The organism is Rhodococcus sp. IEGM 1241, from assembly GCF_033142365.1.
Classification (GTDB): Bacteria; Actinomycetota; Actinomycetes; order Mycobacteriales; family Mycobacteriaceae; genus Rhodococcus_F; species Rhodococcus_F erythropolis.
The window spans coordinates 363884-479226 of the sequence record NZ_JAWLSE010000003.1 but is presented as its reverse complement, the minus strand read 5'-3'; the positions used below and the strand labels follow the sequence as shown (position 1 = coordinate 479226).

Below are 115343 nucleotides of genomic sequence, written 5' to 3'. Positions count from 1 at the left end.
TTCTTCGCCTTCCCGATGATGAACAGCGGGCACAATGCAGTCATCTTGTCGGCAATCATCATCGGGCTCGTGTTCCACGCGTTCATGTACGCCGGCCAACCCGCGATCATGGCCGAGATGTTCCCGACTCGGATGCGCTACTCCGGTGTCTCGCTGGGTTATCAGGTCACGTCCATCGTGGCGGGTTCACTGGCTCCGATCATCGCGACCGGATTGCTGAGCAAGTTCGACTCCTCGGTCCCCATCGCGATCTATCTCCTGCTGGCATCCCTGGTCACCATCGTTGCAGTCGTTTTCGCGCGGGAGACCAAGGGAATCTCGCTCGAGTCCGTCGACGCCGCTGACGCCCGTGTTCTCGCCGACGAGCGGGCCGGTGTGTCTGTATGACGCTGACCGGAAAGTCTGCTCTGGTCACCGGTGGTGCCAGCGGGATCGGCGAAGCGTGTGCTCGACTCCTCGCCGCCCGCGGCGCGCATGTGACCGTCGCCGATCTCGACGACGTCGCCGCGAAGTCGCTGGCCGACGAGATCGACGGCACGGCGTGGGCCGTCGATCTCCTCGACACCGACCAACTCGTGGATCTGTCACTCGAAACGGACATACTCGTCAACAACGCCGGCATACAACGGGTCAGTCCTATCGAGGATTTCGACGTCGAGGACTTCCGGAAGATTCAGCGCCTCATGGTCGAAGCGCCATTCCTCCTCGCTCGGGCCGCCCTGCCGTACATGTACCGCAACAGTTTCGGTCGCATCGTGAACATTTCCTCGGTCCACGGGCTCCGCGCTTCGGCATTCAAGAGTGCATACGTCACGGCTAAGCACGGACTCGAAGGACTGTCGAAAGTTGTTGCGCTCGAAGGCGCCCCACACGGTGTCACCAGCAACTGCGTCAATCCGGGCTACGTCCTGACGCCACTGGTGCGATCCCAGATCTCCGACCAGGCAAAGGTTCACGGAATCAGTGAATCCGAGGTTGTCGAAAAGGTGATGCTCACCGAGAGCGCAATCAAACGGATGGTCGAGCCTGCGGAGGTGGCATCGCTGGTGGGCTGGTTGGCATCGACCGACGCGTCGATGGTGACGGGGGCGTCGTACACCATCGACGGAGGGTGGAGCGCCAGCTAGACCACCCGAGCTGCTGGGTTTTTCACGCTTCAGGAATCTCGATTCCGAACTTCTCGCGAGTGATGACCTCGGGTTCGGGACCGCCGCGAACTCCGGTGTCGAGTGCGTCGATTGCGGAGAGTTCTTCGGCGGTGAGTTCGAAGTCGAACACGTCGAAGTTCTCCGCGATGCGCGAGGGAGTCACCGACTTGGGGATCACCTGGCGGCCCTGCTGGAGGTGCCAGCGGAGCATCACCTGTGCGGGAGACTTGCCGTGAGAGGAAGCGATAGCGCCGATGGTGGCGTCCTCGAGGGTTGAGCCGTGAGAGCCGTCGCGATAGAACGTGATTCCGCCGATCGGTGACCAGGCCTGAGACAGAATGCCGTGATCGGCGTCGGCCTCGAGCAAGGTCGACTGCCTGAAGTATGGATGGACCTCGATCTGGTTGACCGCCGGCACTACGGACGTTGCGTCCAATAGTCGGGTGAGGTGATCCGGCATGAAGTTACTGACTCCGATGGCACGAACCTTGCCGTCTGCGAGAAGTGTTTCCAGGGCCTTGTATGCGTCGATGGTGCGCTCGAACTCGCTCGGCAACGCCTGGTGAAGGATGAGGAGGTCAAGTTGCTCGACTCCGAGTTTGCCTGCGCTCTTGTCGAAGGCGTGCAAGGTCTCGTCGTATCCGTAGTCGGTGATCCAGACTTTCGTTTCGACGAAGATCTCACCGCGATCGAGACCGGATCGCCGGATCGCCTCGCCGACGCCCTTCTCGTTGCCGTAGGCCGCAGCCGTATCGATATGGCGATAACCCACCGAAAGCGCGGACTCGACTGCGGCGAGAGTTTCGTCCGGCGGGGTCTGGTAGACGCCGAAGCCCAGCGCGGGGATGTCGACGCCGTTGTTCAGTTTCAGGCTCGGGATGCTCATGTCGTCCACGGTAGCGGCGGCCACTGGTTCGGTGGGAGTGACTGCTCAGCCGGGTAACGGCAGTACCTCCCTCAACCGGCAGTACTTCAGCTCGGTTGGCAGGTGCCGCCGATGGGTAAAGCCTGCGCCCGTTCGCCTACCCAGCGGCCGATGTCGCTGAGCATCGCAGTACCGTCGGCGAAAGTGCCCGAGTCCGGCTTGGCTGCGATGGCGACAGCGAGTTGTCCGGTGCCGCTGCTGATGATCCCGAATTGGCGGACCAGATAGCCGCCGTCGTCGTCCGGCCCCCACCCACCCTTGAATCGAGCGGTTGGGATCACTCCCAGGCCCCAATGTTGGTCGGGGCTGATGCTGCCCATGAGCCCGAAGACTTCGATGGCGTCGCTCCGGCATGGCAGAGTGGCGGCGAATTGCGCTTGGACGGCAAGTGGCCATTGTGTTTGACCGAACGAGCTGAATTCTGGTCGTAGCGTGCGTGATTCCACGGTGGTGGACATATCGCCGGAGGCCACGAGGACTGACTCGACCTTCGCTGCGGCAGTGGTCGGATCGCCGAGGCCTCGCCACAGTTCTTCGGCTGACTCGTTGTCGGAGGTGGTGATCGCCTGCTCGACCGTGGTGAGTTGTGTGTTGTCGGTTTCGTGGAGGGCTGCGATGGACAGTGGGACTTTGATGGTGGACCAGGCGACTCCGTTCTGCCACTCGCCGGCAACGAGTGACTGACCGCCGCCGACGGGCACGAGTGCGATACCCACGGCGCCGCCGAGGGTGTTGCCCAGGGCCTCGAATCCGGCGAGCGGGCCGACACCGTTGCCCGGGGCGGCAGGAGTCTCTGTCGGCTCCGGCGGAACGACGACGATCTCGGTGATCGTCTCGACCTTCTCCGACGACTCGTCTCGCGTCGGAATCGTGCAGCCCGCGAGGGCTGCTGCAGAAGCAGTGGCGAGTGCAACCGCCAGGAGTCGTCGGCGCGTCCCGCTACGAGCCTCGACGCACTGCTCAATAGACATAGACCACCGCGTTGTTTCCGCCGGTACACGTGACGACTTTGTTGCCGGCGCAGTTCATCGAGTACCGAGTTCCCGTGACCGGACTGACCGCGCTGATGGAGACCGGGCCGCCGCGTCGGCCCTGGCTCACGTACTGGTAGCGCACTTCTTCGGCGAACTCACAAGACGTCACGCTGGTGCCGACGGCGGACGTTGTGAATTCGTTGTTCGAGAACACCGATCCACAACGCGCTGCGCTGGCAGGGACCGACTCGTTGGGCGCGGGTGTGACGACGCCGTTTTGCGGCGCGGCCGCGGGTGAGGTGATCACCACGGTTTCCGTGCGTGCGGTGTTCTCGTCGGAATTGTCGTTCAAGACAAGAGGGAGAACCCATACGTAGACCACGACGGCGACGAGTGCGACTGTGACAACTCCCAGTAAGACCCACAGCCATGCATACGATTTCGGCGGGCGGGGAGGCATCGGCGAATATCCAGTGCCTTGACCGTATGGGGGCCGGGGCGGGGTGTAAGCAGGCTGATGTCCCGAGTACGGCGCCTGACCGGGTGTGATGCCCGGCGGCGGAGGAGGGGGCGGAGGGAGAGGCGTCGTGTGGTTGGGGTCGTTGTTCCAGGGATACGGCGGCTGTGGTGTTGTCATTTCGGGCTGCTCCTCTGCCTACTTGATAGAAGTGGGCCGAGTTAGTCGTCGATCACCGCACATCGAAATTACCGATTGTTAGGTTTCTGCGAATTGCCCGTCTTAGTTATATACGACCGGTCTGACTTCTTTTGCACTTGTGGCTCGTCAATGAGTGAGCACTATCTTCAAGCCGACTATGAGGGTGGCGACGGCAGCGAGGCCGAAGGCTGCCAGATGTGTGTTCGTGCTGACCTTCTCGCCGTGAAGACGGCTGATCACGTAACTGGTGGATCCGATGCGCAGGATCAAGACGATTTCCGCGATCAACTGCGCCGTCCGTGGTTCCAGGAAGTTGAACCACGCCGTCGCGAGAATGGCGACAGGAACAACCGCAGAGGTGAGGATCGGGACAGAATCGCGCAGCGAGTCGATTCTCTCCGCGGTGGTGAGACGGCGGTCGTTGCGAATGCTCTCGCCGACGCTCTCGGCAAATGTGTGGGCGATGTACGTCGACAATGCCGTGCCGACCACAATCGCGGCGCCCAGTGATTCCTGAGATTTTGTCACCGGGACGAGTGCGGCGAGGACAAGAATGTTGCCGTAGATGTACGCGGTGGTTCTCGCCGCCACACGTTCTTGTCCCAGCGGCGCACCGTGAGACGTGATCGGCCGGTTCAGCATTGTTCGCAGGTCCCACTCCATGTTCAGAGCATGGCAGATCAGACCCTCGGGCTGTAGTGCATCGGATTATCTCGCTGCTCGAGCGGCGGTAGATTGCGCGCCGGTGTGTGGACCAGTGGTGCCCCGGCGGGAATTCTGCCGCTGGCTCGGTCCCATCCCGCGCGAGCGCGCGGTTGATACCGGTATCGCCACGGCACCAGGCGGAAGACGGCGTTGACGGTGCGGCCGACAGCGTTGTGAATTTTCTGATCGCGACTGGTCCACGAGTAGCCGAGAAGGTCGCGAACCGGTTGGTCGTACATGCCCACTGTCAGCCACACGAATCCGCGGGCGAGGGGAATCCGCGTGAGCCGCCACAACGGATTGGGTAGCCACGTCATGTACGGGGGCTTTCCCAGCCCCGACAAATCCAAGACGTCGCGGGTCGCTTTGTTGTCTTCGAGTACGTTGCGGCACATGTGGTCCCAATACTCCTGAAACGCCTCCCAGGTTTCGGGAACTGGGCGCATGCTCATCCCGTACAGGCGGTACCACTGAATGTGCTCGGTGAAGAGTTGTCGTTTCTGGGCCTCGGTCAGGCCACCGGAGAAGTTCTCGGCGGTGACGATGGTGCCCATGAAGAATGTCGCGTGCGCCCAGTAGAAGGTGTCGGGATCAAGGGCGTGGTACCGGCGTCCTAGCTTGTCGATGCCCTTGATCCGTGTGTGATAGCCACGGACTTCTTCGGCTGTCTGCTGCGCGCGATCGCCGTCGAAGACCACGCCGGCAATGGGATACAGCGAGCGGTACAGCCGTTCCCAGCGCTCGTCGAAGAACTGCGAGTGCTCCTCGACCCCGGCGCCGAGACCAGGGTGCATGTTTTGCATCGAACCTGCCCAGACACCTTGGAGCATCCCGCGCCAGTCGCCGAAATACTTCCAGGTCAGGGAATCCGGACCGAGGGGAATCGGGGTGCTGCTGTCGCCAAGTTGACTACGCATGTTGTCAGATTAGGATCGACAACAGCGGTAGTCAAGGATCGAATACCGGGTGCATTGAAGAACAAGTGTCGGCGAAGTGGGGAAGTTGTGAGCATCGAAGAACGCAGGGCCACTCGAAAGGCGACGTTGTTCGACGTCGGAGTGACACTGCTCGGTGCGGTCGACGGTCCGGCCGTCAACGTGCGAGCGGTCTGCAAGGCCGCTGGTCTGACCGAGCGGTACTTCTACGAGAGCTTCACCGATCGCGATCAGTACGTTGTCGCGGTCCACACGTTTGTCGCCGAGCGCGCGCAGTCGGCGCTCGCGACGGCAGTGGAGTCCGAGACGACATCCGAGGCAGTCGCCACCGCTGCGGTCGACGCTTTCGTCAAGCTGATGGTCGACGACCCGGCAATGGGGCGAGTGCTTCTGATCGCTCCGCTCTCGGAGCCGGTGCTGAGCGGACGCGGTATCGAATCGATGCCGGCGTTCGTGGACCTGGTGTACGACCAGTTGTCCGAGATTGCTGATCCGGTGGACAAGCAGCTGGTGGCAGTCGGGCTGGTCGGGGCGTTGTTCACACTGTTCATCGGTTATCTGGACGGCTCGATCGTCGTCGAGCGCGAGCGATTTGTGCGCCATTGCGTCCGGCTGCTGATCAACGCTAACCAGGCGTGAACGGCTGGCACGCGGGGCAGAAGAAGATATTTCGCTCGGTGAGCTGATCCGGTCCGAGGGTGTCTTCTCTGATGCGGGTTCCACATCGGCGGCAAGGTTTTCCGCGTCTGCCGTACACCCACGTTTGCCTACCTGGGCGGGTGTCGCCGGTGGTGACCCGGATGCGACGCGACTTGTTGACGTTGATGGTGCGGAATGACAGATCCACAATCGCGTCGAGGTTCCCGGCGCGGTGTGTCGGCGTCTTCGGGTGAATGCCTCGTAGGAAGCAGATCTCGTTGCGGTACACGTTGCCCAGTCCGGCCATCACGCGCTGATCCAGGAGCGCGATTCCGATCGGTACGGAGTCTGCAGCGCGAAGATTCTCGACGGCCACGGAACTGTCCCAATCGGTCCCGAGCAGGTCCGGTCCGAGGTGCCCGACGGCCTCCTGTTCCTGCCCCAGTTCGAGGATCTCGGTGACTCCCAGTGAAAAGCCCACTGCTACAGAGTCTTCGGTGGCCAAGATTATGCGCGCTTGATGGGCGGGTCTGCGCCAGCGCTCGCCGGGGCGATAAATCTGCCACTGACCCTCCATCTTCAGATGCGTGTGAATTGACGCTTCGCCCACGCGGATCAGCAGATGCTTTCCGCGGCTGGCGACGGAATCCACACGATGTCCCGATAAATCGACGGTGGCATAGCGAGGAACGCGGACATCGCAGGTGGTGAGTACCTTCTCGGCCAGGGCAGCGCGCAAATCGTTGGCGGCCCGCCACACGGTATCGCCCTCAGGCATGGTCGCCGCTCCAGCACTTCACGATCGCAACCATCATGACCTCAATCCTCATGACCTCAACCGGAATCCGCGAGGGGTGGCCGCGAAGCCGGCTTCGACCAGGACGGGAGCAAAATCGTTGCCGTGGATGGTCTCTCCGTCGACCTTCTCCACTACCAACTTGTCGACAGCGCGAGAAGTCACCTTCTGGGCAAGCGACAGCGCTGCCAGGCGCAAAGTTCCGCCGTCGTCGGTGAATGTCAGGATGGTGCGACCGCCGCGCTCGACGAACAGAACCAACTCGCCCTCCACCAGAACGACCAGTGCTCCCGCCTTACGTCCGGGTCGGTGTCCGGGTGACTCTTCGCCCCCCGACGCCGGCCACGGCAGTGCGGCGCCGTATGGATTGGCCGGGTCGCACGCCGCGAGAGTGACTGCAGCCGAGGAGGTGTGGCGCCCCTCGATGGAATCACCGAACGTGCGCAAGCGGTCGACCACGGGAGGCGTCGAGAATTGAGCGCCGCCCAGGGTGTCCACGAAGTATCCGCGTCGAGCGCGCCCGTTGTCCTCGAACGTGCTCAGTACCTTGTAGATCAACGCGAAACCGCCCGGCACGTTCTCGCTCATCACCGATCCGCGGGTGACTACGCCGTACCGTTCGAGCAGCAGATCAGCCGTGGCGTGCGCCCGGATAGTGGGGTCAGGTTCGATACCTGGCAGCTGGAACCACCGACCGGAGGCGGTTGCCGGTCCCGTGCGAGCCGGGGTTGAAGTGCGCGCCATTCCGCGGTACGGACGGGCACGAGGAACACGTCGAGGCGATCGGTGACTTGTGGTGGTTCTGGTGGTGTCCGAGAGAAGTGCGCGCAGCGGTGCGACGGTGTCGTTACCGATGTGTCCGAGCCACACCAACTCCCACAGTGCCGTCGTCACCGCACTGTCGACCGTGTCTGCAGCCGACTCCGTAGTTTGCAACGCGTCGACCAACTGGCGGAAGAAGTAGGCACCGCCGCCGGACAGCAGGTCGAGGATGCGCTTCTGCAACTCCGAGACGTCGGTGTCGGCGGGCGAATTGAGCGTGATCGGTGCCAGGTCGGCGGGGTGCAGCACTACCCACCCGTCTTTGCCGGAGATTGCTCCGGATCCGGACCACAGGACTTCGCCCGTCGAGGTGAGTTCGTCCAACATCGCGGGGGAGTAGTCGGCGACTCGGCTCGGCAGGATCAACGATTCGAGAGCGGACGCCGGAATCGGAACGCCGGCAAGTTGATCGACTACCGTTGCAACACCGTCGATTCCGCGCAGCGTGCCGCCCACATGCTGCCAACCGGGAAGGAAACGTCCGAGCGTTGCGGTACTGACCGGCTCGACCTCTTGCCGTGCCGCGGCGAGCGAGCGACGCCGCAAGCGGCGCAGGACTTCGGCGTCGCACCATTCGCTCCCAGTTGCAGACGGGCGGAATTCTCCTTCGAGAACACGCTTTTCGAGCGCGAGCCGACCGAGAACGTCACGCGCGACGGATACTCCGATACCGAAGCGTGCAGCCGCATCCGTGAGAGTGAATGGTCCGTGGGTGCGTGCGTATCGGCTCAGGAGGTCGTCGAGTGGCTGATCGACCGGCTCGATGAACGCGGCCGGAACCCCGATGGGTAGGGGAACGCCGAGTCCATCGCGAAGGCGCGCTGCATCTTCGACGACGGTCCACCAGCTCTCGCCCGCATAGGAGACGTGGAGGGCACGTTTGTCTGCGACCAACTTGTCGAGCCACGAGACCGGATCTTCGAGACAGCGTTCGGTGACTTCTTCGGTGGTCAGCGGGCCGAGCATGCGGAGGAGGTCGGCGACGCCCTCGAGGTCCTTGGCCTTGCGGTCCGGAGCGAGCCGTTGCAGTTCACGTTCTGCCTGCTCGATCACTCCGGCGTCGAGCAGTTCGCGCAGTTCGACGCGGCCGAGGAGTTCGGCCAACAGCGTGGAGTCCAACGACAGTGCGGCGGCGCGTCGCTCGGCCAGGGGGCTGTCGCCCTCGTACATGAACGCGCCCACGTAGTTGAACAGGAGCGCACTTGCGAACGGTGAAGGCGAGGGCGTCTCCACTTCGACTATTCGAATCTGGCGCCGTTCGATCTTGCCGAACAATTCCTTCAGTGCCGGCAGGTCGTAGACGTCCTGCAAGCACTCACGCACGGTCTCGAGCAGGATCGGGAATGTCGGGAACTTGCGAGCGACGTCCAGCAGTTGCGCCGACCGCTGACGTTGCTGCCACAGTGGAGCACGCTTGCCGGGATTGCGGCGTGGGAGAAGCAGTGCGCGGGCGGCACATTCGCGGAATCGGGAGGCGAACAATGCCGAGCCACCCACCTCCTGGGTGACCAGATCTTCGATGTCCTCGACGTCGAAGGTGAACAGTTCGGCGCCGGGAGGTTCGTTCTCGGTGTCGGGGAGACGGATGATGATGCCGTCGTCGGAGGCCGTCGGACTGGAATCGACGCCGTATCGTTCCTGCAAGCGGGCCCCGATGGCGAGGGCCCACGGTGCGTGAACCCGTTGGCCGTACGGGGAATGCAGCACCAGACGCCAATCGCCGAGTTCGTCGCGGAAGCGCTCGACAACCAATGTTCGATCCGACGGGACCTGCCCGGTGGCATTCTTCTGCTCACCGACGAGTTGGATCAGATTGGTTGTGGCGTTGTGATCGAGCCCGCCCACGCGACAACGCTCGACGACGTCGGCTTCGTTACCCAGCGCGGTCTCTCGAACGAATTGTCCCAACGCCTGTCCGAGTTCGGCAGGGCGACCGAGTCCGTCGCCGTGCCAGAAGGGCAAACGACCGGGCATGCCGTAGGCCGGGCTGACCAGAACCCGATCGAAGGTGATCTCCTCGATCCGCCAACTGGTGGCGCCGAGCGCAAAGACGTCGCCGACCCGGGATTCGTAGACCATTTCTTCGTCGAGTTCGCCGACCCTTGATGCTTTCTCACCGACCATGTAGACCGTGAAGAGGCCGCGGTCGGGGATGGCGCCGCCGGAAGTGACTGCCAAGCGCTGCGAACCCGGGCGGCCCGTCAGAGTGTTGGACTCGCGATCCCAGACCAGGCGCGGACGTAATTCGGCGAACTCGTCCGAGGGGTACCGCCCGGCGAGCAGATCCAGAGTCGACTCGTAGGCCGAACGGGGAAGCGTTGCAAAGGAACCGCTTCGGCGCACCGTCTCGAACCAGTCGTCGACGTCGATCGGCTCGAGTGCAGTGGCCGCAACAGTTTGCTGGGCAAGGATGTCGAGGGGATTGGCGGGAACGGCCATCGCCTCGATCTTGCCTTCGACCATGCGCTCGACCGTCACCGCGCAGTGGATCAGGTCGGTGCGATGTTTGGGGAAGACGACGCCTCGTGAGATCTCGCCGACCTGGTGGCCGGCGCGACCGACACGTTGCAGGCCGCTGGCTACCGAAGGTGGCGCCTCCACCTGGATGACCAAGTCGACGGCGCCCATGTCGATTCCGAGTTCGAGACTGCTGGTGGCGACGACGCATCGCAATCGACCCGATTTGAGGTCGTCTTCGATGAGGGCTCGCTGGTCTTTGCTGACCGATCCGTGGTGGGCGCGAGCAAGGAGGGGTTCTGCGCCGTAGTTGACCTCGGTGGGAGCTCCGATCTGCGCGGGCGGGCGAGGTGTCTTCTCGACGGCCAGACCGATGCGTTCTGCATGAATCTCGTTGAGCCTGGCCGTCAATCGTTCGGCGAGGCGACGAGAGTTGGCGAACACGATGGACGATCGGTGATCGAGCACGAGGTCGACGATCTGTTCCTCGACGTGTGGCCAGATCGAACCGGCTTGCGGGGTGGGAGATTCGGAACCGTCGGCGGGCGTCGCGATACCCAATTCGGTCATGTCCTCGACGGGGACACGGACCGTGAGGTCGAAGGTCTTGGCGGCAGGCGGTGCCACGATTCGGATCGGTGCCGAACCGGCGAGGAACCGCCCGATCTCCTCGTGGGGACGGACAGTGGCCGACAATCCGATGCGTTGCGCCGGACGCTCGAGCAAGCCGTCCAGACGTTCCAGAGAGAGCGCAAGGTGCGAGCCGCGCTTGGTACCCGCCACCGCGTGAACCTCGTCGACGATCACGGTGTCGACGCCGACCAGTGTTTCCCGGGCAGCGGAGGTGAGCATGAGGAACAACGACTCCGGCGTCGTGATCAGGATGTCCGGAGGACGCTTGATCAACGAGCGCCGATCGGCCTGTGACGTATCGCCGGAACGAACACCGACGGTGATCTCGGGCGGGGTGAGGCCCAGACGTTTCGCAGTCTGTGTGATGCCGACCAGCGGCGCGCGAAGGTTCCGTTCGACGTCCACGCCCAGCGCTTTGAGTGGCGAAATGTAGAGGACTTTGGTGGCGCGTTCGCCTTCGTCCTTGGCGGCGAGTTGATCGAGGGCCCACAGGAACGCCGACAATGTCTTGCCGGAGCCGGTGGGTGCGACGACAAGTGTGTGAGAGCCACTTGCGATGGATTCCCAGGCACCGAGCTGCGCAGCAGTCGGAGCGCTGAAAGCGCCGCCGAACCACTCGCGTGTGGCGGGCGAGAACCTACCGAGGACGTTGGTCACGACCACCATATTGCCCCTTCCCACCGACAGCGTGTTCGTGCCCGCAGCCGAAGTGCAGAGCATACTATTTGCCCTGTTATAGCGATTCTCTTGTTATCGAGAAGGCGAGTGCCTGATGGAAGCAGTCAAGATTGTCCTCGAGCTGGCGGTAGTGCTCGGGGCGATTGTCATGGGTACCAGATCGAGCGGTGTCGCTCTCGGTCTGTGGGGCGGCGCAGGTGTTGCCGTCCTCGTGTTCGTCTTCGGAGAGGACGTCGGCAGTCCGCCGGTCGACGCTCTCCTCATCGTCCTGTCCGTTGTCCTCGCGTCGTCGATGATGCAGGCGGCCGGTGGTATCGACTGGATGGTCACCATCGCGGCCAAGTTGATCGAATCTCGCCCGAAACAGATCACGCTGATCGCGCCGTTGGTGTCATTCCTGTTCTCGGTCGGTGCCGGTACGTCCAACATCCTCTACCCGCTGCTCCCCGTCATCTACGACGTCTCGTACAAGAACGGTGTGCGGCCGTCACGGCCGCTGTCGCTGTCGGTTGTCTCGACCGGTGTGGCGCTGGCGTGTAGTCCGGTGTCCGCGGCGATGGCGGCGATGGTCACGCTGACCGACGTGCCGCCTTACGATTTCGAACTCATCGACATCATCAAGATCACCTTCCCGGCCGCTGTCGTCGGCATCGTCCTCTCCTCCATCGCGGTCAACAGGCTCGGTAAGGATCTCGACGACGACCCGGACATACAGGCGAAGATGAAGTCGGGCGAATTGGCCGGACCTGGTGCAGCGTCCAAGACCGAACTCGTCTCGACGAAGACCGGACGAAACGCGGCACTGATCTTCCTGGCCGGCGTTCTGGCCATCGTGATCTTCGGCCTGTTCAAGGGAATTCGCCCCGAAGCCGCCGACGGTTCCCCGATGGGGATGACACCGATCATCGAAATGCTGATGTTCGTCGTGGGTACGTTGATCCTGCTGGTGTGCCGCCCGAACGTTGCCGACGTGCCCTCGTCGACGGTGTTCCGTGCCGGCATGGTCTCGGCCATCGCGCTGTTCGGTCTGGCATGGCTGACGGACACGTTCATCAGCGCACATTCGGAGCTGATCACGAGCACCGTCGGCGACTGGGTCAACGCCGCGCCGTGGATCTTCGCGCTCGGTGTCTTCCTGGTCTGTGTCCTGACGACCAGCCAGTCGACCGCGACGAGGACCATCGTGCCGATCGGTCTCGCTGCCGGGATTGCACCCGGCCTGGTGAGCGGCATGTGGGCCGGAGCCTTTGCCGGTGTCTATCTGTTGCCGACAAACGGTTCACAGATCGCAGCTGCGAACTTCGACCTCTCGGGCAGCACGAAGCTCGGCTCCAAGCTCGTCGACCACTCGTTCTTCCTGCCGACCATCATCTTGGCCGTCACGACGATTGCGGCCGGCGCGGTGTTCGGAGTGGTACTCGGTTGAGTGAAACCGCTGAGTCAGCCTGAGTGATATCGCTGAGTCAGCTGTTGCGGTAGTGGTCCCAGCTCGCCTTGCACGCGTGGGCGAGCTGGTCCACCCGTTCGGCGTCGGGTGTAGGCCAGTCGAGGCCGGGTTCCATGATGTATGCGGCCAGTTCGTCTCCCAGTAGGAATTCTCGTTTGAATTCGGCCTGAACCGCACTCAACGTGATCCCGGCTTCGGCGGCGCGGGCGCTCAATTCGGCGAATCTGGCTCCGGCTCGGATGATTTCGAAACTGCCGAGGTACGGCTGATTGAGAGCGACGGCATCTGGATCGTCGACCTGAAATCCCTTGCGATGTGAGACCGCAAGTGTGCGAATGAGCTCCGGATCCATCGTCACGGGATTGTCGCCGCGTCGATTGCCGTGGTGGTCGCCACGATTGGAGAGTGCGACGACGTCGGGGAGTCGATCTGCTTCCGGCCGTTCGACATTGACGGCGCCGTCCCGCCGGGTGGTGTGGTTCATCGTGTCGTGGAACGACAACGTCGTGAACGATCGACCGAGTTCGAAGCTCTTCTCCACCATGGCTTCGATCAGTGCGTCGCGAGTTCTTTCGTAGACACCCAAACCGTGTTCGGCTGTCTCGGTGAAGGTCTCGGCGAGGTTCTTCCAGCCCGCGTCGTCGGTCGGCTCGAGCAACAGGGGGTAGAACGAGAAGGTGACAGGGCGAACTGCGTCGACGCCGGTGAGGTCTGCTTTGTTGCCTGCACCGGCCTTGTGGACGCGGGCGAAGGCTTCGCGCAGTGACGCTTCCAGGTTTTCGGGCTTCGCACGGTTGGGATCGCGAATCATGCGAGGGTGCGGATTCTCCACGTACACGATGCGCGAATCTATTTCGGCCCAACGGCGCACGATGGGACTGGTGGACATGTCGGTGAAGTCGAATTGCAGCCGCTGTGTGAACTCGGGTGCGAGAAAACGTGAGAGTTCTGCTGGAATCGCGGAACCCGAGTGTGGGCAACTGACAAGAAGGTCGGCTTCGGCGATGGCGTCGCCGAGACTGCGGGAGTCGCGATCGGCATAGAACGTCAGGTCCTCCGGCGTGAACACGGTTCCGGCCGGGATGAGTACTGGTTCTCCACTGGTCATGAGCCCCAGCGTAATCGAGTGCAACCGTGCAGACTCAGTATCCGCTGAGTCGTTCCACGAGAGCTGTCTTGATCTCCGGTCGACCAGCCGCGACAAGAGTGAAGGTGGCTTCTCGCATGAGCCGCTCGGGGGTGTTGCTGCCGACGAGGGCGCGGCTTCCGGTCGCAGTGACGAGCGCGGCCGATGCTCGTATCGCAAGTTCCGATGCGCGGGCGCGTGCGGCCGACATGTCGCCGCCGCCGCGCAGTGCTGCATCGAGATCGGCGCGCGCCCGGGCGGCTTGTTCTTCGAACGCGTCGGCGTCGACTCCCAGATCCGCGAGTTCGGTCACGGCGCGGCGGGTGATGCCCATGGCCATCGCGCCGTTGAGCCACAAGCCGGGGAGTTGGGTGCTCTGGAACTGTTCGTCGCTGACGACAGCACAGACGTCGGTATCGGGAATTTCGAAAGCGTCGAACACGATTCGGACGGTGTTGCTCCCGCGCGCCGCGATCAGTGGAAGCTCCTCGATCGTCAGACCCGGGGCCTCGCCCACCGGTACGACGGAATGAACGATGGAATTGTCGAACTCGTCGCGCGCCGACACCAAGAGAACATCGACGATGCCCCAACCGGTGACGAAGGGTGCGATCCCGTCGAGGACGTAGCCGTCGTTCACCCGCTTCGCCCACAGGAGCGGTGGGCGGGGGATGGCGCCGGCATAGGCAACCCCACCGCGAATCGTGCCGGAAACCAGACCGTCCCAGTATTGTTCGCGCAGAGACGTATTGGTACTCGCTGCCAGGGCTCCGACGACGCCGTGATGCTGCATCCAGGTGAACGTCGTCGCGAGGCAACCGCCGCACAAGGTTTCGAGGACCTCGACCAGTTCTTCGCTGCTGGGGCCACCCTCACCGAGGGCGGCGATGCCGTAGAAGCCGTCGGCGGCGAGCGCGTCGAAATGGCTGCTGGGGATTTCTCCGTCGGCGTCGACGCTGTCGGCGACGGGAAACAGAACGGTATCGGCGATCTCACGCGCAAGTTCCGGCCACTTGGTCACGCTGTCAGGGTAAGCCGTGAGCCGGGGTTGTGGTGTGGAACTGAAGCGGTGGCGTATCTAGAAGGACGGCGGTGAACTCACGATGAGGAATCTCGCAACTGCAGCGGTGCGATTGAACCACCGATGCGGGATGGTCGAGGTGTAGAGGAGGGTATCGCCGACATGAAGAACGTGATGCTCGTCCAGCCCCACCTCGACCTCGACAGATCCTTCGAGAACGTGAATGAATTCTTCGCCGGCATGTTCGGTGTGCTCACCTGCCTCGGAGTGAGGTGCTGCCGTGATCTCGTTGGGTTCCATGGTCCGTGAGCCGGTCGAGCAGAATCGGATCACCGAATCGTGTGCCAGTTCGAAGGTTCGCCCCTCGCCGGCGCGGACGAGGCTGGACGGAGTTCGCTCGCCCTGTGCCAAGAGTGAGTGCGCCGTGGTGCCGAGCGATTGCGCGAGGCGGTGAAGGTTCATGACGCTGGGTACTGCGTGCCCGTTTTCGGTTTGGCTCAGGAATGGCTGCGACAACCCTGACTTCACGGCAACCTCACGCAACGTCAAACCGGCTTCTTTTCTCGCTGTCCGCACGGCTGCCCCGATTGCGGTCGCTATCGCTCTCTGGTCGTCGTCCATGTGCCGAAGATAGCAGTGCTCTGGTGAAAGTTTTGATTACACAGACGAAACAAATTCGACCACGGTAAGAAATTATCGACGTGCTGAATAGTCCCGTACACGAAACACTTCCAGCTTCGGACGGAGATCGGCGCATGGCCATCCATCCAGTCGACCAGCGGCTCCCCATTGCCCGCCAGTCTGCTTTTGCTCTTCAGCACGTCCTCATCATGTACACCGGTTGCATCACGGTTCCGCTGGTATTCGGTGCCGCAGTCGGGTTGGACCGCAGCACGGTCGCGATGCTGATCAGTGCGGACTTGCTCGTTGCAGGCATCATCACGATCATTCAGAGCCTGGGCGTCGGCAAGGTTGCCGGTGTCCGCCTGCCGATCGTCTGCGGTGCGACGTTCGCCGGGCTGACGCCGATGATTCTGATCGCCAAGGAGTACGGCCTGCAGGCCGTGTACGGGTCCATGCTGGTCGGTGGCGTGGTCGGCATAGCGTTGGCCGTCCCGTTCGCCAAAATCGTCCGATACTTCCCACCCCTGGTCACCGGCGTCGTCCTTACAGTCATCGGCATCTCGTTGATCGGTGTCGCGGGAGGACTGATCGTCGGAAACGACCCGACCTCCCCGTCGTTCGCCGATCCGAAGAATCTGGCGCTGGCTGCCGCAGTCGTTGTGGTCGCGGTGGCGTTCATCTGCCTCGGTCGCGGGATGTGGACGCAACTCGGTGTACTGATGGCACTGGTGATCGGTACCGTGATCGCCATCCCGATGGGTCTGATCGATCTGAGTGGCGTCGGCGGCTCGGCCTGGGTGGGCTTCCCGATGCCGTTCCACTTCGGCGCTCCGGAGTTTCCCGTCACCGCCGTGGTGGCGATGAGTATCGTCATGGCAGTCGTCTTCGCAGAATCGACGGCGAGCATGCTGGCGGTCAGCGAGATCACCGGAAAGCCTTTGAAAAAAGCAGATCTCGCACGCGGGCTGGTGGCCGACGGCATGTCGGGAGTTCTGGGCGGAATCTTCAATGCCTTTGTCGACACCGTTTTCTCGCAGAATGTCGGCGCCGTTGCCACGACCCGGGTGTACAGCCGGTACGTGACCGCTACCAGCGGTGCCATTCTGATCGTTCTCGGCCTCATCCCGCGAATGGGTGAAGTGGTTGCAGCCCTGCCTGATCCGGTGGTCGGCGGCGTCGGAATCATCTTGTTCTCCACTGTCGCCGTGGTCGGAATCAACACACTGCGCAAGGTCGATCTCAGTGACCCGATCAACACCACGATCGCCGCCGTATCGGTGGGGATCGGTATTCTGCCGGAATTTGCGGAGGGGATGTTCGAGCGATTCCCCTCCTCGGCTCAGATCCTCCTCGGTAGCGGCATCACCTTGGCTGCGGCCTCTGCCTTTTCACTCAATCTGCTGTTCAATCACACCCGACTCGGTGAACTCGCGAGGCGATCGCGAGAGAGCCTTCCTGCCACTGCAAAATCTGAACCCGCCACCAGCTCTGCAGGAGACGCCAGTGTCACAGTCCCAGTCTGATCCCTTCGAAGTTCCCGTCATCGACATCTCGCCCTACGTGCTCGGTGGTGCCGACCAGGACAAGGCGCGAGTGGCCGCCGAAGTCGACCATGCCTGTCGGACTGTCGGTTTCATCCAGATTCGGGGCCACGGCATTCCGGTCGATGTTTCTTCCGGCCTCGCCGAAGCCATGGACGACTTCTTCGGACTGCCGATGGAGACGAAGTCGGGCTACCGAATCGAGGGCGCGAATCGTGGGTACAGCCCGCCCAAGAGCGAGTCGCTGAGCTTGAGCCTCGGCGTCGAATCCGCGACTCGGATGAATGACTTCTTCGAGGCCTTCAACGTCGGAACCGAAGCCAGATCATTCACCGAACTCGAACTGTCGGAGGATGATTACGGAATCAATCTGTGGCCCGCAGTGCCAGGTTTCACGGAACGAGTGGAGAATTACTATGCCCATGGCGAGCGGGTGGCACGCACACTGACCACCATTTTCGAAGATGCGCTCGGTCTGACCCCAGGATTCTTCGAGTCGATCACCGATCATTCCATCGACGTACTGCGGATGAACAACTACGCATTACCCGAAGGGACGGTGACATTGGACGGTGAGTTGAAGGGTATGGGCGAACATACCGATTTCGGGCTGGTCACCGTGCTGTGGGCGGATCAGGTCGAAGGTTTGCAAGTACTCGGGAGCGACCGACGCTGGCACGATGTCTGGCCGGTCGACGGCGCGCTACTGGTCAATCTCGGGGATCTCACCGCGCGACTGACCAACGACAGGTGGATGTCCACGCTGCACCGAGTTGCGCCTCCGGTGGTGAACGGCACCATCAAGCGTCGGCGATCGGCGGCCTTCTTCCACGACGGAAACGTCGACGCGGTGATTGCGACTCTGCCGAGTTTTCAGGACGACTCCGGCTTGGAGTACGAATCCATTACCGTTCGCGATCACATCAAGGCCAAATTGGCCGGGTCGAGGCAGGGAAAGTCCAACGCCGCCGCAGGTCGTGAGGCGGCTCGGGTACTTTCGGCTGCAGAGCTCGAGATCAAGCAGTGAGTGCACGGAACATCGTCCTCATCCACGGAGCGTGGGCCGGCGGTTGGGTCTGGGATCGTGTGTGTGGCCCACTGACATCGGCCGGCTTCAATCCCGTTGTGGTGGAGCTTCCAGGCTCGGGAAGTTGGAACCCCGACGACGTGATCGATCTCGACGTAGTTGCCGAACATGTTGTGGCAGTAGTCGAGTCCCTGGACGGGCAGTGCACCCTCGTCGGTCACTCCGGCGGAGGCATCGTGGCCTCACAGGTGGCTGAGTTACTGCCTTCGCGGGTAGCGGGTCTTGTGTACGTCGCGGGGATGATGCTTCCATCGCAGATGGACTTCGGGATGCTCTGCATCGAAGTCGGTCTGGCAAGTCCGGTCGGGATCTCACGTTGGTTGGTCCCCGTGGACGACGGGAATGCGACGGTGGTTCCGCCCGAAGCCGGTGCCGCTGTGTTCTTCCACGAAGCGCCAGTGGCTGATGCGATCTTCGCCGCGCGCATGCTCGTTCCACAACTGGAGTCGGCCCGCCTGATGGCACCCGTCTGGACGGAAGAACGATTCGGAACCGTCCCGCGTTTGTATGTCGAATGCACGCTCGATCGAACCGTGCCGATCGAAGCTCAGCGTGCCATGCAGAAACTTGTTCCCGGTGCCCAGGTGGTCAGCCTGGACACCGACCACGCCCCGCAGTTGTCGAGGCTCCCGGAGTTGATCGAAGCGATCGCCGATTTTGCCCAGAACGCGTTCAGCCGAACTCGACGCCTTGAGCCAGCGGCAACTGGTCCGAGTAGTTGACGGTATTGGTGGCTCGGCGCATGTAGGCCTTCCATGAATCCGAACCCGATTCGCGTCCGCCGCCCGTCTCCTTCTCGCCGCCGAATGCGCCGCCGATCTCCGCACCGGACGTTCCGATGTTCACGTTCGCGATGCCGCAATCGGAGCCGTCGGCGGCGAGGAAGCGCTCTGCTTCTCGCTGATCGAGTGTGAAGATCGAGGATGAAAGTCCTTGAGGTACACCGTTGTGCAGCGCAATAGCCTCGTCGAAGTCTGTGTAGGTCAAGACATAGAGGATGGGTGCAAATGTTTCCGCCCGTACCACCTCGGTCTGTGCGGGCATGCGAACGAGAGCAGGTGTCACGTAGAACCCGGATTCGCCGACGCGATCACCGCCACACACCACGGTTCCGCCGTCGCCGCGCGCGGCCGAGAGGGACTTCTGCATTGCCTCGTACGCGGCTTCGTTGATCAGCGGTCCGACCAGAACACCGGAATCGAAGGGACTACCGACCTGGAGTTGCGCGTACGCGGACGCAATGCGGTCGACGACGTTGTCGGCGATCGACTCGTGAACGATGAGTCGGCGCAGTGAGGTGCAGCGCTGCCCGGCAGTTCCCGCGGCGGAGAAGACAATTCCGCGCACGGCAAGCTCGAGATCCGCCGACGGCGTGACGACCGCGGCGTTGTTCCCACCCAACTCCAGAAGACTTCGTCCGAAGCGCGCGGCGACCCGCGGAGCCACGGCGCGGCCCATCCGCACGGAACCCGTGGCGCTGACCAAGGCCACGAGTGGGTTGTCCACCAGCGCCTCACCGACGTCACGTCCGCCGATGACCAACTGGTGCACGTCGATCGGTGCTTCACAATCCGCGAGCGCACGCCGCAGGAGCGCATGACATGCCAGAGCGGTCAACGGAGTGGTTTCCGAAGGCTTCCAGACGACGGAGTCGCCGCAGACCAGAGCAATGGCGGTATTCCACGACCACACCGCTACCGGAAAGTTGAACGCAGAGATGACCCCGACAACGCCGAGCGGGTGCCACGTTTCCGACAACCGGTGGCCGGGACGTTCGGACGGCATGGTGCGCCCGTAGAGCTGCCTGGAGAGACCGACCGCGAACTCGCAGATGTCGATCATCTCCTGTACCTCGCCTAGAGCTTCCGAGGTGACCTTGCCTGCCTCCAGCGTCACGATCTCCGCGAGATCCTCCTTGTGCTCGGTAAGTAGGCTGCCCAGCCGCCGCACCACCGCGCCGCGCGCCGGAGCGGGGACGGTGCGCCAGGTGAGGAACGCTCGATGAGCCGCCTCGACGGCGTCGTCGACCTCTCGGCCGGAGTGCTGCCGGACCGTACGCAGCTGTGTGCCGGTGATCGGCGTGTGTGCGCTCAGATCACCGGCGGGCCACTCGACGCCACAGGCAGCGAGGGCTCTCTCGGCGCGATCGGCGAGGCTCGAAGGATCAGGCAGGTTCACGGGGAGTCCTCTGTGTTTGAAGGCGGAAGTGTTTGAAGGCGGAAGTGTTTGTAGGCGGGAGTGGTTGTTGGCGGGAGAAAGCAGGGCACGTGATGCCTCTTGTTGTGCGCGGTACAGCTCGAACGGATCTTCGATGGTGCGGTCGATGGCGCCCTCCAATCGATCCTGCCCGTATTCGGCGCCGGGCGCATCGGAAACGAATCCGGTCACGGAATCGAGATTGGACGCGAAGATCCCGGCCGCGGATGCCGGTAGGAAGTCCTCGTAGACGATCGGGTCGCGGACGACAACAGTTCCTTCGTTTCGGTACGTGAAGTACGCCAACCCCGCGTCGTCGAGTCCGTCCTCGCTGTGCGGAAATTCGCTGTCCCAGTCGGCGTCCGCGGGCGTTGCGATCAGTCGGTCGTAGATTGCACGCCCGCTGCGGGTCAACGCGATTCCGCGTGCCTCGACCTCGCCGAATCTGACGCGGACAGGTTCTGTGGTGACCGATCCGTCCGGCCGGCGAAAACGTCTGTCTTCGGCGAGTGCGCGAAACGACGTCTGCCGCAGAAGCAGTGGCGGTCCATTCCATCTCGGCGGGCCTTGGATGCGGTCGATCATGGTGATGCCGCGCTCGGTCATTCGGCGGTACAACTCGTCGATGTCGAGCACTCGCGGGGTGAGGTGGTTGACATGTGTCGAGCCCTGGCCGGCGATGTCTGCGGCGACAGGTGAGATCGCGGCAAGTTCGCGATACCAACCGGCGTCGATGGGATCGGTGCCGAGCCGAAACGCCGAGGTCGCCGCTTCGACGAATTGTGTCGCCTCGGGCTCCGGTAGGCCGCACCCGCGGTTCGCTTGCCGTGCCCACTGCAGAAGTTCTGGAGAGAACAGGGTGCGGCGACGCAGGAACCCGGTGATCCGACGCTCGAGGTCGGTGTCGAAGAACCTGGAATCGGAGCCGGTCAGTACCGAAGTGAAAACACGGAACGGGTTCCGGGCGAGTTCGGCAGGTTCGGTGGGGCGAAACGCCGTCGAGACAACGGGAATGGGGGAGTCGGTGAGCCGGAGGTCGTAGTAGCCGACCGGAAACATACCGAATCCGCCGAAGACGGTGGCTACGTCACGTAGTTCGTCGAGAGTCCCCAGTCTGATGGCGCCGTGACGCTCGGCGCTGACTCTCGCCAGGCTGCCCAGGCGCTCCGCCGAATCCGGATGTTCGGCGGCAAAATCACGGTTCACCTGCATCGTTACATCTACCAAGGTGTTGTAAGCGGGGACCTCGTCGCCATACATCTTGGCGAGGGCCGCTGCGAACCGTGCACGTAGCTCCCAGGTTTCAACCATACGAATGTCCGATTGCGTTAGCCTGCGCAGGTGCGAGAAACAGAAACCAGTGACGCTGCCGGGGTTCCGGTCGACGAAACCGATCGACTTTTGATGCGTGAATTGGTCTTGGACGGCCGTGCCACTCTCGCGAGTCTTGCTGAGAAGGCCGGACTCTCGATCTCTGCAGTCCAGTCGAGAGTGCGTCGATTGGAGTCTCGCAAGGTGATCCGTGGCTACTCGGCGAAGATCGATCCGGAGGCACTCGGTCATAATCTGTCCGCATTTGTCGCCATCACTCCTCTCGATCCTTCGCAGCCCGACGATGCGCCTGCTCGCTTGCGTCATCTACCGGCCGTCGTCTCGTGTCACTCCGTGGCCGGGAGCGAAAGCTACGTCCTCCTGGTCCGGGTGGCGTCACCTCGCGCGTTGGAACGATTGCTGCAGGAGATCCGTACGGCAGCCAACGTCAACACGCGAAGCACCATCATCCTACAAACTTTTTACGACGAATGACGGGTGTTCCGTAACTTTTACGGCTTCCTATCGACACTTTCGTAAAATTGACATAATCTTCGCAGTATGAGTACTGCGATGCGAGACTTCGGTGACAGTGCGCTCTTTCCGGTCTACGAGGTGCTGAAGGCCAGCATTCTCGTGGACGGATTCGATCTGATTCTCGATGTGCAAAGGTCGCAAGGTTCGTATCTCCGCGACCTGCGAGACGGCACCGAGTTTCTGGACATGTTCGGTTTCTTCGGCTCTTCCGCCCTGGGGATGAATCACCCGGCGATTGCCGACGACGAGGAATTCCAGCAGGAATTGGCCGTTGTCGCCTCCAACAAGCCGAGTAATTCCGACATCTACACCGAGCCTATGGCGCGCTTCGTTGCGGCTTTCGCTCGGGTCCTGGGGGATTCGGAGCTCCCACACTTGTTCTTCGTGGACGGCGGGGCACTTGCGGTGGAAAATGCGCTCAAGGTTGCCTTCGACTGGAAGAGTCGGTTGAACGAAAGCCGTGGATTGTCAAGCGATCTGGGGGCGAAGGTCCTGCATTTGACCGAGGCCTTCCACGGTCGTAGCGGATACACGATGTCACTCACCAATACCGAACCGGGCAAGGTCGCGAGATTCCCCAAGTTCGACTGGCCCCGGATCGACTCGCCGTATCTCGCAGACGGTCGCGATGTCGAAGCTGCGGAGAGGCAAGCTCTCGAGCAAGCGCGCCGAGCGTTTTCCGACAACCCCGACGATATAGCCTGTTTCATCGCCGAGCCGATCCAAGGCGAAGGCGGTGACCATCACCTCAGGCCGGAATTCCTGCAGGCGATGCAAGAGCTGTGTCGTGAGAATGACGCCCTCTTCATTCTCGACGAGGTGCAAACGGGATGCGGAATCACCGGAACCGCTTGGGCCTATCAGCAATTGGGATTGCATCCGGATGTGGTTGCCTTCGGTAAGAAAACGCAGGTCTGCGGCATCATGGCCGGCGGTCGAGTGGATGAAGTGCGCGACAATGTGTTTCACGTCAGTTCCCGGATCAATTCGACGTGGGGTGGCAACCTCACCGACATGGTGCGCGCCCGGCGGATACTCGAAGTCATCGAGCAGGACCGACTGATCGACCGCGCGCGATTCACGGGTGCGCATCTCCTTGCCCGGTTGACCGAAGTCTGCGGGCGCTACGCGGCGGCGACCGAGCCGCGCGGTCGTGGTCTGATGTGCGCGATTACGTTGGCGGACAGTGACCTTCGTGATCGCGTCGTCCAGCGACTGCGAGAAGACGAGCATGTGATGATACTGCCAACCGGGAAGAGAGGAATCAGATTCCGTCCCGCGCTGACGGTGACCACCGGTGAGTTGGACGACGCGGTCGACGCAGTCGAGCGAGTGCTCGAGCGCGAAGTCTAGGCTCTGGCCTGGAGTTCGCTCCACACTCGATCCGGTGTCATCGGTGTGGAGTACATACGCACTCCACACGCGTTGGCTATCGCGTTTGCCAACGCCGGTGCTACCGGATTGAAGGGGGCCTCACTCATCGATTTTGCGCCGAAAGGCCCGAGTTTGTCGTACGTGTCGGCAAACAGTACTTCGGTGATCGGCAAATCTCCGATCTGTGGAACGTGGTAATTGCGTAGCTGAGGATTGATCACTCGGCCTTCTTCGATGACGATTTCCTCCGACAGCGCAGCGCCGAGGGCCTGTCCGACACCGCCTTCCACCTGCCCTCGCAGTTGTGCCGGGTTCATGACGGTGCCGGCATCGGCGGCCTGAACCGACTGCAGGATCTTCACCCGTCCGGTATCCGTGTCGACGGCAACGCGAAAACCGTGAACGTTGAACGAGACCGAGCGCGGTGTTCCGTCGTGGCGACCGTCAGCGGCGAGCGGGCCACCTTCGAGTAACGTCGCGAAATCGAGGCAACCGTGGGACGTTTCGACCCCGTCCGGCGAAAGATCGTCGATCTGCGCGCCGCGGCCGCTCAATCGCACCGCACGGGTCAGTATTCGCTCGCGAAGGCGCTCGCAGGCGATCAGGAGCGCCTTGCCGGCGACCACCGTTCCCGTCGACCCGAATGCTCCGGTGTCGTGTCCGCCGGCATCGGTGTCGGATTGAACAATCGTGATGCGATCGACTGTCGTCCGCAATTCGGTGGCCGCGATCTGTTGGTGAATCGTGGTGGTTCCGTTGCCGAACTCAGCGGTGCCGATGTTCACGACGTACCGACCGTCGGCCTCGAGTGCGACGGTGGTGTCGGAGAAGTGACCACGCGGCGGGATCGTCGCGATCATGGCAATTGCCATGCCCCGACCGATCTGCCAACGCGACCCTGCCGGTGCAGCCTCGCCGCGTCCGCTCGACAGTGCACTGTCGACGAGGTCGATGCACTGGTCCAGTCCGTAGCTGCCGAATTCGAGATCACCGTCCTCGACGTGCCAGTCGACAAAATCGTCTCCGGGTACGACGACGTTTCGCCGCCGAAACTCGAAGGGGTCCATGCCGAGACGATCAGCGAGCTGATCCATGGCCGACTCGACGGCGAAGATGATCTGGCCGAGCCCGTAACCACGGAAGGCGCCGGACGGAACGTTGTTCGTGTAGACCGCTTCGGCGTCGACGCGTTTGGTTGCAGCGCGATAGACCGCCATGGATTCGGCGCAACCGTGGAACATGACTCCGATCGAATGGTTCCCGTACGCCCCGGCGTCGGAAAGGACGTCGATGGCCAGTGCAGTGAGAGTTCCGTCGGCATCGGCGCCGGCGCGAACCGAAACTCGCATCGGGTGCCGTGACGGTGCGATGGTGAACTGATCGCTGCGGCTGAACTCGTAAGCGACGGGCCTACCCGTTCGCAGGACGGCGAGTGCGACCAGATCTTCGGTGAGTAGTTCCTGCTTCCCGCCGAAGCCTCCACCTACCCGCTTGGCGAACACCCGGATTCGGCTGCGATCGAGATCGAAGATGTGCGCCAATTCGTCCCGAACCAGAAACGGCACCTGTGTGCTGCTTCTGATGACGAGACGGCCGTCCTCGTCGAGCCACCCCACTGCGCCGTGAGTTTCCAAGGCCACGTGCTGGACTCGCGCAGTTTTCCACGTACCTTCGACGACTGCAGTGGCATCCGCGAGCGCACGGTCCAGATCGCCGACACCATCGTGAAGCGCGGCAACCACGTTGCGAGGGACTTCTGCGATCCGCGAGCTCTCGTCTTTGTCGCCGTGCAGGAGCGGAGCGCCGGGGGAACGCGCCAGATCTGGTTCGAATACCGCGTCGAGTACCTCGTAGTCGACTTCGATCAGCGAGAGTGCACGTTCCGCCTGCGTCGGGGTTTCGGCGATGACCGCGGCGACGCGCTGGCCGCGGAAACGGACGGTCCTGTCGAACACCCGCGTGTCGTCCGGATCGTCGTTGCGGTCCTCGTGCCGGGCGGTCGAGAACAGCACGTCCGGACTGTCCTGAAAGGTGAGGACCGCGGCGACGCCCGGCGCCGCTTCCGCTGCTGCCGTGTCTATCCGGGTTATGTGTGCGTGTGCGTGCGGACTGCCGAGTACTGCGACGTGAAGCAGGCCGATCGGCTTCTCACCCGGGGAGAAGTCCATGGTGTACTGCTCGGTCCCCGTGACGATGCGTGCGGACGCCGGGGCTGCGATGGAACGCCCTTGTGCCCCGCCTGTTTTGGCGGTCTCGGTATTGGATGTACCCGCGAGGGCGTCACGAATGGACCGATAACCGGTGCAACGGCACAGGTTACCTTTCATCGAGCACGCGAGATCGGATTTTTGTTCGACCGACAGCGCTGATGCGGTGACTACCATTCCCGCTGTACAGAAACCACATTGGAATCCACCGGCGTCCACGAATGCCTGTTGAATGGGGTGAAGTTTCTCCGGTGTTCCGAGGCCGGCGGCGGTGACGACGTCGCGGCCGCCGAGGCGGTGGGCGGGAAATATGCACGAATGGGTGGGGTGTCCGTCGACCAGAACCGAGCAGGCGCCGCAGTCTCCGGCATCGCACCCCTTCTTGACGGAGTTCGCTCCGTGCTCGCGGAGGAAGGTTCGCAGGCACTGTCCTGGGCGGGGCTGGTCGTCGCGGGGAACTCCGTCCACCGAGTACTTCATTCCAGTTCACCTCGGATTTCTTCGGCGAGAAGGTCAGTCATCGCCTTCCGCCACGGCGCAGTTCCATGGACATCGGTGAAGTAGGCGTCTTCCGGAATCCTGCTGTGCAACGCATCCGCAAGCGCAGCGGCGTCGGGGAGTTCGTCGAATTTCAGAGCGTACGGACGGCGGGTCGCGGCGGTGATCGCCAGTGTGAAACCGTCGGCACCGCAGCGTCCGGCAACGGCTACGGCCGATCGCCCGAGTGACGTCTGTGCCAGCTTTCGCATCGCGGTACGTGCGGTCAGTGCATGCACGGGAATCCGGATACTGCGGATGATCTCGCCGGGGCCGAGCACGTTGCGAGAATCGTCGATGACGAAATCGACTACGGGGACTGAGTATTCGGTGCCGTCCGGACGCCAGATCGTCAGTTCGGCATCGAGAGCGGTGCACAGAGTCGTCATCGCTCCGGCCGGGAAGGAGAGCGCGATGTTGCCGCCGACGGTCGCGTATCGCAACACCTTCCACGATGCGAGCAGTGCGTCAGCGCAGTGTTGGAACAGCGCTGCGGCGGACCATGAGGTGGGAAGATCGGCGCGGCACAGTTCCTCGATGGTGCAGGTGGCCGCGATTTCGAGACCGAGATCGCCGACCGCGACAGCTTTCCAGTCGAAGCCCGCAAGGTCGACAAGAGTGGTCAGGTGCGGCTGCGGTTCCGAGTACAGCCAGGTGCCGCCGCCGATGAACCCGATACCGGGTGAGGCACAGGGGAGCTCGGCGCGGGTCCGCGGCACCAGAACTTCGTCGACGCTGTGCAGATCCATCGCTGCCTCAAGCCTTTCCGAGTAGGTCGCGTTGTGCGCGTGCGACATCCGAGGCCACGACGTCCTCGTCGACGGTGGTGACTCGTCCGTCGGCAACTACGATTCGCCCGTTGACGAGTAGTAACTTCAGCGGGGGCGTCGAGCCGAGTACGAGCGCCGCCACCGGATCGGTGATGCCGGCATGCGCGACGGTGTCGAGTTTCCACACCGCCAGGTCGGCAAGTTTTCCGACCTCGATCGATCCGATTTCGCCCTCGCGGCCCAGAACTCGTGCGCCGCCGATCGTTCCCAATTCCAAGGCTTTTCGCACCGTCATCGTCTGCGGTCCGCCCTTGGCGCGAGCAAACAGAAGCGCATGACGAGACTCCTCGATCAGACTGCATGCTTCGTTGCTCGCCGCGCCGTCCACACCGAGCCCCACGGTGACCCCGCCCTTCACCAGATCGGCGGCACGGGCGATACCGGCCCCCAGTCGCGCATTGGAGGTCGGACAGTGTGCCGCGGCAGTTCCGGTTCGCGCCATCGTCTCGATACCGGCGTCGTCGAGATGGACTGCGTGGGCGTACCAGACGTCCGGACCCACCCAGCCGACGCGTTCCATGTATTCGACCGGCGTGCAACCGAAAAGCTCTCGGCAGAAGCTTTCCTCGTCCAGGGTCTCGGCGAGATGCGTGTGCATTCGCACGCCGTTTTCGCGGGCCAGCGTCGCGGACTCTCGGAGCAGTGACTCCGTCACCGAGAAGGGTGAGCAGGGAGCTACCGCGATCTGCAGCATCGACCCCGCATTCGGATCGTGCCAGCGGTCGATCACCGACTGCGTGCCGGTCAGGATGTCGTCGAGTCTTTCCACGACGTGATCCGGTGGCAGTCCGCCGGAACTCTGACCGAGGTCCATCGACCCACGACACGGGTGGAATCGAAGGCCAACCTGCGCAGCGGCGGTGATCTCGGCTTCGAAAACGTCGCCGGCGTCACGGGGAACGACGTAGTGGTGGTCGGTGGTGGTCGTACATCCGGTTTTTGCCAACCAGGTGAGTCCGCCGGTGGCCGCCACGTGGACGGCGTCGGCGTCGATACCCGCCCAGACGGGGTACAGCGTGGTCAGCCACTCGAAGAGCGTCGAGTCTGCTGCCAGGCCACGGGTGATCCATTGGTAGAGATGATGATGTGTGTTCACCAGACCGGGCGTGATCAGGCAACCGTTGCCGTCGATCACGTGCGCATTGGGGTACACGGGAGCCTTTCCGGCCCCCACGTCGACAATCTTGTTGCCCGAGATCACGACGTAGCCGTCGGGGTGCTCGGAACGCTCGCTGTCCATCGTGACCACATGGGCATTGACGACGACGAGAGTGGTCCCGAGGGCCGGGTCGGTCACGACAACCAGCCTGAATAGGGTGTCCACGACGGCCCCGCGTCTGGTGCGTCGGATCGGCTGACCGCAGCTTGGATCAACCCGTACGGACGATCGGCGGCGTGGAACACCTCGTTGTCGTTCTCGACTCCGAAGCGGCCGAGTGCATATTCGAAATGATGCTTGTTGGGTGCCGACAGTCGAACCTCGGCAATGATCGGAAACTCTTCGAGAATTGCCTTGCCGATGTGGAAGAGCGTCTGCTGCAAGGCAAGTGAATGCACCTGCGCGAACTGTTTGACGATTTGTGCCTTGATACCCACGTAGACCGATTCCCAGTCGACGTCGGTGGTGACGAATCGCCACTGGGCGACCAACGTCGTCGCCATGACGCGGTCGTCTGTCGGCTCGAGGATCGTGTACGGATCTTCGAGGAAACCCGAGAACTCACTACCGGTCGATTTGAGGATCACCAGGTCCTTCAAACCGCCGATCACCCACGTCCCGGCATCGGCTGTCCCAGTATCGGAGATTGTGATCGACGCCGTCCGAACTTCCTGACCCTTCCGAATCCAGGTGTAGTCGTGCTCGCTGCCGTCGACAATCGCACGCTCCCAAGCGTATTCCTCGATCTCGATCCGCGCGCCACTGACCGGTTCGATGTCGTCGACGAAATGACGGGCGAGTTCGAGTCCGTACGTCTCGATCGAGATCAGACCCTTTTCCTTGGCGTAGGAATAGGCCGTTTGTTTCTGCGTGTCGGTCGGCAGAACCTTCGACTGATCGCCGGTGAGGTACGCGTCGGCGAAATCTCCACGCAGGCAGGTGGAGACGTTGATGTCGTGGATCTCGTGACGAGGAGTGTCGCGGTAGATTCGGACTACCCTGTTCTCAGCTTTGCCGTACTGGTGACCGGTAAGTTCGATGGATCCGCTCAACCGGTCGGTGCTTGTAACACCGGTCGTGATGTTGCCGGTCGTGATGTTTTCGGTAGTCACGTGTTCAGCTCCCGCGATAGGTGGAATAAGCAAAGGGCGACAGCAACAGTGGGACGTGATAGCCCCGCGCCGTGTCGTCCACCCGGAAGGTCACTGTCACTTCCGGGTAGAAGTTCTCTTGTCCGTTGGTCTCGAAATACGTTCCCGTGTCGAAAGTCAGGGTGTAGTGACCGGTGACCAGACCACCGGGAGCAAGTTCGGGGATGCGGCCGTCGGAGTCGGTCTCGGCACTGGTGATCGTGACGCCGTCTCGATCACGAAGTTCGACGCGAATCCCCGCCGCGGGAATGCCCGTCGTCGCGTCGAGAACGTGCGTGCTCAGGGTCTTGCTCATGCTGCGCCTCCGGCGAGTGAATCGATCAGACGGGCAAGCCTGATTCGATTGATGGCGGCCAATTCGGTTCGAAGCACGGAACGCTCGGTCGCCGGGTCGTTTCGGAGACGGCCTCGAAGGATGTCGAGGAGCTCCGTTCCAGATTTCCCCGACGCGCAGACCAGGTAAACATGGCCGAATGTCTCTTCGTACTCGGCGTTCTTCTGTCGAAGTTCCGCGAGGACGTCTTCTGTCGCGGACGAGACTCCCGACTGTTCACGGGTCGAGACCGCGCTTTCGCTTCGCTCACCGATTCGTGGGTGGCCGGACAGAGCGTCGTCGATCTCGGACTCGGGAAGCTCGGCCAGCACCGCATCTGCTTTGTCGAACAGAGCTTCCAGATCGGTGAACGGGCGAGACGAGGCGATTTCCTGTGCCCACACGGCGGAATGGCAACACTCGAGCAGCGCCGCGACTGCCTGGTGGTCACCGAGCGCATCGAAGGCTCCGAGACCACTGGAATTCGTTGTAGGCATGTCCACAGGATTACTTGAGCATGTTACGGATCTGTAGCGCAGCAATTACGGGAGATGATGTGTCTCGATCTTATTTCTCCGGCCGCCCTTTTCCGGTGACAGATACATTCTTAGGTATGACCGATACTCCGAAGCTGTCTTCCGTCGTACCGTCCCTGGCGAACCTCCGAGACATCGGTGGCCCCGAATCGAGCTTCGGTGGCACCGTCCGCACCGGGAGTGTGTTTCGTTCCACCGATCTGGCATCGCTCAGTGCGGAGGGCGCACAGACCCTCGCCGATCTGGGCATCGTCACGATCTACGATCTGCGCACCGAGTCCGAACGCGAGACGGCGCCGGATCTGACGCCGGACGGAATCCGAGAACTCGGCCTGGACGTATTGGCGGACAAGCAGTATCGCGCCATTCCGGCTCAGATGCAGCAGATGATCGCCGACCCGGCGTTTGCTGCCGAAGCGTTGGGTAGCGGCCAGGCGCTCGAGTACTTTCAGGGAAGTTACCGCGATTTCGTGACCTTGCCGAGTGCGGTCGCGTCGTACCGGCAACTGTTCGTCGACTTGGCGCAGCCGCCCAGCTCGCCGGCACTCATTCACTGCACCACGGGCAAGGACCGCACGGGCTGGGCCGCAGCCGCGCTACTGCTGTTCCTGGGTGCCTCCGAGGACGCGGTCTTCGCGGACTACCTCGAAACCAACAAGGTTCTGTTGCCGATGTTCGCGCCGCTCCTCGAGCGATTCGAGGCCAAGGGTATCGATCCGACCCTGCTCGAAGGCGTCCTCGGTGTCAGGCGCGAGTACCTGGAGGCGTCGATGGCAGAGCTTGCGCAGGTCCACGGATCGATCGAGGCCTACTTCACCGACGGCCTGAAGATCGACGCGTCGACCCAGGAACAATTGCGGAGCAACCTGCTCAGCTGATCAGGACCTGCTCGGCTCGTCGTCGCGGGCCGTTCGACGCCGCATCACGAGGCTGACGATACCGATGCCGATGGCGATGCCGAGCAGGTCGGCGGTGCCGTCCCAGATCGAACCGGAACGCGAAATGGGCAGCGCTGCTTGAAGAACCTCGGACGTCGCAGCAAAAATCACGAGCCAGACCGCGGTGATCCACGCCGGGATCCGGGCGTGCAACGAGGTGATCGCCAGCACCGCGAACATCAACGTGTGAGTGATCTTGTCGGTGTTCTCCGGGCTCGACGGGACGGTGGAGCCCGGGGAGAAGAGCATGATCAGGGCAATGACCACGGCGATCGCCAGCGGCCAGTATCGGTTGTTCTTCAATTCGTCTGCCCCTCGACGACGACGAGTCCGAGTGCACCTTCGGCGAACCTGGTGACGGCGTCGGCGGCTGTCGTGAGCGCCTCGGTGTGCCCGTCGCGGGCCCAGCCGGTCAGCAGGGCGGTGGAGTCGAGAGGCGTCAGAACGACCTCGGCGAGAAGCTCACCGGTGTTGGGCTGGCACACGGCCCAGGAGTAGACGCTGTTTTCGTGCCACTGAGCGCTCCGCTGACTCACGTAATCGGGGTCGGTGATACCGCCGTCGGCAAGGGCAGGGCGGTCGTCCACACGCTCGTCTGCGCGCAGTGCTCGCAGATACCATCCGCCTGCGTTGATCTCGATCGGCTCCATCAGTCGGAGTCCCGCTCGCGGCGACGCTTGGCTTTGCGTTCCCTGTCGGTACCGAACAGCAGTGCACCGGCGAGGGGAATCGCGAGGAACCACAACCAGGTACCGGTGACGAAGAACAGGATCACCGCGAGAATCGGGATGACGGCCATGACGCGACCGGACCAGTCGGGGTTGAATCGTCGCTCCGCCGGTGCGGCGGGAGGTGTCACCATCGACAGGGGAGCGGTGCCTGGAGCTTGATAGTTGCCCGGTAGATCGGCGAACACCGGAACGAGTTCACTGCGAGTTGTTGCGGCACTGACGATTCCGCTTCTCTCGTCGAACTCCGTGACGGTGAGGCGGCCTGCGGCGAAGTGCTCGCTCAGGAGATCGAGTGCCTGCTCGCGTTCTGCAGTGCCGATGCGAATGTCGGGGACGTCAGCCATCGTTACAGCCTACTCAAACGACTGTGCGCCTTTCCGGTAGTGGGGACTACCGGAAAGGCGCACGGGGCCGGAGGCCTTACTTCAGTTCTGCGAGAACCGTTCCCTGCGTGATTGCTGCACCCGGCTCGACGGACAGTCCGGTGACGACACCGGCCTTGTGCGCGTTGACGGGGTTTTCCATCTTCATGGCTTCGAGAACCGCGATCAGGTCACCTTCTGCGACTTCCTGGCCTTCGGTCACTGCGACCTTGACGACGGTGCCCTGCATCGGAGCGGTGACGGCGTCACCGGATGCTGCGCCGCCGCCGGCGCCGCCGCGCTTGCGTGCCTTCGGCTTCTTGCGGATGGCACCGGATGCTGCGCCGCCGCCGTTGCCGAGCGAGAACTGGCCCGGGAGGGAAACCTCGACGCGACGTCCACCGACCTCGACGACGACGTTCTGACGCGGCAGAGCCTCGTCCTCGTCGTCGACCGGTGCACCGGAACCGGCGTACGGCTCGATGGTGTTTTCCCAGTCGGTTTCGATCCACTTGGTGTAGATGTCGAACTTCTCGCCGTCACCGACGAACGCCGGGTTCTCGACGATGTGGCGGTGGAACGGGAGGACGGTCGCGAGGCCGTCGATCTCGAACTCGGCCAGAGCGCGCGATGCCCGCTGGAGGGCTTCTTCGCGGGTGGCGCCGGTGACGATGAGCTTGGCGAGCATGGAGTCGAACTGTCCGCCGATGACGTCGCCGGCGACGACACCGGAATCGACGCGGACGCCGGGGCCCGTGGGCTCACGGTAGACGGAGACCGGGCCGGGGGCGGGCATGAAGCCGCGGCCGGCGTCTTCACCGTTGATGCGGAACTCGAAGGAGTGTCCACGCGGGGTGGGATCTTCCTTGATGGAGAGTTCTTCGCCGTTGGCGATGAGGAACTGCTGACGCACCAGGTCGATGCCCGCGGTCTCTTCCGTGACGGGGTGCTCGACCTGCAGGCGGGTGTTGACCTCGAGGAAGGAGATGGTGTCGCCCTGAACCAGGTACTCGACCGTTCCGGCGCCGTAGTAGCCGGCTTCCTTGCAGATGGCCTTGGCGGACGCGTGGATGCGTGCGCGCTGGTCGTCCGTCAGGAACGGAGCCGGAGCCTCTTCGACGAGCTTCTGGAAGCGACGCTGCAGTGAGCAGTCGCGGGTACCGGCGACGACGACGTTGCCGTGCTGGTCGGCGATGACCTGAGCCTCGACGTGGCGGGCCTTGTCCAGGTACTGCTCGACGAAGCACTCGCCGCGACCGAAGGCTGCGATGGCCTCACGGGTGGCCGACTCGAACAGCTCGGGGATTTCCTCGATGGTCTGGGCGACCTTCATGCCGCGTCCACCGCCGCCGAAGGCAGCCTTGATCGCAACCGGTACGCCGTATTCCTTGGCGAATGCGACGACCTCGTCTGCGCCCTTGACGGGGTCCTTGGTGCCGGCAGCCATCGGGGCCTTCGCGCGTTCTGCGATGTGGCGTGCCGTGACCTTGTCGCCGAGGTCGCGGATGGACTGCGGTGACGGACCGATCCAGATGAGGTTCGCGTCGATGACGGCCTGGGCGAAGTCGGCGTTCTCGGAGAGGAAGCCGTAGCCGGGGTGGATGGCGTCGGCGCCGGACTTCTTGGCTGCATCGAGGATCTTGTCGAACACGAGGTAGGACTCGGCGGACGTCTGTCCGCCGAGGGCAAATGCCTCGTCTGCGAGCTTCACGAACTGCGCTTCTGCGTCGGGCTCGGCGTAAACGGCAACGCTGCCGTAGCCGGCATCCTTGGCCGCCCGGATGACCCGTACCGCGATTTCACCGCGGTTCGCGACAAGCACCTTCGTAATGTGCGCGCTGGCATGACTGGGCACTGAGCCTCCTGTGGTTCGCATAGTCTGTCTCCGCGGTGTATTCCTCTGGGATTTCACCATCGGGGGATTGGCATCACTTCGGAGTGTATGCATCGCTTCGGCGCTGGCTGTAACCGGATCGCTAAAGCCCACTCCGGCTTAGGAAACGGTTTCGAAAACTACCGATGAGTAGCTGCCGGAGGTGCCGGTGTCCGGTTCGGCGACGATTTCTTCGACGGTCCGGCGCAGTGCGGCCACGTAGGCGTGAACCGCGGCGTTCGCCGTCTCATTGCCTGGATACCTGACTGCGAGATTGAGGCCTTGGGGTGTGCGGTTGATCCAGATGTATACGTCGTGCGTGTATGCCTTGCTTCGAAGTGCTCTGGCGTTCCATTCGGGCCACTGTGCGGCCTCGGGTACAAAGCGAACGTCCATGTAGGACACCACGAATCGCGGTCGAATCGGGGTTTCGAGGTGCTCACCGATCCGATCGAACGGGACCGCGGCGGCAGGCTTGACCGAAGCGATCGATTCGGCGGCGCGTGTCGCGAGGTCGCCGAACGAACAGTCCGATCCAACGGCGAACTCGACCGGGCACAGTCCGACGAACCAGCCGAGCGCACCCGCCCACTCCTGAGCGCTGCGGGTGTGAACCGGCGTCACGACCTCGAATTGATCGGATCCCGCGACTTCGCGACCTACGGCCGCAAGTCCGCCGAGTAGTCCGGCGAAATAACCCACGCCGGCGGCTGCACACGTCGAACTGAAGGCCTTGGACTGCTCGGCGTCGAGCAGCCAGGTCGACAGGCCGTTCTGAGAATCGGTTCCGCGTTCACCGATCGGTAGCGGGAACTGGGGTAACCCGTCCGTTCCGAGAGCCTTACGCCAGATCTCCACCGCAGCCTTCTCGGCTTCCATGTCGGCCATCTGCTCGCGTTCGACGGCACCGAAATCGACGTAGCTGCCCACCGGGAACAGATTTGCAGCGCTGCCGGTCGAGGCCTCGCGGTACAGCGCTGCAATCTCGTGAGCGACCAGCACGATCGAGAAACCGTCGATGATCGAGTGGTCCGCCGCGAAGAACACGGTGAACGGACCGTCGCCACCGCGGGGCGTCAACGTCGCGAAGACGTACGACGGCCAACTGTGCGGGGACGCGTAATCGTCGAACAGGCGGTGAAGGTGGTCGAAGTTGTCCTGGCTGGACGCGTCGTAGCCGTGGCTGACGACCCCGATGTCGATTCCGCCGATCGGGACGGTGTGCCGGGTGATCTCGCCACTCGAGGGCTCGAGGACGGTATGCGAGCGCAGAACTTCATGACGGTCGATCCAGCGGCCGAGGGCGACTCGGAACGCATCGACATCGAGCGGGCCGGAAATCTCGAAAGCTGTTCCCAGCCAAGACTTGTCGCCCGCGCCTGCAGCGGAACGGTTGAGATGTGCCTCGTGAATGTAGGAGACGGGCCGCGGATCCGGAACCCAAGGCCCGGTTGCGCACGGCAACCATTCGACGAGTGCGCCGGCCGGAATCGCATAGTCGGCCAGTTCGGTGAACTCCATGTTTTCAGCCCCGCAAGTGCCGCTTGATGCGCGCGAGCATGGCCGACATTCCGCGCAGACGGAGCGGGCTCACAGCTTCTGCGAGACCGAGCGCCGAATAGAAGTCGTCGGGTACACCGAGGATCTCGTCCGCGCTGTGACCGTCGAGCCCCTGCGCGAGGATCGATGCGAAACCACGCGTCGTGGGAGCCTCGGGGGGCGCGCTGAAGTACAGACGGACGTTGTCGCGATCCGAATCGTCGACCGAGAGGAACAGCGGCGACTGACATTCGGGGACCGGCTCCATCGCGCTCTGCTCGAGCTCCGCCGGCAACGGCGGTAGCTCTCGGCTGAACTCGAGAAGAAGGGTGAGCTTGTCCGAGGCGCCGACGGCTGCGAAGTCGTCGACGATCTCGGCCAGAGCCGAAGGAAGAGTGCTCATGACGCCGATACGGAGGAAGGAACTGCGCCGGGCTCTTCGCCCTGGACGATCGGGACGCGCACTGCATTGCCCCACTCTGTCCAGGAACCGTCGTAGTTACGAACGTTCGGGTAGCCGAGAAGATGGGTCAACACGAACCAGGTGTGGCTGGAACGCTCACCGATGCGGCAGTACGCGACGATGTTGTCGTCGGCCGACAGACCGCTGTAGATCTCGCCGAGTTCGGTGCGGGTGCGGAAGCGGCTGTCCGGTGCCGCTGCCTTCGCCCACGGGATGCTGAGAGCGCTGGGAATGTGTCCACCGCGCAACGCACCCTCTTCGGGGTAGTCGGGCATGTGGGTGCGCTCGCCGGTGTACTCCTGCGGAGATCGCACGTCGATGAGCGGCCCGTCGCCCAAGTGTGCAAGTACGTCGTCCTTGAATGCGCGGATGGGAGCGTCGTTGCGCTTGACGACCGGGTAATCCGTTGACGTGATGTCGGGAACGTCGAATGCGGTGTCACGGTTCTCGGCGATCCACGCATCGCGGCCACCGTCGAGAAGACGGACGTCCTCGTGGCCGAACAGAGTGAAGACCCAGAGTGCGTAGGCGGCCCACCAGTTGCTCTTGTCGCCGTAGATGACGACGGTGTCGTCGCGGCTGATGCCCTTGCGGTTCATCAACTCTGCGAACTTCGCACCGTCGATGTAATCGCGGGTGACCGGATCGTTGAGGTCGAGATGCCAGTCGATCTTCACTGCGCCGGGAATGTGGCCGACGTCGTACAACAACACGTCTTCATCGGATTCGACGACCTTGAGGCCCGGCGTACCGAGATTCGCCGAGAGCCATTCCGTCGAGACCAACCGGTCGGGATGCGCGAACTCGGCAAACGCGGTTGAGGGATCGGGGGCAACGGGCACGGGCGTACTCCTGAAGACGAATCGTTCGGTTCGAACACGGACTTGATCGATTCTATGCGCTGCGCGCAAGGGGAGACGCCCGGAAGCGGGTTCTGCCTGCTCGTACCCGTTGCCGACCCTAAATCCTCGGTGTTCCTGCCCCGACGCTCGAATCTCTCAATTGTTCGGTGACACTTCCGATCGGCGTCACGCCCCGGGCGCAGACTTCCCTCAGAATCCGGTCGAGATCGGTGAGGAAATTCACCATGGTTTCGTTTGCCGTGTCGGTGTCCGGGAAGCGCGAACGCAGCGAGAGACCACGGTTCGTTCGCGAAATCCAGAACTGGGCATCGTCGGCGACCGTCACATTGCTGATGTGATGAGCGTTGAGGAGATCATGATCGTCGGTGCCGGGTAGTTTGCGGTAATCGATGTACGACACCATGAAGACGTCGGTGCGCGTGCGTCGAATCTTGTCGCCCAAAGCATCTCGAACCTGGGCCATGGTGACGCCCTCGAGCGTCAACGCAACTCGGAACGACGCGTGCGTATGTGCAAGGGATGCACCGAAATCCGCATCGGGAGTGATCTGGACCGTGATCGGCGCGCTCGTGGTGAGCCAGCCGATGGCGTCGGCCCAGCGTGGATCTTTGCGGATGTGCAGCGGGAATTGCAGTGGAAGCGTCGCCTGTCCGGTGAACGAGTGGACGGAAAGTCCCATCGCAGTGAGGATTCCGGTGAACACGCTACCGCCGGCGGATAGGCAGATCTCGTCGAACTTCGCGGTCAGTTCCTCGTCGAGCAGCACGCGCACATCGGCGCCCTGAGGCGCGGGCTTTCCTGCCTCGACGCCGAGATCCAAGGGGAAACTCGGCGATGTGCCACCACAAATCTCGTAGAACCTTGCCCACTCTCGGATTCGAGGGTCGTTGTCGACGGGAAGCAGGGCGTCGGCCTCCAGTTCGCAGTACCGCACGAAACTTCCCGGGTCACCCAGTCGGCTCATCACTGCGTCGACGGCCTCGTGGTCGGTCAGTTCGGGTATGGCGATCAGTCCCTCGTAGATCTGTCGCAGTTCCCCGAGGGCGATGACCAGCGAGTAGCCGTCGACGAGGGTGTGATCGAAGGCGCTCAGGACCGTGTAGTGCTCTTCGCGTTCGACCGTGGCAAACGTGTAGGCGGGGAAGGTCAGTGGATCGCATACCGTCGTGAATCGCTTCTTGAGGTGCGCTCGGAGGTCTTCGGTCGAATCGAACTTCACAGGTTCCGAAGTCTCGATGTGTGTGCCGTCGGGATCGAGTCCCATTCGGGTGGTGGTGAACTCGCCCACCTCGAATCCTGTGTGCAGAGTGTCATGGCGACTGATGAACAGGCGCAGCGCGAGATCGAGTGCGGGCCGATTCAGTTCTCCGGGAAGGTCGAATGCGGCTGCCATCCACACACTCCGGCCCATGCCGTGTGTTCGCGCAGTCTCGAGATGGAAATGCTGGTTGTACGACGGTGGTACTTCCGACTCGGTGACGGCGCCGTCCGCGGGCTGGAGCGACCATTCGGTGACGATTCCGGGCTCGAGTCCGTATCGATCGATCGAGGTGACATGCATCAGGACGCTCCCTCTGGTGCCGAGAACGAGTAGTCGCCCTGAGCTGCAACAGTTTTGATGATCTTGGAGACGTGCTCGGCGAAGCGGGTGGCCGATTCGTGGGCAATGGGGGTGTCAGGGTGGGACACGGCGATCCAGGTACCGGTGTGCATCCGGTTGATCCACATCGACGCGATCTGCGTCTCTTTGCCGCCGACGATTCCCGTTGCCTTCGTCTCGGCGTAACTGTATGGATCCGGCATGCGGCGGCCGTCGATGTACGAGACGATCGGCGGCGGGGTGAGCGTCTTCGACAATCCGCCGGGTGCGGAATCCGACTCGGCCAAGCTCGACAGAACCAGGTCGATGACTTGCTGCACAGAGACATCGAGGAGTGCCTTGCCGTCGTGGTACCCCTGCTGCCCGAGCTTTGCCAACTCGGTGAAGCGTCGCTTGTCGTCGACGTCGATGCCGACCGGGATCAGGTTGATGTACCAGCCCTGTGCAAACGAGTCGGCCTCGGTTCGTGTGCTGACCGGCGAGAGGGCGATGTACTTGTCGCGTCCGGCCAGTTCGAATTCCGCAATCGCGAGGGCGGTGAATATTCCACCGATGAAGTTGGCGCCGTTGGCTTTACAGACCGCACCGAACTTCTCGCACTCGATGTCATCGGCCAGGTCGAAGCGTGAACCGATAGCCGGTTTGGGCGCGTCTTCCGCCCCGAGCGGGAGCGGAAATCCGGGGAACGAGCCGCCGCTGCGCATGAGGTAACCGAGCCACTGGTGCACTTCGGGTGACTGCATCGTCAGTTCGGTTGTTCGCTCGCGTTCGACGCGACCGAACTGTGCGTAACTTCCCGCGGGGCCCAGTTCGGGATGTGACCCGGTCGTTTCCGCGGCGTAGAGCTGACGCAATTCCGCGTACATCAGCACCATCGAGTTCATGTCCGAATGGGCGTGGTCGACTGCATGGAACAGGGTGAAGCTCGGATCGGCTTCGAGGTCGGCATGGTGGTGCTCGACGGCACCGAACACGAAGGCCGGCCACTGAAGGGCACTGGTTTCCGTTGCGAACTTGGTTGCGACGAGTGCGCGGATCGCCTCGGATTCGGAGACGTCGTCGCCGACGCGGTACGCGAGTTCGATGCTCTCGACCGGCACCACGTGTCGACGGACCTCGAACGCGGTGTCCGCAGCGTCGGTGGTTGCTTCGTCGAAGGAGAACCAACTGTGGAGCGTGTCGTGGCGACGGACGTAGCGCTGCAGGGCTCGCGTCATGGCGTCGCGGTCGAGTGTTCCTGCGAAATCGAAGGCGATACCGATCCACGGAGACTGCGGATCGCCCTTCTCTGCGGTGACGCGGGCGCGTCGCAGGTGGCGATCCTGCATCGTGGTCGGGGGTAGTTCTCGGTCGATCTCGGCTTCGGCGGCTCGTTGAGCGGAAGCATGCGTGACGCCCCATTCGATTACCCGTCCAGGAAGCGGGTGCCAATGGGTGATCAAGTTCAGATCCATCGAGTAGAACTCCTGCGTGTGTCGTCGAGAAGCCTGCTCTGAAAATGGGCAGACGACGAACTATCCCATCTGGGGGACTGAATTGTCCGAAATACTACAATCTAAACAAGAACAGGTTCTAGAAGCGTCCTGTTCGATTAGGATCATTCGGTGCTTCCGGACCCTTTAGGTGACGCTGTCGGCGCCGACCACAAGGGCGGACGGCGAGCTGGTTCTCTGACGCCCTGGCTCGGGTTGGCGACGAGTCTGGCGGCGGCGTTCATGCAGTTGCTCGACGCGACGATCGTCAACGTCGCGCTTCCGAGTATCGCCGTCGATCTTCAAGCAGGCGTATCGGCGCAGTTGCTCATGGTCAGCGTGTACATCCTGGCTTTTGCGTGTTCGTTGATCACCGCGGCCAGGTTGGGGGACCTGTTCGGTCGTAGGGTTGTTTTTCTGACCGCCCTGTTCGTATTCGTCGCGGCCTCGTTGCTGTGCGGGCTCGCTCAGAGCGCGACGATGTTGATCGTCTTCCGGGGTTTGCAAGGGTTGGCGGCCGGTTCGATGTCCGCCCAGACGTTTGCCATCATCTCGGGTCTGTTTCCGAAGGCCAGGCATCCGCGAGTGTTCGGGATCTACGGTGCGACCATCGGGCTCGCAACGGTCAGTGGGCCTCTGATCGGCGGGCTGCTGATCGAGTGGAATCTCTTCGACTGGGGCTGGCGCCTGATCTTCTTCGTCAACATTCCGATCGGCATCGCCGCCTTGATTCTCGGGTATTTCCATCTCGTCGATGCTCGCGCTGAGCATGTGCGCTCACTGGACCTCATCGGCGCCGCACTGTCATCGCTGGCGCTGTTCCTGCTGATCCTTCCCCTGGCCGAGGGAAGGGCGCGTGGATGGCCCACAGGTCTTGTTGTCATGCTCGCGATGTCGGTGCCGGTGGCATTGGCGTTTGTGCTCTACGAATCGCGTCTGGCGAAACGAGGCGGCGATCCGGTCCTTCGTCTGGAGCTTTTCCGCGACCGAGCCTTCGCGATCGGCGCGGTTCTTGCGTTCGTATTCTTCGGAACCCTGACTTCGTTGATCTTCACCATCAGTCTCACGCTTCAGTTCGGGTTCGGGTTCTCCGCATTGCGAGCGGGCGTGATGACGCTCCCGTGGGCCGTCGGCATGGGCGTGGCTGCGGTTCTCTCATCCGCGGTGTACCGGATGCTTGGAAACCGCGTTCTGATCTTGGGCATGGTCGTCTTTGCCGGCTCGCTGATCGCGTTGTCGGTCATCCTCGAACACGAAGGAACTGATCCACGCTGGCTCGCGCTCGCCGGTCCTCTCCTCCTCGGGGGCGCAGGGCTCGGACTGTTCGTGGCGCCACTGCAGACCGCGATCCTCGCGACGGTCGAACCCGCGCACGCGGGTTCGGTGTCGGGGCTGCTACCGACCGTTCAGCAGGTTGGCAGCTCGATCGGACTGGCCTTGATCGGAGTGGTGTTCTTCTCGCTCGTCGCGGGGCAAGCTCCGCAAGCAGTGCAGGGGGAGCGGCCCGAGTACGTTGCGAATCTTGAAGCTGCCGGCGTGAATCCCGGCCTGGTCGACATCGCCGAAAAGGCATTTGTCGATTGCGCGACAAGTCAATTGGCATCCGGAACGCCGATGGAGGTGGCGCCGGAATGTCGCCGCGAAGGAACTGCCGGCGCCGGGGGCCAATCCGTTCAAGTGGCAGTTGATGCCGCGTACGCATCTACTCGCGCGGCGGCCGGCGAAGCGTTTCTCGAAGCCCAACGCCGCGTGCTCGCGATCATCGCAGCAATTGCGCTCGGCATCGGATTGGCCTCGACTGCCCTGCCGCGGGTCAATTCCCCAGTCTGAAAAAATACCCTTGACTCGAACGGGTGTTCGAGTATTCTCCTGAGTAGGGGATCGGGGGATTCAATGAGCGTGCTGTTGTCGGATGTGGTGTCCGGTTCTGCAGTGGGGTTGCGCGGACGACTGTGGCGGTTGACGGCTTCTGAGTTGAGTGCTGCTGCGGTGTCGGCGAGTGTGGAGATTCTTCGTCTCGAGGCTGTGCGGGTGGCGGTGGTGGACGAGTTGTCGTTGCGGCCGGATGATCAGGTGATCGCGAGCCGCGGGGTGGGTTGCTGGTTGGCGGCGAACACGATGCTGCAAATCCGGGACGGGAAGAAGATCGCCGCCCTCGGTGCAGCGCTACGGCCGTTTCCCGCGGTGGCGGCCCGGTTCGATGGCGGGGACTGCTCCTTCGATCATGCCGTGTTGATCGTGGCGTTCTGCGAGTCACCGCCGAAGGGGATGCCGGAGGAGGCGCTCCCTCGCTGTATCGATTTGTTGTTGGCTGCCGCGTCCGGGGTGGAGGCGACGACCACGAAAGTGCGGAGTGTTATCGCGACCTTGGAGCGAGTGTTCGAATCCGATGAGATTCCGCCTGCCGAAGATGTCGACCGGAACGAGTTGCGGATCGCGTCGACGTTGAATGGTCGGGTGGTGGTGCGCGGCGATTTCGATGCCCTCACCGGGGAAATGTTGTTGTCGGCGTTGTCGAATCTGACGATGCCCACCCCGGCACCCGATGGAACCCCGGACGCCCGGTCCGCAGCGAAACGCACGGCGGACGGGTTCACCGAACTGATCCGCCGGTATTTGGACTGCGCCAAGACCGGTACGGATGGTGGTCAGCGGCCGCATGTGAACGTGCACATCAACGCCCGTGATTTGGCTGAGCATCGGGGTTGTGCCGCACAGTCTTCGGATTCGGGTGATGACGGCTCACTGGAGCCGGCCGATCTCGATGTCGGGCACATGCCCTGGCTCGGACCACTGTCCGTCTCGCAGACCAGACTCCTCGGATGTGACTGCTTCCTCTCGACCGTTCTGCTCGACGGTCACGGGGCTCCGCTCGATGCGAAACCCGGGAAACGGTTGGTCTCTGCGGAGCAGCGCGTGGCGTTGATCGCGAGAGACAAGGGCTGCGCCTTCCCGGGGTGTGCGTGTGTACCGGCCTGGACCGACGCGCACCACATCCGGCACTGGGCCAACGGCGGGCCGACGGTGATGAACAACCTTGTCCTGCTGTGCCGTTCGCATCACCGGTTGATGCACCGAAAAGCCGGGTTCGTCGGGAAATGGGTGATCCGGATCGGAGTCGACAACAAACCGTGGTTCATCCCGCCGCCCTCGATCGATCCGCGGCAGCACCCGCGACCGGCGAACACCACATTCAAACCTGAGGGGTCAAACCTCTTCGGCGACAACAAAAACGACCAGCTTCGCATCGGCATGAACCCGATGCGAGGCTGGTCAGTGGTGCTTGAAAAAAACTTGCTTGGAGAAAACGTGCGTGGAGAAATCGTGTCAGAAGATGCTCTGCGTGCGCCAGAGATCCGAGACGGAAACCCCGACACGCTCGAGAAGTGTTCGTACCAAAGGTAATCCGATACCGATGACGCTCGATGGATCACCCTCGATTCTCTCCACGAACCAGCCGCCGAGACTGTCGAGCGTGAATGCTCCGGCGACTTGGAGCGGTTCGCCCGTTGCCAGGTACGCCTCGAGATCTTCGGTGGACGGTTGCGCGAAATGAACCACTGTTGCGCTGTGATCCGAGGCCATGCGAACGATGCGGCCGTCGGCGACGCGCAGGACACAGTGCCCGGTCAAGAGAGTGGCGCTGCGTCCGGCCATTGCGGCCCATCGCTTTCGGGCGATGTCTACGCTGCCCGGCTTGCCTTGAAGTTGCCCGTCGATCAGGAGCATCGAATCGCACCCGACAACGACTACGTCGGTGAGATTGTCGGCGGCAAGACCGGGAACGATCTCGGCGGCCTTGGCCTCCGCCAGCACCGTCACGACTTTTTCGGGAGCGGCGTCGGGGCCGAGGTTGTCGGCAATCTTGTCCTCGTCGACGCCGGAGACACGCACAAGCGGCGAAACCCCGGCCGCCCGCAGAACTGCGAGGCGAGCCGGGGACGCTGAAGCTAGAACCAGTTGAGTCACGTCAGCAAGTGATCGTCAGCTGCGACGGATCGCGGGGTTCAGGTACGCGTACGGCGAGAACGGCGCACGCGTGCGGTGGAACTGAGTCGGATCGCCCCAGGTCTCCGCGGGAACATTAGACTCGGGAGCCTGACCGCTGCCGGCAGCCGCGGCAAGCACGCTTACCAGTGCCGCGATCTCGACGTCGGTGGGCGAACCCTTGACGATCTTGATGACCGACGCGTCGGAGGTCGACGTCTCGGTCAGCTCCGTGAGCGAAGCGTCCGTCGCGCTTCCCTCGACGACCGCACCGTTGGTCGGTGCAGTCTCCGCCAGTGCGACATCTTCGCTGAGAATGTCCTCGGTGGTTGCGGTCATAGGGGAATGTTCCCATGCTTCTTGGGCGGAAGGGAAACGGCCTTGCGCTCGAGCAGTCGCAATGCGGAAACGATTTGTCCGCGGGTGTGCGACGGAGGAATGACAGCGTCGACGTATCCGCGCTCAGCGGCGACGTACGGGTTGACGAGGGTGTCCTCGTACTCGTTCTGCAGCTTGAGGCGCAATGCATCGACGTCTTCACCGTTCTTCGCGGCTTCGAGAAGCTGCTTGCGGTAGACGAATCCGACAGCTCCGGATGCACCCATGACGGCGATCTGAGCGGTCGGCCATGCCAGGTTCACGTCGGCGCCCATGTGCTTGGAGCCCATGACGTCGTACGCTCCGCCGTAAGCCTTGCGGGTGATGACCGTGATCTTGCCGACCGTTGCTTCGCCGTACGCGTAGAGGAGCTTCGCGCCGCGACGGATGATGCCGTTGTATTCCTGCTCGGTTCCGGGGAGGAAACCGGGAACGTCGACGAGGGTGATGATCGGGACGTTGAACGCGTCGCAGGTACGCACGAAGCGTGCGGCCTTCTCCGAGGCGTCGATGTCGAGGCAGCCCGCGAACTGGGTGGGCTGGTTGGCGACGATGCCGACCGAGCGGCCGTCGACGCGACCGAAACCGACGATGATGTTCATCGCGCGCTCGGCCTGGACCTCGAGGAACTCGTCGTCGTCGAGGATGCGACGGATGACCTCGTGCATGTCGTACGGCTGGTTGGCCGAATCCGGGATGAGGGTGTCGAGTTCGATGTCCTCAGCGGTCAGGCTGTCTTCGATCGAACCGACGATCGGGTCGGTGATCTCGCCGCGGGGAGCTGCTGCCTGGTTGTTGGACGGCAGGTAGCTGAGCAGGTCCTTGACGTAGTCGAGGGCATCCTGCTCGCCGGAAGCGACGTAGTGGGCGACTCCGGACTTGACCATGTGGGTGCGAGCACCACCGAGGTCTTCCATCGTGACGTCTTCACCGGTGACTGTCTTGATGACGTCGGGGCCGGTGACGAACATCTGGGAAGTCTCGTCGACCATCACGACGAAGTCGGTCAGTGCGGGGGAGTAGACGTGGCCGCCGGCGGCGGGTCCCATGATCAGTGAGATCTGGGGGATGACACCCGAGGCTTGGACGTTGCGGTGGAAGATCTCGCCGTAGAGGCCGAGCGAGACGACGCCTTCCTGAATGCGCGCGCCTGCACCTTCGTTGATGCCGACGAGGGGGCGACCGGTGCGGATCGCGAGGTCCATGACCTTGACGATCTTCTCACCGTAGATTTCGCCGAGCGATCCGCCGAAAACGGTGGCGTCCTGTGAGAAGACACAGACGTCGCGGCCGTCGATGGTGCCGTAACCGGTGACGACGCCGTCGCCGACCGGGCGGTTGTCAGCGAGACCGAAGTTCACACTTCGGTGCCGTGCCAGTGCGTCGAGTTCGACGAAGGAGCCCTCGTCGAGGAGGGCGGTGATGCGCTCGCGGGCGGTCAGCTTGCCTTTGGCGTGCACCTTGTCGATGGCGGCTTCGCCGCTCGGTGCCTGCGCCTGGGCTTGGCGATTCCGCAGGTCCGCGAGCTTTCCCGCGGTCGTGTGGATATCGGGTGCGGCCGCCGCCTCCGGCGCGTTCGGCTCTTGGACAGTGGTCATGGACGTGAGCTTAACGAGAGTGCGTGGGGGGCTTCGAAGGCAGGTCCGATTGTCGCTGTCTTGCAGGCTCAAGCTACTGACCAGTACATTCTCGCTGTCGTCATAGGCTGGGGCTATGTGGACCGACTTGAACCGACCGCCCCTCGACGGCAATGCCCTACGACGCGCACTCGTGCGCAGTGACAACGACGACGCGCGCGTTTTCTGGAACCGCCTCGACGTTGTCGAGGAGACCGGTTCGACGAACGCGGATCTCCTTGCGCGAGCGGCAGATCCGGATGCCGACCGTCACGTTCTGATCGCCGAGTATCAGGCGAGTGCCCGCGGCCGTCATTCGCGCACTTGGGTGAGTCCGCCGCAAGCGCAGATCTCGATGTCGGTTCTGCTGTCGATGCCCGGAATGAATCTCACGGACATGGGTTGGCTCCCGCTACTGTCGGGAATCGCGGTCGTCGACGCGCTGCGGAACGTGGCCGAAGTGCCCGCAGAACTCAAGTGGCCGAACGACGTTCTCATCGGTGACAAGAAGGTCGCCGGAATTCTGGCCGAGGTGGCAAGGACAGCGCCCGATCCCGCGGTGGTGGTGGGCATCGGGTTGAACGTGAGCCTGGGTGTCGAGGAGCTGCCCGTCCCGACCGCTACATCACTCCTCATCGAAGAAGCATCGACTGTCGACCGCGACACCCTCGTTCGAGCAATTGCCCGTGAGTTGGCGACGCAATTCCGTGCTTGGGAATCATCGAAATGGGATACATCTGTGTTGGCTGCCGAATACCGGCAGCGTTGCGGGACGCTGGGCAAACGAGTCCGCGCGGTCTTGCCGGGCGACAAGGAGGTGTTCGGTATCGCGACCGACATCGACACTTCCGGCCGCGTTGTCATCGAAATCGAGGGAACAGATGGGGAGACCTTTGCGGTCGCTGCGGGTGATATCACGCACCTTCGGGCCGCCCCGGTAGCCGAATCGTGAGCCTTGCCGGATTTTCTGGCACCAAAGTGCTAATTTTTGGCCCTGGCCGGTTTTCGAACCAACCGTCCGTCCTTCATTTCATTTAACTGCGGGATTTACTGAGCTGCCTAGGGGCGTCATGACCACACCGATCGTTGTTCCGACCGAAGCCGAGACGGCCGAGAGCGCTCGCCGCGTACTCACCGGTGTGACGGTGCTGCTCGGTGTCCTCACATTGGGCCTGGGTATCGCCGTACTCGCATGGCCGGATGCCACCCTTTTCGTGGTCGCGGTGGTCATTGCGATTCAGTTGTTCGGATTCGGAATCGTCCAGATCATCCGTTCGTTTGCGGACGTGACGGCTTCGGGTGGAACTCGGACGCTTGTCGCGATCTCCGGCGCGTTGGCAGTGCTCCTCGGATTCCTGGTTCTCCGTAGCCCTTTGCAGACGGTGGTTCTGATCGCATTGGTGATCGGTGCCTGGTGGGTATTCCGTGGCGTTCTCGATCTGGTCGACGCGGCGTCCGGGCACACCGTCGATCGCGGTCTGTCGATCGTGCTCGGAGTCATCAGCATCGTCGCGGGTGCAATCGTCCTTCTGCAGCCCGAACTTTCGCTCGACGTCTTCCGCATCGTGGTCGGCGTGTGGATGGTGCTGTACGGCATCATCATCGTCGTGACCCCGCTGGTGCTGCGAAAGATCGCGCAGCCCTGAACGTGCCCTGAAGATCGGTGTGCCTGAAAGTCGGTGTGCCTGAAAGTCGGTGCGGGATGGCAGACTTCCCGTCATGGGATATCCCGAAGACGCCCTCGCTCAGGACGAGGAACTGATACTGCATCGCCATCCTCATTGGAAGATGTTGGTGCTTCCGGCGCTGACGTTCGTGCTTGCGACGGCCGTCGCCGGGTTCTTGTTGGGCCTCGCACAGACGAGATTGGACGGCACGGCTCGCACCGTGTCGTCCATTGCCATCGGAATCATCTGGCTCGGTGTCGTGGCCTGGCGATCGGTTGCACCGTTCACGGTCTGGAAGTTCACGCACTTCATCGTCACCGATCGGCGAGTGCTCATCCGCCACGGAGTGCTCACGCATACCGGTATCGACATCCCCATGGGGCGGATCAGCAATGTTCAGTTCCGCCACGGCTTGATCGATCGAATGCTCAAGACCGGAACTCTGGTCATCGCCTCTGCCAGTGACGATCCGCTCGAGTTCGACGACATTCCTGACGTCGAGCACGTTCACGCCCTGCTGTATCACCAGGTTTTCGATTCCATGCAGCAGCCACCATCGCAGCCACCGCAACGGCCGGCGGGTGAAAACGACGACCCGAACGATCGAAATGGCTGGTAATCAACGTGCAAAGGCGTGTTGTCCGTAGTCTGTTCGTGTGACTGCCGTATTGCTAGCCGAAGACGACGAGGCCATTGCCGCACCCCTCTCCCGCGCACTGGGGCGTGAAGGGTATTCGGTGACGGTCGAACCGACCGGACCCGCTGCGTTGCAGCAGGCGCTCGAAGGTGATTTCGATCTGTTGATTCTCGATCTCGGCCTTCCGGGCATGGACGGCCTCGAGGTCTGTCGACAGATTCGTGCGCATCGCACCTCGCTCGCCGTGCTGATGTTGACCGCCAGGACCGACGAAGTCGACTTCGTGGTCGGGTTGGACGCCGGCGCCGACGACTACGTCAGCAAGCCGTTTCGTCTCGCCGAGTTGATGGCACGTGTGCGAGCACTCCTGCGTCGCCACGGTGGCCGCGAGGACACGATCGTCGAGGTCGGTGGCATCAGGCTCGAGCCCGCGGCACGACGCGTACTCGTCAACGGCTCCGAAATCGCCTTGGCCAACAAGGAATACGAACTTCTGCGGGTCCTCCTCGAACATGCCGGGGAAGTAGTATCGCGCGATACGATCCTTCGTGAGGTGTGGGGCGACGTCGAGCTTCGTGGATCGAAGACGCTCGACATGCACATGTCGTGGCTGCGCCGCAAGATCGGTGACGAGGGCCCTGCCGTGGAACGCAGAATTGCCACCGTCCGCGGTGTCGGTTTCCGAATCAACACCGACTAACTTCTCGAGAATCAGGAACTGCCGGCATGCGGCGTCGCATATTGCAGTCGATTCTCGCTGTCGTGATCATGACGGCGTTGCTGCTGGGGGTTCCGCTGATCTACACGGCGTGGCTCTGGGTGGAGGACGTGACGCGAAGTGATCTCCGGGTGCGCCTCGACCGGATGGCCGCTGAGGTCATCGCGCAAGAGGGGACGAACGGGCTCGTCGAAGGTGCGTTGAACACCGATTCGCTCAAGGTTCTCACCCCGAACGACGGGCGCCTCGTCGTCGTGTATCCGACCGTCGTCGACGGCGCTGCACGCGTCGACGTCGGTGAGGCGACGGTCAAGAACGCACTCGTCGAATCGCTCGCGATGGGAACGTCCGGCTCGTTGCGTCTCGAGGTGCCGTCGGAGAACCTGCGCACCCAGCAGAAGCAAGCGGTGATGGCCGTCGGTGTGCTCGTGCTTCTGTCCATCACGGCAGGCACCGTGGTCGCTGTGGTCACTGCGCGTCGGCTTGCCGATCCGCTGCAGGATGTGGCCGACCGGGCGGCACGCCTCGCCGAAGGTGACTTCCGGCCGGATCCTCGTCGGCACGACATCCCCGAGCTCGACCGCGTGTCCGACGTCCTCGACGCGGCAACTGTGGAGATTTCGGTGCGGCTGCAACGAGAACGCGCGCTGGTCGCGGATGTCTCGCATCAACTGCGCAGTCGACTGACTGCAGTGCGGCTGCGCTTGGACGAGTTGTCCGTTCACGAAGATCCTGACGTCGTGAACGAGGCCGAGGAAGCCATGGCGCAAGTGGACAGGCTCACCGACGGAATCGACGACCTGATTCGCTCGTCGCGCACCAGTGGGTCATCGGCGAGTCTGGTGTCGGTAGTCGGCGAGCTGGAACAGGTGACCCGCGACTGGCAGGCTCAGTTCGACGGAGAGGGACGCAGGCTCCGCCTACGCGGCGATCGCGCGGTGATGGCCGCGACCACAGGTTCGCGTCTGCGTGAAGCTGTTTCCGTGCTGGTCGACAATTCGTTCGAACACGGTGAAGGCACGTGCACGGTGTCTGTCCGATTGATCGACGGTACCGGTCGCAGTTCGTCTCGTCGTGACTCGATGGTGTGCGTCGAGGTCACCGACGAAGGCTCCGGCGTGGAGAACGATCTTGCACCGCACATCTTCGACAGAGGATTTTCGGGGGCCGGGTCCACCGGCGTCGGTTTGGCGCTCGCACGTGCACTGATCGAGGCCGACGGGGGCCGACTGGAACTGCAGAGGCGTAAGCCTGCCTTGTTCGCGGTCTTCCTGCCGGTGGCCAACACTGCGCCGACCGCGGACGTCGTTCCGCACCGCGAACCGCGCTGACCGAAAGGCTCGCGCAGACGGAAAACTCAGGAGTGCCCGAGCTCCTCTTCGGCATCAGGAATGACCGGGTCAGGCGCCGTGGTTTCGGATAACGCCGTGGTTTCGGATAACGCTGTGGTTTCGGACAATCCTGTGGTGTCGGACAGTTCGAGCGGTTCCGGATTCTCGTCGGGAAACACGAACTTGCGGAAGGCCCAGAATCGGAACGCCATCTGCAGCAGGTTGCCGATGACGTACGCACTGATGAAGTCGGCGATGTTCTCCGTCGCCAAGCTGACTTCGGGTACGCGCAGGTTGAAGACGTAACTGGAGATGTAGAGCGGTATGAAGCTGATGACGACGCCGATGGCGCTGATGATGAAGAACAGCGCAGCTTCGTGCGCTGGCTCACGGCCACCACGGTTCTTGAACGACCACTCGCGGTTGAGAATGTACGACGCGATCACCGCGACGACGCCGGCGATGATCTTGGCCGTGATCGGCTTGGATTCGAGGATCGACAGCTTGAGCGTGTAGAAGATGCCTGAGTCGATCAGGAAGGTAGTTCCGCCGACGATCGCGAATTTGATCAGCTCGCTGTGACGCAGAGCGATGTCACGAAACGGTTGGGGTATGCGGGCAATGACCCCGTCGACAAATGGCACAACAGATGAGTTTACGAAACGAAACCGCGTTACCACCAATTTGCCGCGGATTCATCAGCAGAATCACAGATTGGGAACGCTGAATGAACGGGCGAACGCGGCACATGACAACATAGAGAGCCGTGACCGGCAACAACGATCCCGCGCAGATCCCCGCCCGCCCGACCACCCCTCGACCGGCAAAAGCATCCATGCCCGTCGTCACCATGATCGGTGGCGGACAGTTGGCCAGGATGACTCACCAGGCGGCGGTGGCCCTGGGCCAGACGCTCCGAGTGCTCTCCGGGACTGCGGACGAGCCGGCAGCTCAGGTCAGCCCCGATGTCGTGCTCGGTAGCCACACCGACCTCGACGCTCTTCGCCGCGCAGCGGTCGGTTCCAACGCGTTGACGTTCGACCACGAGCACGTGCCGACCGAACATCTCGAGGTTCTTGTTGCCGAAGGCGTGAACGTTCAGCCTCCGCCGCAGGCTCTGATCTTCGCTCAGGACAAATTGCTGATGCGTCGCAAACTTGCCGAACTGGGCGCACCTGTACCCGCGTACGCCGAAGTGACGTGGGCGGAAGACGTCGTGCGTTTCGGTGCCGAACACGGTTGGCCGCTTGTCATCAAGGCAACCCGCGGAGGCTACGACGGCCGGGGCGTCTGGATCACCGATGATCAGGACGAAGCAGAAGCCATTGTCACCGAGCAGTTGGACAGGGGTGTTCCGCTGATCGTCGAGGAAATGGTCTCGATGCGTCGGGAACTGTCTGCCATGGTTGCGCGGTCGCCGTTCGGACAGGGCGCTACGTGGCCGGTCGTAGAGACCGTTCAGCGCAACGGCCAGTGCGCCGTCGTGATCGCACCTGCCCCCGCCCTTTCGAGTGCCGTTGCCGAGGAAGCCGAACAATTGGCGCTGCGCATCGCTTCCGAGTTGGGTGTCGTCGGCTCGATGGCCGTCGAACTCTTCGAGACGGCTGACGGCACTCTCGTGGTCAACGAGCTGGCAATGCGCCCGCACAACTCCGGTCACTGGACGATGGACGGCGCACGCACCTCTCAGTTCGAACAGCATCTGCGTGCCGTTCTCGACTACCCGCTCGGCGACACCTCGCCGATCGCGCCGGTCACGGTGATGGCAAACGTTCTGGGTGCACCGGAAGCGCCCGAGATGACGATGGACGAGCGTGTCCATCACCTCTTCGCGCGGATGCCCGATGCGAAGATCCACCTGTACGGCAAGGGTGAGCGCAAGGATCGCAAGATCGGCCACGTCAACATCGTCGGCGGCGCCGGATCCATCGACGATCCGAATTACGTTGCCGCAGTTCGCGAACGCGCCGAGCGCGCAGCACATTGGCTTTCGTATGCAGTTTGGACCGACGGATGGGATGTACACGGTGAGTGAGAGCGCGCAGGTCGGCCTGATCATGGGCAGCGATTCGGATTGGCCGATCATGGAAGCTGCAGCCGAAGCTCTGGCCGAGTTCGGTATCCGCTTCGAGGTCGGTGTCGTCTCGGCGCATCGCACGCCTCAGCGGATGCTCGACTACGCCAAGGAAGCCGCGGGCCGCGGAATCAAGGTCATCATCGCCGGTGCCGGTGGCGCCGCGCATCTTCCGGGCATGGTTGCCTCGGCTACACCGTTGCCGGTCATCGGTGTTCCGGTGCCGCTCAAGTACCTCGACGGTATGGATTCACTCCTCTCGATCGTGCAGATGCCGGCCGGCGTCCCGGTGGCGACGGTCTCGATCGGCGGCGCTCGCAACGCCGGTCTGTTGGCCGCTCGGATCCTCGGCGCTTCGGATCCCGCACTGCAGCAGCGGATGGTGGCTTTCCAGGAGAGCCTCGAGGCGATGGTGCTCGACAAGGACAAGGCGCTCCGCGAGAAACTGCTGGGCTGATCTTCTCGTGTGTGCACGGCGTGGGCTGCCGCTGATCCGAGCGAGTCGGGGCAGCGCGCAGTCCGCATTCGTCACTCGCGTCGCCCTGTTCTACGCCGGGATTCTCGGCGCGGACATCCGCTTCGACGACGAGTCCGGGATCTTTGTCGCTTCCGGGCTGCGCGGCGGGTTCGCCAGAGGCGGAACGACTCTCGGTGGTGTGTACCTCACCCGGCGAAACACGACTCGATCCGTCCTTCGCCACGAGGCCGTTCACGCGGACCAATGGGCCAGGTACGGAATCGTATTCGGGCTGCTGTACCTGCGTGAGGAGTTGCGTCATCGCGGTCCGCGGAACCGATTCGAAATCGAGGCCGGTCTCGAAGACGGCGGTTACCGCACCTGAGTGAAAGCTCGTCAGTAAAAGCTACTCTTGGCGGCATGGCTCGTTTTCCGACTAGTGAACGCTTCGTCCGCTGGAGCGCGGAACATGCTCGCGGTGTGGACATCTGCATTGCGACGGTTGCCGCACTGTTCAGCGTTGTCGTTGCGGTCGAGGCGAGTCCGCTGGCGGTGTTCGTCTCGCTGGGTATGACCGTTCCGTTGGCATGGCGACGCTCGCGCCCCGAACTCTCCGGCATGGTGATCGCAGGGTTCGCAGTTCTACACGTGATCTTCATCGGCAACACACTGCTCGCATCGGCCGTTGTCGTGCCCATCTCCCTGTACGCGCTGGCCGCCTATGGCGCTCGGTGGAGTTCGCTCACCGGCCTGGTGCTCGCGTTGCTCGGCTCGATTGCCGGAACTGTTCGATACTTCGGCTACGACGGAATCCCGGTGTCTTCGCAGGTCATGCAGTCCGTGGCCGTCATGATCTTCATGCTCGCGGTCTGGGCGTTCGGTGATTTGCGTCGAGTTCGCACCAAACAATTGGAAGGTCTGACCGAGCGCGCACGGTTGCTCGAACTCGAGCGTGCGCAGGAAGCGGAAATCGCGACGATCAGCGAACGCTCGAGGATTGCGCGCGAGATGCACGACATCGTCGCGCATTCGTTGACCGTTGTCATCGCTCAGGCTGACGGCGGACGCTACAGCGCGGCCAAGGATCCTCAGGCTGCAATCCAGGCGCTCGAAACCATTGCCTCCACCGGTCGCCAAGCGTTGACCGACATGCGATCGCTTCTGTCCGTCCTGCGTGAGGACACGCCCCGGGATTTCTCGGTGATCCCGGGCGCCGGTGATATCGACAGTCTCTTCCACGAGTTACGCAGCAGCGGACTCGACATCGCCGTCAGTGTGACCGGTGAACCACGCGAACTCTCTGCGGGTGCGGGGTTGACGGCCTATCGCATCGTCCAGGAATCGCTGACGAACGTTCTCAAACATGCGGGGCCAGGAGCACAGGCGAGCGTCGAGATGACTTGGGCTGAAACCGAACTCGTTCTCGGCATCACCGACGACGGACGAGGCGGCAGCGCCGCGCTGGTCGAATCGTCACCAGGCGGGCAGGGCCTGATCGGAATGGCCGAGCGCGCCAAACTGCACGGAGGCAAAGTAACCGCCGGGCCGAAATCAGGCGGCGGATACAGTGTCCGGGCCGTCCTGCCGTATGAACGAACGTCTGGGTAGGTCTTGAAACGTCTGAAGGTCTTAAGGTGAGTGGCATGGACGAACACGTGGCTCCGATCGCAGTGGCACTGATCGACGATCAGCAGCTGGTCCGCGCAGGTTTTCGAATGGTCATCGACTCGCAGCCGGATTTGTCCGTGGTGGTCGAGGCTTCGGACGGTCAGCAGGCCTTGACCGAGTTGGCGGCCCGACATGTCGACGTCGTCCTGATGGATGTCCAGATGCCGAAGATGGACGGCATCGAGGCGACCCGTCGGCTCCTGGCCGACCCCGATGCGCCGAAGGTCGTGGTGCTCACCACCTTCGACAACGACGAGTACGTGATGTCGGCAATCAGGGCGGGCGCCAGCGGCTTCCTGCTCAAGGACGTGCCACCGGAACAGTTGCTCGACGCCATCCGCACCGTGCATCGCGGGGACGCGGTGATCGAAGCTCGGGCCACTCGGCGACTGCTTCAGCACGTCGGACCTCTCCTGGAAGGTTCGGCGCCCGAATCGCAGTTGCCCGAAGAGCTGACACCGCGCGAGGTCGAGGTGCTCGAGGCCATGGCGTACGGGCTGTCGAATTCGGAGATCGCCGCAAAATTCCACGTCTCCGAAACGACAGTGAAAACCCATGTCGGACGGGTTCTTTCGAAGACTCATTCACGTGATCGTGTGCAGGCCGTCGTCTTTGCCTTCCAGATCGGACTTGTCCGGCGCGCAGATCTCCTGGGAACCGAGGGCTGACGCGCAGCCCTGTTCAGTCCTACCCCGGGATGACACCGGGCTCTCCAAGATCGCCCCGCGCTCCGACGCGGAGACCACTTGCGCTGCAATAACGTCGATTCCGTCATAGCGAGAAGCTTTACGGAGGGCAAAAAATGCATGCGCACACCACGACGGAACCAGCCGCAGTGCCGGCGATCACTGCCCGCGGTGTCACCAAGGTGTACGGCACCGGTGAGACCACGGTTCACGCGCTCGGCGGGGTCGACGTGGACTTCGGTCGTGAGCGGTTCACCGCGATCATGGGCCCGTCCGGCTCCGGAAAGTCGACGCTCATGCACTGTCTGGCCGGGCTCGACACGGTTTCGGGCGGACAGGTCTTCCTGGGCGACACCGAAGTCACGAAACTCGGCGACACGGAACTCACCGAACTTCGACGCGAGCGAATCGGATTCGTCTTCCAAGCGTTCAACCTGCTACCGGTGCTCACTGCTCGGGAGAACATGCTGCTGCCGATGAAGCTGGCGGGTAGTGAACCCTCGCCCGAGTGGATGGACGAGGTGATCGGGAAACTGGGCCTGTCGAAGCGCCTCGACCACCTGCCGCACGAGTTGTCCGGTGGTCAGCAGCAGCGTGTAGCTGTCGCCCGCGCACTACTGCCGCAGCCCGACGTGATTTTTGCCGACGAGCCCACGGGAAATTTGGATTCCCGTTCCGGGACCGAGGTTCTGGGCCTCTTGCGCACCAGTGTTCGGGAGACCGGTCAGACGGTTGTCATGGTGACACACGATCCGGTGGCGGCGTCGTATGCGGACCGAGTCGTGTTGATCGCGGACGGGTGTATTGCCGGAGAGATCGACCGTCCCACCGTCGACTCGGTGATCGGTGCCATGCGAGCACTCGGTGCCGACGACCTGGCTGATGTTCCTGCAGTTTCGGGTGCACTGCGATGAGGGGTCTGGCCTTTGCCCAGGCGCGGGCACATGCCGGGCGCTATGTGGCTTCGATACTCGCCGTGGTGATCGCAGTCGGATACATCGTCGCGACTTTGACATTGAGCTCGACGGTCGATGCGAGTGTGAGTAAATCACTTGCGACGCAATACGAAACCACGGATGTCGTCGCCTCCGGTCCAGGCGTGACGGAAGCACTGCTGAGTGCGGTGCCGGGCGTCTCGGCAGTCGCCGACGACGTGTCGACGTATGTTCGCGTCGACTCCGAGGCAAAGGGCGCGTCCTACGGGGATGCTCTCTCGATCGCCGACAATCCCGAATTGCGTTGGGAGAACTTGTCGGAGGGTTCGCTTCCGGCCGGTCTGGGGCAGGTGTTGGTGAGCGCGGACTCCGGGATACCGACGGGTGCCCGAATCGCTGTCACGGCAAGGGATTCGACGGTCGGTGCCGCTGCGCCCACCGCGCAGGTGGTCGGGCTGGTCGATCTCTCCGGTTCGGCGCAACGACTGGGCGGGATCAAGATATTCACCACCGCCGAGCAGGTGAGCGCGTGGGCCGGGGACAGCGCCAAACGTGAGTTCCGTGTCGCCGGTGACGGTTCGCGCTCTCAGCAACAACTCGTGGATTCGATCGCGAGCGCGTTGCCCGCGGACTCCACCGTGTTGACGGGAGAAGAAGCCACCGACAACGCGGCAGCGGAATACATGGGTGGCACCAAGATCCTCAGCACGGTGTTGCTCGCCTTCGGTGCCATTGCCGTTGTTGTTGCCGCGCTGGTGATCGCCAATACGTTTGCCGTTCTGCTCGCCGCGCGCACTCAGGAACTCGCGTTGCTGCGATGCGTCGGCGCCACAGCCAAACAGGTTCGCCGGAGCATTCGCAGCGAAGCCGCTGCGGTCGGCGTGATCGCCTCGGTGATCGGCGTCGGACTCGGTGTCGGACTTGCCTGGGCGATCGGTCGCGTAGCAACGGCCGCAGATGTGCCGGTGCCTCTTTCGTCACTGAGCGTCACCCCGGTGACCGTGCTGGTCGGTCTTGCCGTTGGCATCGTGATGACGATGCTCGCTGCATCTGCGCCCGGGCGGGCGGCAACGAGGCTCTCCCCGCTCGCGGCACTGCAGCCGATGGAGTCCAAGCCCGAGAGCGTTCAGGTATCGGTCGTGCGCCGGGTTCTGGGCGTCGTGATACTGCTCGCGGGCATCGCGATGACCGTCCTGGGAGTGACGAATCAGCAGGTGCCGGCGGCGACTGCCGGTGGACTCTTTTCGTTCCTGGGGATCGCAGCACTGTCCGGGCGAATCGTGCCCGCGCTGATCAATGCCGCCGGCGGAGTGCTGGCGAGACTGATCGGTCCGGTGGGAAGCCTGGCAGCAGGCAACGCCGGTCGGAACCCACGCCGGACCTCGGCGACAGCCACGGCCCTGTTGATCGGTGTGGCCTTGACGAGCACGCTCGTCGTGGGAATCGCGACGGTCAAGGAAGCCGCACCCGCGGCGATGGACAGTCAATTCCCCGTCGACGTCATGGTGAGCAGTTCCGGTTCGGCACCGCTTCCCGCAGGGTTGGGCACAGACATCGCCGCGGTCAACGGCGTCGGCGCGGTGAGCGGTCTGGACAAGGCCGAACTGACGATCGACGGGCGCGGTTCGTTGACCGGGTTCGGTGTCGACGCTGCCCAGGTGAAAGATGTTCTGCGTACCGAGATCTCGGTACCCGCGGCCGGTCAGTTGGTGCTCTCGCCCGCTGACCTGACCGAATACAAACTCTCGGTGGGCGAGACGGCGACGGTGCGCGGAGATCGCGGTGCCGTCAACGTCAGCGTGGTCGAGGGTGTGAAAGGTCAACCAGCGCTGTTGGATCGAGGCGATCTGGGTGCAGCGGCCACTGCGCCGACCACCGATTCCTACTGGGTCAGGTTGGGGACGGACACCGACGAAGAGGCGCTCGCTGCCACCGACCGCATCACCGAACTGGCACGCCAGGAAGCTCCGGGCAGCGATGTTCAAGGAATGACCGAAATGCGCTCGGCTCTCGATTCGATCCTCGACACCATGCTCATGGTGGTTGCCGGGTTGCTGTCGGTAGCGGTGTTGATCGCTCTGATCGGGGTGGGAAACACCATGGCACTGTCGGTTCTCGAACGGCGCCGCGAATCCGGACTGCTTCGCGCACTCGGACTGACCAAGAAGGGAATTCGAGCCATGTTGATCTGGGAAGCACTGCTGGTGGCAGGAGTTGCATCGGTGATCGGAGTGCTGTTCGGGATGGTGTTCGGTGTAGCCGGTACCGCCTCGGTGTTCGGGATCGAGGACGTCGCCCTCAGCGCAGTGCCGTGGGCGCAATTGGTAGCCATCGTGTTGATCGGCGGAATCTGCGGTGTGATCGCGTCACTGCTCCCCGCTAGGAGGGCGGGGCTGGTGTCACCGGTGACAGCTCTCGCGAGCTAGCGTTCAGAACTGCTTCGTGACCTTCTCGGTGCCCACTCGGCGCGCGGTAGCTTCCGCGTCCGGGTGGGCTACCTGCACGAGTGAGGCGCCCGCGGCGAGAACGGCCAGAAGCCCGTCGATCAATTCGTCTGCCGTGTCCCACGTGCGGCTGGAGAGGACACGATCCGTCGACGCCAATTCGACGTTCTTCGACGATGCCCGTGCGGCGTCGATCGTGTCCGCTACGGACCGGCCTTCCAGCGCCGAACCGGCTCCGGCGCTACGGAACTGGTCGCCGTGGACACGAATGGAGGTTGCGTAGTCGGCGACGCCGAGCGGAAGATCGCTCAAACCTTTGCCGAACGCGTCGAGTGAGAGTGCGGCTACTTCCGGTACGTCCGCAACATCGTCCAGACGGTCGGCAGTGACAAAAGCCAGTTCGGCGTCGGCGTCGGGGGAGAGGACGACCTCACCGCCTGCCCACCACACACCCAGCAAGACGGCGACGCTCTGCCAGTGCGCGGGAAGCAGCACGGCAACTTTGCCGCCGGGCTCGAGGGCGAACTCGTCCCGAACCATGTTCGCTGTCTTTGCCGCCCAGTTGGCCAGAGTGCTCGCAGACAATTCGATGCGCTCGCCGGTGGCGTCGTCGTAGTAGGTCACGCGAGGGCCGGCCGGGTCGGCAGCCAGGATCGGTCCGAGGAGGGCGTCGGTCAGGTTGTCTACAGGCGAAGGCACGTAATCAGCTTACGCAGCCGTCCAGTTCACACCGCTTTCAGTTCACACAGTTTTCAGTTGACACAGCGCGGGCCGTTGGAGGCTGCGTCGATCGGCGGACCGGGAGGGGCAGGGGTGGGACTGGTCTCGGTGGTGCTCGCCGATTCAGTCGTGCTTGTCGCGCCTTCGGACGGGGATACCGCGTCCGCGGACTGCGGTCCGCTGTAGTCCTCGGCAATGACAACCCGAACCTTGCCCGAGGACAATGACGAATCCGCCTTGACCGTCAGACCGCCGAGTGCCTCGGCCACCGCGAGTGCAGCGTCGTCGTCCGCGGACTTTGCGAACACCGTCGATTCGGAGACGTCGGAGCCGGTGTTGTTGCCGACCTGTCCCTGCTTGTACCCGAGGGCACTCAATGCCTCGGAAGCCCCGCTGGCCAACCCCGCGATGTCGCTCGCGTTAGCGACGTCGACCGTGATCGAGGACGCATTCACGGTGGTCGGTGCCTCGGAGGTCTCCTCCGAGTCCTCGCTGTCGGCGCCGACCAATCCGGCGATGTACTTCTTGACGGCCTTGGGATCGACCTTGACGATGGACTCGCCGTAATCGGTCATGCCGTTGATGTCGAGAACGGGAATGGTCTCGAATTGCACCTTTCCGCCGGCCAGATTCTGCAACTGCTTGGCGAATTCGATGATGTCCCAGTCGTCGTCGATGACGACGGAACGCTGAACGGCCGAGGTCAACTGACTGAGCTTGCCCGGGTCACTGAGGGTTTTTGCGCTGAGTACCTTACTGACGAGGGACGCCATGAACACCTGCTGGCGCACGATCCGGTCCAGGTCGCCGCGAGGAAGGTCGTGTCGTTGTCGCACGAAGCTCAGCGCGTCGGCGCCGTCAAGTGTCTGTTTCCCGGCTGCGAAGTTGGCTCCGGACATCGGTTCGTCGACTGGCGCGTTGAGGCAGACGTCGACTCCGCCCACTGCGTTGGTCAGCAGGACGAATCCGAGTAGACCGACTTCGGCGTAGTGATCGACGGTGATGCCGGTCAGATTTCCTACCGCTCCGATGAGCGCGGTCCGGCCGGCTTCCGTCGACTTCTTGTCTGCGTCGCTGTCGGACGACCCGTTGTTGACCAACTTCAGTCGCTCGGTTTCCTTGGTGGCACCGAACGCGGCGTTGATCTTCGACATACCGATACCGGGGACGTTGACGTACGCGTCTCGGGGAATCGAGATCGCGGTTGCCGAACTTCCGTCGTTGGGGACGCGGATCAAGATGATGGTGTCGGTGTTGGACGCAACTTCCTCACCAGCGCGCAACGAGTCGAGCTCGCTTTGTGAAAGCGGGTTGCCGTGTGCGTCGGTGCGACTGTCGGTTCCCACCATCAGAATGTCGATGGCTCCGTCCTTGCCCCCACCGAGGCCGAGTCCGCTTGCAGTGGCAAGGCTGTTTCTCAACGAGTCCACACCTCGCCATGCGAACCCGGTGACCAGCAGTACGAGCACGGAGAGCACCGCGACCGCTATGCGAGCCGGGCTCGTCTTGGTCCGAATCGGCGCAGGTCGTGGACGCGCGCGGCGCTGCGGTTGCTGGTGGGACACCCCTTCAGGTTACTGGTCCGATGCTCGGCCGCGGGTACCTCGACGCGGCGTGCCAGACTCAACCATGTGACGAATATCCTGCTCACCGGCGCCCGAGGGCAGCTCGGAACACGTATCGATGCTCTCGCAACGTCGGCGGGTCACACTGTGACGGCCGTCGGTTCCCGCGAGCTCGACATCACAGACAGCCGCGCGGTCGACGACTTCGTCTCGCCCGATTCGGTGCTGATCAACTGCGCTGCGTACACGGCGGTCGACGCCGCCGAGACCGACCAGGAGGCAGCGAGGGCGGTCAACGAGATCGGACCGCTGAATCTCGCGCGAGCGTGTGCGCGGGCCGGTTCGCGGTTGATCCACGTTTCGACGGACTACGTCTTTCCGGGCGACGCGAGCGCGCCATACGACGTCGATGCACCGACCGGTCCCGCGACGGTCTACGGCCGAACCAAGCTGGACGGCGAGATCGCAGTACGAGAGTCGGGGGCCGACGTGGCCGTTGTCCGTACCGCGTGGGTGTATTCGGGTGTCGGTACGGATTTTGTCGCCACGATGCGCAGGCTCGAAGCCGAACGAGAATTCGTGAACGTCGTGGACGACCAGATCGGGTCACCCACGTACAGCGTCGATCTGGCCGGCGGCATCGTCGAACTTGCGCTGCGGGACTTCACGGGTGCGTCGACATTCCACCTGACCAACGGCGGGCAAGCCAGTTGGTACGAGTTGGCGCGAGCGGTGTTCGAGGAGATCGGAGCAGACCCGGCGCGGGTGCGCCCGTGCAGCAGCGCGGACTTCGTGCGCCCTGCGCCCCGCCCGGCATATTCGGTTTTGTCCGAGCGCGCGTGGGTTACCGCGGGAATGACGCCGCTGCGTCCGTGGCGAGAGGCTCTGCACGCCGCTCTGGCGTGAGCATTGTTCGGGGCAGTGCCCGTGGGCGGCTAGGCTGACCGGCGTGAGTCCCAAGCTGGCCGTGGTAACGGTGACGTACTCCCCAGGCGAGCATCTCGAGAATTTCTTGAGCACGCTCGCCGCGGCGACGACAGAAAAACCCCAGGTCATCATGGCCGACAACGGGTCGACCGATGGTGCGCCGGAGGCGGCGGATGCCAAGTACGAGCATGTTCGTCTGCTTCGTACAGGGGGAAACATCGGCTACGGCGGAGCGATAAATCGGGCTGTGGCGGAGATCGATTCGTCGATCGAATTTGTCGTGATTTCCAATCCTGACGTCCAATGGGCACCCGGTTCACTCGACGAATTGGTCGCTGCGGCAAATCGGTGGCCAAGGGCCGGTGCACTGGGGCCGAAGGTCCTCGAACCGGACGGCAGCGTCTATCCGTCGGCACGAACGGTGCCCGACATCACCTCGGGCGTCGGGCACGCGTTGCTCGGCACCGTGTGGCCGAAGAACCCGTGGACTGCCCGTTACCGTCAGGAGAACGAGGCCGTCACCGAGCGCTCCGTCGGTTGGCTTTCCGGGTCGTGCCTGTTGGTCCGACGTGATGCCTTCGACGCCATCTCCGGGTTCGACTCGCGATACTTCATGTACATGGAGGACGTCGATTTCGGTGATCGCCTCGGAAAAGCCGGGTGGCTCAATGTCTTTGTTCCCTCCGCTGTCGTGACCCATGCCAAAGGCCATGCGGCAGGCCGGCATCCGGAACTGATGCTGCCCGCTCATCATCGCAGCGCATACCAGTTCCAGGCTGATCGTCATCCGCACTGGTGGCAGGCTCCGCTGCGACTTGCCTTGCGCGGTGGCCTGGCCGTGCGGTCCAAGATCGCCGTAGCTTCTGCTGTTCGCGAGCGCGCTCGCACCGACGACTCGACCGACAACCCATCAGTTTCGAACCACGGGGGAAAATGATGTCCGATCCGAATCCGACCGACGCCGTAATCCTGGTAGGCGGCAAGGGCACTCGGCTGCGTCCGTTGACGCTGTCGGCGCCCAAGCCGATGCTTCCGACAGCCGGCCTTCCGTTCCTGACGCATCTGCTTGCCAGGATCGAGGCTGCCGGTATCAAGCACGTGGTGCTCGGAACATCTTTCAAGGCAGAGGTATTCGAGGACTACTTCGGCGACGGCTCCAAGATGGGGCTCGAGATCGACTACGTCTTCGAGACCGAGCCGCTGGGCACCGGTGGCGGAATCCGCAACGTACTCCCGAAGTTGCGCGGCGACAACGTCATGGTGTTCAACGGTGACGTGCTCGGTGGCACCGACCTGAACGCCATTCTCGAGACCCACGAGAAGACGGACGCCGACGTGACACTTCACCTGGTTCGTGTGGGAGACCCGCGTGCATTCGGTTGTGTTCCGACCGACGAGGACGGACGAGTCTCGGCATTCCTGGAGAAGACCCAGGATCCGCCGACGGATCAGATCAACGCCGGCTGCTACGTCTTCAAGCGCGAGATCATCGAACAGATCCCGGAGGGACGACCGGTATCGGTCGAGCGCGAGGTGTTCCCGAATCTCCTGGCCGAGGGCAAGCGGGTGTTCGGCCACGTCGACTCGTCGTACTGGCGTGACATGGGAACCCCCGAGGACTTCGTTCGCGGTTCCGCCGACCTGGTGCGAGGCATCGCGCCTTCGCCGGCTCTCGAAGGTCCGCGCGGCGAGTCGCTCGTTCACCCCGGGGCGGGAATTGCGCCTGGCGCCGTCCTGATCGGCGGCACGGTTGTCGGCCGTGGCGCAGAAGTCGGCGCAGGTGCGCGCCTCGACGGTGCGATTCTCTTCGACGGCGCCGTTGTGGAAGCCGGTGCGGTAGTCGAACGATCGATCCTCGGATTCGGCGTCCGTATCGGACCACGAGCACTGGTCCGCGACGCCGTCATCGGAGACGGCGCGGACATCGGTGCGCGGTGCGAATTGTTGCGCGGCGCACGTGTGTGGCCGGGAGTGACGCTGCCGGACGGTGGCGTGCGCTTCAGCACAGATGTGTGATCGTTAGCTGACCTACTGGAATACTGGCGGGTATGACTTCTCTTCCGAGCCGTTACGTTGCCCTCGGTGACTCGTTCACCGAGGGCGTCGGCGACGCCGACGAACGATTCCCCAACGGTCTGCGCGGGTGGGCAGACCGAGTGGCCGAGCAGCTGGCGGTGAACAACCCCGAGTTCCGCTACGCCAACCTGGCGATTCGTGGTCGCCTACTCGGACCGATCATCGACGAGCAGTTGGAACCCGCTCTGGCGTTGAAGCCCGATCTGGTGACCATCTACGCCGGCGGAAACGACATGATGCGTCCGAAGCTCGACATCGACGCGATGGTCGCCCGCTACGATTCGGCAATCGGCCAGCTCACTGCTTCCGGTGCGCAGGTTCTCATGTTCACCGCATACGACACCGGATGGTCCGCCTTCTTCGGCAAGCTCCGCGGACGCCTGGCGATTTACAACGAGCTTGTTCGCGAGGTAGCGGACCGCCACGGCGCGACCCTCGTCGACTTCTGGCGATTCTCCGAATATCAGGACCTACGGATGTGGGACTGGGATCGCCTCCACATGTCGCCCGCCGGGCACGAGAACATGGCGACGCGGGTGCTCGACGTACTGGGCGTCGAACACGGATTGATCGCGCCCGACCTCGGGCCTGCGCCGGTTCTCACGAAAGCGGAAACTCGTCGCGAGGATCGTCAATGGGCGCGAGAGTTCTTGGTGCCGTGGGTAGCTCGGCGCGTGAAGGGAACATCTTCGGGCGACGGCGTGAGCGCCAAGCAACCCGAGCTGTCTCCGATTCAGTCCTGATTCTTGCGCTGATGGGCGAGCGCTACCAGGTGGTCGATGGTCTCGCGTTCGGCAGTCGGCGGTAGCGCGTCCACTGGCCACCACCGGAGGTCGGTGGACTCCGCGCTGCGGACGATATGTGAATTGTCCGGCGCCACAACAAGAAACCGTAGATCGAGATGTCTGGTCGGGACCCCGAGTGAGCACGTGATCGGATGTGTGTGGGCGGAGAGTAGGTCCGCGTCTATCCGAACGTCGTGAATTCCGGACTCCTCACGAGCCTCCCGCAATGCCGCATCGACTACCGTCTCGTCGTCGGGCTCGCAGTGACCTCCGAGCTGAATCCACCTGCCCACCTTGGGATGCAGGGTCAGTAAGACGTGGCAGCCACTCTCGTCGAGAACCAGAGACGACGCGGTGATGTGTCCTGGGGCATGGCGACGAAGGCAGCCGTCCGGAGCCGAATCGAGGAACGCGAGCATCGTGTGCCGCAGTGACTCGTCCGCTTCGGAGGACGTCGACCAGCCCTCCAGGACGCCCTTGGCGGAGGCGTGCAGCGATTCGGCTGACATGACCTACAGCTCCACCAACGCGTCCCCGGGGGCGGAGACCGTGCGCGGAATCAGTGGTTCGAGGGGGTACCCGATTGCGACTGCGCCGAGTGGCTGCCAATCGGCCGGGAGATCGAGTTGTTCGCGTACGAGGTCGGCGGCGAAGATCGTCGATCCGATCCAGCAGCTTCCCACGCCGCGTGTGGCCAGCGAGACCAGCAGTCCCTGCACTGCCGCGCCGGCAGCGACGGTGAACATCGTGGACTCCGCCGCGGTACGTCGGGCATCCGGATAACTGTGTGCGCCGTCGGGCACGCAGAAGGGAATGACGACTTCGGGGGCATCGAACAGGATGTTTCCGCGGGCAACCCGCGCGTCGACGGATTCGTCGCTACGACCGTCCGCACGCAGATCGGCGGCCCACTTCTCACGCATCTGCTCGAGGAGCGACGTGCGGACCGACGCGGTCCGCAGCCACACGAATCGAACAGGCCTCGTGTGGTGGGGTGCTGGAGCGGTGAGTGCCTCGGCGATCGAGCTGCGAATGATCTCCGCGTCGACGGGATCACCTGCGAACTGCCGAACCGACCGACGCAACAGCAGCGCCTGGCCGCGGCCCATCGCCGTAGCCTCCTCGGTTCCCAGCCAGAACAGATCGTCCGGGCCGCGACGGATCAGATCCTGGCCACTCGAACCGTCGTCCTCGAATCGGAGTCCTCGCACGACGGCGACGGGAACGCCGCCGAGCTTGCCCTTGACCAGATCGCCCGCAGCGGCGATCTCGTCCGCGATCGCGATCTCGGTGACGATCAGATCGTTGCCCTGGCTGTCCTGTGCCCCGAGGTAGCCGTGCAGGACCGGAATGCCGGAGGAACCGATCGCGGCATCGGTCTGCCCGTTGCGCCACGCACGACCCATCGTGTCGGTCACGACGACGGCGACGGACTTGCCCGTGCTCTCGAGAATTCGGGCACGCAGCCCCGCTGCGCTCGCGTCGGGATCCACGGGGAGCAGGGCCAGTTCGGCACCGTCGACGTTGGAGCCGTCGATGCCCGATGCGGCCTGCACGATGCCGAGTTTGTTCTCGGTGATCAGAGTGCGGCCCTTGCGGGCCACGACGCGGACGGCTTCCTGATCCACCAGGAGGCGTCGTGCTGCGTCGCGCTCTTCCGGATCGGTCGGCGAGGAAACGATGCGACCCTCGACTTTTGAGAACACCTTGCTCGTGACGACAACGACGTCGCCGTTCTCGAGCCACGGTGTCGCGTCGACGACAGTGGCGGCCAAGTCGTCTCCGGGCCGGAACTCGGGAAGGCCGAGCACGGGAATGACTTCGATTGCGGCGCCGGGGGAGTGATCGCCGGGAGAGTGATTTCTGTCGCGGCTTGCTTCGGTTCCGGGCTCGGTCACAGTTCGACTCCGGCGATCTCGAAAGCCGTTCGAACCATTTTTGCGGTCTCTTCGGGGGACGTCATCAAAAGTGGGATGCTTCGCACGTCCACCCCGTCGATGTCGGCCGTGTCACCTTCGTCGACGAGCCAGCCGTCGAGAATGCCGTTGATCGAGCGAGCTCCGTAGTGGCGACCGATCGCCTCGGAAGTCGTCTCGACCCCGATCACTTCGAGGCACTCGTCAGCCATGCCGCGCAACGGCTTTCCACCGATGACGGGCGAGAGGCCGACAACCTTGGCCGCGGTGGTCCGCAGGGCTCCGCGAATGCCGGGCACCGCGAGGATCGCGCCGACGCTCACGACGGGATTGGACGGTGCGATCAGCACGATGTCGGCACCGTCGATCGCCTCGACCACCCCCGGCGCGGGCTTGGCCTGCTCGGCGCCGACGTGAGCGAAGCTGTGAGTTTCCACCTGTGCTCGATGGCGTACCCACCACTCCTGGAAATGAATCGCCTTCTGCTCACCGTCTTCCGGATCGGTGATCACGACGTGTGTTTCGCTGCGGTCGTCGCTCACGGGAAGCAGTGCGACACCCGGATTCCAGCGATTGCACAATGCTTCGGTGATCGCGGACAACGGATATCCCGTGCGGAGCATCTGGCTGCGAATCAAATGCGTTGCGATATCGCGATCTCCGAGGCCGAACCAGTCCGGCTTCGCTCCGTATGCCGCGAGTTCTTCTTTCGCATTCCAGGTTTCGCCGGCGTGCCCCCACCCGCGTTCGGTGTCGATACCGCCGCCGAGTGTGTACATACAAGTGTCCAGATCGGGGCAGATGCGCAGACCGTGCATCCAGACGTCGTCTCCGACGTTGACGACGGCCGTGATGCGATGTGGGCCTTCGTATTTCTCGAGGGATTCACCACCGGCGATTCCGAGCGCATTTTGCACACCTTGAAGGAAACGGGCCCCGCCGACGCCGCCAACCAATACAGTCACGTTCACGACATCAGAGCCTAGGCGGTCGGCGCGTCGTCGTGTCTGGCGGGCAGAAGGTCCCGTCAATTGGGGGCCGGAATACTAATGGATTCATCTCGTTTAGCTTGACCGCGACACGCTGGACGTGTGTAATCTCAAATGTGTCATTCCAACCGCTACTTGTGAGTTCACTTGCAGCGGGGCCGGTTTCGAACACAGTTTCGAACGGTCGACGGGGTGGGGTTGAAGATGGAGTGAAAATTCTGCGCTATTACAGGTGAGGAGGCGGAACGATGCCCAATGAAAATGTCGAGATCAGTTCTCTCGCAATGACAGTAAGCGACGAACCGCAGACCGATTCCCGAGCAGGCGCAGCAGAAGGTGCCTGCAGCAGTGAGTTCGACGGTATGAGTACTCGGCCAGTGCTGAGTCTCGTCACCGGCTTCGAAGAATTGTTCGACACCATCGAGGATCAGTGGCAGGAGCGTGCTCTCTGCGCGCAGACCGATCCCGAAGCGTTCTTCCCTGAAAAGGGTGGATCGACGAGGGAAGCAAAACGGATCTGCCTCGGTTGTGAAGTTCGTGACGAGTGCCTCGAGTACGCGCTCGCGAACGACGAACGGTTCGGAATCTGGGGAGGGTTGTCCGAGCGCGAGCGTCGGCGACTCAAGCGGGGGATCATCTGATCTGCTGCTGAATCGGTTCTGTCAGCGTCGGGGCTGACGGGCGGTCTTCGAAAGTCTGACCTGCAACGGGGAATTGCAGGTCAAGCAACGACTGTTTTGTTCTTCGTGTGGATTTACTTCTTCGTGTGACATCAGTTTTTTCGTCTGACGGTGCGTCAGTCCTCGTCGGGCAGTGTGGGGTCGATGACCTGTGGGTCGACGCCCAGATACGTGCCGACTTGATGGACCAACACGTCGTGCACAAGATCCGTGAGTTCTTCCGGATCCTTCGCGCGCTGCTCCAATGGGCGGCGAAACAGCACAATTCTTGCGCGAGTCGTATTTCCGTGACGGTCGATTCCGGCCGGAATCAGTCGTGACAGTGGAACCGGGCCGTCTGCGATGACCTCCGGCGGCCATGTGACGGACTCCGGATCGTGCGCGTGAATCTTCGGAACTTCGTCCACCGCGATGTCGAGTTTCGTCAACCGGTCGTGCCACGCGAGGTCGACGGGCGAGAAGGCGTCGAGCACCAGGAGATCGAACTTCTCAGCCCGGGTACGCCTGGCGGGCACCTCCGGGGGAAGTAGTGGTCCGCGCAGGCCACGGCCGTGTCGCTCGATGGAACGAGTGGTGACCGAGCGTCGGCGGCGAGCTTGTGGCATGGCGCCCAGATTACGACAGAAGAAACTGCTCGGTGTGTCCGAGTAGGTTCCGGACGTGGGGAGGGCTAGGCTCCGTACCTGTGAGATCTCTGCGTCGCTGCTGCCGCCCCGGGTGCAAGAACCCCGCCGTCGCGACGCTTACGTATGTCTACTCGGACTCCACTGCGGTTGTCGGGCCGCTGGCAACTGTCGCCGAGCCCCATTCATGGGATTTGTGTGACACTCACGGCTCTCGAATCACCGCCCCCAAGGGCTGGGAACTCGTCCGCCACGAAGGCGGATTCGCGTCGAGCACTCCCGACGAAGACGATCTGACCGCTTTGGCCGAAGCTGTACGTGAAGCCGGTCTCGGAGATCGCAGCAAGTCCAACGTCGACGCAGATGAGGACATACGTCCCGCAGCACCGAGTACTGCCCGTACAGGGCGTCGTGGACACCTCCGCGTACTGCCCGACCCATCCAACTGACGCGAGATTCGTCGCCGCAGACGCTAGGCTCGACCGAGTACTTCCACACCCGAGTACTGCGAATCTCCGGACGCCATGCGCCCGGACGTTCTCGTCTGTGAGGGTGCATGCACAAGGAGAGTTTTCAGTGGGGCGAACAGCCGAGTCGGTTGCTGCAATCATCAAGGCGTACGACGTGCGCGGCGTGGTCGGTGAGCAGATCGACGAAGATTTTGTCCGCGACGTGGGAGCGTCGTTCGCCCGTCTGGTCCGTGACGAGGCCGGCGCAGCCACGACGGTTGTGATCGGCTACGACATGCGTGCATCGTCGCCCACACTGTCTTCTGCTTTCGGTGACGGCGTGCTCGCTCAAGGACTCGACGTCGTCTACATCGGATTGGCGTCGACCGACGAGCTCTACTTTGCATCCGGTTTGCTGAACTGCCCGGGCGCGATGTTCACGGCGAGCCACAATCCGGCCAAGTACAACGGCATCAAGATGTGCCGGGCCGGCGCCAAGCCCGTCGGTCAGGACACCGGCCTGGCAGTCATCTCCGCCGAGGTCGTCTCGGGTGTTCCCGCGTACGACGGACCGGCAGGTACCGCCAGCACGAAGGACGTCCTCGAGGAATACGCGAGCTACCTCCGCGGATTGGTCGACCTGGCTGCGTTGCGCCCGATGAAGGTCGCAGTCGATGCAGGAAACGGCATGGGCGGCCATACCGCGCCGGCCGTATTCGGGCCGATGCCTCTCGAAGTCCTCCCGCTCTACTTCGAGCTCGACGGCACGTTCCCCAACCACGAAGCCAATCCGCTCGATCCGGCCAACCTCGTCGATCTGCAGGCCTACGTGCGTGAGACCGGAGCAGACATCGGCTTGGCTTTCGACGGTGACGCGGACCGTTGCTTCGTCGTCGACGAGAAGGGCGACCCCGTCTCTCCGTCCGCGGTGACGGCACTTGTCGCCAAGCGCGAACTCGCGAAGGAACCGGGCGCGTCGATCATCCACAATCTGATCACGTCGCGGGCAGTGCCCGAACTGGTCGAAGAACTCGGCGGCGTCGCGATCCGTACCCGAGTCGGCCACTCGTTCATCAAGCAGGAGATGGCCGAGACCGGTGCCGTCTTCGGCGGCGAGCACTCAGCTCACTACTACTTCCGCGATTTCTGGGGCGCCGACTCCGGCATGCTCGCGGCGTTGCACGTACTCGCCGCACTGGGCGAGCAGGACCGTCCGCTCTCCGAGTTGATGGCGGAGTACACCCGCTACGCGGCCTCGGGTGAGATCAACTCCACGGTGGCTGACGCGGCCGATCGCACTGCCGCTGTGCTGGCAGCATTCGCGGACCGCACCGAGTCGGTTGACCGCCTCGACGGTGTCACAGTCAGTCTCGAGGGAAATGCCTGGTTCAACTTGCGCGCGTCCAACACCGAGCCTTTGCTGCGACTCAACGTCGAAGCACCCACGTCCGCCGATGTCGACGCATTGGTGAACGAAATTCTGGCGATCGTCCGGGCTTGAATCCGAGTCTGATCGGTTTGTCGGTGAGCCGAAGCCCTGGGATAGTTGGGGGACTATCTCGGGAACGACTGCCACGGGAACGAGGGCTTTGCCACCACGGACCGCGTAGAGCTGGAATGCTGGATGGTGCGGGAACTGCGAACGGAGAAGGGGGTGCGGTGAGATGACAGCGCCGATGCCGCTTCTCGACCTCGACGACAGCGAGGGTTTGTCGGCTGCCGATTCGGAAGGGCTACTGCGGTCTGTGGCCATGGGGGGCGCACAGATTCGAGCCACCGCATCGGCCGTCGGCGAGGGTGTGATCTCTCGGCTGGCCGGCCTGCGCCCGCGCAGCGTCGTGCTGATTGCCGGTGCCGGTGGCGCTCGGCACGGAGCCAGGATCGCGCTTGCTCTCGTCGGAGATTCGATCGGTTGTCCGCTCCTCGTACTTGACCGGACGCCGTCGTGGGCCGGACCGTTGGACGTGATCGTCGTTGCCGGTGACGATGCCGGTGATCCGCGCCTGGTCGAATCCGTCGACAGTGCAGTTCGCCGTGGCGCCGAAGTTGTTGTCGCCGTTCCGGACGAGGGGCCCATGCGGGCTGTGGCGGCCGGGCGCACCATGTCGTTGCCGCCGCGGCTCTACGCCTCGCCGAGGCACACGATGACGCGGTTCCTTGCCGTCTTCCTCGCGGTTGCCGCCGAAATCGAGGGCAAGGGATCGATCGAGGACCGTTCGGCGGTGCTCGGTCGAATCGCCGACGCCGTTGATGCGGAGGCGCTGCGGGACGGGCCGGCCAACGAGGTATTCCACAACCCGGCCAAGTCGTTGGCCACCAGAATGAGCGGCCGGCGAGTCGTTCTGTGTGGGAGTGGTTCCGTGACAACAGCACTCGTAGAGTTCTCGAGCGTTTCGCTGATGAGCTCGGGCCTGAATGCCGCTGCCGCCGAGATGTCGGAGGTGATTCGTTCGGCACGAGCTCTGTTCGCGCCGGACGCAGCTTCGCGTGATTCGGTGTTCCACGACCCGTTCTTTCACGATCCGCAACTGGACGGCGCACTGCCGACCCCGCCGGCGCGGGCGTTCGTCTTCGCGACCGAATCCACACGCGGGGAGGCGAGACGCCGGATGGACGCACTGGCCGACGCCGATCTGGTGGTGGCGGCAGACGAAGACCAAACCAACGTGGTGATATCGGAGATGGAGCAGGTATTCGTGTTGGCGTCTCGAGTAGACATGGCCGCGGCGTACGTGCAGTTGACGGGCGGTGCGAAGTAAGTGCGTGAACTCGAAGGTGCACTTCGTTCTTACGCGTGGGGCTCGCGAACGGCAATTGCCGAACTACGCGGTCTTGCGACCCCGTCGAATCATCCCGAAGCGGAGTTGTGGTTGGGCGCCCACCCGGGCGACCCGGCGCGCGTGATCACCGAATCCGGAAGCGAGTCGTTGCTCGAGGTCCTGCACCGCGAACCCGAGCGTGAACTCGGCCGTGAGAACCTCGATGCATTCGGTGAGCGACTCCCATTCCTGCTCAAGTTGCTTGCGGCGGAAGAGCCGCTGTCGCTTCAGGCGCATCCCAGCGCCGTTCAAGCCGACGAGGGTTTTCGTCGTGAGAACGCACTCGGCGTTCCCATGGAATCGCCGATTCGAAACTACAAGGACGGCAGCCACAAGCCCGAACTCGTTGTCGCGCTGAGCAGATTCGAAGCGCTTGCCGGATTCCGCGAGCCGACGCGGACTGTCAAACTGCTGCGCGCTCTGGCCGTCGACGAGTTGGAGCCGTACATCGGTCTGCTCGAAGGCCAACCCGATTCCGACGGACTCCGGGCGTTGTTCACGACATGGATCACGTTGCCGTCCACGGTGCTCGGGACGTTGCTCCCTGCCGTGCTTGCGGGGTGCATCACCTACGTCGCGCACCACGACGCCGAATTCGTGACCGAGATCCGCACCGCGCTGGAATTGAGCGAGGCGTACCCCGGCGACGCCGGCGTTCTGGCGGCACTACTGCTCAACCGCGTCACACTCGAGCCCGGCCAAGGACTGTTTCTCGCTGCGGGAAATCTCCACGCGTATCTCCATGGACTCGCGGTCGAGATCATGGCCAACTCCGACAACGTGCTGCGCGGCGGGCTGACGCCCAAACACGTCGACGTGCCCGAACTGTTGAGGGTTCTGGACTTCGTCGGGGCCGATATCGAAGTGCTCGATCCGGCCCAGTCAGGATCAGGTCAGTCAGGGTCAGGTAGATACGAGTACGTCACGCCCGCACCTGAATTTCGTTTGACGCGTCTGGAGTTCGACTCGAATGCCACCGACCTCGTTGTCGAAGCCGGCGGCCCGCGGATCCTGATCTGCACCGACGGCGCGGTCACTGCGACGTGCGGTGCCGACACTCTCGACCTCGATCGGGGCCGAGCCGCGTGGATTGCTGCCGACGAGCCCGTAGTACACCTGACCACACGAACCCCGACTGCGCAGGTTTTCAGTGCAGTGGTCGGTCGATAGGAATCTCGGTCGATAGCGAGGAGACATTGTGTCGGCTCATGGTGGCAAGAAGGCAATTCTGGCGGCCCTCGGAGCCAATGCCGGAATTGCCGTAGCCAAGTTCGCCGGATTCTTGATCACCGGATCGTCGTCGATGCTCGCCGAATCGGTGCACTCGGTAGCCGACACGTCCAATCAGGGTTTGCTGCTCCTGGGGCAGAAGAAGGCAGAACGTGAGGCAGATCAACTGCACCCGTTCGGTTACGGGCGCAACCGGTACTTCTATTCGTTCGTCGTTGCACTGGTGCTCTTCACCCTCGGTTCGCTGTTCGCGATCTACGAAGGTATTCACAAGATTCAGCATCCGGAAGAACTCAATTCGGCTTTCGTGGCAATCGCGATCCTGTTCATCGCGATCTGCCTGGAGGGCTACAGCTTCCGGACCGCAGCGAAGGAATCACGACCGCTCAAGGGAAATGCGTCGTGGTGGAACTTCATCCGAACCTCTCGTAGCCCGGAACTCCCGGTTGTGCTGCTCGAGGACACCGGCGCATTGATCGGTCTCGTCCTTGCACTCGGCGGCGTCGGTCTCACGATGGTGACCGGAAATCCGGTCTTCGACGGCATCGGAACTCTGTGCATCGGTGTCCTGCTCGGCATCATCGCGGTCATTCTGATCATCGAAATGCAGTCGCTGCTGATCGGTGAGGGCGCAACGGCGGTGGAGACCGAACTGATCCTCAACGCACTGGTCGACGGAACTCGTATCGAACGCGTCATTCATTGCAAGACGCAGTACCTCGGTCCCGAGGAGATCCTTGTTGCTGCCAAGGTTGCGGTGCCGATCGGATCGACGATCTCGGATGTGGCGACGGCGATCGACGAGGCCGAGTCTCGCGTGCGCGCTGCAGTGCCTGCGGCGCGGGTAATCTACCTCGAGCCGGACCTGGATCGTCTCAGCGCAGGAGATCGCCCTGAAACAGATCTACAGGCTCCCGACAAACCCTGAACAAAGCCGCGCCCGCGGGCTTAGGCTGATGCCATCTCTCTACTTGCCCATGGTGGGACCTGCTGGTCCCCAGCAAGGAGGCGGCAATGGCTGTCAAGGACGAGCAGGCCGGATCTGGACGGTCGAAGCTGTTTCGAACCAAATCGATCGAGCAGTCCATCAAGGACACCGACGAGCCGGAAACCAAACTCCGGAAAGAGCTGAACTCGTGGGATCTCACGGTGTTCGGTGTCGCAGTGGTCATCGGTGCGGGCATCTTCACACTCACGGCTCGGACGGCGGGAAACGTCGCCGGGCCGTCGGTTTCGCTGGCTTTTGTCATCGCGGCAATCGCCTGCGGACTGGCAGCGCTGTGTTACGCCGAGTTCGCGTCGACGGTCCCGGTCGCCGGTAGCGCGTACACGTTCTCGTACGCGACGTTCGGTGAATTCGTCGCCTGGATCATCGGCTGGGATCTCATCCTCGAATTCGCTTTGGCGTCTTCGGTGGTGGCAAAAGGCTGGTCGCTGTACCTCGGCGAAGTGATGGGTTCACGCAGCCCGATCGTCGAGTTGGGGCCGATCTCGTTCGACTGGGGTGCGGTGCTGGTGATCGCCGTCATCACGATCCTGCTCGCGACCGGCACAAAACTCTCTTCGAGGGTGTCACTGGTGATCACGGCGATCAAGGTCGCGGTGGTGTTGCTGGTGATCATCGTCGGTCTGTTCTACATCGACACCGACAACTACTCGCCGTACATTCCGCCGTCGGAGCCGGGCTCGACGGGAGAGGGCATCCACCAGTCGTTGTTCTCGTACGTGACCGGGGCCGGTGGCAGCACATTCGGGTGGTACGGATTGCTCGCGGCAGCCAGTCTGGTGTTCTTCGCGTTCATCGGCTTCGACGTCGTCGCCACGACTGCGGAGGAGGCGAAGGAGCCGCAGAAGGCGTTGCCACGCGGCATCCTGGGCTCGCTCTTGATCGTCACGGTTCTGTACGTGGCAGTGACACTCGTGTTGACCGGGATGGTGAAGTACACCGAACTCGAGGGCGATACTTCCAACCTGGCAACGGCATTCGCCTTCCACGACATCACGTGGGCGAAAAACGTCATCTCGTTCGGCGCGTTGGCCGGTCTCACGACCGTGGTGATGGTGCTGATGCTCGGGCAGACCAGGGTGCTCTTCGCGATGGCACGCGACGGTCTGATGCCGCGACGCCTGGCGCCGACCGGCAAGCACGGAACTCCCGTGCGGATCACGATCTTGGTCGGCGTTGTGGTCGCGGTGCTCGCCGGAGTGTTCCCGATCGGCACCCTCGAGGAAATGGTCAATATCGGCACGTTGTTCGCGTTTGTTCTCGTGTCGTTGGGGGTTCTCGTGCTTCGTCGGACGCGTCCGGACCTACCCCGCGGGTTCAGGGTGCCGCTGGTCCCGCTGATCCCGATCCTGGCTGTCCTCGCGTGTCTCTGGTTGATGTTCAACCTGTCGGTGGAGACCTGGATGAGGTTCGTGGTCTGGATGGCCCTCGGTGTTGTCATCTACTTCGCCTACAGCAGGCAGCATTCGTTGATCGGGAAGCGTGAACGCGGCGAAATCGAGTAAATGTACAAAGATTAAGATTTGTCTATCACTTGTACAAATAGCGTAGTACTGTCTATCTCAGGGTGAACTGACTCACAGTTGTCGAGTCGGTCCGAATCGAGGAGGTAGACCGTGTCGACGCACGTGAACTCGCAGTCCGGGCAGACACTCCCGCCCGAGCAGTGGCGTGACAAGAAGAGATATCTTTGGCTGCTCGGCCTGGTGCCGCCGACGGCGGTCTTCATTGCCGTCGGATTGGTCGCGTTGTTCAACAGTCTCGGGTGGAACGCGGTCTCGCCGGTGTGGTGGTGGATCGGGCCGTTGCTCGTCTACATCCTGCTCCCGATCCTCGACATCTTCTTCGGTCCGGACGGCGAGAATCCGCCGGACGAGGTGATGGAGCGCCTCGAGAACGACAAGTACTACCGGTACTGCACCTACATCTACATACCGTTCCAGTTGGCCAGCCTGGTCCTGGCCTGCTATCTCTGGTCGGCGACCGACCTGTCCTGGCTCGGAATCGACGGGGGACTGGGGCTGATCTCCAAGATCGGTCTGGCGATCAGTATCGGTTGCGTCGCAGGAATCGGGATCAACACCGCACACGAACTAGGTCACAAGAAGGACGATCTCGAGCGCTGGTTGTCGAAGATCACTCTGGCGCAGTCGTTTTACGGCCACTTCTACATCGAGCACAATCGTGGACACCACGTGCGGGTCGCCACGCCCGAGGATCCGGCGTCGTCTCGCTTCGGCGAGAGCTTCTGGACCTTCCTGCCGCGCAGTGTGTGGGGATCTCTGCGCTCGTCGTGGTCCCTGGAGAAAGCCAGGCTCGATCGACTGGGTAAGAAGCCGTGGACAATTCGCAACGACGTCCTGCATTCGTGGTTGATGTCCGTCGTACTCTTCGGTGTCCTCGTCGCCGTTTTCGGGCTCTCGGTGCTGCCGTTCCTGGTGCTGCAGGCCGTCTTCGGATTCTGCCTGCTCGAAACCGTCAACTACCTCGAACATTACGGACTGAAGCGTCGCCGTCTGGACAGTGGGCGGTACGAGCGCGCCGCACCGGAGCACAGTTGGAACAGCGATCACATCTGCACCAACATCTTCCTGTATCACCTCCAGCGTCACAGTGACCATCATGCGAACCCGACACGTCGTTATCAGACGCTTCGAAGCATGGACGGTGCACCCAACCTGCCCAGTGGATACGCGAGCATGATCATGCTCGCCTACGTTCCGCCGCTGTGGCGAAAAGTAATGGATCCCAAGGTCCTTGCGCACTACGGCGGCGACATCACCCGCGTCAACGTTCAGCCGTCCAAGCGTGATCGCATCCTTGCTCGGTACGGAGCAGCGTGATGAGCAGCTATCGATGCCCGGTGTGTGAATACGTCTACGACGAATCGAAGGGTGCACCACGAGAAGGGTTTCCGGCGGGCACGCCGTGGGATGCCGTGCCGGACGACTGGTGCTGTCCGGACTGCGGCGTGAGGGAAAAGCTCGACTTCGAACCGATGCCGGCGACGGCGGGGAGTGAATCATGAACGACTACAAGCTGTATCAGTGCGCGCAATGCGGATTCGAGTACGACGAGGCAGTCGGCTGGCCGGAGGACGGTATCGAACCGGGCACTCGCTGGGGCGACATTCCCGAAGACTGGAGTTGCCCGGACTGCGGCGCGGCGAAGAGCGACTTCTTCATGGTTGAGGTCGAACGACGGTGAGATGCGTCGGCGTCGAACGGACCTAGGTGCGGCGGTAGTGTCGTCACCATGACTTCGACGCCAACTCGTCTGCCGCAGAAAGAAGCGTCGCGCCTGCTGCTGCGTACGTCGGTGCTCGATTCGATGCGTGAGTTGTTGACCGAGCGTGACTGGTCCGAGGTGACGCTGACAGTTCTGGCCAAGCATGCCGGTGTGAGTCGTCAGACGCTCTACAACGAGTTCGGTTCGAGGCAAGGGCTTGCCGAGGCATACGCGCTTCGCCTTGCCGACGGATTCGTCGATGCGGTGGACGAGGCCATGGTGGCGAACGACGGACGTGCAGTCGAGGCATTGACGGCGGGCTTCGGATCGTTTTTCGCCTCCAGCGCAACCGACCCGTTGGTGATCTCTCTGCTCACCGGTGAGGCCAAGCCGGACCTTCTTCGTCTGATCACCACTGACAGCGCGGTCATCATCGAACGCGCGTCGTCGCGGCTTGCGGAGAGCTTCCAGCGAGGGTGGATTCAGGCGTCACCCACCGATGCCGGGATTCTGGCCAGGGCGATTGCGCGTCTCGGACTCAGCTACATTTCGATGCCGCCGGAGTCCGAGGTTTCGGTGGCGGAGGATCTGGGCACATTGCTCGGGCCATTCATCGACGTGGCGCGCGAGGGCCGGGCAGGAGAGGGTCGCGCAGTAGAGGGGCGGGCGGGAGAGGGCGTCTAACCGATAGCCTGGTACACCGATAGGCTTGTGCATAGTTTGCACGTCAACCAGGAGAGGCAGATGACGACCTCAGTTTCAACAACGCCCGTGGCCGAGAGCCGTAACGGCATCGACTTCAAAGTTGCAGATCTTTCGCTCGCGGAGTTCGGTCGCAAGGAAATCCGTCTGGCAGAGCACGAGATGCCCGGCCTCATGGCGCTTCGTCGCGAATACGCAGAGGTGTTGCCGCTCAAGGGCGCTCGCGTTTCCGGCTCGCTGCACATGACCATTCAGACCGCGGTTCTGATCGAGACGCTGACGGCGCTCGGCGCCGAGGTCCGCTGGGCTTCGTGCAACATCTTCTCCACGCAGGATCATGCTGCCGCCGCCATCGTCGTCGGTCCGCACGGCACCCCGGAAGAGCCCAAGGGCGTTCCGGTTTTCGCCTGGAAGGGTGAAACCCTCGAAGAGTACTGGTGGGCAGCGGAGCAGATGCTGACCTGGCCGGGCGAGCCCGCCAACATGATTCTCGACGATGGCGGCGACGCCACCATGCTGGTGCTCAAGGGCGCACAGTTCGAGAAGGCCGGCGTCGTGCCGCCGACGGACGACGACCAGGATTCCGACGAGTACAAGGTCTTCCTTGCGCTTCTGCGTCAGTCGCTCGCCGCTGACAAGGGCAAGTGGACTGCTATCGCCGAGTCCGTCCAGGGCGTCACCGAGGAGACCACCACGGGCGTTCTGCGTCTGTACCAGGTTGCCGCTGCCGGCGAACTCACGTTCCCCGCGATCAACGTCAACGACTCGGTCACCAAGAGCAAGTTCGACAACAAGTACGGCACACGCCACTCGCTGCTCGACGGCATCAACCGCGGCACCGACGTTCTGATCGGCGGCAAGGCTGCGCTGGTCTGTGGTTACGGAGACGTCGGCAAGGGTTGTGCCGAGGCACTTCGTGGCCAGGGCGCTCGCGTCGCGGTCACCGAGGTCGACCCCATCAACGCCCTTCAGGCACTCATGGACGGCTTCGAGGTCAAGACAGTCGAGCAGGCCATCGGCTGGGCCGACATCGTGATCACGTCCACCGGTAACAAGGACATCATCACGTTCGAGCACATGAAGGCCATGAAGCACCAGGCCATCCTGGGCAACATCGGTCACTTCGACAACGAGATCGACATGGCAGGCCTCGAGAAGTCCGGCGACGTCACGCGGATCAACATCAAGCCGCAGGTCGACGAGTTCACCTTCGCCGACGGCCACTCGATCATCGTGCTGTCCGAAGGCCGCCTGCTCAACCTCGGCAACGCGACGGGCCACCCGTCGTTCGTGATGAGCAACAGCTTCTCCAACCAGGTCATCGCACAGATCGAACTGTGGACGAAGCCGGAGGAGTACGACAACGAGGTCTACCGCCTCCCGAAGCACCTCGACGAGAAGGTCGCCAAGATCCACGTCGAGGCACTCGGTGGCACGCTGACCAAGCTCACCAAGGATCAGGCCGAGTACATCGGCGTCGACGTCGAAGGCCCGTACAAGCCGGAGCACTACCGCTACTGACCCGGCGATTCGTCGCTGAGAAAGTAGTGCCCGCCGTCCCCCGGTCTGCGCAAGCAGGCCGGGGGATAGGCTTGTCCGCCGTGGGAACACTGGTGGCATTGGAAGGCCTAGACGGAGCTGGAAAGCGAACGTTGATCGGCAAAGTGGAGACCGAACTCCGCCGCGGCGGCACGTCGATCGCGACTCTGGATTTTCCGCGGTACGGAAAGTCGATCCACGCGGATCTTGCTGCCGAGGCGCTCAAAGGATCACACGGAGACCTGGCCGAATCCGTGAACGCGATGGCAGTCCTGTTCGCTTTGGACCGCGCCGGTGCTGCGGATCGGATCTCGGAACTGTTGTCCACCAACGACATTGTTCTCCTCGACCGCTACGTTGCCTCCAACGCTGCCTACAACGCGGCGCGAGTGCATCAGGGCGTGGACGGCGAGATGGTCGCCTGGATCCGTGAATTGGAGTTGGGTCGTCTCGCTCTCCCCGCTCCCGATCTGCAGCTGTACCTCGACGTACCGGTAGCTCTGGCCGAGCAGCGCGCCCGCTCCCGTGAGGCCCAGGACGCGTCGCGTCAGCTCGACGCCTACGAGCGCGACGGCGGTCTGCAGGCCAGAACCGGTGAGCTCTACAAGCAGTTGGCAGCGACGAACTGGGCCTCACCCTGGTGGATCGTGGGGCCGGAGACGGACCCGGCCGATCTGGCACGCAGGCTCGCGGATTTCGCGTGATCGGTCACCCTGGCAGCCGGGATTCGAACTTTCCGGCACAGTAGAGGGAAAGACGCGGCACGCCGCACGGCCTCGTAACGGTCTGATTCATCGCTCCGAGATGCAACGATAGGGATATGAAACCAAGGATTCTGGTTGTCGACGACGACACGGCACTCGCCGAGATGCTCACGATCGTGCTGCGTGGTGAGGGTTTTGATCCCTACGTGGTAGGCGACGGAACCCTGGCGCTCGCGGCAGTGCGTGAGACGCGCCCCGATCTCGTCCTGCTCGATCTCATGCTTCCCGGAATGAACGGGATCGACGTATGCCGGGTTCTGCGTGCGGATTCCGGTGTGCCCATCGTGATGTTGACGGCCAAGACCGACACCGTCGACGTCGTGCTCGGCCTCGAATCCGGTGCGGACGACTACATCATGAAGCCGTTCAAGCCGAAGGAGTTGGTGGCGCGAGTTCGCGCTCGCCTGCGCCGCACCGAAGAAGAACCGGCCGAGCTGCTGAGCATCGCCGACATCGTGATCGACGTTCCGGCGCACAAGGTCAGCCGCGGCAGCGAGCAGATCTCGCTCACACCACTCGAATTCGACCTGCTGGTCGCGTTGGCGCGCAAGCCGCGCCAGGTGTTCACCCGTGAAGTCCTTCTCGAGCAGGTGTGGGGATACCGCCACGCCGCCGATACCCGTCTGGTGAACGTGCACGTTCAGCGTTTGCGCGCCAAGGTCGAAACTGATCCCGAGAATCCCGAAGTGGTTCTGACGGTCAGGGGGGTCGGCTACAAGGCCGGACCGCCGTGAGCGGAGTTTCCAGGTGGCGTCGTCGTCTCAATCGACGGCTGACGCCATTTCTGCGGTGGTGTCACTCGATGAGCAACACCCTCGCGCACACGTGGCGACGCTCGCTCCAGTTGCGAGTGGTCGTCTCGACTTTGACGTTGTCCTTGATCGTCATCGTCATTCTCGGTGTCGTGCTGACCAGCCAGATCACCGATCGACTGTTGGAAACGAAGATCACCGCGGCAACCGAGGAAATGGACCGTGCCCGCGGCATCGTCGAAGACCAACTCGCGGGCGTCGACGATTCGACGGCGCTCAACGTTCAATTGGAAAGCGCTGCATCCGGACTGACGAGCCGTCGCAACCAGACCTCGGGACAGGCCTCCGGGTCGGCCGGCACCTTCGACCCGGTGCTCATCGTGCCCGGGGACGGGCCGCGCCAGCCGACGAGTTCGGGACCGGTCGATCAAATCCCCGACAATCTGCGCGAGTTCGTCAAACGCGGCCAGATCAGCTACCAATTCGCGACGGTGTCCAACCCGAACGGTTACTCCGGTCCCGCGCTGATCATCGGTAGCCCCACCGCGTCGTCGATATCGGGACTCGAGCTGTACCTGATCTTTCCGCTCGCAAGCGAAGACCGGAGTCTGTCGCTTGTTCGAAGCACCCTGCTGATCGGTGGAGCCGTGTTGCTGGTGCTCCTGGCTGCGATTTCGCTGTTGGTTGCCAGGCAGGTCGTGCTTCCCATCCGATCGGCCTCACGAATCGCGGTGCGTTTCGCAGACGGCCGACTCAAGGAACGAATGCCGGTCCGCGGCGAGGACGACATGGCGCGTTTGGCCATGTCCTTCAACGAGATGGCCGAGAGTCTGTCCAAACAGATCACCCAGTTGGAGGAGTTCGGCAGTCTCCAGAAACGCTTCACCTCCGATGTCAGCCATGAACTCCGCACACCACTGACCACGGTCCGCATGGCAGCCGACCTGATCTACGACGGCAGCGAGAACCTCGACCCGATGCTGCGTCGGTCGTCGGAACTGCTTGTCGCCGAGCTGGACAGGTTCGAGGGGCTTCTGGCGGACCTCCTCGAGATCTCCCGCCACGACGCCGGTGTCGCGGAACTCGCATCCGAACAACTCGACGTGCGTATGTGTGCGCGAGCGGCCGTTTCCACGGTTCGCCATCTCGCCCGCGAATCCGGCACCGAACTGATCGTGGACATGCCGGACGAGCCCGTCATGGCGGATGTCGATCCGCGCCGCGTCGAACGCATCCTGCGAAACCTCCTGGCCAACGCCATCGACCACGGTGAGGGGAAGCCGATTCTGCTTCGCCTTCGCGCCGACGACAATGCCCTCGCCTTCATCGTCCGCGACAGTGGCGTCGGGTTGCGTCCGGGCGAGGAGAAGTTGGTCTTCAACCGGTTCTGGCGATCGGACCCGTCCCGCGTGCGCCGCAGTGGCGGCACCGGACTCGGCCTCGCGATCAGCGTCGAAGACGCGAATCTGCACGACGGCAAGCTCGAGGCCTGGGGCGAACCGGGAGTCGGCGCCTGCTTCCGGCTGACGCTCTCGCGCACCCGTGGCAAGAAAGTCGTGTCGAGCCCACTGCCTCTCAAGCCGACGACCACAAAGTTCGTCCGCACCCCGAGCGAAGCCGACATCGTCGCCGATACCGTCGGCGAGGTCACGTCGTCCCTGCCGACTCCGCGCGAATCAGACTCGCGGAACGAGTCCAACGGTGGGGATCGATCATGATCGGAACCCGCCGCCGTCTGGCACTTCTCGCAACAACGCTCAGCGTGCTGTTGCTGACCGGCGCGTGCGCGAGTCTGCCGGAATCCTCCTCGCCGCAGGCAATCGGAACTCTGGCAACCGCTGTGCCCGGAACCTCCGTCGAATCACCGGCCTCGGGGCGAGAGCCGGACTTGCTGGTACGTGACTTCGTCAAGGCGAGTACCGATCCGTCCAACCGGCATGCCGCAGCCCGTCAGTACCTCACCAAAGACGCGTCGGCGCGCTGGGACGACGCGGCCAGTGCCGTCATCGTCGACAAGATCGACACCCTGTCGGCGTCGCGAACCAGTTCCGAAGCGGTGTACACGATTCGTGTGAACAAGGTCGGTCGCCTCGACCCCGGCGGGCTGTACGTCCCCGAAGAGGGCAGCTTCGAAGCGAAGATGACGCTGACGTTGACCGATGGCGAATGGCGTATCAGCGATCTGCCACCCGGTGTGATCATGGAGCGCCCGCAGTTCCTCGGCGCATATCAGCGGAAGTCGTTGTTCTTCCTCGACCCGACCAGCCAGACAGTCGTCCCCGACCTTCGCTGGATCTCCGGCGGACAGGACCAGGTGGCAGCTCAGCTGATCGGCCTGATGATCGACGGACCGAAGGCAGCGCTGGCGCCGGCTGTACGAAACGAACTCGGCAATGGCGTGTCGGTGATCGGTCCGATCACCAAGGCCGACGGCAAGCCGGGACAGGTCGGAGTCGGTCTCGGCGGTGTGCGCATCAACTTCCGTCTGGACAACCCGATGGATGCTGCGACGCGCGGTTTGTTTGCAGCGCAAGTCATCTGGACGCTCGCCAATGCCGATGTCGCGGGGCCGTACGTTCTGGAGATCGACGGCGAACCGCTGGACGCGGCTCATGCGGAAGGCTGGACCACCGCCGACGTCGCGTCCACCAACCCGCTGGCCACCACGAGTGCGACCGTCGGACTGCACGCACTGCGCAACGGTTCACTGGTGAGCGTCAGCGAGCAGGAGGCGACTCCGGTGCCCGGTTTCGCGGGCAATGCGGGCAACCTCACGGCGGCTGCTCTCTCGCGGGACGGCAAGTTGGTCGCAGCCGTCGCAGACACCGCTCGGCCGGATCCAGCCACCCGGTTCGACTTGTCGCTCGGTACATACGGCGATGGTTCCGCTCCGGTGCTCGAAGGCAGCGCCATCACCCGGCCCTCGTGGGAGCTGGACAACAATGCTGTCTGGGCGGCGGTGAACGGCAATACCGTCGTTCGGGTCGTCCGCGAACCAGGAACCGGTCGGGTGTCGGTCACCAACGTCGATGTCGGGGCGTTGACGTCGGTCGGCTCCACGATCTCGGAATTGCGTCTCTCTCGCGACGGCGTGCGAGCCGCGATGATCATCGACGGCAAGGTCTACCTGGCCGTGGTCGTGCGCACACCCAGCGGGGTCTACGCCCTGACGAGTCCGCGTGCGGTGGCGTCCGGCTTGGGCAGTACCGCGCTCTCACTCGACTGGAGCAACAGCGACACCATCGTGATCGCGCGCAGTGGAGCCGACATACCGGTCGTCCAGGTCGCCATAGACGGTTCACGAATGGACGCGCTGCCGAGTGGAAACCTGACCGCTCCCGTCACCTCCGTGGATGCGTCGCCGACCACCGAGTACGTCGCCGACGCGCGTGCGGTGTTCCAACTGAACAACAACGACCCCGCCGGGGATCGACGCTGGCGTGAAGTGACTGTGCTGACCGGACAGAAGGCGATTCCGGTTCTACCCGGCTGACGTCTCTGTGCTCTGGTGCATGTCGGTGCTCTGATTCATGATTCGGCCATGGGGGACAAGAAATTCGGTGCCGGATTGCTCGATCTGCTGTTGCCACGCGAGTGTGGTGGGTGTGGCCGCACGGGGACACTGTGGTGCGGTGAGTGCGCGGAACTGCTGCGTGACCATCCGGTTCAATTGAGTCCGCGCGTAGACCCGGGCGTGCCGGTCTGGGCACTCGGCCGCTACGACGGCCCCAGGCGGCGCAGTGTGATCGAGATGAAGGAACGGGGTCGTCGGGACCTCGCGATGCCTCTGGGGATCGCTGTGGCCGGCGCATTGGCCACTCTGGACCGGTGGGGCGAGGTCGGCGTCGTGAGTCGCAATCCGATCGTGCTGGTGCCGGCTCCCACACGCGCCCGAGCGGCGCGTTCTCGCGGGGGTGATCCGGTTCGCCGGATAGCCGAGAGTGTGCGCGAAAAGCGGGAAGTTGGTTCCGTCGAGGGGCGTCCGGTACGTGTCTGTCCGATTCTCCGGATGACGCGAGGCGTACGTGACTCGGTCGGACTGTCCGCGGCCGACCGGGTGACCAATGTGAACGGTCATGTGTCTCTCGACACCACTGCAGTCTCTTCGATTGTCGGGGACGGCGACATCGTCCTGCTCGACGACGTCCTGACCACGGGAGCGACTGCGGCAGAGTCGGTTCGGGCTCTCGCGCTCAGTGGGATTCGGACAACTCTCGTGCTTGTTCTTGCAGGGGCTTAGATGAATTTCGTTGGAACAGTGGCACTCGCGCGCGTTACGTACTAGCGTCGGCGGCACACCCGAAAATACTGGTAGGAGGTGGTACTTCGATACTGGTGCCGGGCGGATCCCCTCTCGGTACTTGCAGAATTTGCCGCCGCCCACCGTGGGGCGGGGCCGTAATTGGGAGGTACGAGTGACGACCCCTTCGCAAGCCTCGTTTTTCATCGAGGACGCCACCATCGAGCGTTCCGAGAATGCCGCAGCTCCGAGATCCGACGTCGTAGTCAAGGGACGAAATGTCGAGATCCCCGATCACTTCCGAATCTACGTTTCGGAAAAGCTGGCGCGACTCGAACACTTCGACCCCTCCATATTCCACTTCGACGTGGAACTCCAACATGAACGCAACCGACGACAGGCCAAGAGTTGCCAGCGCGTCGAGATCACCGCTCGAGGTAAAGGCCCGGTGGCCCGAGCCGAAGCGTCCGCAGACAGCTTCTACGCCGCCTTCGAATCGGTGATCGACAAGCTCGAGAGTCGCCTCCGTCGAACCAAGGACCGCAAGAAGGTCCATTACGGCGACAAGCGACCGGTGTCCGTCGCGGAGGCAACCGCCTCCCTCGTCGACGCAGACTCACTCGGAGTCACACCGGATATTTCGCTGAACGGCCAAGAGCCGGACGAGTACGACGGCCCGGGACGCGTGGTCCGCACGAAGGATCACCCGGCCGAGCCGATGACCATCGACGACGCTCTGTACGAGATGGAACTGGTCGGACACGACTTCTTTCTCTTCCATGACAAGGAGTCGGACAAGCCGTCCGTCGTCTACCGTCGTCACGCTTTCGACTACGGATTGATCCGCCTGACATGACCCAATCGGTGGTGGGTTTGCTCGCTCGCCGCCGGTAGCGCCTACCATGGAATCCGGCCGGAGTTTTCGGACCCCGGCCGGATTTTCAGTGTGTGACCCCTGTCGCCGAAGATTGAGGACGAAGAAGACTGTGCCGTCGCTGTCGCTATCGAAGCTGCTCCGTGTTGGTGAAGGTCGCATGGTCAAGCGGCTCAAGCACATCGCCGAGCATGTGGAATCTCTGTCGCCCGATGTCGAAGGCCTGACAGACGAGCAACTCAAAGCCAAGACCACCGAGTTCCGTGAGCGCTATGCCGCGGGGGAAACTCTCGACGAGTTGCTGCCCGAGGCATTCTCCGTGGCCCGTGAGACGTCGTGGCGCGTGATCAACCAGAAGCACTTCCACGTGCAGATCATGGGTGGCGCGGCCCTGCACTTCGGCAACGTCGCCGAGATGAAGACCGGTGAGGGCAAGACTCTGACGTCGGTTCTTCCGGCTTATCTCAACGCGATCGCCGGTGACGGCGTCCATGTGGTCACGACCAACGACTACCTCGCCAAGCGTGACTCCGAGTGGATGGGTCGCGTTCACCGCGCCCTCGGCCTCGAGACCAGTGTGATCCTGTCGGGCATGACGCCGGCCGAGCGCCGCGTCGCCTACGCAGCCGACATCACGTACGGCACCAACAACGAGTTCGGCTTCGACTACCTGCGCGACAACATGACGCATTCGCTGGACGACCTGGTCCAGCGTGGCCACGCGTTTGCCATCGTGGACGAGGTCGACTCGATCCTCATCGACGAAGCCCGAACCCCGCTCATCATCTCGGGTCCGGCCGACGGCTCCAGCAAGTGGTACAGCGAGTTCGCTCGCATCGCGCCGCTGCTGAAGAAGGACGTCCACTACGAGGTCGACATCCGCAAGCGCACCATCGGTGTGCACGAGGCGGGCGTCGAACTGGTCGAGGACCAGCTCGGTATCGACAACCTGTACGAAGCCGCGAATTCTCCGCTGGTGAGCTACTTGAACAACGCGATCAAGGCCAAGGAGCTCTACACCAAGGACAAGGACTACATCGTCCGCGACGGTGAGGTCATCATCGTCGACGAGTTCACCGGCCGCGTGCTGGTCGGCCGTCGCTACAACGAGGGCATGCACCAGGCGATCGAGGCCAAGGAGAAGGTGGAGATCAAGGCGGAGAATCAGACTCTCGCCACCATCACGCTGCAGAACTACTTCCGTTTGTACGACAAGTTGTCGGGCATGACGGGTACCGCCGAGACGGAAGCTGCCGAGCTTCACCAGACCTACACCCTCGGTGTGATCCCGATCCCGACCAACCGTCCAATGGTCCGAGTCGACAACGGCGACCTCATCTACAAGACCGAGGAAGCCAAGTTCGACGCGGTGGTCGACGATGTCGTCGAGCGCCACGAGAACGGCCAGCCCGTCCTGATCGGTACCACCAGCGTCGAGCGCTCGGAGTACCTGTCCAAGCAGTTCACCAAGCGCGGCGTTGCACACAACGTCCTCAATGCGAAGTTCCACGAGAAGGAAGCGACCATCATCGCCGAGGCCGGTCGCTCCGGTGCGGTCACCGTCGCGACCAACATGGCCGGCCGTGGTACCGACGTCGTTCTCGGTGGTAACCCGGACATCATCGCGGACATCGCGCTGCGCAAGAAGGGCCTCGATCCGGTCACGACGCCGGACGAGTACGAAGCAGCCTGGGACGCAGTCCTGGACGAGGTCAAGGCTGAGGTCAAGGCAGACGCGGAGAAGGTCCGCGACGCCGGCGGCCTGTACGTTCTGGGCACCGAGCGTCACGAATCGCGTCGTATCGACAACCAGTTGCGCGGTCGTTCCGGACGTCAGGGTGATCCAGGCGAATCGCGGTTCTACCTTTCGCTCGGTGACGAGCTCATGCGTCGCTTCAACGGTTCGGCCCTCGAGTCGATCATGACGCGCCTCAACCTTCCCGACGACGTCCCGATCGAAGCCAAGATGGTCTCGAAGGCCATCAAGAGCGCTCAGACTCAGGTCGAGCAGCAGAACTTCGAAATTCGCAAGAATGTCCTCAAGTACGACGAGGTCATGAACCAGCAGCGAACGGTCATCTACAAGGAGCGCCGCCAGATCCTCGAGGGTGAGGACATGGAGGGCCAGGTCGAGCAGATGATCACTGACGTGGTCACCGCCTACGTCGACGGTGCGACCGCCGAGGGATACGTCGAGGACTGGGATCTCGAGCAGCTGTGGACCGCGCTCAAGACGCTCTACCCGGTCGGCATCGATCACAAGACGTTGGCAGGGGAGGACGGCGCAGGCATCAACAGTGACCTGAGCCGTGACGACCTGCGAACCGCTTTGCTCGAAGACGCCCACGCGGCGTACAAGAAGCGCGAAGCCGAGATCGATGCGATCGCCGGCGAAAACGGTATGCGTGAACTCGAGCGTCGTGTCTTCCTCTCGGTCCTGGACCGCAAGTGGCGAGAGCATCTCTACGAGATGGATTACCTCAAGGAGGGAATCGGTCTGCGTGCGATGGCCCAGCGCGATCCGCTGGTCGAGTACCAGCGCGAGGGTTACGACATGTTCATCGGCATGCTCGACGGATTGAAGGAAGAGTCCGTCGGATTCCTCTTCAACCTGCAGGTCGAGGCAGCTCCGGCGCAGCCCGCGAGCGGAATCTCCGTCACGGCCGGCTCGGCCGCTGCGGCGTCCGCCACGGCGCCCAAGCCGCTCCCGACGCAGGAAGCCGCAGCCAGGACAACCGGAACTGCTGCCCCGACGGCGTTGCGCGCCAAGGGACTTGACGACGAAGGTCCGTCGCGATTGACGTACACCGGCCCGGACGAGGACGGCAAGGCGAAGGCAACGCGTGACTCGGCCGCCGACTCCGGTGACGGGGCGGCCTCGCGCCGCGAACGTCGTGAAGCAGCACGGACGCAGTCGAAGAGCAATCGAGCTCCGAAGTCCAAGCGCAAGCGCTGAGGTTCAGTACAGCTGAGCTACCAGCGCAGTTAGTACTCAGCAGGCTGGACGGTCACACCACGTGTAGTGCGGTGACCGTCCAGCCTGTTCCGTCTGTATGGTCGATCCGACCCGCGACGGCAAATGTCTGCGTGCCTCGTGTGTACGTCGCACAGACTTCGGCGGTACTCTTCGACACTGCTTGAACGTGGGTGCGGTGAACGGCCGCGCCGCCCAGCTTCCGGGCCGAAAATTCCGAAGTATAAAGTCGCGCAACAACTTCCAGGACGGACGGCGTCAATACGCCCTTGAGTTGCCGCGGATTTCGTCGCCGGTCGACGGTTTCGAGAACCAAGCGAAGCGATCGGTTCCAGAAGATGTCGGCACCCGCCAACTGCGGTTCCAGCACGTGAGTGAAACCGGCACTGGGCGACGTTCCGTTGTGTGGCGACTTTCGTGGGCGACGCAGCATTCGGTCTGTTCGGCACTGCGCTCGGTCGGGTCGGCACTGCGGCCGCGTAAGCGCGACGGTATGCGCGTGAGGCTCGAATTGTGGTGCCGGCTCGAGAATGATTGTGCAGTCCTGCTCCATGACATCCCCCCCGGATGATCGTGCGTCCGAGATGGTCGTCTCGGACTTCGCTCCCCCGAGCGATGGTGAGAAGCATGACACGAAACGCTCGAGATGTCGCCGTGATCACCATCGCGACTTAGGGTGATGGCGTGCGGGGACTTCTGTTGGATGTCGGTGGCGTGCTGTTCGGTCCGGGATCGGATCTCGACGGCTTGAGCGCGGTCGTGCGCGCGGTGAAGGCCCGCGGAATCGTGACGGGAATCGTCAGCAACGATCCCGGCGGTGCCAATGCTCAGTGGTTGCGGGATCTCGGAGACGGGGTCTTGGTCGACGACGTGATCTTGTCCGGTGATGTCGAGATGGCGAAGCCCGACGCCGAGATCTATCTGTTGGCGGCGAGTCGTTTGGGCGTCGAGCCGGAGGACTTCGTTTTCGTGGATGATCTCGAAATCAACGTCCGGGCGGCGGTGGCAGTCGGGATGGTCGGGGTCCACCACGTCGGCTCGGAATCGACCATCGAGGAGTTGTCGATTCTGTTCGATCTCGGCGAAGGAGGGGACACGAAGCCATGGTGAACAGACTGACGACTCAGGATGCTGCTTTCTACTTCCTCGAAGCCGGGACGACGCCGATGCATGTCGGCTCGTTGGGGATCTTCCGGCAACTGCGAAACGGGATCGATCACGAGGAATTGCTTCGTCTGGTCGAAGAGCGGCTCGGATCGGTTCCGCGTTACCGCCAGCGAGTGCGTGAGGTGGCGTTCGGCCTGGCCCGCCCCGTCTGGGTGGACGACTCGGATTTCGACATCACCTATCACGTACGCCGATCGGCTCTGCCCAAACCAGGTTCCGACGAACAGCTGATGGATCTGATCGCGCGGCTGACGTCGAGACCCCTCGACAGCACGAGGCCGTTGTGGGAGATGTACCTGGTCGAGGGGCTGAGCAGAAACAGATTTGCCATCTTCACGAAGTCTCATTCGTCGTTGGTGGACGGCGAGGCGGCTCCAGAGATCAGTCAGGTGATCTTCGATCCGGAGAAGAATCGAGCGCCAGGCCCCGAAGAATTGTGGATGCCCGCCAGGCCACCGAGCGATACCAGCCTGTTGGTCAGTGCAATGGCAGATCTCGTGACGAGCCCGGGGGAGGGGATCGCACGGGCGCGTGCAGCGTTCAACGACGTGACCACATCCGTCACCGAGGCTGTGAGTGCACTCGGGAAACTCGCAGAAGTGGTTCGAACGGCGACCCAGGTGGCCCCGTCGAGCCCGCTCAACGCCACCATCTCGCGCAATCGACGCCTTGCGGTGGCCAAGACGTCTCTCGAGGACTATCGACGTATTCGCGCGCGGTACGGGTGCGAGATCAATGACGTGATTCTCACCGTCATCGCAGGTGCGATGCGGAACTGGCTGCTCTCGCGTGGTGAGCCGGTGACCGAGGCGACCATCGTGCGGGCGATGGTGCCCATGTCGGTGTACACGGACGGCCCCGAGAGTCCCGACGTCGACGATCCGCAGGCGCCGGGGCATGTTTCCTCGTTCCTCATCGACCTGCCTGTCGGTGAACCCAACGCGGTTGTTCGGCTCTCTCACGTGGCGCATGCGACGGAGGCATTCGCGCGTCAGGGTCGGCGGGTCACCGCGCAGACGATGGTGCGAATGTCCGGGTTTGCGCCGGCGACGCTGCATGCGATGAGCTCCCGTGCGGCCAGTAGTCTGTCGCAGCGAATGTTCAACTTGATGATCACCAATGCGCCAGGGCCACAGTTCCCGCTCTACCTCGGTGGGGCTCGGATGCTGGAGATGTATCCGGTGTCGCCACTGCTCAAGAATCAGACACTCAGCATCGCCCTGACGTCGTACGACGGAAATGTCTACTACGGTTTGAATGCCGACCGTGACGCGATGTCGGACGTCGACGTCGTTCGTTCGCTGATCTTCGAGTCACTCGAGGAATTGACGGATGCGAGTCGGTGACGAACGAGCATGAAGGTGGTCTCATGAGGGTGTACGTACCGGCGACGGTCGAGATTTTGCAGAAGTTGGTCGCAGATCAGGAGTTCGACCCGATGAGCCGGACGGCTTTTGCGGTCACGCCGACTCTGCGTGAGTCGTACGCGGCGGGCGATGACGACGAGTTGGCCGAGGTCGCCATGGGGGAGGCTGCGCGTGCGTCGCTGCGTCTGATCGCCGGAACCGAAGGTGACGTCACCTTCCGGCGTGCTGTCGTTGCCGCCGACGTCGACGATGCCGATGTGAAGTTGCGGCCCGATCTCGACGATTCTGTAGTTCGATTGGCGGGTCCTCTGACGATGGCTCAGGTTGCATCTGTGCATGTCGACCTCGAACAGGCAGAATCGGACATCGAGCGCGCTGCTGGCATAGTCGACGCGGCGGATCTCGGCGATGCTGATGCCGAGTTCACGCTCGGCGACGCGGAGGACCACGAGTTGGCGTGGTACGCCGCGCAGGAGTTGCCGTTCTTGCTCGACCTGCTGTGAATGTGCTTACCGTGAAGTAACCTACGGTACCGTAACCTGATAACCTACGGTACCGTAGGCAGTGGGTTCGGAAGGTGAGAGGTGGAGGTCTGATGGGTCTGAAGGACTGGATCGAGGCACCGGCAGCGTCGGTAGTTCCGGCAGCGCGGTCGAAGCTCAATCTGCTTCGCGGTGCGGCGGCTCGGCTGACCACACCATTGCTTCCCGACGACTATCTGCACCTCGCAAATCCGTTGTGGTCTGCCCGCGAGCTGCGTGGTCAGATCGTCGAAGTCCGGCCCGAGACCACGGATTCGGCGACCATCGTCATCAAGCCGGGGTGGGGATTCGACTTCAATTACCAGCCGGGGCAGTACATCGGCATCGGTCTGCATATCGACGGACGCTGGCATTGGCGGTCGTACTCACTTACTTCGCCTCCCAACTGGGAGAACAAGCGCATTTCCATCGCGGTCAAGGCCATGCCAGAGGGCTTTCTCTCGAGCCACCTAGTCAGCGGGGCCGTGCCGTCGGGAACCATCGTTCGACTGGCCACGCCTTCGGGCAACTTCGCGTTGCCGGATCCGCCGCCGGAGAAGATCCTGTTCATCACCGCCGGCAGTGGCATCACTCCGGTCATGGGCATGTTGCGGACGATGAACCGGCGCGGTCAATTGCCCGACGTCATGCACATCCACTCGGCGCCGACGGAATCCGACGTGATGTTCGCCGACGAACTCACGGCACTGCACGCCGAGCACGAGGACTTCGTGAGTCACGTTCAGCTCACTCGCCGCGACGGAAAATTCAAACTCAGTTCTCTCGACACGGTCTGCCCCGACTGGCGTGAGCGCCACACCTGGGCGTGCGGACCCCTTCCGTTGCTCGACGAGCTCGAAGACGTCTGGAAGGCGGAAGGCATCGAGGATCGACTCCATATGGAGCGATTCGCGGTTTCACGCATCGACGCCTCGGCGGACGGCGGCACGGTCACGTTCGAGAAGTCGGGTAAGACGATCACCGTCGACGGCGCGACGACGCTTCTGGAAGCCGGCGAGCAGTCCGGCGCCTTGATGCCCTTCGGTTGCCGCATGGGCATCTGCCAGACGTGTGTCGTGCCTCTCGTCGCCGGCCACGCAATCGACCTACGCTCGGGAAAACAGCACGCGGAGGGCGAGCGGATTCAGACGTGCATCTCCGCTGCCGCCGGCGACTGTACGCTGGACGCATAGCTTCTAGGCACACGGAGGACCACGGTGGCCATCACCGATATCAAAGAGTTTTCGCACCTCACCGAGGCCGATGTCGAAGCTCTCGGACGTGAACTCGATCAGATTCGACTCGACATCGAAGACTCTCGTGGAATCCGGGACGCCCGCTACATTCGTCGCGTCATTCGCGTCCAGCGGGCGTTGGAGCTCGGTGGGCGTATCGCGCTGTTCGGCAGTCGGTACCGACCGGCATGGCTGGTCGGCACGACCCTGCTGAGCCTGTCGAAGATCATCGAGAACATGGAACTCGGGCATAACGTCATGCACGGGCAATGGGACTGGATGAACGATCCCGAGATTCACTCCGTTTCGTGGGAGTGGGATCAGACCGGTCCTTCCGAGCACTGGAAGCGTGCCCACAACTACCAGCACCACACGTACACCAACGTCGTCGGGATGGACGAGGACCTCGGTTTCGGGATCCTGCGTATGACGCGTGACGAGCCGTGGAAGCCGATCAACCTCTTCCAGCCGATCGCCAACGTGATCTTGGCGGCCACGTTCGAGTGGGGCATCGCGCTGCACGACCTCACGGCGGCAGCCGAGTTGGAGGGCGCGGAAAAGGGGCAACTGAACTCGCAGGCGAACAAAGACTTCGCGCGCAAGATCTTTCGTCAGGTGGGCAAGGACTTCATCTTGTTCCCCGCGCTGACGGGGCCGGCGTGGAAGTCGACCATGACGGCCAATGCCACCGCGAATCTCGTGCGCAACCTGTGGGCGTACGTCGTCATCTTCTGTGGTCACTTCCCGGACGGCGCCGAGAAGTTCACCGTTGCCGAATTCGAGCAGGAGACTCGTCACGAGTGGTACCTGCGCCAGATGCTCGGTAGCGCGAACTTCAATTCGGGCAAGCTCATGGGACTCATGAGTGGCAACCTGAGCTACCAGATCGAGCACCACGTCTTCCCTGATCTGCCGAGCAACCGCTACCCCGAAATTGCCGTGAAGATGCGTGCATTGTGCGAGAAGTTCGATCTCCCGTACACCACCGGTTCGCTCTTCAAGCAGTATCTCCTGGCGCTGCGCACGATCCACAAGCTGGCCTTGCCGGACAAGTGGCTGACTGCGACCTCGGATAATGCTCCGGAAACGTCCTCGGAACTACGGTTCCGTGACTCAGGGTTCCGGGACGCAGCCATGGCGATGGTCGAGGACCTGCGTACCGATCCGGTCACCGGCAAGCGCCTCGGATTGTTGACCGCACTCAAGTCGCAGGCGCGTTCTCGCATGCCGAAGCGCCGGAAGTGATATAGGTTACATCGGGAAAAACCTAACCTACGGTGCCGTAAGTTACGCTACAGTAGGTGCAGTTGATCTGAACGATTCGAAGTCATGATTGTTCTGCACTTACTACTTTGCGCCTAACTCACTGCTAGGAGGCTTTCCATGGCGATTGCAGATGTCAAGGAATATGCACATCTCACGGACGCCGACATCGAGGCGCTCGGCCGCGAACTCGACGCGATTCGTCGCGACATCGAGGAGTCGCGTGGCGAGAAGGACGCGCGCTACGTGCGCAACGTCATCCGCCTGCAGCGTTCACTCGAAATCGGCGGCCGCGCAGTGCTTTTCGCCAGCCGTCGTCGTCCGGCGTGGCTCGCCGGAGTTGGCCTGCTGACGCTCTCGAAGATCATCGAGAACATGGAACTCGGGCACAACGTGATGCACGGGCAGTGGGACTGGATGAACGACCCGGAGATCCACTCCACCTCGTGGGAGTGGGACGTCACCGGCCCGTCTGCGCACTGGAAGCAGACCCACAACTACCTGCATCACAAGTACACCAACGTCCTCGGAATGGACGACGACGTCGGATACGGACTCTTGCGCGTCACCCGCGATCAGCGATGGAAGCCCTTCAACGCCGGCAATCTGGTCTACAACACGCTGCTCGCGCTGTTCTTCGAGTACGGCATCGCCGCACAGCACCTCGAGCTCGGCAAGGTGGCCAAGGGCCGCGCCGACAAGGAAGAGACCCAGCGCAAGCTCCGCGAGGTCGGCGAGAAGATCGGCAAGCAGGTCCTGCGCGACTACGTCATCTACCCGGCCATCACCGGCCCGGCGTGGAAGAGCACGTTGTCGGCCAACTTCACCGCCAACACCCTGCGGAACGTGTGGACCAACGCGGTCATCTTCTGCGGTCACTTCCCGGACGGTGCCGAGAAGTTCACCAAGGAAGACATCGACAAGGAAACGCAGGCCCAGTGGTACCTGCGTCAGATGCTCGGCAGCGCCAACATCGAGGGCAGCGCGCTCATGGACTTCATGACGGGCAACCTGAGCTACCAGATCGAGCATCACCTGTTCCCCGATCTGCCCAGCAACCGCTACAAGGACATCGCGGTCACGGTGCGTCAGCTCGCGGACAAGTACGACCTGCCGTACACGACGGGCCCACTTGCCGTGCAGTACGCCAAGTCCTGGCGCACCATCGCCAAGCTGTCGCTGCCCAACAAGTACCTCAAGGACACCGTCGACAATGCGCCCGAGACGGCGTCGGAGCGGATGTTCGACGGCGAACTGACGTCGACTGTCGATCCCGTGACCGGGCGTCGTAACGGTCTCAAGAGCGCCATCGCACGTAAGCGCAAGAGTGGAAAGCTGCGCAGCCTCCTCGGCCTGCGCTGATTTCCCGCCTGCGCTGACCAGACGCAACAAGCGGCCCGACACCATTCGACATGGTGCCGGGCCGCTTTGCTGTTCTAGCCAAGGGGTGTCGCTCAGTACTGATCGTTGGACTTGATCGCTTCCAGCAGTTGTCGCACAGCGACGACGCGTCGAGCGGATTTGCCCTCCAGCAGGTCGAGCTTGCATTCGGGGTCTGCCGGCGGCCCGAGGTGCGTGCATCCGCGCGGGCAATCCTCGATCGCCGCAGCGAGATCCGAGAATGCAGCCACCACGTTCTCGGGCGAGATGTGCGCCAGACCGAACGAACGGATGCCCGGGGTGTCGATCACCCAGCCGCCACCGGCGAGGGGGAGTGCCACCGATTGCGTCGATGTGTGCCGGCCCTTGCCGACGCCGGATACGATGCCGACCGCTCGATTGGCATCGGGGACAAGGCGATTGACCAATGTCGATTTTCCGACACCGGAATGTCCGATCAGGGCGGTCAACTTGTGCTCGAGGATCTGCGTCAGTTCGTCCAGGGGATCGTCGCGACCGGCGACGACCACTTGGATGTCGAGGTCGGCGAAAGTGCTCGCGAATTCCTCGGGTGGTTCGAGGTCGCTCTTGGTCAGGCAGACGATCGGTGTCAGGCCACCCACGTAGGCGGCGACCAGTGCGCGCTCGACAAAACCGGTGCGCGGTGGGGGATCGGCGAGTGCCACGACGATGAGCAACTGCTCCGCGTTCGCGACGACGATGCGTTCGAAGGGATCGGTGTCGTCGGCCGTCCGTCGCAGAACCGTTGAACGCTCGGAGACCCGGACAATGCGGGCGAGGGTGTCGGTTTTGCCGGACAGATCGCCGACGATGTCCACCTGATCGCCGACGACGATGGGGGTTCGGCCAAGTTCGCGGGCACGCATCGTGACGATCAGTCGGTCGGGATCGCCGCCGAGGACGCAACCCCAACGGCCACGATCCTTCGACACCACCATCCCCGATTCGGCCGAGAGATGTTCGGGCCGAGTCTTCGTACGGGGGCGGGATCCGCGGCCGGGACGTACCCGGACGTCGGACTCGTCGTACTGCCGCGGACTCAGAAGCTTGCCTTCGGTGTCGCCGGCGAACTCTCGAGCATGTCGATCCACATGTTCTCGAAGCCGGGCAGTGTCTTGGCTGTGGTTCCGACATCGTCGACGTCGACGCCGTCGACGACCAGGCCGATGATGGCGCCGGCTGTTGCCATGCGGTGGTCGGCATACGAGAGCCATTGTCCGCCATGGAGTTCCGCGGGAACGATCGTCAGGCCGTCGTCGGTTTCGGTGACCGAGCCGCCGAGCTTGTTGATCTCGTCGGCGAGCGCGGCCAGACGGTCGGTCTCGTGCCCGCGCAGGTGTGCAATACCTCGTAGATGCGAGGTGCCCTCGGCGAGAGCAGCCAGGGCCGCGACGGTGGGGGTCAGCTCTCCCACGTCGTGGAGGTCGATGTCGATGCCGCGCAGTTTCTCCGGGCCGCGAACGGTCAGCACGCCGTCGGCAAGAGTGACGTCGGCGCCCATCGAGGCGAGGATCCCGCGGATCGCGTCGCCGGGCTGCGTCGTCGACGACGGCCACATCGGGACGCTGACGGTTCCGCCGGTAACAGCGGCTGCGGCCAGGAACGGTGTGGCGTTGGAGAGATCGGGTTCGATCGCCCAGTCCACGGCGCGCACCGGCCCCGGTGCCACCCGCCACGTGTCTGCGTCTCCGCCCGTGGCTGGTGTCGTCACGGAAACTCCGGCTAGGCGGAGCATCTCGACGGTCATGTCGATGTGTGGCATGGACGGGACGGGCTTGCCGTCGTGGTGGACGGTGACACCTTCTTCGAAGGCGGCAGCCGAGAGCAGCAGACCGGAGACGAACTGCGACGAGCCGGATGCGTCGATGGTGACCGTTCCTCCGCGTAGGGATCCGGTTCCGGTGACGGTGAACGGGAGTGCGTCACCCTCGATCCGAGCGCCGAGACCGCGCAGTGCCTCCAAGATGGTGCCGAGGGGGCGTGTGCGTGCTTGCTCGTCGCCGTCGAAGCGGACGATGCCGTCGGCCATCGCGGCGAGCGGCGGCAGGAAGCGCATCACGGTGCCGGCCAGGCCGCAGTCGACCTCGCCGCCGCGCAGGGGCCCAGGGGTGATGCGAAGCGTGGTCGGATCGCCGGCTTCCTCGACGCCGATGCCGAGGTCACGCAGAGCTGCGATCATCAGGTCGGCGTCACGGCTGCGAAGTGCACCGGTAATCGTGGACGGGCCATCCGCAAGTGCGGCAAGAATCAGAGCTCGATTGGTGATGGACTTGGATCCGGGCAGCGTCACCACTGCATCGACGGGTGCTTGGGCCCTCGGGGCGCTCCACAGACTCAGACTCACATGGTCCATCTTCTCTCATCGGTGGGGGAATGGTCGAAACCGTGCCACCCTGGGTGTCATGTGCGGAAGGTATGCGACCACAGCGGACCCGGCCACCCTGGCGGTGGAACTCGATGCGCTCGACGAGACGGACCACTCGGCGCCCGTCGAAGCCGATTACAACGTGGCCCCCACGACCGAGGTGTTGACCGTCGTCGAACGCCACGATCGGGAGAACCCCGACAGCGATCCGACCAAGAGGATTCGGCGGATGCGATGGGGATTGGTGCCGTCGTGGACCAAGGAACTGGGCAAAGGCCCGGTCCTGTTCAACGCCCGCGCCGACTCGCTGGCGGAGAAGCCGGCGTTTCGGACCGCCTTCAAGTTCAAGCGTTGCCTGGTCCCCATGGACGGGTGGTACGAGTGGCAGACCGAGGCCACCGGCGGGAAAAAGGCAGCGAAGATTCCTTACTACATGCACCCCGACGACGGATCACGGCTGTTCATGGCGGGCGTGTGGTCTGCCTGGCGGGACCCGAGGGTCGAGAACACGAGCCCCGTCCTGAGCTGCTCGATCGTCACAGTCGACTCTCTCGGTCACCTCGAGCAGGTTCACGACCGCATGCCCCTCGCCCTGCCTCGTGACCGCTGGGAGGCGTGGCTCGACCCCGACAACACCGTCGATTCGGCTCTGCTCGAACCGGTACCGGACCTCTTCGAGCGGATCGACGTCGATCGAGTCCGGCCGCTGGTCAACAGTGTCAAGAACAACGGGCACGAGTTGATCGAGCCGGACGTCGACCGTGCCGGCGAGCAGATCAGCCTGCTCTAGTGGTCAGCCGAGAGCCCAGGTAACGGTCACCTCGAACGAGACCTGCTGGGTTCCCGGGGCGAGAACCATGTCGGACATCGAGGCGTCGGGAGCGCGCATGGTCTGACCGCCACTCGTGTCGTGTGCCTCTGTGATGGTCACGACGTTCTCGAGCGACGTACCGGACAGATCCGCGTACTGCTCGGCACGGTTCTTCGCGTCCTCGAAGGCCCGGGTGCGAGCGTCGGCCAGAAGCTGAGAGTCGTCGTCGATGGCGAAGGCGACGTTGCCGAGCCGTGCCGCGTTTCCGCCCGCCGCGATGCCGGCGTCCAGGACAGAAGAGGCCTTGTCGAGATCGCGCACGACGATTCGTACCGAGTTGGTTGCCCGGTAGCCGGTCACGTTGCCGCCGACGAACGGTCCGCCGCTGGCGTCGTACTGCGGCTGGACGGACAGATCGCTTGTCTGCACGTCCTCGGGGGCCACACCGGCGGCGACTATCGCGTCGATCATCTGACGGGCCTTGTCATTCGCCTCCGAGACCGCTCCCGATACATCCGGGGCAACCACCTCGATGCCGATGTCGGCATTGAGGATGTCCGGCGCCCCGCGGACCTGCCCTGATCCGACTACCGTGACTTCCTTGGCGGCATTGTCCGAACTCCCGCAGGCCGTCAGCGAGACGGTGAGAGCTGCCGCTGCAGCGGTCAGTGCAAGAGTTTTCAGGTGTGGTCGCATGGTGAGACCGTAGCGACCGGATACTCAGCCCGCCGTGATTTGCGCCGTGACCGCGCCACTCAACTGCGCGAGGTCTGTCGGAGCCAGCTCGATCTCGAGCCCGCGTCGACCGGCGCTGCAGAGAATGCGGTCCCAGTCGAGCGCCGACGCATCGATCACGGTCGGCAGTTTCTTGCGTTGGCCGAGCGGTGAGATACCGCCGAAGACGTAGCCGCTCGAGCGCTCGGCTTCGGCGCGATCGGCCATGACGGCTTTGCTTGCACCGAGGGCAGCGGCTGCGGCTTTGAGCGAGAGCTTGTTCGGGACCGGCAGGACCGCGACGGCGAGCTTGCCGGTGTCGAGTTTGACGACCAAGGTCTTGAAGATCTGTGCGGCCTCGACGCCTGTCGACTCTGCCAGTGCAGTGACCGCCTCGTCGCCGAAAGATTCGGCGCGAGGATCGTGGTCGTAGCTGTGAACGCGGTGCGGTGTCTTCGACTTGTCGAGAAGTACGGTCGCAGGGGTCGCTGTTCCGGCCATGAGGAACACCCTATGTGGATCGCCGACAGGTACATCCGACCAGGCCGGGAACAGAGTCGCAGACTCCCGTGTTGGTACCAGTTGATGAAACTTGTCCCGAGAAGCGAAGGAGCGACCGTGCTGGCTGTGTGTGAGCCACCACCGGCCCGTGGGTCGGATCTTCAGTTGGCGGTAACCTTGATCCCTACGGCTAGTGAAGGGATCAGAGTGCTGGAACACGACCGGCCCAAGGACGAACCGTCAGGGGTAACTGAACCTATCGACGGCGCTGTGTCCGAAACGCCCGAAACTGCGGATGAGTTGATTGCCCGGTTCGAGCGCGACGCGCTCCCGCTGCTCGACCAGTTGTACGGCGCTGCCCTGCGCATGACGCGGAATCCGGCTGATGCCGAGGATCTCGTGCAGGAGACGTACGTCAAGGCGTACACCGCTTTCCGTTCGTTCCGTGCCGGTACCAACCTGAAAGCCTGGCTGTACCGGATTCTCACGAACACCTACATCAACTCGTACCGCAAGAAGCAGCGCCAACCCGCGCAGTATCCGACGGACGAGATCACCGACTGGCAGTTGGCTGCCACCGCCGAGCACACCTCGACGGGGCTGCGATCGGCCGAGGTGGAGGCGCTCGACGCGTTGCCTGACGATGACATCAAGGCGGCGCTGCAGTCGCTTCCCGAGGAATTCCGTATGGCCGTGTACTACGCCGATGTCGAAGGATTCCCGTACAAGGAGATCGCGGAGATCATGGGCACACCCATCGGAACGGTGATGTCGCGACTGCACCGTGGTCGCAAGCAATTGCGTGGTCTTTTGGCCGATGTCGCAAAAGACCGGGGATTCAATCGGGACGGCGCGGTCGACACAGCCACAGTCGCAGCCACCGAGACGGAAGGTGTCACACGATGAGTGAGCAGGACGAATTCGAAAGGCTCGACTGCTCGGCAGTCATCGCCGACGTCTGGTTGATGCTCGACGGTGAATGCGACGATTCGAGTCGTGCTCGCCTGCAGCGTCATATCGACGATTGTGGATCGTGCCTCGAGGCCTACGGGATCGAGGAGAAGGTCAAGAGCCTGATCAACCGTAAGTGCGGTGGAGACCACGCGCCGGAAAGCCTGCGTCAGCGGCTCACCGTCGAGTTGCGTCGGACCATCGTTATAACGACTACCGAAACCGACAGCTAGCCCGTCAGCGAAGATCTGAGCGGCAGCAGTCGGAAGGCAGTAACGCCGAGGGGCGGGGAAGCAATGCTTCCCCGCCCCTCGGACGTTTTGTTGCGCTACATGTCAGGCGTTTGGACGCTTGCCATGGTTAGCGGCGTTGCCCTTACGGCTGCGCTTCTTACGACCACGCTTACCCATGATTGGTCTCCCTTCTGTTTCTTTCGCGTCATTGTTTCACGCCGATGCCGGTGTGGTTCCATTGGCAGGTCGATCGAGTGATCCGTCGACGTATTTTCGTGGTCAGAGTGCAGTTCCGACAGAAGTGAGGTTCACGATGGCAGAAGACGTGCGCGCCGAGATGGTTTCGACGGTCTACCAGGTCGTCGTGAGCGAGGGAGACGTCGTTGCGGACGGCGACACCCTGGTCATCCTCGAATCCATGAAGATGGAGATTCCCGTCCTGGCCGAGGTTCCGGGAACGGTGACGACGGTGGGCGTCAAGGTCGGCGACGTGATTCAGCAAGGCGATCTGATCGCCGTGATCTCCTAAGCCGGACGATGTCCACTCTCAGTGACCTCCTCGCCGAACACACCGATCTTCCCGGTGCGGCGGTCGACCATCTCCAGCGCGTCGTGGGGGAGTGGCAACTGCTCGCCGACCTCTCCTTTGCCGACGTTCTCCTGTGGGTGGGCACCGAATCGGAGAAGAACCGATCCGAGGGGACGGTCATCTGCGTCGCGCATTGCCGGCCGACAACGGCATCGACGGCTTTTCCGGAGGACGCGGTCGGAACGGTCGTTTCCGAGTCCGAGCACCCGCAGGTTCTTCGCGCTCTCGTCGAGGGCCGCGTCGTGCGCGGGGAAGACGAGACGTGGCGTGAAGGAATGCCGCCGCGTCGGGAAGCCGTTCCGGTGCGTCTGGACGGGCGAGTCATCGCGGTTCTGAGCCGCGACACCAACCTGTCGCACCAGCGAGCGCAGAGTCCGCTCGAGCTCGCGTATCTCGATTGCGCCGAAGACCTGTGTCAGATGATCAGCGACGGAACCTTCCCGATCCGAGAATCGCGCTCCGACACGAACTCGAGCCCACGTGCGGGCGACGGCTTCATCCGTCTCGATACCGAAGGCACCGTCGTCTATGCCAGCCCGAACGCGCTCTCGGCCTATCACCGGATGGGTCTGAGTTCGGATCTGGTGGGCCAAGACCTCGCGGCGTTGACCCGTTCGTTGGTCACCGACCCGTTCGAGTCTCAGGAAGCTGCGGGATACATCCGAGATACGTTGGCGGACAAGCCCGGTCGCCGTATGGAGATCGAGGCGCGCGGGGCGACCGTTCTGCTGCGAGCCCTGGTTCTCAAGCCGGGCGGCCGGCATGTCGGCGCGGCGGTCGTCGTCCGCGACGTCACCGAGGTCAAGCGTCGTGATCGCGCTCTCCTGAGCAAGGACGCAACCATCCGCGAGATTCACCATCGAGTGAAGAACAACCTGCAAACCGTCGCGGCGCTTCTGCGTCTACAAGCCAGGCGAACCGGCAACGACGAAGCGCGACAAGCGTTGACAGAGTCGGTGAGGCGCGTGACGTCCATCGCCCTCGTTCACGACACCTTGTCGATGTCGGTGGACGAAGAGGTGGATCTCGACGAGGTGATCGACCGGTTGGTTCCCATGCTCTCCGATGTCGCGGGAGTGGGTGTGCCGGTGGCGATTCGGCGTGAGGGCAGTTTCGGAGTGTTCTCCGCCGAGCGCGCCACCCCGCTGGTCATGGTGCTGACGGAGTTGGTGCAGAACGCGATCGAGCACGCTTTCGATCCGGGAGTGACCGGCACGGTCACACTCAGCGCCGAGCGTTCTGCGCGCTGGTTGGACGTGATCATCCACGACAACGGGCGCGGCCTGCCGGAGAACTTCGACCTCGAGAAGTCCGATCGGCTCGGACTCCAGATCGTGCGGACTTTGTTGGGCGCCGAACTCGGTGGCTCGCTCGGACTGCACCCGGGAAGCGGTGGCGGCACCGACGCGGTTCTGCGCGTGCCGCTCGGTAGACGCACTGCGCGTTACTGATTCGAGCAGCGTTAGCGATTCGAGCAGACAAAAAGCCCGACACCATGTGGTGTCGGGCTGTCGTCTTCGACTGTGCGGAGGGGCTGTTCTCCGCCGCGAGTCGAACGTCTCGGTTCTACCTAGACGGAAGTGCGTGCACGGGTACGTGCGTTACGACGCTTGAGTGCGCGGCGCTCGTCTTCGCTCATTCCGCCCCAGACGCCTGCATCCTGACCGGACTCGAGAGCCCAGGACAGGCACTCGGCGGTGACGGGGCAGCGGTTGCAGACAACCTTGGCATCAGCGATCTGAGCGAGGGCCGGTCCACTGTTTCCCACCGGGAAGAACAGTTCGGGATCCTCGTCGCGACAGATTGCGTTGTGGCGCCAGTCCATCTTTTTTCGCTCCTTAATTGGGTGTGTATTCACACCATTTGGTACCAATGAGTTTGTGTGTGCGTCATCAATGTTTCCGCACTGTTACTTGTGAATGCTTTCACGAACTCGCGGTATGTCAATAGGTTTGAACGGGTTCGTGGGCCAACTCACTAATTTGTGACACACCTGACGGCCACCTGGGCGTCACCGGCATTTTACCCGATTTCGACTATTCGGCACCAGAGTTTTTGCAGGTCAAACGTGTTGCCTGACTCACGTCGGAATCGGTGCGAACACTTCCAGTGCATCCGGGACCGAGGTGAATTCGACTTTTTCGCGAAGTCCGATGTAGTCGCCGTCCATCTGCAGTCCGATCGGTCGCGACGATTCGATGGTGATTGTCGGGACGTCGTCGGTGCGTAGAAGGACCTTCGATTTCGGTTCTGCGCCGCGTGCTAGGAGCTGTCGCACAACCCGCAGAGACGGTAGGACTTTGGTGCTCGTCATGGCGAAGATGCCGAGTCCACTGTCGAAGGTCGTTCCCGGATTGGTGTGTACGGGACGCTCTTCCAGATATGTCCACGGGCTCGAGTTCGACACGAACGCGTAGTGGACTCCGGAGACGGGATCCTGATCGGGGAGGTGGACTGTCAGGGCGGGCTCGGCTCGCTTGGCACGGAAGAACGCCGCGATTGCGGTTCGGACGTACCGGGCGGGTGTGGCGGCGTCACCGTTCTTACGGCTGGCGTCGACGGCTTCGCATACATCGGCGTCGAGGCCCATTCCGGCGTTGAACGTGAACCAACGGTTGTCGCAGTGTGCGAGCCCGATTCGGCGTCTCGTTCGTTCCGAGAGTAGATCGACGAGTTGGTTTGTGGCGTCGATCGGGTCGGCGGCAATACCGAGTGAGCGCGCGAAAACGTTTGCCGAGCCTCCCGGGACGACAGCGATCGTCGGGATCGGACCGACCGGAACCGATTTCATCGACGCGGGATGCGGTGACCCGAGCAGTCCGTTGACCACTTCGTTGACCGTTCCGTCGCCGCCGTGGACGATCACCGAGCCGAAGCCGTCTTCGTGGGCTTCGCGCGCCAGTTCGGCAGCGTGTCCCCGATGTGTGGTGTGCGCCACAGTAAGTCGCACCCGACTCTCGAGGGCGTGTGCCAACAGGTCACGACCGGCAGCGGTGGTGGAGGTGGCATTGGGGTTGACGATCAGCAGTGCGCGCACGGGGCATGAGCCTATCCGGTGTCGTGTTCTAGGCTGGCCTCGTGCCGAATACCGCCAGTCCGAACGCCCTGCCCAAGACAGTCACATGGGCAGGTGCCCTCGTGACGCTGCAAGGGCTGGTTGCCGCCGGGTTCGCGATCGTCGCAGTGATTCGCGGCGCGACCGGCCACGATCAGAGCGTCACCAACGGATACGGATTTGCTGCCTGGGTCGCGATCCTCGGCGGCGCGGTGTTGGCAGCCGGTATCGCTTTGCTGACGGGCCGCCGGTGGGGCCGGGCAATCGCCGTCGTCGCGCAGTTGCTGCTCCTGCCGGTCGCCTGGTCGCTCCTGACCGATTCGCATCAGGTGCCGCTCGGCATCGTTCTGGGTGTCGTCGTTCTCGGCGCTCTGGGCTGCCTGTTCTCGGCTCCGACGTCTCGATGGATGGCAGCGGAGTACGGAGCGTACGCAGACGAGGTGTCGCCGGAAGAGGGACGCCCGGACGAGACCGAAGAGCCGCGGGACAAGTAGGACGGAACGCCTACCCTGCTTCAGTCCTACTCAGCTTCGGCGGCAAGAGCTCCGAGGTGGGTGCCGGTCAGGCGATACGTGGTCCACTCCGTCTTCGCGTCGGCACCGAGTGACTCGTAGAACTTGATCGAGGGCGTGTTCCAGTTGAGCACCGACCAGGACAGCCGGGTGTAGTCGTTGTCGGTGCACTCCTTGGCGAGCGCGGCCAGAAGAGCCTTTCCGTGGCCTGATCCGCGCTGGCTGGGCTTGACGTACAGGTCTTCGAGGTAGATGCCGTGGGCGCCGTCCCACGTGGAGAAATTGCGGAACCACAGCGCCATGCCGACGACGTCGTCAGCCGAATTCACAGCGACGTGCGCGAAGGCCGTCGCGGCCGGCCCGAACAACGCCTCGCCGATCTGTTCCGCCTTCACGGTGCACTCGTCGAGGGCCTTCTGGTAGTCCGCCAACTCGTAGATCATGTCGGTGATCGGCTGGACGTCTGCGGGCGTGGCGCGTCGGATCATGGGGAGAATCTTAAGCCTCAAGCCTCCACGAGCGGCGGCACGTTGTGATGGACGAGGTGGCTGGCGCCGTGCTCGTAACCGAGAACCGTGTAAGCGCCCGGGAACAACGCGAAACGCTTTCCTTCGGTGACCGGGAGCTCGAGCCAGCGGGCGATGAGCGCGCGTGAGAAGTGGCCGTGCCCGATCAGGATCACGTCCCGCTCGGGTAGCTGCGAACGCACCATCGACAGCACCATGTCGGTGCGGGCATGGATCTGATCGGTCTGCTCGCCGCCGGGGCACGGGTGTGTCCAGACGGTCCAATCGGGCACCGTTGCGCGGATCTCGGGCGTCGTGAGGCCTTCGTAGTCGCCGTAGTCCCATTCGGAAAGTGCATCCCAGGTTCGCTCTTCCGGCAGGCCGGCGAGATCACCCGTCAACTGTGCGCGCAGCCGCGGACTCGTCAGAATCATGGGGTTCCGGAGGTCGAGGGTTCGCAAGCGATTTCCGGTCGCGGTTGCCTGCATCTCGCCGAGCGGAGTCAGCGGAACCTCGGTCCGGCCCGTGTGTTTCCCGGTGCGTGCCCACTCGGTTTCACCGTGGCGCATGAGTACGACGCGAGCACCGAGGGGGATCGACGAGGGGGCGGACTGGGAGGTCATGTCGACCATCATTGCAGGCTGCCTCGCGTGTGTAGCTCGCCTCCTGGCGCGAAGTGCGCAAGGATCTACGTGTGACGACGGTTCTCGCAGTGGCGAATCAAAAGGGCGGCGTGGCTAAAACCACTACCGTCGCTTCTCTCGGTGCGGCTTTGTCCGCGCTCGGACAACGAGTTCTGGTGGTGGATCTCGACCCGCAGGGCTGCCTGACGTTCTCGCTCGGACACAACCCGGATCGCCTCGAGCGTTCGGTCAACGAGGTCCTGGCGGGTGATCTCGGCGCGGTCGACGCCGTGCTGAAAACGGACGACGGTATGGATCTCCTGCCGGCCACCATCGATCTCGCGGGCGCCGAAGCGCTGCTCCTGATGCGACCCGGTCGAGAGTTCGCGCTCAAGCGGGCGCTGTCTCCGCTCCTGGGTTCTTACGACGTCATCATCATCGACTGCCCACCGTCGTTGGGTGTGCTCACACTCAACGGATTGACTGCGGCGCAGTCGGTTCTGGTTCCACTGCAATGCGAAACCCTCGCACACCGCGGCGTCGGACAGTTGCTGCGTACGGTTCGTGAAGTCCAAGCCATCACCAACCCGGATCTTGTTCTGCTCGGCGCACTTCCGACTCTGTACGACGCTCGAACCACGCACAGTCGTGACGTACTCGCTGACGTCAGTGACCGCTATTCCCTGGCCGTTCTGGCGCCTCCGATTCCACGCACCGTCAAGTTCGCCGAGGCCTCTGCTTCCGGCGCGACGGTCCTTGCCGGGCGAAAGAACAAGGGCGCGGATGCCTATCGTGAACTCGCCGACAATCTCGTAAAGCACTGGGCTGGAAATGAAGTCGTGACTTTCGCGCCGGAACTGGCGCTCTGAGGAAGGCGAGAGCTTCTAGCGCAGCGCGAACAAGGTATCGCCGCGCTGTTCCAGAATCGTCTCGCCCGCACTGGCGAGCACGATCGGCGTCGACGTCTCACCGCGGTCGACTGCGATCATGCGCTGCACCGCTCCGTCCGACGGGCTGACGGCTGCAATGCCGCCCGGAACGGGGATGAGCATCTGACCGGCGACCATGCTTCCGGGCCCGGACGTTCCGTTGACTATCCACGTCGGAGCCAGGTCGCTCAGGCGGAGGTTGACCGTCTGAGAGCCGGTCCACCACGTGATCGAAGCCTTGTCGGCGTGGGTGCGGGCCCCTTCGGTCACCGCTCCCTCGATCGGATAGTCGACGATCGGATTGCCGGTTCCGTCGAAAATGGTGATGCGAGAAGCGGTTCCGTTGGAGGCAGGGAGGTAGACGGCCGTCTTCTCGCCGGCCACGGCAAGCAGGCGGGCGCCTTCGGAGTCGAGGAGAATCGAGGATCCGTACTCTTCGGGTTCCTGGGCGTCCTTCGGTGCGGGGTTCATCACCGTCAACCTGTTGGAGGCTTCACCCGGGCAACGCTCGAGTACCGAGACTCGGTTGGCGCTCGACGCAGCGTCGAGCAGCGTGCATCCGGTGCGGGGTTGCTTGTTCGGATTGACCTTCGCATCGACCCTGCCGTACTCGAGAGTTCGGACGAGGTCCGAGCGCCACAGTTCCATTCGCTCACTGCCGCGTGAGATCAGATAGGTGCCGTCCGCCGACAAGGTGACCGCGGAATCGGCGTCGCTGTTGCGCTGGTCCTTTCGGGCGCCGGTGTCGGCGACCAGTGACGTGACCTGAGAGCAACCGCGATTGTCCTGATAGACGCTGACGACGCGATCCCACGAACCGATCGCACCGCACAGGGGAATGTTGCGCGCGTATCGCCACACTTCTTCGCCTGTTGCCGGGTCGCGGCCGATCACGTCGGAACCGTCGGCGGTGACGACGGCATTTCCGACGGTGATGGGTGCCGTCGAGTCGGCACTGGGAGATTCCCACGTCTGCTTCAGGACGTCGGGTAACAACACCGACGTCGACAGAGGTGGGAGTGGAGATTCGGCGGTGACCGAGGTGGTTCCGCGCGCATCACTGCGCAACCACACCACGGTCACCGCCACGATTACTGCCAGCGCGATTGCCAGCGCACCGATCACATCTGAGCGAGTACGCCTTTCGGGAGCCAGCACATCGGCAGCTTACTCTGCGGCGCCTGCCGTCGCGGAAGCCGCGGGGCGACGACGCCGACGGCGACGCGGCTTGGCCGCTCCGTCTTCGTCCGAGTTCTCGGTAGCGGTTGCAGCCGGTGCCGAAGGGGGAGCTGTGGTGGCGCCGGCGGTGGTGGACGTCGCGGCGTCGGTCGAAGCACCGGCGCGGGTACGGCGGCGAGTCCGGTTGCGACGAGGCGCGGCCTTCTCTTCGTTGCCGTCGGCGTCGGCCGTCTTCGGCGCGTCTGCTTTGTCCGTTGCCGCCTTGTCGGTTGCAGCCTTCTCAGGGGCGGGCTTGGCCCTGCGAACAGTGCCCTTGGCGTCGGCCGGAATCGACAGCTCTTCGTAGAGGTGCGGCGAGCTCGAGTACGTCTCGACCGGATCGGGGATTCCGAGGCTCAGTGCCTTGTCGATGAGCTGCCAGCGAGGAATGTCGTCCCAGTCGACCAGCGTGACAGCGATGCCGGTGCGTCCGGCGCGGCCGGTGCGACCGATGCGGTGGACGTAGGTCTTCTCGTCCTCGGGGCACTGGTAGTTGATGACGTGGGTGACATCGTCGATGTCGATGCCGCGTGCGGCGACGTCGGTGGCGACCAGCACGTCGACCTTGCCGTTGCGGAAGCCCTTCAGGGCCTTCTCGCGGGCAATCTGTCCGAGGTCACCGTGGACGGCACCGACGGAGAAACCGCGCTCGGCGAGATCGTCGGCGACTTTCTGGGCTGTGCGCTTGGTGCGGGTGAAGATCATCGTCGCGCCGCGGCCTTCGGCCTGCAGAACGCGGGCGACCATCTCGGCCTTGTCGAGAGCGTGCGCACGGTAGATGTGCTGGCTCGTGCGGTCGTGCACTGCGGAGGATTCGGCTTCCTCGGCGCGGATGTGCGTCGGCTGCGTCAGGAAGGTGCGAGCCAGGGTGATGATCGGGCCGGGCATCGTGGCGGAGAAGAGCATCGTCTGACGCTTGTCGGGGACCATGCCCATGAGGCGTTCGATGTCGGGGAGGAATCCGAGGTCGAGCATTTCGTCGGCCTCGTCGAGGACGAGAACGCCCACTTTGCCCAGGATCAGGTGCGACTGGTTGGCGAGGTCGAGCAGGCGACCCGGGGTGCCGACGACAACGTCGACGCCCTTCTGCAGTGCCGAGATCTGCGCCTCGTACGGCCGACCGCCGTAGATGGGCAGAACCTGGAGGCCTCGGTCGCCGACTCGGAGGTACTTGCTGGCGTTCTCGAGGTCGCGAGCGACCTGGATGCACAGTTCGCGGGTGGGAACGATGATCAGAGCGCGAGGCGTGCCGTCGAGGACAGCCGTGCCGTTCTCGGCGGTGACGATGCGATGCAGGAGCGGGACGCCGAAACCGAAGGTCTTGCCCATTCCGGTGCGGGCCTGACCGATGAGGTCGTCACCGGCGAGAGCCAACGGAAGGGTGAGTTCCTGGATGGCGAAGGTGCGCTCGATGCCGATCTCGTTCAGTGCGCGGACGATTTCGTCGCGGACACCGAGTTCGGCGAAGCTCGGGGGTACATGGGTGTCGTCGAGCTGGACGGAAACGGTGTTCTCGGTTGCTTCGTCTTCGTGGTCGACAGTGATCTTGCTCAGGGGACTAGCCTTTCCTCGTGGCGGTACGCACGCACAAGGTAAGGGGCCAGGCCGTAAATCGGCCGATGTCGATGCCCTCTTTTTCTTCGGTCATGCCTACGCCTCAGCACTGAATTCCACTCGGACGAATTCGAACCGTCCGGAGATCTCGGCGAAGCGGGCAACAACCGTCGATGCAGGTGCGCGCACATTATCGGTGGGGTCCGCGTGAGCACAGTCGTGTCGGCTGACCTAAAGCAGCCGTCCCGGCTAACCATAAGAGCCGGGGGAACTGGCGAACTCCCAAGACCATTGTAGCTGCACGTTGTCCGCCCCTCGCGATGACATGTCGAAGATCACCGAATCGGACATGCGGTCCTTGGCGGTCGCGTCGGCCGTCGAAGCACTACAGTTCGTAGTCATGGGCGCACACGATCTTGATGCTTCGACGGACGCTGGAACCGGAGGCCGAGTCGCTTCCGATCACCCCGGCGTGATCGATTTGTTTGCCGTTCTCGCCTACGGCGAGATTTCCGCGTTCTACCGGTTGGCGGAGGACGCACAAATGGCACCGGACCTGCGAGGCAAGGTGGCGTTCGCCAGCATGGCCGCCGCCGAGATGGACCACTTCGAGACTCTGGAAACGGCGCTGACGGAACGTGGCCACGAGATCTTTGCCGTCATGGACCCGTTCGTTCGTGCTCTCGACAACTATCACGCGTCGACGACACCGTCGACGTGGCTGGAATCGCTCGTGAAGGCGTACGTCGGCGACGGAATCGCTGCCGATTTCTACCGCGAGATCGGGCACTCCCTCCCAGCGGATGTCGCCGAGATCGTCGAGGACGTTCTGTCCCAGACGGGCCACTCGGAGTTCGTGGTGCTCGAGGTGAAGGCAGCAGTGGAGGCCAGCACCCGCGCCAAGGACCGGCTGATGTTGTGGGGACGCCGTCTTCTGGGTGAAGCAATCACGCAGGCACAGTTCGTGCTGGCGCAGCGTGAGGACCTCACGGATCTGGTGATCTCGGCCTCGGGTGACCTCAACGGAGTTGTCGCGTTGTTCGACGGTATGCAGGCAAAGCACGCCGAGCGGATGGCGATTCTCGGACTCGTCTAGGTGCCTGTTCGCTCTGGGCACAGCGTGCAGAGGAGCGTGGGCGGCCGCTGCTGCATTAGCCTTGCGTCGACAACGGATGTAATTCACGAACAGTTCGGAGGTTGACCGTGGAGGTCAAGATCGGTGTAATCGACAGCCCGCGTGAGCTCATCGTCAACAGCGAACAGACCCCTGACGAGGTCGAGACACTGGTCGCGGCTGTCCTCGGTGGCCGCGAGCCGGTTCTGGCTCTCGTCGACGACAAGGGCCGCAAGTTCCTGGTGCAGGCTTCTCGTGTGGCGTACGTGGAGATCGGTCCGTCCGATATCCGCAAGGTCGGATTCGCGCCTACCGTCTGACGCGTAGCTGTAACAGCAGAATGGGCGGGCAGTCGTGAGACTGCCCGCCCATTCTCGTTCGGGTTCCGGTTACTTGGTTTCGGCCTGCAGCGGCACGTGTGAGAGACCGCCCCACGCCAGTGTCACGGTGATTTCCACGGCCTCTTCCTTGGGGATCGGCCGCGCGGCTTCGAGCCAGTACCGCGCCGTGAACTGGCTGGCACCGACCAGACCGACGGCAAGAATGCGCGCGCGATACGGATCGAGTCCGGAATCCTGACTGACCAGGTCGAACACGGCGTCGACGCAGGCTTCGGTGGCTTGTTCGACGCGTGTCTGGACCTGAGGTTCGCCCATGATGTCGGACTCGAACACCAGGCGGAAGCCCTGCGAGTCGTTGTCGACGAAGTCGAAGAACGCCTGGACTGCGGCGCGGACACGCTGTTTGTTGTCCGTCGTCGATCGCAGGGCCTGGCGTACACCCGAGATGAGGCTGTCGACATAACTCTGCAGGACTGCGACATACAGTTCGAGCTTGCCTGGAAAGTGTTGGTACAGGACTGGCTTGCTGACACCGGCACACTCGGCGATCTCGTCCATGCCGGCCGAGTGGTACCCGTTCGCGACGAATACCTCACTTGCAGCTGCGAGGAGCTGGAGGCGGCGCGCATCGCGGGGGAGTCGGGTGCTGCGACGTGTTCCGGCAGGCTTGCCAGCCGTTGTACCGCGATCGGAGTCTGTCCGATCCGCGAGTTCTGTCATGTCGCTTCCAATCTGAGCAAAAGTAAATTCGGTCGGCGCGCGGATCCGCGAGTCGCGTGTGCGTACCCGCCAGTATCCTCCGTCACACCGGTCGTAGCCGAATGAACGATACCGTGTGTCGCCCGGGCGAGTCGCGCGTGCCTCGGTGAGCGAGACCAGCGGTCTTTCTCGTTACAGGACGGGTTGCCATGACACGCCAGGACCAGCATGTTTCGGTCAGCCCGGGCGAGCGACTTGCCGTGTGTGAGATTCTGGACGACGTGACTGACCCAGGGGGACCGCGCATGCGTGGACGAACTACGCAGAACCCTGAACGTGAGGAACGTCGAATGCGTAGCGGAACTGGAGCGCCCCGCGACGAACGTCGGCCAGAGGTGCCGGATGATCGTGCCTACGGCGAACGCGACTATCGCGGCATTTCCTCCCATCAGCCCTTGCGTGCCCAGTGGGATCCGACCAAACGAGAAGTGGGCCGAACCCCGCGTAATCCGCGGCCGGACCGGGCAGCGCGAAAGCAGAGCAAGCTCGGGCGCTTCGTCTCGACATACGGTTGGCGGGCCTACGCGATTCCGGTTCTCGTGGTGCTCACCATCCTTGTGATCGTCGACGCAGTACGTCCGGACGCCACAGACACCGCGAGCAAGACGTCGGCCACTGCCGACCTCGCCCACAGCACCGACGGAACCGACGTCATCGGTGCGCCGCCGGCCGGAGACGGAACCTTTGCGTCGTCGATACCGTCCGGCGCGCTCCCCGACGGTGGTCCGTTCACCGTCGCGGGCGGCGGAACGTGGCACGTCGTACCGGGTACGACGGGCAAGGTCGGACAGGGAACCGAACGCGAGTTCACGTACACGGTCGAGATCGAGGACGGCGTCGACACGACCGGTTTCGGCGGTGACGAATCGTACGGACGCATGGTCGATCAGACGCTGGCAAATCCGAAGAGTTGGACCAATGATCCCAAGGTCGCGTTCCGGCGCGTCGACGCGGGCGAGCCGGACTTCCGGATCTCCTTGACCTCGCAGATGACTATCCGTGAAGGCTGCGGATACGAGATCGAACTCGAAGGATCCTGCTACAACCCGAGCATGGACCGAGTCCTGCTCAACGAACCGCGATGGGTGCGAGGCGCCATTTCGTTCCAGGGTGACATTGGTTCGTATCGGCAGTATCAGATCAATCACGAGGTCGGCCATGCCATCGGATACGCCGCTCATCAGCCGTGCGAGACCGAAGGCGGACTCGCACCGATCATGATGCAGCAGACCTTCGGAACCGCGAACAACGACATCGCTAGGCTTGATCCCGAGGGCGTCGTTCCGATGAACGGACTCACGTGCCGCTTCAATCCGTGGCCGTACCCTCGAGCGTGACCGGATCGAGAATCCCTGATCTCGTCTTGAACTAGGAGTGTTTCGCGGTGTCTGCAACACCCGTCGTATTGCCACCACTGGTGGAGCCGGCAGCCGAGTTGAGCCGGGAGGAAGTTGCCAGATACAGCCGGCACCTGATCATCCCGAACGTGGGCATGACCGGCCAGAAGCGGCTCAAGAATGCGCGAGTCCTGTTCATCGGCGCCGGTGGATTGGGTTCGCCTGCACTGCTCTATCTCGCGGCCGCAGGAGTGGGCACCATCGGGATCGTCGAGTTCGACGAGGTCGACATGTCGAACCTGCAGCGTCAGGTGATTCACGGACGCTCCGACGTCGGACGCCCGAAGGCGGTCAGCGCGAAGGAGTCGATTCTCGAGATAAACGAGCACGTCGACGTCCGGTTGCACGAATTCCGCCTGGACAACTCCAACGCGGTCGAACTGTTCTCGGAGTACGACCTGATCCTGGACGGTACGGACAACTTCGCGACGCGGTACCTCGTCAACGATGCCGCCGTCATCGCCGGAAAGCCGTACGTGTGGGGCTCGATCTACCGCTTCGAAGGGCAGGTCTCGGTCTTCTGGGAAGACGCCCCGGACGGCGCGGGACTGAA

112 protein-coding genes and 1 pseudogene (2 of these 113 running past the window's edge) are annotated in these 115343 nt (G+C 63.1%); 64 read left to right on the top strand and 49 right to left on the bottom strand.

The features are described 5' to 3' along the window. On the top strand, positions 1-387 hold the end of the coding sequence (locus R4P70_RS17225) for an MFS transporter (RefSeq protein ID WP_041815787.1). The gene continues 990 nt to the left of window position 1, outside the view; only the last 387 of its 1377 coding nucleotides appear in the window; its start codon lies off the left edge, out of view; its stop codon occupies positions 385-387. Next, positions 384-1127: a 3-hydroxybutyrate dehydrogenase gene (locus R4P70_RS17220; RefSeq protein ID WP_046378316.1), complete on the top strand. Its 744-nt coding sequence runs from the start codon at positions 384-386 to the stop codon at positions 1125-1127. Before R4P70_RS17225 ends, R4P70_RS17220 begins: the two co-directional genes overlap by 4 nt. Positions 1128-1149: 22 nt before the next feature. On the opposite strand, the gene R4P70_RS17215 is transcribed toward R4P70_RS17220, so the two are convergent. From R4P70_RS17215 to R4P70_RS17195, 5 genes are all read right to left on the bottom strand, one after another. Further along, positions 1150-2034, bottom strand: coding sequence for an aldo/keto reductase (locus R4P70_RS17215; RefSeq protein WP_099697419.1), 885 nt, complete (start codon positions 2032-2034; stop codon positions 1150-1152). 86 nt (positions 2035-2120) lie between these two features. After that, positions 2121-3044 (bottom strand): hypothetical protein, encoded by a 924-nt coding sequence (locus tag R4P70_RS17210; RefSeq protein WP_097387552.1) that lies wholly within the window; start codon positions 3042-3044, stop codon positions 2121-2123. Then, positions 3034-3684 (bottom strand): serine/threonine protein kinase, encoded by a 651-nt coding sequence (locus R4P70_RS17205; protein ID WP_256063552.1) that lies wholly within the window; start codon positions 3682-3684, stop codon positions 3034-3036. The genes R4P70_RS17210 and R4P70_RS17205 overlap by 11 nt, the downstream gene beginning before the upstream one ends. 147 nt (positions 3685-3831) lie before the next feature. Further along, on the bottom strand, positions 3832-4368 hold the full coding sequence (locus R4P70_RS17200) for a hypothetical protein (protein WP_133728426.1): 537 nt from the start codon (positions 4366-4368) through the stop codon (positions 3832-3834). Positions 4369-4385: 17 nt separating this feature from the next. Continuing rightward, entirely contained in the window at positions 4386-5327 is a 942-nt protein-coding gene (locus tag R4P70_RS17195; RefSeq protein ID WP_317831024.1) for an oxygenase MpaB family protein, read from the bottom strand. An 87-nt stretch (positions 5328-5414) separates the two neighbouring features. Between R4P70_RS17195 and R4P70_RS17190 the strand changes: the two genes are divergently transcribed. Beyond that, entirely contained in the window at positions 5415-5984 is a 570-nt protein-coding gene (locus R4P70_RS17190) for a TetR/AcrR family transcriptional regulator (protein WP_019747721.1), read from the top strand. Here the strand turns inward: R4P70_RS17190 and R4P70_RS17185 are convergent. Both R4P70_RS17185 and R4P70_RS17180 read right to left on the bottom strand, forming a co-directional pair. Next, positions 5971-6762, bottom strand: coding sequence for a DNA-formamidopyrimidine glycosylase family protein (locus R4P70_RS17185; protein ID WP_141487473.1), 792 nt, complete (start codon positions 6760-6762; stop codon positions 5971-5973). The two genes, R4P70_RS17190 and R4P70_RS17185, sit on opposite strands and share 14 nt — an antisense overlap. A gap of 48 nt (positions 6763-6810) precedes the next feature. Next, entirely contained in the window at positions 6811-11358 is a 4548-nt protein-coding gene (locus R4P70_RS17180; RefSeq protein WP_243617105.1) for an ATP-dependent helicase, read from the bottom strand. Between the two features lie 106 nt (positions 11359-11464). On the opposite strand from R4P70_RS17180, the gene R4P70_RS17175 reads away from it, so the two are divergent. Next, on the top strand, positions 11465-12796 hold the full coding sequence (locus R4P70_RS17175; RefSeq protein ID WP_020907057.1) for an anaerobic C4-dicarboxylate transporter family protein: 1332 nt from the start codon (positions 11465-11467) through the stop codon (positions 12794-12796). 37 nt (positions 12797-12833) lie between these two features. Here R4P70_RS17175 and R4P70_RS17170 read toward each other — a convergent pair whose 3' ends face one another. Genes R4P70_RS17170 through R4P70_RS17160 form a run of 3 tightly spaced genes read right to left on the bottom strand, consistent with a single transcriptional unit; the run spans position 12834 to position 15585 of the window. Next, positions 12834-13925, bottom strand: a complete 1092-nt coding sequence (locus R4P70_RS17170) for an N-formylglutamate amidohydrolase (protein ID WP_317831023.1) — start codon at positions 13923-13925, stop codon at positions 12834-12836. Between the two features lie 34 nt (positions 13926-13959). After that, the gene (locus R4P70_RS17165; protein WP_020907059.1) at positions 13960-14964 is read right to left on the bottom strand and encodes an acyl-CoA dehydrogenase family protein; all 1005 of its coding nucleotides are present in this window, start codon (positions 14962-14964) and stop codon (positions 13960-13962) included. 57 nt (positions 14965-15021) lie between these two features. Then, positions 15022-15585: a helix-turn-helix domain-containing protein gene (locus tag R4P70_RS17160; RefSeq protein WP_003940980.1), complete on the bottom strand. Its 564-nt coding sequence runs from the start codon at positions 15583-15585 to the stop codon at positions 15022-15024. A 134-nt stretch (positions 15586-15719) separates the two neighbouring features. Here R4P70_RS17160 and R4P70_RS17155 point away from each other — a divergent pair, with 134 nt between their 5' ends. Genes R4P70_RS17155 through R4P70_RS17145 form a run of 3 tightly spaced genes read left to right on the top strand, consistent with a single transcriptional unit; the run spans position 15720 to position 18938 of the window. Further along, positions 15720-17111, top strand: a complete 1392-nt coding sequence (locus tag R4P70_RS17155; RefSeq protein ID WP_020969183.1) for a uracil-xanthine permease family protein — start codon at positions 15720-15722, stop codon at positions 17109-17111. Further along, entirely contained in the window at positions 17092-18156 is a 1065-nt protein-coding gene (locus tag R4P70_RS17150) for an isopenicillin N synthase family dioxygenase (RefSeq protein ID WP_029255022.1), read from the top strand. The genes R4P70_RS17155 and R4P70_RS17150 overlap by 20 nt, the downstream gene beginning before the upstream one ends. Then, the gene (locus tag R4P70_RS17145; protein ID WP_317831022.1) at positions 18153-18938 is read left to right on the top strand and encodes an alpha/beta fold hydrolase; all 786 of its coding nucleotides are present in this window, start codon (positions 18153-18155) and stop codon (positions 18936-18938) included. The genes R4P70_RS17150 and R4P70_RS17145 overlap by 4 nt, the downstream gene beginning before the upstream one ends. On the opposite strand, the gene R4P70_RS32720 is transcribed toward R4P70_RS17145, so the two are convergent. Then, positions 18889-21723 (bottom strand): aldehyde dehydrogenase family protein, encoded by a 2835-nt coding sequence (locus R4P70_RS32720; RefSeq protein ID WP_411742473.1) that lies wholly within the window; start codon positions 21721-21723, stop codon positions 18889-18891. The genes R4P70_RS17145 and R4P70_RS32720 overlap by 50 nt on opposite strands. 30 nt (positions 21724-21753) lie before the next feature. On the opposite strand from R4P70_RS32720, the gene R4P70_RS17130 reads away from it, so the two are divergent. Continuing rightward, on the top strand, positions 21754-22218 hold the full coding sequence (locus R4P70_RS17130) for an Lrp/AsnC family transcriptional regulator (RefSeq protein WP_019747732.1): 465 nt from the start codon (positions 21754-21756) through the stop codon (positions 22216-22218). Between the two features lie 66 nt (positions 22219-22284). After that, a complete protein-coding gene (gene lat, locus R4P70_RS17125) occupies positions 22285-23613 on the top strand; it encodes an L-lysine 6-transaminase (protein WP_317831021.1) in 1329 nt (442 codons plus the stop codon). Here the strand turns inward: lat and R4P70_RS17120 are convergent. From R4P70_RS17120 to uraD, 6 genes are all read right to left on the bottom strand, one after another. Continuing rightward, positions 23610-26321 carry a molybdopterin-dependent oxidoreductase gene (locus R4P70_RS17120; protein ID WP_317831020.1) on the bottom strand — a complete coding sequence of 904 codons (2712 nt, stop codon included), beginning with the start codon at positions 26319-26321 and terminating at the stop codon, positions 23610-23612. The genes lat and R4P70_RS17120 overlap by 4 nt on opposite strands. Next, the gene (locus R4P70_RS17115) at positions 26318-27127 is read right to left on the bottom strand and encodes an FAD binding domain-containing protein (protein ID WP_029537912.1); all 810 of its coding nucleotides are present in this window, start codon (positions 27125-27127) and stop codon (positions 26318-26320) included. The genes R4P70_RS17120 and R4P70_RS17115 overlap by 4 nt, the downstream gene beginning before the upstream one ends. A gap of 7 nt (positions 27128-27134) precedes the next feature. Further along, entirely contained in the window at positions 27135-28448 is a 1314-nt protein-coding gene (locus tag R4P70_RS17110; RefSeq protein ID WP_317831074.1) for an 8-oxoguanine deaminase, read from the bottom strand. 53 nt (positions 28449-28501) lie between these two features. After that, a complete protein-coding gene (gene pucL / locus R4P70_RS17105) occupies positions 28502-29419 on the bottom strand; it encodes a factor-independent urate hydroxylase (RefSeq protein ID WP_024487453.1) in 918 nt (305 codons plus the stop codon). 64 nt (positions 29420-29483) lie between these two features. Beyond that, entirely contained in the window at positions 29484-29813 is a 330-nt protein-coding gene (gene uraH, locus R4P70_RS17100; protein ID WP_020907070.1) for a hydroxyisourate hydrolase, read from the bottom strand. Next, positions 29810-30328: a 2-oxo-4-hydroxy-4-carboxy-5-ureidoimidazoline decarboxylase gene (uraD, locus tag R4P70_RS17095; RefSeq protein WP_317831019.1), complete on the bottom strand. Its 519-nt coding sequence runs from the start codon at positions 30326-30328 to the stop codon at positions 29810-29812. The genes uraH and uraD overlap by 4 nt, the downstream gene beginning before the upstream one ends. Before the next feature lie 116 nt (positions 30329-30444). Here uraD and R4P70_RS17090 point away from each other — a divergent pair, with 116 nt between their 5' ends. Beyond that, positions 30445-31245, top strand: coding sequence for a tyrosine-protein phosphatase (locus R4P70_RS17090; RefSeq protein WP_041814841.1), 801 nt, complete (start codon positions 30445-30447; stop codon positions 31243-31245). Here R4P70_RS17090 and R4P70_RS17085 read toward each other — a convergent pair whose 3' ends face one another. The 9 genes from R4P70_RS17085 to R4P70_RS17045 form a co-directional block, all read right to left on the bottom strand. Further along, on the bottom strand, positions 31246-31608 hold the full coding sequence (locus R4P70_RS17085) for a VanZ family protein (protein WP_019747741.1): 363 nt from the start codon (positions 31606-31608) through the stop codon (positions 31246-31248). Continuing rightward, complete coding sequence (locus R4P70_RS17080; RefSeq protein WP_003940792.1) at positions 31605-31955, bottom strand: hypothetical protein; 351 nt, start codon at positions 31953-31955, stop codon at positions 31605-31607. The genes R4P70_RS17085 and R4P70_RS17080 overlap by 4 nt, the downstream gene beginning before the upstream one ends. Continuing rightward, on the bottom strand, positions 31955-32380 hold the full coding sequence (locus tag R4P70_RS17075) for a DUF1707 domain-containing protein (protein WP_020907074.1): 426 nt from the start codon (positions 32378-32380) through the stop codon (positions 31955-31957). The genes R4P70_RS17080 and R4P70_RS17075 overlap by 1 nt, the downstream gene beginning before the upstream one ends. 76 nt (positions 32381-32456) lie before the next feature. Further along, the gene (locus R4P70_RS17070; protein ID WP_019747743.1) at positions 32457-34253 is read right to left on the bottom strand and encodes an acetyl/propionyl/methylcrotonyl-CoA carboxylase subunit alpha; all 1797 of its coding nucleotides are present in this window, start codon (positions 34251-34253) and stop codon (positions 32457-32459) included. Positions 34254-34391: 138 nt separating this feature from the next. After that, positions 34392-35792, bottom strand: coding sequence for a condensation domain-containing protein (locus R4P70_RS17065; RefSeq protein WP_020969197.1), 1401 nt, complete (start codon positions 35790-35792; stop codon positions 34392-34394). Between the two features lie 4 nt (positions 35793-35796). Then, on the bottom strand, positions 35797-36213 hold the full coding sequence (locus R4P70_RS17060; protein WP_019747745.1) for a SufE family protein: 417 nt from the start codon (positions 36211-36213) through the stop codon (positions 35797-35799). Next, positions 36210-37115, bottom strand: a complete 906-nt coding sequence (locus R4P70_RS17055; protein WP_243617112.1) for a sulfurtransferase — start codon at positions 37113-37115, stop codon at positions 36210-36212. Before R4P70_RS17055 ends, R4P70_RS17060 begins: the two co-directional genes overlap by 4 nt. Before the next feature lie 118 nt (positions 37116-37233). Next, a complete protein-coding gene (locus tag R4P70_RS17050) occupies positions 37234-38697 on the bottom strand; it encodes a condensation domain-containing protein (protein ID WP_020969198.1) in 1464 nt (487 codons plus the stop codon). Beyond that, positions 38697-40190 (bottom strand): condensation domain-containing protein, encoded by a 1494-nt coding sequence (locus R4P70_RS17045; protein ID WP_019747748.1) that lies wholly within the window; start codon positions 40188-40190, stop codon positions 38697-38699. Before R4P70_RS17045 ends, R4P70_RS17050 begins: the two co-directional genes overlap by 1 nt. A gap of 150 nt (positions 40191-40340) precedes the next feature. On the opposite strand from R4P70_RS17045, the gene R4P70_RS17040 reads away from it, so the two are divergent. Continuing rightward, a complete protein-coding gene (locus R4P70_RS17040) occupies positions 40341-42038 on the top strand; it encodes an MFS transporter (protein ID WP_019747749.1) in 1698 nt (565 codons plus the stop codon). A 63-nt stretch (positions 42039-42101) separates the two neighbouring features. Then, positions 42102-43406, top strand: a pseudogene (locus R4P70_RS17035) (DUF222 domain-containing protein); the annotation flags it as partial. A gap of 129 nt (positions 43407-43535) precedes the next feature. Here R4P70_RS17035 and R4P70_RS17030 read toward each other — a convergent pair. From R4P70_RS17030 to R4P70_RS17020, 3 genes are read right to left on the bottom strand one after another with little or no spacing between them, the layout of a single operon-like run. After that, positions 43536-44177 (bottom strand): Maf family protein, encoded by a 642-nt coding sequence (locus R4P70_RS17030; RefSeq protein WP_007731146.1) that lies wholly within the window; start codon positions 44175-44177, stop codon positions 43536-43538. Between the two features lie 15 nt (positions 44178-44192). Then, positions 44193-44534, bottom strand: coding sequence for an acyl-CoA carboxylase subunit epsilon (locus tag R4P70_RS17025; protein ID WP_019747751.1), 342 nt, complete (start codon positions 44532-44534; stop codon positions 44193-44195). Continuing rightward, positions 44531-46171 (bottom strand): acyl-CoA carboxylase subunit beta, encoded by a 1641-nt coding sequence (locus tag R4P70_RS17020; RefSeq protein ID WP_003940853.1) that lies wholly within the window; start codon positions 46169-46171, stop codon positions 44531-44533. Before R4P70_RS17020 ends, R4P70_RS17025 begins: the two co-directional genes overlap by 4 nt. 115 nt (positions 46172-46286) lie before the next feature. On the opposite strand from R4P70_RS17020, the gene R4P70_RS17015 reads away from it, so the two are divergent. The 5 genes from R4P70_RS17015 to R4P70_RS16995 all read left to right on the top strand — a co-directional run bounded on the left by R4P70_RS17015 (position 46287) and on the right by R4P70_RS16995 (position 50542). After that, entirely contained in the window at positions 46287-47141 is an 855-nt protein-coding gene (locus R4P70_RS17015) for a biotin--[acetyl-CoA-carboxylase] ligase (protein ID WP_020907080.1), read from the top strand. A gap of 118 nt (positions 47142-47259) precedes the next feature. Continuing rightward, complete coding sequence (locus R4P70_RS17010) at positions 47260-47835, top strand: HdeD family acid-resistance protein (RefSeq protein WP_003941007.1); 576 nt, start codon at positions 47260-47262, stop codon at positions 47833-47835. A 73-nt stretch (positions 47836-47908) separates the two neighbouring features. Next, positions 47909-48475: a PH domain-containing protein gene (locus R4P70_RS17005; protein ID WP_021343702.1), complete on the top strand. Its 567-nt coding sequence runs from the start codon at positions 47909-47911 to the stop codon at positions 48473-48475. Between the two features lie 37 nt (positions 48476-48512). Further along, positions 48513-49193: a response regulator transcription factor gene (locus R4P70_RS17000; RefSeq protein WP_003940916.1), complete on the top strand. Its 681-nt coding sequence runs from the start codon at positions 48513-48515 to the stop codon at positions 49191-49193. Positions 49194-49219: 26 nt separating this feature from the next. Then, positions 49220-50542: a sensor histidine kinase gene (locus tag R4P70_RS16995; protein ID WP_019747754.1), complete on the top strand. Its 1323-nt coding sequence runs from the start codon at positions 49220-49222 to the stop codon at positions 50540-50542. A gap of 26 nt (positions 50543-50568) precedes the next feature. Here the strand turns inward: R4P70_RS16995 and R4P70_RS16990 are convergent, their stop codons facing one another. Continuing rightward, positions 50569-51186: a GtrA family protein gene (locus tag R4P70_RS16990; protein WP_021332550.1), complete on the bottom strand. Its 618-nt coding sequence runs from the start codon at positions 51184-51186 to the stop codon at positions 50569-50571. A 191-nt stretch (positions 51187-51377) separates the two neighbouring features. Between R4P70_RS16990 and R4P70_RS16985 the strand changes: the two genes are divergently transcribed. The 7 genes from R4P70_RS16985 to R4P70_RS16955 all read left to right on the top strand — a co-directional run bounded on the left by R4P70_RS16985 (position 51378) and on the right by R4P70_RS16955 (position 58788). Continuing rightward, positions 51378-52577, top strand: a complete 1200-nt coding sequence (locus tag R4P70_RS16985) for a 5-(carboxyamino)imidazole ribonucleotide synthase (RefSeq protein WP_279393701.1) — start codon at positions 51378-51380, stop codon at positions 52575-52577. Further along, positions 52561-53073 carry a 5-(carboxyamino)imidazole ribonucleotide mutase gene (gene purE / locus R4P70_RS16980; protein ID WP_047890252.1) on the top strand — a complete coding sequence of 171 codons (513 nt, stop codon included), beginning with the start codon at positions 52561-52563 and terminating at the stop codon, positions 53071-53073. Before R4P70_RS16985 ends, purE begins: the two co-directional genes overlap by 17 nt. 7 nt (positions 53074-53080) lie before the next feature. After that, entirely contained in the window at positions 53081-53458 is a 378-nt protein-coding gene (locus tag R4P70_RS16975) for a hypothetical protein (RefSeq protein ID WP_020907086.1), read from the top strand. A gap of 35 nt (positions 53459-53493) precedes the next feature. Continuing rightward, positions 53494-54681 (top strand): sensor histidine kinase, encoded by a 1188-nt coding sequence (locus R4P70_RS16970; protein WP_019747758.1) that lies wholly within the window; start codon positions 53494-53496, stop codon positions 54679-54681. Positions 54682-54716: 35 nt separating this feature from the next. Then, a complete protein-coding gene (locus tag R4P70_RS16965; RefSeq protein WP_019747759.1) occupies positions 54717-55409 on the top strand; it encodes a response regulator in 693 nt (230 codons plus the stop codon). 134 nt (positions 55410-55543) lie between these two features. After that, the gene (locus tag R4P70_RS16960) at positions 55544-56341 is read left to right on the top strand and encodes an ABC transporter ATP-binding protein (RefSeq protein WP_021343705.1); all 798 of its coding nucleotides are present in this window, start codon (positions 55544-55546) and stop codon (positions 56339-56341) included. Then, a complete protein-coding gene (locus R4P70_RS16955; RefSeq protein ID WP_031333156.1) occupies positions 56338-58788 on the top strand; it encodes an ABC transporter permease in 2451 nt (816 codons plus the stop codon). Before R4P70_RS16960 ends, R4P70_RS16955 begins: the two co-directional genes overlap by 4 nt. A 3-nt stretch (positions 58789-58791) precedes the next feature. On the opposite strand, the gene R4P70_RS16950 is transcribed toward R4P70_RS16955, so the two are convergent. Both R4P70_RS16950 and R4P70_RS16945 read right to left on the bottom strand, forming a co-directional pair. Beyond that, complete coding sequence (locus tag R4P70_RS16950; protein WP_019747762.1) at positions 58792-59505, bottom strand: TIGR03089 family protein; 714 nt, start codon at positions 59503-59505, stop codon at positions 58792-58794. A 53-nt stretch (positions 59506-59558) separates the two neighbouring features. Then, positions 59559-61043 carry an LCP family protein gene (locus tag R4P70_RS16945; RefSeq protein WP_243617269.1) on the bottom strand — a complete coding sequence of 495 codons (1485 nt, stop codon included), beginning with the start codon at positions 61041-61043 and terminating at the stop codon, positions 59559-59561. Between the two features lie 114 nt (positions 61044-61157). Here R4P70_RS16945 and rfbD point away from each other — a divergent pair, with 114 nt between their 5' ends. From rfbD to R4P70_RS16925, 4 genes are read left to right on the top strand one after another with little or no spacing between them, the layout of a single operon-like run. Next, positions 61158-61997, top strand: coding sequence for a dTDP-4-dehydrorhamnose reductase (gene rfbD / locus R4P70_RS16940; RefSeq protein ID WP_243617113.1), 840 nt, complete (start codon positions 61158-61160; stop codon positions 61995-61997). A gap of 43 nt (positions 61998-62040) precedes the next feature. Beyond that, a complete protein-coding gene (locus R4P70_RS16935; RefSeq protein ID WP_019747765.1) occupies positions 62041-62955 on the top strand; it encodes a glycosyltransferase family 2 protein in 915 nt (304 codons plus the stop codon). Continuing rightward, positions 62952-64034 carry a sugar phosphate nucleotidyltransferase gene (locus R4P70_RS16930; RefSeq protein WP_019747766.1) on the top strand — a complete coding sequence of 361 codons (1083 nt, stop codon included), beginning with the start codon at positions 62952-62954 and terminating at the stop codon, positions 64032-64034. Before R4P70_RS16935 ends, R4P70_RS16930 begins: the two co-directional genes overlap by 4 nt. Positions 64035-64066: 32 nt before the next feature. Further along, a complete protein-coding gene (locus R4P70_RS16925) occupies positions 64067-64837 on the top strand; it encodes an SGNH/GDSL hydrolase family protein (protein ID WP_019747767.1) in 771 nt (256 codons plus the stop codon). Here the strand turns inward: R4P70_RS16925 and R4P70_RS16920 are convergent. From R4P70_RS16920 to cofD, 3 genes are read right to left on the bottom strand one after another with little or no spacing between them, the layout of a single operon-like run. Continuing rightward, positions 64828-65388, bottom strand: a complete 561-nt coding sequence (locus tag R4P70_RS16920; RefSeq protein WP_019747768.1) for an NUDIX hydrolase — start codon at positions 65386-65388, stop codon at positions 64828-64830. The genes R4P70_RS16925 and R4P70_RS16920 overlap by 10 nt on opposite strands. Before the next feature lie 3 nt (positions 65389-65391). Next, complete coding sequence (locus tag R4P70_RS16915) at positions 65392-66777, bottom strand: coenzyme F420-0:L-glutamate ligase (protein WP_243617114.1); 1386 nt, start codon at positions 66775-66777, stop codon at positions 65392-65394. Next, entirely contained in the window at positions 66774-67766 is a 993-nt protein-coding gene (gene cofD / locus R4P70_RS16910) for a 2-phospho-L-lactate transferase (RefSeq protein ID WP_003940958.1), read from the bottom strand. The genes R4P70_RS16915 and cofD overlap by 4 nt, the downstream gene beginning before the upstream one ends. Positions 67767-68146: 380 nt before the next feature. Between cofD and R4P70_RS16905 the strand changes: the two genes are divergently transcribed. Beyond that, positions 68147-68425: a WhiB family transcriptional regulator gene (locus R4P70_RS16905; protein WP_020907098.1), complete on the top strand. Its 279-nt coding sequence runs from the start codon at positions 68147-68149 to the stop codon at positions 68423-68425. Between the two features lie 155 nt (positions 68426-68580). Here the strand turns inward: R4P70_RS16905 and R4P70_RS16900 are convergent, their stop codons facing one another. Next, the gene (locus R4P70_RS16900) at positions 68581-69069 is read right to left on the bottom strand and encodes a metallopeptidase family protein (protein WP_003940797.1); all 489 of its coding nucleotides are present in this window, start codon (positions 69067-69069) and stop codon (positions 68581-68583) included. A gap of 80 nt (positions 69070-69149) precedes the next feature. Here R4P70_RS16900 and R4P70_RS16895 point away from each other — a divergent pair, with 80 nt between their 5' ends. From R4P70_RS16895 to secA, 18 genes are all read left to right on the top strand, one after another. After that, a complete protein-coding gene (locus R4P70_RS16895; RefSeq protein ID WP_007731177.1) occupies positions 69150-69536 on the top strand; it encodes a DUF3499 domain-containing protein in 387 nt (128 codons plus the stop codon). A 127-nt stretch (positions 69537-69663) separates the two neighbouring features. Next, positions 69664-71037: a phosphomannomutase/phosphoglucomutase gene (locus R4P70_RS16890; protein ID WP_019747772.1), complete on the top strand. Its 1374-nt coding sequence runs from the start codon at positions 69664-69666 to the stop codon at positions 71035-71037. Positions 71038-71200: 163 nt separating this feature from the next. Next, positions 71201-72295, top strand: a complete 1095-nt coding sequence (locus tag R4P70_RS16885; RefSeq protein WP_133728446.1) for a tobH protein — start codon at positions 71201-71203, stop codon at positions 72293-72295. Then, a complete protein-coding gene (gene manA / locus R4P70_RS16880; RefSeq protein ID WP_133728447.1) occupies positions 72296-73525 on the top strand; it encodes a mannose-6-phosphate isomerase, class I in 1230 nt (409 codons plus the stop codon). 28 nt (positions 73526-73553) lie between these two features. Further along, the gene (locus tag R4P70_RS16875) at positions 73554-74513 is read left to right on the top strand and encodes a cation diffusion facilitator family transporter (RefSeq protein ID WP_021343715.1); all 960 of its coding nucleotides are present in this window, start codon (positions 73554-73556) and stop codon (positions 74511-74513) included. An 86-nt stretch (positions 74514-74599) separates the two neighbouring features. Beyond that, positions 74600-76096, top strand: coding sequence for an amino acid permease (locus tag R4P70_RS16870; RefSeq protein ID WP_019747776.1), 1497 nt, complete (start codon positions 74600-74602; stop codon positions 76094-76096). A 111-nt stretch (positions 76097-76207) separates the two neighbouring features. Further along, the gene (locus tag R4P70_RS16865) at positions 76208-77434 is read left to right on the top strand and encodes an alkane 1-monooxygenase (RefSeq protein WP_020907102.1); all 1227 of its coding nucleotides are present in this window, start codon (positions 76208-76210) and stop codon (positions 77432-77434) included. Further along, positions 77434-77619, top strand: a complete 186-nt coding sequence (locus tag R4P70_RS16860; protein ID WP_003940827.1) for a rubredoxin — start codon at positions 77434-77436, stop codon at positions 77617-77619. The genes R4P70_RS16865 and R4P70_RS16860 overlap by 1 nt, the downstream gene beginning before the upstream one ends. Then, complete coding sequence (locus R4P70_RS16855) at positions 77616-77798, top strand: rubredoxin (RefSeq protein ID WP_084326458.1); 183 nt, start codon at positions 77616-77618, stop codon at positions 77796-77798. The genes R4P70_RS16860 and R4P70_RS16855 overlap by 4 nt, the downstream gene beginning before the upstream one ends. A gap of 48 nt (positions 77799-77846) precedes the next feature. Next, the gene (locus tag R4P70_RS16850; RefSeq protein ID WP_019747778.1) at positions 77847-78503 is read left to right on the top strand and encodes a TetR family transcriptional regulator; all 657 of its coding nucleotides are present in this window, start codon (positions 77847-77849) and stop codon (positions 78501-78503) included. A gap of 60 nt (positions 78504-78563) precedes the next feature. Then, positions 78564-80042: an adenosylhomocysteinase gene (gene ahcY / locus R4P70_RS16845; RefSeq protein WP_020969217.1), complete on the top strand. Its 1479-nt coding sequence runs from the start codon at positions 78564-78566 to the stop codon at positions 80040-80042. Positions 80043-80122: 80 nt separating this feature from the next. Beyond that, on the top strand, positions 80123-80764 hold the full coding sequence (locus R4P70_RS16840) for a dTMP kinase (RefSeq protein ID WP_019747780.1): 642 nt from the start codon (positions 80123-80125) through the stop codon (positions 80762-80764). 116 nt (positions 80765-80880) lie between these two features. Next, on the top strand, positions 80881-81558 hold the full coding sequence (mtrA, locus tag R4P70_RS16835) for an MtrAB system response regulator MtrA (RefSeq protein WP_003941013.1): 678 nt from the start codon (positions 80881-80883) through the stop codon (positions 81556-81558). Next, entirely contained in the window at positions 81555-83294 is a 1740-nt protein-coding gene (gene mtrB / locus R4P70_RS16830) for an MtrAB system histidine kinase MtrB (protein WP_019747781.1), read from the top strand. The genes mtrA and mtrB overlap by 4 nt, the downstream gene beginning before the upstream one ends. Continuing rightward, on the top strand, positions 83291-85069 hold the full coding sequence (gene lpqB, locus R4P70_RS16825; RefSeq protein ID WP_020907106.1) for an MtrAB system accessory lipoprotein LpqB: 1779 nt from the start codon (positions 83291-83293) through the stop codon (positions 85067-85069). Before mtrB ends, lpqB begins: the two co-directional genes overlap by 4 nt. Positions 85070-85117: 48 nt before the next feature. Then, complete coding sequence (locus R4P70_RS16820; RefSeq protein WP_243617115.1) at positions 85118-85816, top strand: ComF family protein; 699 nt, start codon at positions 85118-85120, stop codon at positions 85814-85816. A gap of 175 nt (positions 85817-85991) precedes the next feature. Further along, positions 85992-86672 carry a ribosome hibernation-promoting factor, HPF/YfiA family gene (gene hpf / locus R4P70_RS16815; RefSeq protein WP_003940893.1) on the top strand — a complete coding sequence of 227 codons (681 nt, stop codon included), beginning with the start codon at positions 85992-85994 and terminating at the stop codon, positions 86670-86672. 130 nt (positions 86673-86802) lie between these two features. Next, positions 86803-89646 (top strand): preprotein translocase subunit SecA, encoded by a 2844-nt coding sequence (gene secA / locus R4P70_RS16810; RefSeq protein ID WP_046378336.1) that lies wholly within the window; start codon positions 86803-86805, stop codon positions 89644-89646. A 52-nt stretch (positions 89647-89698) separates the two neighbouring features. On the opposite strand, the gene R4P70_RS16805 is transcribed toward secA, so the two are convergent. Next, positions 89699-90034 (bottom strand): Rv3235 family protein, encoded by a 336-nt coding sequence (locus R4P70_RS16805; protein WP_243617116.1) that lies wholly within the window; start codon positions 90032-90034, stop codon positions 89699-89701. A 314-nt stretch (positions 90035-90348) separates the two neighbouring features. On the opposite strand from R4P70_RS16805, the gene R4P70_RS16800 reads away from it, so the two are divergent. From R4P70_RS16800 to R4P70_RS16775, 6 genes are all read left to right on the top strand, one after another. Further along, positions 90349-90774, top strand: coding sequence for an HAD-IA family hydrolase (locus tag R4P70_RS16800; RefSeq protein WP_020969221.1), 426 nt, complete (start codon positions 90349-90351; stop codon positions 90772-90774). Then, positions 90768-92177 carry a WS/DGAT/MGAT family O-acyltransferase gene (locus tag R4P70_RS16795; RefSeq protein WP_020969222.1) on the top strand — a complete coding sequence of 470 codons (1410 nt, stop codon included), beginning with the start codon at positions 90768-90770 and terminating at the stop codon, positions 92175-92177. Before R4P70_RS16800 ends, R4P70_RS16795 begins: the two co-directional genes overlap by 7 nt. 23 nt (positions 92178-92200) lie before the next feature. Beyond that, positions 92201-92701: a DUF6912 family protein gene (locus R4P70_RS16790; RefSeq protein ID WP_029255041.1), complete on the top strand. Its 501-nt coding sequence runs from the start codon at positions 92201-92203 to the stop codon at positions 92699-92701. A gap of 92 nt (positions 92702-92793) precedes the next feature. After that, positions 92794-93912 carry a ferredoxin reductase gene (locus R4P70_RS16785; protein WP_003940928.1) on the top strand — a complete coding sequence of 373 codons (1119 nt, stop codon included), beginning with the start codon at positions 92794-92796 and terminating at the stop codon, positions 93910-93912. Positions 93913-93936: 24 nt separating this feature from the next. Beyond that, positions 93937-95199, top strand: coding sequence for a fatty acid desaturase family protein (locus R4P70_RS16780; protein ID WP_020907111.1), 1263 nt, complete (start codon positions 93937-93939; stop codon positions 95197-95199). 138 nt (positions 95200-95337) lie between these two features. Continuing rightward, a complete protein-coding gene (locus tag R4P70_RS16775) occupies positions 95338-96579 on the top strand; it encodes a fatty acid desaturase family protein (RefSeq protein WP_019747790.1) in 1242 nt (413 codons plus the stop codon). A 92-nt stretch (positions 96580-96671) separates the two neighbouring features. Here the strand turns inward: R4P70_RS16775 and rsgA are convergent, their stop codons facing one another. Then, the gene (gene rsgA / locus R4P70_RS16770) at positions 96672-97709 is read right to left on the bottom strand and encodes a ribosome small subunit-dependent GTPase A (protein ID WP_007731200.1); all 1038 of its coding nucleotides are present in this window, start codon (positions 97707-97709) and stop codon (positions 96672-96674) included. Beyond that, positions 97658-98971, bottom strand: coding sequence for a 3-phosphoshikimate 1-carboxyvinyltransferase (gene aroA, locus R4P70_RS16765; RefSeq protein WP_046378339.1), 1314 nt, complete (start codon positions 98969-98971; stop codon positions 97658-97660). Before aroA ends, rsgA begins: the two co-directional genes overlap by 52 nt. A 49-nt stretch (positions 98972-99020) precedes the next feature. On the opposite strand from aroA, the gene R4P70_RS16760 reads away from it, so the two are divergent. Then, positions 99021-99773 (top strand): SOS response-associated peptidase, encoded by a 753-nt coding sequence (locus R4P70_RS16760; RefSeq protein WP_070386889.1) that lies wholly within the window; start codon positions 99021-99023, stop codon positions 99771-99773. Positions 99774-99776: 3 nt separating this feature from the next. Here R4P70_RS16760 and R4P70_RS16755 read toward each other — a convergent pair whose 3' ends face one another. Both R4P70_RS16755 and ybaK read right to left on the bottom strand, forming a co-directional pair. After that, positions 99777-100490: an SIMPL domain-containing protein gene (locus R4P70_RS16755; RefSeq protein ID WP_021332569.1), complete on the bottom strand. Its 714-nt coding sequence runs from the start codon at positions 100488-100490 to the stop codon at positions 99777-99779. A 24-nt stretch (positions 100491-100514) separates the two neighbouring features. Continuing rightward, positions 100515-101009, bottom strand: coding sequence for a Cys-tRNA(Pro) deacylase (gene ybaK / locus R4P70_RS16750; protein WP_031330963.1), 495 nt, complete (start codon positions 101007-101009; stop codon positions 100515-100517). A 207-nt stretch (positions 101010-101216) separates the two neighbouring features. Between ybaK and R4P70_RS16745 the strand changes: the two genes are divergently transcribed. Further along, positions 101217-101915 carry a sigma-70 family RNA polymerase sigma factor gene (locus R4P70_RS16745; RefSeq protein WP_019747795.1) on the top strand — a complete coding sequence of 233 codons (699 nt, stop codon included), beginning with the start codon at positions 101217-101219 and terminating at the stop codon, positions 101913-101915. Then, positions 101912-102193, top strand: a complete 282-nt coding sequence (gene rsrA / locus R4P70_RS16740; RefSeq protein WP_003940722.1) for a mycothiol system anti-sigma-R factor — start codon at positions 101912-101914, stop codon at positions 102191-102193. The genes R4P70_RS16745 and rsrA overlap by 4 nt, the downstream gene beginning before the upstream one ends. A 102-nt stretch (positions 102194-102295) precedes the next feature. Here the strand turns inward: rsrA and R4P70_RS32715 are convergent, their stop codons facing one another. Next, the gene (locus tag R4P70_RS32715) at positions 102296-102370 is read right to left on the bottom strand and encodes a 50S ribosomal protein bL37 (RefSeq protein ID WP_022597109.1); all 75 of its coding nucleotides are present in this window, start codon (positions 102368-102370) and stop codon (positions 102296-102298) included. Between the two features lie 136 nt (positions 102371-102506). Here R4P70_RS32715 and R4P70_RS16735 point away from each other — a divergent pair, with 136 nt between their 5' ends. Next, positions 102507-102722 carry a biotin/lipoyl-binding carrier protein gene (locus R4P70_RS16735; protein ID WP_007731208.1) on the top strand — a complete coding sequence of 72 codons (216 nt, stop codon included), beginning with the start codon at positions 102507-102509 and terminating at the stop codon, positions 102720-102722. Positions 102723-102730: 8 nt separating this feature from the next. Next, positions 102731-104233 (top strand): sensor histidine kinase, encoded by a 1503-nt coding sequence (locus R4P70_RS16730; RefSeq protein ID WP_019747797.1) that lies wholly within the window; start codon positions 102731-102733, stop codon positions 104231-104233. 119 nt (positions 104234-104352) lie between these two features. Here R4P70_RS16730 and R4P70_RS16725 read toward each other — a convergent pair whose 3' ends face one another. Beyond that, positions 104353-104607, bottom strand: coding sequence for a WhiB family transcriptional regulator (locus tag R4P70_RS16725; RefSeq protein WP_003940950.1), 255 nt, complete (start codon positions 104605-104607; stop codon positions 104353-104355). Between the two features lie 255 nt (positions 104608-104862). Beyond that, the gene (locus R4P70_RS16720) at positions 104863-105819 is read right to left on the bottom strand and encodes a diacylglycerol/lipid kinase family protein (RefSeq protein WP_019747798.1); all 957 of its coding nucleotides are present in this window, start codon (positions 105817-105819) and stop codon (positions 104863-104865) included. A 41-nt stretch (positions 105820-105860) separates the two neighbouring features. Between R4P70_RS16720 and R4P70_RS16715 the strand changes: the two genes are divergently transcribed. Continuing rightward, positions 105861-106331, top strand: a complete 471-nt coding sequence (locus R4P70_RS16715; protein ID WP_019747799.1) for a membrane protein — start codon at positions 105861-105863, stop codon at positions 106329-106331. A gap of 26 nt (positions 106332-106357) precedes the next feature. Here R4P70_RS16715 and R4P70_RS16710 read toward each other — a convergent pair whose 3' ends face one another. Both R4P70_RS16710 and R4P70_RS16705 read right to left on the bottom strand, forming a co-directional pair. Then, positions 106358-106837, bottom strand: a complete 480-nt coding sequence (locus R4P70_RS16710; RefSeq protein WP_003940724.1) for a GNAT family N-acetyltransferase — start codon at positions 106835-106837, stop codon at positions 106358-106360. Between the two features lie 17 nt (positions 106838-106854). Next, entirely contained in the window at positions 106855-107478 is a 624-nt protein-coding gene (locus R4P70_RS16705; RefSeq protein WP_019747801.1) for an acid phosphatase, read from the bottom strand. A gap of 71 nt (positions 107479-107549) precedes the next feature. Here R4P70_RS16705 and R4P70_RS16700 point away from each other — a divergent pair, with 71 nt between their 5' ends. Then, positions 107550-108347 carry a ParA family protein gene (locus R4P70_RS16700; protein WP_243617117.1) on the top strand — a complete coding sequence of 266 codons (798 nt, stop codon included), beginning with the start codon at positions 107550-107552 and terminating at the stop codon, positions 108345-108347. Positions 108348-108362: 15 nt separating this feature from the next. Here R4P70_RS16700 and R4P70_RS16695 read toward each other — a convergent pair whose 3' ends face one another. Together R4P70_RS16695 and R4P70_RS16690 are read right to left on the bottom strand one after the other, a co-directional pair. After that, positions 108363-109565: a hypothetical protein gene (locus tag R4P70_RS16695; protein WP_243617118.1), complete on the bottom strand. Its 1203-nt coding sequence runs from the start codon at positions 109563-109565 to the stop codon at positions 108363-108365. Positions 109566-109574: 9 nt separating this feature from the next. Beyond that, entirely contained in the window at positions 109575-111179 is a 1605-nt protein-coding gene (locus tag R4P70_RS16690; protein ID WP_243617270.1) for a DEAD/DEAH box helicase, read from the bottom strand. Between the two features lie 400 nt (positions 111180-111579). On the opposite strand from R4P70_RS16690, the gene R4P70_RS16685 reads away from it, so the two are divergent. Then, positions 111580-112275, top strand: coding sequence for a ferritin-like fold-containing protein (locus tag R4P70_RS16685; RefSeq protein ID WP_029255047.1), 696 nt, complete (start codon positions 111580-111582; stop codon positions 112273-112275). 107 nt (positions 112276-112382) lie between these two features. Continuing rightward, positions 112383-112613: a DUF3107 domain-containing protein gene (locus R4P70_RS16680; protein WP_003942312.1), complete on the top strand. Its 231-nt coding sequence runs from the start codon at positions 112383-112385 to the stop codon at positions 112611-112613. 69 nt (positions 112614-112682) lie between these two features. On the opposite strand, the gene R4P70_RS16675 is transcribed toward R4P70_RS16680, so the two are convergent. Beyond that, complete coding sequence (locus R4P70_RS16675) at positions 112683-113354, bottom strand: TetR/AcrR family transcriptional regulator (RefSeq protein WP_003942309.1); 672 nt, start codon at positions 113352-113354, stop codon at positions 112683-112685. A 329-nt stretch (positions 113355-113683) separates the two neighbouring features. Between R4P70_RS16675 and R4P70_RS16670 the strand changes: the two genes are divergently transcribed. Together R4P70_RS16670 and moeZ are read left to right on the top strand one after the other, a co-directional pair. Beyond that, a complete protein-coding gene (locus R4P70_RS16670; protein ID WP_153212496.1) occupies positions 113684-114730 on the top strand; it encodes a DUF3152 domain-containing protein in 1047 nt (348 codons plus the stop codon). A 47-nt stretch (positions 114731-114777) separates the two neighbouring features. Then, positions 114778-115343: the 5' portion of an adenylyltransferase/sulfurtransferase MoeZ gene (gene moeZ / locus R4P70_RS16665; protein ID WP_243617119.1), read on the top strand. Its footprint extends 622 nt past the window's final position; 566 of the gene's 1188 nt are visible here — the first part of the coding sequence; it begins with the start codon at positions 114778-114780; its stop codon lies off the right edge, out of view.

Coding starts and splice junctions, on each gene's coding strand:
- R4P70_RS17050 (WP_020969198.1), bottom strand. CDS start 38,697: ATGCATGTCACCTCGATCGATCGATACGGACTCGAGCCCGGAATCGTC.
- R4P70_RS16675 (WP_003942309.1), bottom strand. CDS start 113,354: ATGACAGAACTCGCGGATCGGACAGACTCCGATCGCGGTACAACGGCT.
- R4P70_RS16710 (WP_003940724.1), bottom strand. CDS start 106,837: ATGATCCGACGCGCCACGCCCGCAGACGTCCAGCCGATCACCGACATG.
- R4P70_RS17175 (WP_020907057.1), top strand. CDS start 11,465: ATGGAAGCAGTCAAGATTGTCCTCGAGCTGGCGGTAGTGCTCGGGGCG.
- R4P70_RS16730 (WP_019747797.1), top strand. CDS start 102,731: ATGTCCACTCTCAGTGACCTCCTCGCCGAACACACCGATCTTCCCGGT.
- R4P70_RS17045 (WP_019747748.1), bottom strand. CDS start 40,190: ATGGATCTGAACTTGATCACCCATTGGCACCCGCTTCCTGGACGGGTA.
- R4P70_RS16670 (WP_153212496.1), top strand. CDS start 113,684: ATGCGTAGCGGAACTGGAGCGCCCCGCGACGAACGTCGGCCAGAGGTG.
- ybaK (WP_031330963.1), bottom strand. CDS start 101,009: ATGGCCGGAACAGCGACCCCTGCGACCGTACTTCTCGACAAGTCGAAG.
- mtrA (WP_003941013.1), top strand. CDS start 80,881: ATGAAACCAAGGATTCTGGTTGTCGACGACGACACGGCACTCGCCGAG.
- R4P70_RS17115 (WP_029537912.1), bottom strand. CDS start 27,127: ATGGATCTGCACAGCGTCGACGAAGTTCTGGTGCCGCGGACCCGCGCC.
- purE (WP_047890252.1), top strand. CDS start 52,561: ATGTACACGGTGAGTGAGAGCGCGCAGGTCGGCCTGATCATGGGCAGC.
- R4P70_RS17120 (WP_317831020.1), bottom strand. CDS start 26,321: ATGAAGTACTCGGTGGACGGAGTTCCCCGCGACGACCAGCCCCGCCCA.
- R4P70_RS17180 (WP_243617105.1), bottom strand. CDS start 11,358: ATGGTGGTCGTGACCAACGTCCTCGGTAGGTTCTCGCCCGCCACACGC.
- R4P70_RS16870 (WP_019747776.1), top strand. CDS start 74,600: ATGGCTGTCAAGGACGAGCAGGCCGGATCTGGACGGTCGAAGCTGTTT.
- R4P70_RS16820 (WP_243617115.1), top strand. CDS start 85,118: ATGGGGGACAAGAAATTCGGTGCCGGATTGCTCGATCTGCTGTTGCCA.
- R4P70_RS17020 (WP_003940853.1), bottom strand. CDS start 46,171: ATGACCACTGTCCAAGAGCCGAACGCGCCGGAGGCGGCGGCCGCACCC.
- R4P70_RS16965 (WP_019747759.1), top strand. CDS start 54,717: ATGGACGAACACGTGGCTCCGATCGCAGTGGCACTGATCGACGATCAG.
- uraD (WP_317831019.1), bottom strand. CDS start 30,328: ATGCCTACAACGAATTCCAGTGGTCTCGGAGCCTTCGATGCGCTCGGT.
- R4P70_RS17060 (WP_019747745.1), bottom strand. CDS start 36,213: ATGAGCACTCTTCCTTCGGCTCTGGCCGAGATCGTCGACGACTTCGCA.
- R4P70_RS16755 (WP_021332569.1), bottom strand. CDS start 100,490: ATGCGACCACACCTGAAAACTCTTGCACTGACCGCTGCAGCGGCAGCT.
- R4P70_RS17025 (WP_019747751.1), bottom strand. CDS start 44,534: ATGACCGCAACCACCGAGGACATTCTCAGCGAAGATGTCGCACTGGCG.
- R4P70_RS17160 (WP_003940980.1), bottom strand. CDS start 15,585: ATGGACGACGACCAGAGAGCGATAGCGACCGCAATCGGGGCAGCCGTG.
- R4P70_RS17110 (WP_317831074.1), bottom strand. CDS start 28,448: ATGGACAGCGAGCGTTCCGAGCACCCCGACGGCTACGTCGTGATCTCG.
- R4P70_RS32720 (WP_411742473.1), bottom strand. CDS start 21,723: ATGGTTGAAACCTGGGAGCTACGTGCACGGTTCGCAGCGGCCCTCGCC.
- lpqB (WP_020907106.1), top strand. CDS start 83,291: ATGATCGGAACCCGCCGCCGTCTGGCACTTCTCGCAACAACGCTCAGC.
- R4P70_RS17215 (WP_099697419.1), bottom strand. CDS start 2,034: ATGAGCATCCCGAGCCTGAAACTGAACAACGGCGTCGACATCCCCGCG.
- R4P70_RS17195 (WP_317831024.1), bottom strand. CDS start 5,327: ATGCGTAGTCAACTTGGCGACAGCAGCACCCCGATTCCCCTCGGTCCG.
- aroA (WP_046378339.1), bottom strand. CDS start 98,971: ATGGACCATGTGAGTCTGAGTCTGTGGAGCGCCCCGAGGGCCCAAGCA.
- R4P70_RS17080 (WP_003940792.1), bottom strand. CDS start 31,955: ATGGAGCCGATCGAGATCAACGCAGGCGGATGGTATCTGCGAGCACTG.
- R4P70_RS17205 (WP_256063552.1), bottom strand. CDS start 3,684: ATGACAACACCACAGCCGCCGTATCCCTGGAACAACGACCCCAACCAC.
- R4P70_RS16925 (WP_019747767.1), top strand. CDS start 64,067: ATGACTTCTCTTCCGAGCCGTTACGTTGCCCTCGGTGACTCGTTCACC.
- R4P70_RS17015 (WP_020907080.1), top strand. CDS start 46,287: ATGTGGACCGACTTGAACCGACCGCCCCTCGACGGCAATGCCCTACGA.
- R4P70_RS16785 (WP_003940928.1), top strand. CDS start 92,794: ATGGGTCTGAAGGACTGGATCGAGGCACCGGCAGCGTCGGTAGTTCCG.
- R4P70_RS16955 (WP_031333156.1), top strand. CDS start 56,338: ATGAGGGGTCTGGCCTTTGCCCAGGCGCGGGCACATGCCGGGCGCTAT.
- R4P70_RS17185 (WP_141487473.1), bottom strand. CDS start 6,762: ATGCCTGAGGGCGATACCGTGTGGCGGGCCGCCAACGATTTGCGCGCT.
- R4P70_RS16970 (WP_019747758.1), top strand. CDS start 53,494: ATGGCTCGTTTTCCGACTAGTGAACGCTTCGTCCGCTGGAGCGCGGAA.
- R4P70_RS17090 (WP_041814841.1), top strand. CDS start 30,445: ATGACCGATACTCCGAAGCTGTCTTCCGTCGTACCGTCCCTGGCGAAC.
- R4P70_RS16920 (WP_019747768.1), bottom strand. CDS start 65,388: ATGTCAGCCGAATCGCTGCACGCCTCCGCCAAGGGCGTCCTGGAGGGC.
- R4P70_RS16960 (WP_021343705.1), top strand. CDS start 55,544: ATGCATGCGCACACCACGACGGAACCAGCCGCAGTGCCGGCGATCACT.
- R4P70_RS16775 (WP_019747790.1), top strand. CDS start 95,338: ATGGCGATTGCAGATGTCAAGGAATATGCACATCTCACGGACGCCGAC.
- R4P70_RS17065 (WP_020969197.1), bottom strand. CDS start 35,792: ATGGAGTTCACCGAACTGGCCGACTATGCGATTCCGGCCGGCGCACTC.
- R4P70_RS16735 (WP_007731208.1), top strand. CDS start 102,507: ATGGCAGAAGACGTGCGCGCCGAGATGGTTTCGACGGTCTACCAGGTC.
- R4P70_RS16725 (WP_003940950.1), bottom strand. CDS start 104,607: ATGGACTGGCGCCACAACGCAATCTGTCGCGACGAGGATCCCGAACTG.
- R4P70_RS16885 (WP_133728446.1), top strand. CDS start 71,201: ATGACAGCGCCGATGCCGCTTCTCGACCTCGACGACAGCGAGGGTTTG.
- R4P70_RS16860 (WP_003940827.1), top strand. CDS start 77,434: ATGAGCAGCTATCGATGCCCGGTGTGTGAATACGTCTACGACGAATCG.
- R4P70_RS17220 (WP_046378316.1), top strand. CDS start 384: ATGACGCTGACCGGAAAGTCTGCTCTGGTCACCGGTGGTGCCAGCGGG.
- uraH (WP_020907070.1), bottom strand. CDS start 29,813: ATGAGCAAGACCCTGAGCACGCACGTTCTCGACGCGACGACGGGCATT.
- R4P70_RS16705 (WP_019747801.1), bottom strand. CDS start 107,478: ATGACCTCCCAGTCCGCCCCCTCGTCGATCCCCCTCGGTGCTCGCGTC.
- R4P70_RS17170 (WP_317831023.1), bottom strand. CDS start 13,925: ATGACCAGTGGAGAACCAGTACTCATCCCGGCCGGAACCGTGTTCACG.
- R4P70_RS16850 (WP_019747778.1), top strand. CDS start 77,847: ATGACTTCGACGCCAACTCGTCTGCCGCAGAAAGAAGCGTCGCGCCTG.
- R4P70_RS16760 (WP_070386889.1), top strand. CDS start 99,021: ATGTGCGGAAGGTATGCGACCACAGCGGACCCGGCCACCCTGGCGGTG.
- R4P70_RS17075 (WP_020907074.1), bottom strand. CDS start 32,380: ATGGCTGACGTCCCCGACATTCGCATCGGCACTGCAGAACGCGAGCAG.
- R4P70_RS16790 (WP_029255041.1), top strand. CDS start 92,201: ATGAGGGTGTACGTACCGGCGACGGTCGAGATTTTGCAGAAGTTGGTC.
- R4P70_RS17210 (WP_097387552.1), bottom strand. CDS start 3,044: ATGTCTATTGAGCAGTGCGTCGAGGCTCGTAGCGGGACGCGCCGACGA.
- R4P70_RS17005 (WP_021343702.1), top strand. CDS start 47,909: ATGGGATATCCCGAAGACGCCCTCGCTCAGGACGAGGAACTGATACTG.
- R4P70_RS17200 (WP_133728426.1), bottom strand. CDS start 4,368: ATGGAGTGGGACCTGCGAACAATGCTGAACCGGCCGATCACGTCTCAC.
- R4P70_RS16795 (WP_020969222.1), top strand. CDS start 90,768: ATGGTGAACAGACTGACGACTCAGGATGCTGCTTTCTACTTCCTCGAA.
- rsrA (WP_003940722.1), top strand. CDS start 101,912: ATGAGTGAGCAGGACGAATTCGAAAGGCTCGACTGCTCGGCAGTCATC.
- lat (WP_317831021.1), top strand. CDS start 22,285: ATGAGTACTGCGATGCGAGACTTCGGTGACAGTGCGCTCTTTCCGGTC.
- R4P70_RS16985 (WP_279393701.1), top strand. CDS start 51,378: ATGCCCGTCGTCACCATGATCGGTGGCGGACAGTTGGCCAGGATGACT.
- R4P70_RS17155 (WP_020969183.1), top strand. CDS start 15,720: ATGGCCATCCATCCAGTCGACCAGCGGCTCCCCATTGCCCGCCAGTCT.
- R4P70_RS16855 (WP_084326458.1), top strand. CDS start 77,616: ATGAACGACTACAAGCTGTATCAGTGCGCGCAATGCGGATTCGAGTAC.
- R4P70_RS16900 (WP_003940797.1), bottom strand. CDS start 69,069: ATGCCACAAGCTCGCCGCCGACGCTCGGTCACCACTCGTTCCATCGAG.
- R4P70_RS16995 (WP_019747754.1), top strand. CDS start 49,220: ATGCGGCGTCGCATATTGCAGTCGATTCTCGCTGTCGTGATCATGACG.
- R4P70_RS16685 (WP_029255047.1), top strand. CDS start 111,580: ATGGGCGCACACGATCTTGATGCTTCGACGGACGCTGGAACCGGAGGC.
- R4P70_RS16905 (WP_020907098.1), top strand. CDS start 68,147: ATGAGTACTCGGCCAGTGCTGAGTCTCGTCACCGGCTTCGAAGAATTG.
- R4P70_RS17010 (WP_003941007.1), top strand. CDS start 47,260: ATGACCACACCGATCGTTGTTCCGACCGAAGCCGAGACGGCCGAGAGC.
- R4P70_RS16930 (WP_019747766.1), top strand. CDS start 62,952: ATGATGTCCGATCCGAATCCGACCGACGCCGTAATCCTGGTAGGCGGC.
- ahcY (WP_020969217.1), top strand. CDS start 78,564: ATGACGACCTCAGTTTCAACAACGCCCGTGGCCGAGAGCCGTAACGGC.